This is a genomic window from Paenochrobactrum pullorum (assembly GCF_041929845.1).
Lineage (GTDB): Bacteria > Pseudomonadota > Alphaproteobacteria > Rhizobiales > Rhizobiaceae > Paenochrobactrum > Paenochrobactrum pullorum.
Genome location: NZ_JBHEEH010000001.1, coordinates 54,087 through 169,007, shown reverse-complemented (window position 1 = coordinate 169,007; position 114,921 = coordinate 54,087). Strand labels below are relative to the sequence as shown.

The 114,921-nt window shown below is 48.8% G+C and carries 112 protein-coding genes, 1 tRNA gene and 2 pseudogenes (2 of these 115 running past the window's edge); 63 read left to right on the top strand and 52 right to left on the bottom strand.

Translation table 11 applies throughout. From position 1 onward, the window contains the following. A protein-coding gene (gene hslU, locus JNC77_RS00925; protein ID WP_374828853.1) for an ATP-dependent protease ATPase subunit HslU crosses the window boundary here: on the top strand, window positions 1-729 show its 3' portion. The gene continues 573 nt to the left of window position 1, outside the view; 729 of the gene's 1,302 nt are visible here — the last part of the coding sequence; the start codon falls outside the window, past its left edge; it ends in the stop codon at window positions 727-729. A gap of 148 nt (window positions 730-877) precedes the next feature. Further along, window positions 878-1,858 carry a DUF1402 family protein gene (locus tag JNC77_RS00920; RefSeq protein ID WP_374828852.1) on the top strand — a complete coding sequence of 327 codons (981 nt, stop codon included), beginning with the start codon at window positions 878-880 and terminating at the stop codon, window positions 1,856-1,858. A gap of 10 nt (window positions 1,859-1,868) precedes the next feature. Here the strand turns inward: JNC77_RS00920 and JNC77_RS00915 are convergent, their stop codons facing one another. From JNC77_RS00915 to JNC77_RS00905, 3 genes are all read right to left on the bottom strand, one after another. Next, on the bottom strand, window positions 1,869-2,270 hold the full coding sequence (locus JNC77_RS00915; RefSeq protein ID WP_374828851.1) for a helix-turn-helix domain-containing protein: 402 nt from the start codon (window positions 2,268-2,270) through the stop codon (window positions 1,869-1,871). Further along, complete coding sequence (locus JNC77_RS00910; RefSeq protein WP_374828850.1) at window positions 2,267-2,848, bottom strand: Smr/MutS family protein; 582 nt, start codon at window positions 2,846-2,848, stop codon at window positions 2,267-2,269. The genes JNC77_RS00915 and JNC77_RS00910 overlap by 4 nt, the downstream gene beginning before the upstream one ends. A gap of 168 nt (window positions 2,849-3,016) precedes the next feature. Continuing rightward, window positions 3,017-3,730, bottom strand: coding sequence for a Tim44/TimA family putative adaptor protein (locus JNC77_RS00905; RefSeq protein WP_374828849.1), 714 nt, complete (start codon window positions 3,728-3,730; stop codon window positions 3,017-3,019). A 453-nt stretch (window positions 3,731-4,183) separates the two neighbouring features. Here JNC77_RS00905 and JNC77_RS00900 point away from each other — a divergent pair, with 453 nt between their 5' ends. Further along, entirely contained in the window at window positions 4,184-4,696 is a 513-nt protein-coding gene (locus JNC77_RS00900) for an FxsA family protein (protein WP_374828848.1), read from the top strand. Window positions 4,697-4,815: 119 nt separating this feature from the next. Continuing rightward, window positions 4,816-5,304, top strand: a complete 489-nt coding sequence (secB, locus tag JNC77_RS00895) for a protein-export chaperone SecB (protein WP_374828847.1) — start codon at window positions 4,816-4,818, stop codon at window positions 5,302-5,304. Between the two features lie 70 nt (window positions 5,305-5,374). Here secB and dnaQ read toward each other — a convergent pair whose 3' ends face one another. The 5 genes from dnaQ to JNC77_RS00870 are packed head-to-tail and all read right to left on the bottom strand — an operon-like array spanning window position 5,375 to window position 8,997. Then, entirely contained in the window at window positions 5,375-6,079 is a 705-nt protein-coding gene (gene dnaQ / locus JNC77_RS00890; protein WP_374828846.1) for a DNA polymerase III subunit epsilon, read from the bottom strand. Window positions 6,080-6,116: 37 nt separating this feature from the next. Further along, a complete protein-coding gene (coaE, locus tag JNC77_RS00885) occupies window positions 6,117-6,701 on the bottom strand; it encodes a dephospho-CoA kinase (protein WP_374828845.1) in 585 nt (194 codons plus the stop codon). A 1-nt stretch (window position 6,702) separates the two neighbouring features. Continuing rightward, window positions 6,703-7,554 (bottom strand): shikimate dehydrogenase, encoded by an 852-nt coding sequence (locus tag JNC77_RS00880; RefSeq protein ID WP_374828844.1) that lies wholly within the window; start codon window positions 7,552-7,554, stop codon window positions 6,703-6,705. Then, a complete protein-coding gene (locus JNC77_RS00875) occupies window positions 7,547-8,146 on the bottom strand; it encodes a Maf-like protein (protein WP_374828843.1) in 600 nt (199 codons plus the stop codon). Before JNC77_RS00875 ends, JNC77_RS00880 begins: the two co-directional genes overlap by 8 nt. A gap of 29 nt (window positions 8,147-8,175) precedes the next feature. Beyond that, window positions 8,176-8,997: a pyruvate, water dikinase regulatory protein gene (locus JNC77_RS00870; protein WP_374830386.1), complete on the bottom strand. Its 822-nt coding sequence runs from the start codon at window positions 8,995-8,997 to the stop codon at window positions 8,176-8,178. A 436-nt stretch (window positions 8,998-9,433) separates the two neighbouring features. Here JNC77_RS00870 and hemE point away from each other — a divergent pair, with 436 nt between their 5' ends. The 3 genes from hemE (at window position 9,434) to rho (ending at window position 12,514) form a co-directional block, all read left to right on the top strand. After that, window positions 9,434-10,456, top strand: coding sequence for a uroporphyrinogen decarboxylase (gene hemE / locus JNC77_RS00865; RefSeq protein ID WP_374828842.1), 1,023 nt, complete (start codon window positions 9,434-9,436; stop codon window positions 10,454-10,456). 10 nt (window positions 10,457-10,466) lie between these two features. Further along, window positions 10,467-11,000 (top strand): protoporphyrinogen oxidase HemJ, encoded by a 534-nt coding sequence (gene hemJ / locus JNC77_RS00860; RefSeq protein ID WP_374828841.1) that lies wholly within the window; start codon window positions 10,467-10,469, stop codon window positions 10,998-11,000. Between the two features lie 248 nt (window positions 11,001-11,248). Then, on the top strand, window positions 11,249-12,514 hold the full coding sequence (gene rho / locus JNC77_RS00855; protein ID WP_374828840.1) for a transcription termination factor Rho: 1,266 nt from the start codon (window positions 11,249-11,251) through the stop codon (window positions 12,512-12,514). A 46-nt stretch (window positions 12,515-12,560) separates the two neighbouring features. On the opposite strand, the gene JNC77_RS00850 is transcribed toward rho, so the two are convergent. After that, window positions 12,561-14,597, bottom strand: a complete 2,037-nt coding sequence (locus JNC77_RS00850) for a thioredoxin domain-containing protein (protein ID WP_374828839.1) — start codon at window positions 14,595-14,597, stop codon at window positions 12,561-12,563. 146 nt (window positions 14,598-14,743) lie between these two features. Between JNC77_RS00850 and mnmE the strand changes: the two genes are divergently transcribed. From mnmE to JNC77_RS00825, 5 genes are all read left to right on the top strand, one after another. Then, window positions 14,744-16,078 carry a tRNA uridine-5-carboxymethylaminomethyl(34) synthesis GTPase MnmE gene (gene mnmE / locus JNC77_RS00845; RefSeq protein ID WP_374828838.1) on the top strand — a complete coding sequence of 445 codons (1,335 nt, stop codon included), beginning with the start codon at window positions 14,744-14,746 and terminating at the stop codon, window positions 16,076-16,078. A gap of 312 nt (window positions 16,079-16,390) precedes the next feature. After that, the gene (mnmG, locus tag JNC77_RS00840; protein WP_374828837.1) at window positions 16,391-18,271 is read left to right on the top strand and encodes a tRNA uridine-5-carboxymethylaminomethyl(34) synthesis enzyme MnmG; all 1,881 of its coding nucleotides are present in this window, start codon (window positions 16,391-16,393) and stop codon (window positions 18,269-18,271) included. Between the two features lie 42 nt (window positions 18,272-18,313). Beyond that, on the top strand, window positions 18,314-19,009 hold the full coding sequence (rsmG, locus tag JNC77_RS00835; RefSeq protein ID WP_374828836.1) for a 16S rRNA (guanine(527)-N(7))-methyltransferase RsmG: 696 nt from the start codon (window positions 18,314-18,316) through the stop codon (window positions 19,007-19,009). After that, a complete protein-coding gene (locus JNC77_RS00830) occupies window positions 19,006-19,803 on the top strand; it encodes a ParA family protein (RefSeq protein ID WP_374828835.1) in 798 nt (265 codons plus the stop codon). Before rsmG ends, JNC77_RS00830 begins: the two co-directional genes overlap by 4 nt. Before the next feature lie 46 nt (window positions 19,804-19,849). Next, on the top strand, window positions 19,850-20,731 hold the full coding sequence (locus JNC77_RS00825) for a ParB/RepB/Spo0J family partition protein (protein ID WP_374828834.1): 882 nt from the start codon (window positions 19,850-19,852) through the stop codon (window positions 20,729-20,731). Between the two features lie 99 nt (window positions 20,732-20,830). On the opposite strand, the gene holA is transcribed toward JNC77_RS00825, so the two are convergent. From holA to JNC77_RS00795, 6 genes are all read right to left on the bottom strand, one after another. Next, entirely contained in the window at window positions 20,831-21,877 is a 1,047-nt protein-coding gene (gene holA / locus JNC77_RS00820) for a DNA polymerase III subunit delta (RefSeq protein ID WP_374828833.1), read from the bottom strand. Window positions 21,878-22,001: 124 nt separating this feature from the next. Beyond that, window positions 22,002-22,796: an ABC transporter ATP-binding protein gene (locus JNC77_RS00815; protein WP_374828832.1), complete on the bottom strand. Its 795-nt coding sequence runs from the start codon at window positions 22,794-22,796 to the stop codon at window positions 22,002-22,004. A 2-nt stretch (window positions 22,797-22,798) separates the two neighbouring features. After that, on the bottom strand, window positions 22,799-23,674 hold the full coding sequence (locus JNC77_RS00810; protein WP_374828831.1) for an ABC transporter permease: 876 nt from the start codon (window positions 23,672-23,674) through the stop codon (window positions 22,799-22,801). A 201-nt stretch (window positions 23,675-23,875) separates the two neighbouring features. Beyond that, complete coding sequence (locus JNC77_RS00805) at window positions 23,876-24,832, bottom strand: ABC transporter substrate-binding protein (protein ID WP_374828830.1); 957 nt, start codon at window positions 24,830-24,832, stop codon at window positions 23,876-23,878. 280 nt (window positions 24,833-25,112) lie between these two features. Next, a tRNA-Arg gene (locus JNC77_RS00800) sits at window positions 25,113-25,189 on the bottom strand. A 100-nt stretch (window positions 25,190-25,289) separates the two neighbouring features. After that, entirely contained in the window at window positions 25,290-26,453 is a 1,164-nt protein-coding gene (locus tag JNC77_RS00795) for a M20 aminoacylase family protein (RefSeq protein ID WP_374828829.1), read from the bottom strand. Window positions 26,454-26,634: 181 nt separating this feature from the next. On the opposite strand from JNC77_RS00795, the gene JNC77_RS00790 reads away from it, so the two are divergent. Both JNC77_RS00790 and JNC77_RS00785 read left to right on the top strand, forming a co-directional pair. Then, window positions 26,635-27,738 carry a D-alanyl-D-alanine carboxypeptidase family protein gene (locus JNC77_RS00790; RefSeq protein ID WP_374828828.1) on the top strand — a complete coding sequence of 368 codons (1,104 nt, stop codon included), beginning with the start codon at window positions 26,635-26,637 and terminating at the stop codon, window positions 27,736-27,738. Window positions 27,739-27,784: 46 nt separating this feature from the next. Next, on the top strand, window positions 27,785-28,936 hold the full coding sequence (locus JNC77_RS00785; RefSeq protein ID WP_374828827.1) for a CobW family GTP-binding protein: 1,152 nt from the start codon (window positions 27,785-27,787) through the stop codon (window positions 28,934-28,936). Between the two features lie 2 nt (window positions 28,937-28,938). Here JNC77_RS00785 and JNC77_RS00780 read toward each other — a convergent pair whose 3' ends face one another. From JNC77_RS00780 to JNC77_RS00760, 5 genes are all read right to left on the bottom strand, one after another. Then, on the bottom strand, window positions 28,939-29,175 hold the full coding sequence (locus JNC77_RS00780; protein ID WP_374828826.1) for a sulfurtransferase TusA family protein: 237 nt from the start codon (window positions 29,173-29,175) through the stop codon (window positions 28,939-28,941). 5 nt (window positions 29,176-29,180) lie between these two features. Beyond that, entirely contained in the window at window positions 29,181-30,389 is a 1,209-nt protein-coding gene (locus JNC77_RS00775; protein WP_374828825.1) for a hypothetical protein, read from the bottom strand. Window positions 30,390-30,736: 347 nt separating this feature from the next. Beyond that, window positions 30,737-31,690, bottom strand: a complete 954-nt coding sequence (locus JNC77_RS00770) for an acetyl-CoA carboxylase carboxyltransferase subunit alpha (RefSeq protein ID WP_374828824.1) — start codon at window positions 31,688-31,690, stop codon at window positions 30,737-30,739. Between the two features lie 142 nt (window positions 31,691-31,832). Next, the gene (gene xerD / locus JNC77_RS00765; protein ID WP_374828823.1) at window positions 31,833-32,756 is read right to left on the bottom strand and encodes a site-specific tyrosine recombinase XerD; all 924 of its coding nucleotides are present in this window, start codon (window positions 32,754-32,756) and stop codon (window positions 31,833-31,835) included. Window positions 32,757-32,758: 2 nt separating this feature from the next. Beyond that, window positions 32,759-32,974 (bottom strand): recombinase, encoded by a 216-nt coding sequence (locus JNC77_RS00760; protein ID WP_374828822.1) that lies wholly within the window; start codon window positions 32,972-32,974, stop codon window positions 32,759-32,761. A 149-nt stretch (window positions 32,975-33,123) separates the two neighbouring features. Here JNC77_RS00760 and JNC77_RS00755 point away from each other — a divergent pair, with 149 nt between their 5' ends. The 3 genes from JNC77_RS00755 to JNC77_RS00745 all read left to right on the top strand — a co-directional run bounded on the left by JNC77_RS00755 (window position 33,124) and on the right by JNC77_RS00745 (window position 36,314). After that, window positions 33,124-33,714 (top strand): shikimate kinase, encoded by a 591-nt coding sequence (locus JNC77_RS00755; protein ID WP_374828821.1) that lies wholly within the window; start codon window positions 33,124-33,126, stop codon window positions 33,712-33,714. Between the two features lie 35 nt (window positions 33,715-33,749). Further along, window positions 33,750-34,898 carry a 3-dehydroquinate synthase gene (aroB, locus tag JNC77_RS00750; RefSeq protein WP_374828820.1) on the top strand — a complete coding sequence of 383 codons (1,149 nt, stop codon included), beginning with the start codon at window positions 33,750-33,752 and terminating at the stop codon, window positions 34,896-34,898. Window positions 34,899-35,000: 102 nt separating this feature from the next. Next, window positions 35,001-36,314 (top strand): HlyC/CorC family transporter, encoded by a 1,314-nt coding sequence (locus JNC77_RS00745; protein ID WP_374828819.1) that lies wholly within the window; start codon window positions 35,001-35,003, stop codon window positions 36,312-36,314. Between the two features lie 43 nt (window positions 36,315-36,357). Here the strand turns inward: JNC77_RS00745 and JNC77_RS00740 are convergent, their stop codons facing one another. After that, complete coding sequence (locus tag JNC77_RS00740) at window positions 36,358-36,672, bottom strand: BolA family protein (RefSeq protein WP_374828818.1); 315 nt, start codon at window positions 36,670-36,672, stop codon at window positions 36,358-36,360. 176 nt (window positions 36,673-36,848) lie between these two features. Here JNC77_RS00740 and JNC77_RS00735 point away from each other — a divergent pair, with 176 nt between their 5' ends. The 3 genes from JNC77_RS00735 to cobT all read left to right on the top strand — a co-directional run bounded on the left by JNC77_RS00735 (window position 36,849) and on the right by cobT (window position 40,679). Continuing rightward, the gene (locus JNC77_RS00735) at window positions 36,849-37,484 is read left to right on the top strand and encodes a J domain-containing protein (RefSeq protein ID WP_374828817.1); all 636 of its coding nucleotides are present in this window, start codon (window positions 36,849-36,851) and stop codon (window positions 37,482-37,484) included. Between the two features lie 300 nt (window positions 37,485-37,784). Continuing rightward, window positions 37,785-38,771, top strand: coding sequence for a cobaltochelatase subunit CobS (gene cobS, locus JNC77_RS00730; protein ID WP_374828816.1), 987 nt, complete (start codon window positions 37,785-37,787; stop codon window positions 38,769-38,771). Between the two features lie 15 nt (window positions 38,772-38,786). Beyond that, window positions 38,787-40,679 carry a cobaltochelatase subunit CobT gene (cobT, locus tag JNC77_RS00725; RefSeq protein WP_374828815.1) on the top strand — a complete coding sequence of 631 codons (1,893 nt, stop codon included), beginning with the start codon at window positions 38,787-38,789 and terminating at the stop codon, window positions 40,677-40,679. 76 nt (window positions 40,680-40,755) lie between these two features. On the opposite strand, the gene JNC77_RS00720 is transcribed toward cobT, so the two are convergent. The 3 genes from JNC77_RS00720 to rpmB all read right to left on the bottom strand — a co-directional run bounded on the left by JNC77_RS00720 (window position 40,756) and on the right by rpmB (window position 42,731). Continuing rightward, window positions 40,756-41,496, bottom strand: coding sequence for an SDR family oxidoreductase (locus JNC77_RS00720; RefSeq protein WP_374828814.1), 741 nt, complete (start codon window positions 41,494-41,496; stop codon window positions 40,756-40,758). 161 nt (window positions 41,497-41,657) lie between these two features. Further along, window positions 41,658-42,326 carry a queuosine precursor transporter gene (locus tag JNC77_RS00715; protein ID WP_374828813.1) on the bottom strand — a complete coding sequence of 223 codons (669 nt, stop codon included), beginning with the start codon at window positions 42,324-42,326 and terminating at the stop codon, window positions 41,658-41,660. Window positions 42,327-42,434: 108 nt separating this feature from the next. Next, window positions 42,435-42,731, bottom strand: a complete 297-nt coding sequence (rpmB, locus tag JNC77_RS00710; protein ID WP_343802514.1) for a 50S ribosomal protein L28 — start codon at window positions 42,729-42,731, stop codon at window positions 42,435-42,437. 345 nt (window positions 42,732-43,076) lie between these two features. On the opposite strand from rpmB, the gene JNC77_RS00705 reads away from it, so the two are divergent. Together JNC77_RS00705 and yddG are read left to right on the top strand one after the other, a co-directional pair. Further along, complete coding sequence (locus JNC77_RS00705; protein WP_374828812.1) at window positions 43,077-43,865, top strand: DUF3108 domain-containing protein; 789 nt, start codon at window positions 43,077-43,079, stop codon at window positions 43,863-43,865. 102 nt (window positions 43,866-43,967) lie between these two features. Further along, window positions 43,968-44,798: an aromatic amino acid exporter YddG gene (yddG, locus tag JNC77_RS00700; RefSeq protein WP_374830384.1), complete on the top strand. Its 831-nt coding sequence runs from the start codon at window positions 43,968-43,970 to the stop codon at window positions 44,796-44,798. Here the strand turns inward: yddG and JNC77_RS00695 are convergent. After that, window positions 44,793-45,218, bottom strand: coding sequence for a MerR family transcriptional regulator (locus JNC77_RS00695; protein WP_374828811.1), 426 nt, complete (start codon window positions 45,216-45,218; stop codon window positions 44,793-44,795). The genes yddG and JNC77_RS00695 overlap by 6 nt on opposite strands. 70 nt (window positions 45,219-45,288) lie before the next feature. On the opposite strand from JNC77_RS00695, the gene JNC77_RS00690 reads away from it, so the two are divergent. Beyond that, a complete protein-coding gene (locus tag JNC77_RS00690; protein ID WP_374828810.1) occupies window positions 45,289-47,772 on the top strand; it encodes a heavy metal translocating P-type ATPase in 2,484 nt (827 codons plus the stop codon). 69 nt (window positions 47,773-47,841) lie between these two features. On the opposite strand, the gene JNC77_RS00685 is transcribed toward JNC77_RS00690, so the two are convergent. The 6 genes from JNC77_RS00685 to dapF form a co-directional block, all read right to left on the bottom strand. Next, a complete protein-coding gene (locus JNC77_RS00685) occupies window positions 47,842-48,327 on the bottom strand; it encodes a hypothetical protein (protein WP_374828809.1) in 486 nt (161 codons plus the stop codon). Between the two features lie 10 nt (window positions 48,328-48,337). Further along, complete coding sequence (gene gloB / locus JNC77_RS00680) at window positions 48,338-49,108, bottom strand: hydroxyacylglutathione hydrolase (RefSeq protein WP_374828808.1); 771 nt, start codon at window positions 49,106-49,108, stop codon at window positions 48,338-48,340. Between the two features lie 85 nt (window positions 49,109-49,193). Then, window positions 49,194-49,850: a septation protein A gene (locus JNC77_RS00675; RefSeq protein ID WP_374828807.1), complete on the bottom strand. Its 657-nt coding sequence runs from the start codon at window positions 49,848-49,850 to the stop codon at window positions 49,194-49,196. Continuing rightward, window positions 49,847-51,160, bottom strand: coding sequence for a signal recognition particle-docking protein FtsY (ftsY, locus tag JNC77_RS00670; RefSeq protein ID WP_374828806.1), 1,314 nt, complete (start codon window positions 51,158-51,160; stop codon window positions 49,847-49,849). Before ftsY ends, JNC77_RS00675 begins: the two co-directional genes overlap by 4 nt. Before the next feature lie 45 nt (window positions 51,161-51,205). After that, complete coding sequence (mtaB, locus tag JNC77_RS00665; protein WP_374828805.1) at window positions 51,206-52,504, bottom strand: tRNA (N(6)-L-threonylcarbamoyladenosine(37)-C(2))-methylthiotransferase MtaB; 1,299 nt, start codon at window positions 52,502-52,504, stop codon at window positions 51,206-51,208. Further along, window positions 52,504-53,436: a diaminopimelate epimerase gene (gene dapF, locus JNC77_RS00660; RefSeq protein WP_374828804.1), complete on the bottom strand. Its 933-nt coding sequence runs from the start codon at window positions 53,434-53,436 to the stop codon at window positions 52,504-52,506. The genes mtaB and dapF overlap by 1 nt, the downstream gene beginning before the upstream one ends. A gap of 328 nt (window positions 53,437-53,764) precedes the next feature. Here dapF and JNC77_RS00655 point away from each other — a divergent pair, with 328 nt between their 5' ends. The 10 genes from JNC77_RS00655 (at window position 53,765) to lpdA (ending at window position 67,024) form a co-directional block, all read left to right on the top strand. Then, entirely contained in the window at window positions 53,765-54,316 is a 552-nt protein-coding gene (locus JNC77_RS00655) for a protease inhibitor Inh/omp19 family protein (protein WP_374828803.1), read from the top strand. A gap of 103 nt (window positions 54,317-54,419) precedes the next feature. Next, window positions 54,420-55,577, top strand: coding sequence for a cell division protein ZapE (gene zapE, locus JNC77_RS00650; RefSeq protein WP_374828802.1), 1,158 nt, complete (start codon window positions 54,420-54,422; stop codon window positions 55,575-55,577). Between the two features lie 850 nt (window positions 55,578-56,427). After that, a complete protein-coding gene (mdh, locus tag JNC77_RS00645; protein WP_343802550.1) occupies window positions 56,428-57,390 on the top strand; it encodes a malate dehydrogenase in 963 nt (320 codons plus the stop codon). Window positions 57,391-57,489: 99 nt separating this feature from the next. After that, the gene (gene sucC / locus JNC77_RS00640) at window positions 57,490-58,686 is read left to right on the top strand and encodes an ADP-forming succinate--CoA ligase subunit beta (protein WP_374828801.1); all 1,197 of its coding nucleotides are present in this window, start codon (window positions 57,490-57,492) and stop codon (window positions 58,684-58,686) included. A 3-nt stretch (window positions 58,687-58,689) separates the two neighbouring features. Continuing rightward, window positions 58,690-59,592, top strand: coding sequence for a succinate--CoA ligase subunit alpha (sucD, locus tag JNC77_RS00635; protein ID WP_374828800.1), 903 nt, complete (start codon window positions 58,690-58,692; stop codon window positions 59,590-59,592). A 270-nt stretch (window positions 59,593-59,862) separates the two neighbouring features. Further along, the gene (locus JNC77_RS00630) at window positions 59,863-62,853 is read left to right on the top strand and encodes a 2-oxoglutarate dehydrogenase E1 component (protein WP_374828799.1); all 2,991 of its coding nucleotides are present in this window, start codon (window positions 59,863-59,865) and stop codon (window positions 62,851-62,853) included. Window positions 62,854-62,910: 57 nt separating this feature from the next. Next, window positions 62,911-64,137: a 2-oxoglutarate dehydrogenase complex dihydrolipoyllysine-residue succinyltransferase gene (odhB, locus tag JNC77_RS00625; protein ID WP_374828798.1), complete on the top strand. Its 1,227-nt coding sequence runs from the start codon at window positions 62,911-62,913 to the stop codon at window positions 64,135-64,137. An 81-nt stretch (window positions 64,138-64,218) separates the two neighbouring features. Beyond that, a complete protein-coding gene (locus tag JNC77_RS00620; protein ID WP_374828797.1) occupies window positions 64,219-64,878 on the top strand; it encodes a LysE family translocator in 660 nt (219 codons plus the stop codon). Between the two features lie 114 nt (window positions 64,879-64,992). Then, window positions 64,993-65,499: a hypothetical protein gene (locus JNC77_RS00615; protein WP_374830382.1), complete on the top strand. Its 507-nt coding sequence runs from the start codon at window positions 64,993-64,995 to the stop codon at window positions 65,497-65,499. A 118-nt stretch (window positions 65,500-65,617) separates the two neighbouring features. Next, window positions 65,618-67,024 carry a dihydrolipoyl dehydrogenase gene (lpdA, locus tag JNC77_RS00610; RefSeq protein WP_374828796.1) on the top strand — a complete coding sequence of 469 codons (1,407 nt, stop codon included), beginning with the start codon at window positions 65,618-65,620 and terminating at the stop codon, window positions 67,022-67,024. Between the two features lie 75 nt (window positions 67,025-67,099). Here the strand turns inward: lpdA and JNC77_RS00605 are convergent, their stop codons facing one another. Both JNC77_RS00605 and JNC77_RS00600 read right to left on the bottom strand, forming a co-directional pair. Then, window positions 67,100-68,155, bottom strand: a complete 1,056-nt coding sequence (locus JNC77_RS00605) for a TraB/GumN family protein (protein WP_374828795.1) — start codon at window positions 68,153-68,155, stop codon at window positions 67,100-67,102. Between the two features lie 30 nt (window positions 68,156-68,185). Then, entirely contained in the window at window positions 68,186-69,142 is a 957-nt protein-coding gene (locus JNC77_RS00600) for a tyrosine recombinase XerC (protein ID WP_374828794.1), read from the bottom strand. A 173-nt stretch (window positions 69,143-69,315) separates the two neighbouring features. Between JNC77_RS00600 and rimM the strand changes: the two genes are divergently transcribed. The 10 genes from rimM to JNC77_RS00550 all read left to right on the top strand — a co-directional run bounded on the left by rimM (window position 69,316) and on the right by JNC77_RS00550 (window position 77,807). Further along, entirely contained in the window at window positions 69,316-69,888 is a 573-nt protein-coding gene (gene rimM, locus JNC77_RS00595; RefSeq protein ID WP_374828793.1) for a ribosome maturation factor RimM, read from the top strand. An 8-nt stretch (window positions 69,889-69,896) separates the two neighbouring features. Further along, on the top strand, window positions 69,897-70,598 hold the full coding sequence (trmD, locus tag JNC77_RS00590) for a tRNA (guanosine(37)-N1)-methyltransferase TrmD (protein ID WP_374828792.1): 702 nt from the start codon (window positions 69,897-69,899) through the stop codon (window positions 70,596-70,598). Then, window positions 70,598-70,954 carry a DUF4260 domain-containing protein gene (locus JNC77_RS00585; protein ID WP_374828791.1) on the top strand — a complete coding sequence of 119 codons (357 nt, stop codon included), beginning with the start codon at window positions 70,598-70,600 and terminating at the stop codon, window positions 70,952-70,954. Before trmD ends, JNC77_RS00585 begins: the two co-directional genes overlap by 1 nt. 217 nt (window positions 70,955-71,171) lie before the next feature. Beyond that, window positions 71,172-71,609, top strand: coding sequence for a 50S ribosomal protein L19 (gene rplS / locus JNC77_RS00580; protein WP_374828790.1), 438 nt, complete (start codon window positions 71,172-71,174; stop codon window positions 71,607-71,609). A gap of 329 nt (window positions 71,610-71,938) precedes the next feature. After that, window positions 71,939-73,348, top strand: coding sequence for a 3-isopropylmalate dehydratase large subunit (leuC, locus tag JNC77_RS00575; RefSeq protein ID WP_374828789.1), 1,410 nt, complete (start codon window positions 71,939-71,941; stop codon window positions 73,346-73,348). Window positions 73,349-73,569: 221 nt separating this feature from the next. Next, entirely contained in the window at window positions 73,570-74,028 is a 459-nt protein-coding gene (locus JNC77_RS00570) for a GNAT family N-acetyltransferase (RefSeq protein ID WP_374828788.1), read from the top strand. Window positions 74,029-74,352: 324 nt separating this feature from the next. After that, window positions 74,353-74,751 (top strand): succinate dehydrogenase, cytochrome b556 subunit, encoded by a 399-nt coding sequence (gene sdhC, locus JNC77_RS00565; protein WP_374830380.1) that lies wholly within the window; start codon window positions 74,353-74,355, stop codon window positions 74,749-74,751. A gap of 12 nt (window positions 74,752-74,763) precedes the next feature. Further along, window positions 74,764-75,147: a succinate dehydrogenase, hydrophobic membrane anchor protein gene (gene sdhD / locus JNC77_RS00560; protein ID WP_374828787.1), complete on the top strand. Its 384-nt coding sequence runs from the start codon at window positions 74,764-74,766 to the stop codon at window positions 75,145-75,147. Between the two features lie 8 nt (window positions 75,148-75,155). Next, window positions 75,156-77,012: a succinate dehydrogenase flavoprotein subunit gene (sdhA, locus tag JNC77_RS00555; protein WP_374828786.1), complete on the top strand. Its 1,857-nt coding sequence runs from the start codon at window positions 75,156-75,158 to the stop codon at window positions 77,010-77,012. Window positions 77,013-77,027: 15 nt separating this feature from the next. Continuing rightward, window positions 77,028-77,807 carry a succinate dehydrogenase iron-sulfur subunit gene (locus JNC77_RS00550; RefSeq protein ID WP_374828785.1) on the top strand — a complete coding sequence of 260 codons (780 nt, stop codon included), beginning with the start codon at window positions 77,028-77,030 and terminating at the stop codon, window positions 77,805-77,807. Between the two features lie 78 nt (window positions 77,808-77,885). On the opposite strand, the gene JNC77_RS00545 is transcribed toward JNC77_RS00550, so the two are convergent. Next, the gene (locus JNC77_RS00545) at window positions 77,886-79,142 is read right to left on the bottom strand and encodes a ubiquinone biosynthesis hydroxylase (protein WP_374828784.1); all 1,257 of its coding nucleotides are present in this window, start codon (window positions 79,140-79,142) and stop codon (window positions 77,886-77,888) included. A gap of 209 nt (window positions 79,143-79,351) precedes the next feature. On the opposite strand from JNC77_RS00545, the gene tesB reads away from it, so the two are divergent. The 6 genes and pseudogenes from tesB (at window position 79,352) to JNC77_RS00515 (ending at window position 85,817) form a co-directional block, all read left to right on the top strand. Beyond that, window positions 79,352-80,236, top strand: coding sequence for an acyl-CoA thioesterase II (gene tesB / locus JNC77_RS00540; RefSeq protein ID WP_374828783.1), 885 nt, complete (start codon window positions 79,352-79,354; stop codon window positions 80,234-80,236). A gap of 150 nt (window positions 80,237-80,386) precedes the next feature. After that, window positions 80,387-81,457: a glycosyltransferase family 2 protein gene (locus tag JNC77_RS00535; protein ID WP_374828782.1), complete on the top strand. Its 1,071-nt coding sequence runs from the start codon at window positions 80,387-80,389 to the stop codon at window positions 81,455-81,457. 157 nt (window positions 81,458-81,614) lie between these two features. After that, window positions 81,615-82,191: pseudogene (locus tag JNC77_RS00530) on the top strand (DNA translocase FtsK 4TM domain-containing protein); the annotation flags it as partial. 425 nt (window positions 82,192-82,616) lie between these two features. Next, window positions 82,617-84,128: pseudogene (locus tag JNC77_RS00525) on the top strand (DNA translocase FtsK); the annotation flags it as partial. Between the two features lie 109 nt (window positions 84,129-84,237). Further along, window positions 84,238-84,900, top strand: a complete 663-nt coding sequence (locus tag JNC77_RS00520; protein WP_374828781.1) for an outer membrane lipoprotein carrier protein LolA — start codon at window positions 84,238-84,240, stop codon at window positions 84,898-84,900. 113 nt (window positions 84,901-85,013) lie between these two features. Further along, window positions 85,014-85,817 (top strand): exodeoxyribonuclease III, encoded by an 804-nt coding sequence (locus tag JNC77_RS00515; RefSeq protein ID WP_374828780.1) that lies wholly within the window; start codon window positions 85,014-85,016, stop codon window positions 85,815-85,817. A gap of 111 nt (window positions 85,818-85,928) precedes the next feature. On the opposite strand, the gene JNC77_RS00510 is transcribed toward JNC77_RS00515, so the two are convergent. Then, on the bottom strand, window positions 85,929-86,729 hold the full coding sequence (locus JNC77_RS00510) for a class I SAM-dependent methyltransferase (RefSeq protein WP_374828779.1): 801 nt from the start codon (window positions 86,727-86,729) through the stop codon (window positions 85,929-85,931). Between the two features lie 42 nt (window positions 86,730-86,771). Beyond that, window positions 86,772-87,098, bottom strand: a complete 327-nt coding sequence (locus JNC77_RS00505; RefSeq protein WP_374828778.1) for a hypothetical protein — start codon at window positions 87,096-87,098, stop codon at window positions 86,772-86,774. 191 nt (window positions 87,099-87,289) lie between these two features. On the opposite strand from JNC77_RS00505, the gene aqpZ reads away from it, so the two are divergent. Next, window positions 87,290-87,976 (top strand): aquaporin Z, encoded by a 687-nt coding sequence (aqpZ, locus tag JNC77_RS00500; RefSeq protein ID WP_374828777.1) that lies wholly within the window; start codon window positions 87,290-87,292, stop codon window positions 87,974-87,976. Between the two features lie 51 nt (window positions 87,977-88,027). On the opposite strand, the gene JNC77_RS00495 is transcribed toward aqpZ, so the two are convergent. The 5 genes from JNC77_RS00495 to hemC all read right to left on the bottom strand — a co-directional run bounded on the left by JNC77_RS00495 (window position 88,028) and on the right by hemC (window position 93,325). Next, a complete protein-coding gene (locus tag JNC77_RS00495; protein WP_374828776.1) occupies window positions 88,028-88,495 on the bottom strand; it encodes a tellurite resistance TerB family protein in 468 nt (155 codons plus the stop codon). A 21-nt stretch (window positions 88,496-88,516) separates the two neighbouring features. Continuing rightward, window positions 88,517-90,124: a heme biosynthesis protein HemY gene (locus JNC77_RS00490; RefSeq protein ID WP_374828775.1), complete on the bottom strand. Its 1,608-nt coding sequence runs from the start codon at window positions 90,122-90,124 to the stop codon at window positions 88,517-88,519. 11 nt (window positions 90,125-90,135) lie between these two features. Beyond that, window positions 90,136-91,542 (bottom strand): mitofilin family membrane protein, encoded by a 1,407-nt coding sequence (locus tag JNC77_RS00485; protein WP_374830378.1) that lies wholly within the window; start codon window positions 91,540-91,542, stop codon window positions 90,136-90,138. Window positions 91,543-91,643: 101 nt separating this feature from the next. Continuing rightward, on the bottom strand, window positions 91,644-92,381 hold the full coding sequence (locus JNC77_RS00480; RefSeq protein ID WP_374828774.1) for a uroporphyrinogen-III synthase: 738 nt from the start codon (window positions 92,379-92,381) through the stop codon (window positions 91,644-91,646). A 17-nt stretch (window positions 92,382-92,398) separates the two neighbouring features. Further along, window positions 92,399-93,325 carry a hydroxymethylbilane synthase gene (gene hemC, locus JNC77_RS00475; RefSeq protein WP_374828773.1) on the bottom strand — a complete coding sequence of 309 codons (927 nt, stop codon included), beginning with the start codon at window positions 93,323-93,325 and terminating at the stop codon, window positions 92,399-92,401. Window positions 93,326-93,433: 108 nt separating this feature from the next. On the opposite strand from hemC, the gene tsaD reads away from it, so the two are divergent. The 5 genes from tsaD to JNC77_RS00450 are packed head-to-tail and all read left to right on the top strand — an operon-like array spanning window position 93,434 to window position 96,987. Further along, window positions 93,434-94,528 carry a tRNA (adenosine(37)-N6)-threonylcarbamoyltransferase complex transferase subunit TsaD gene (gene tsaD, locus JNC77_RS00470; RefSeq protein WP_374828772.1) on the top strand — a complete coding sequence of 365 codons (1,095 nt, stop codon included), beginning with the start codon at window positions 93,434-93,436 and terminating at the stop codon, window positions 94,526-94,528. Then, a complete protein-coding gene (locus JNC77_RS00465) occupies window positions 94,525-95,511 on the top strand; it encodes an NAD(P)H-dependent glycerol-3-phosphate dehydrogenase (RefSeq protein ID WP_374828771.1) in 987 nt (328 codons plus the stop codon). The genes tsaD and JNC77_RS00465 overlap by 4 nt, the downstream gene beginning before the upstream one ends. An 18-nt stretch (window positions 95,512-95,529) precedes the next feature. Beyond that, window positions 95,530-95,820, top strand: a complete 291-nt coding sequence (locus JNC77_RS00460) for a YciI-like protein (RefSeq protein WP_374828770.1) — start codon at window positions 95,530-95,532, stop codon at window positions 95,818-95,820. A 36-nt stretch (window positions 95,821-95,856) separates the two neighbouring features. Beyond that, on the top strand, window positions 95,857-96,288 hold the full coding sequence (locus tag JNC77_RS00455; protein WP_374828769.1) for an EVE domain-containing protein: 432 nt from the start codon (window positions 95,857-95,859) through the stop codon (window positions 96,286-96,288). Window positions 96,289-96,291: 3 nt separating this feature from the next. Then, the gene (locus JNC77_RS00450; RefSeq protein ID WP_374828768.1) at window positions 96,292-96,987 is read left to right on the top strand and encodes a class I SAM-dependent methyltransferase; all 696 of its coding nucleotides are present in this window, start codon (window positions 96,292-96,294) and stop codon (window positions 96,985-96,987) included. Here the strand turns inward: JNC77_RS00450 and JNC77_RS00445 are convergent. Beyond that, window positions 96,980-98,206, bottom strand: a complete 1,227-nt coding sequence (locus tag JNC77_RS00445; protein WP_374828767.1) for a LicD family protein — start codon at window positions 98,204-98,206, stop codon at window positions 96,980-96,982. The genes JNC77_RS00450 and JNC77_RS00445 overlap by 8 nt on opposite strands. Before the next feature lie 431 nt (window positions 98,207-98,637). On the opposite strand from JNC77_RS00445, the gene JNC77_RS00440 reads away from it, so the two are divergent. From JNC77_RS00440 to JNC77_RS00425, 4 genes are all read left to right on the top strand, one after another. After that, window positions 98,638-99,321: a response regulator transcription factor gene (locus JNC77_RS00440; RefSeq protein ID WP_374828766.1), complete on the top strand. Its 684-nt coding sequence runs from the start codon at window positions 98,638-98,640 to the stop codon at window positions 99,319-99,321. A gap of 34 nt (window positions 99,322-99,355) precedes the next feature. Next, complete coding sequence (locus tag JNC77_RS00435) at window positions 99,356-99,817, top strand: cyclic nucleotide-binding domain-containing protein (protein ID WP_374828765.1); 462 nt, start codon at window positions 99,356-99,358, stop codon at window positions 99,815-99,817. A 191-nt stretch (window positions 99,818-100,008) separates the two neighbouring features. Further along, a complete protein-coding gene (hisC, locus tag JNC77_RS00430) occupies window positions 100,009-101,118 on the top strand; it encodes a histidinol-phosphate transaminase (protein WP_374828764.1) in 1,110 nt (369 codons plus the stop codon). Window position 101,119: 1 nt separating this feature from the next. Then, window positions 101,120-102,070: a prephenate/arogenate dehydrogenase family protein gene (locus tag JNC77_RS00425; RefSeq protein ID WP_374828763.1), complete on the top strand. Its 951-nt coding sequence runs from the start codon at window positions 101,120-101,122 to the stop codon at window positions 102,068-102,070. Window positions 102,071-102,142: 72 nt separating this feature from the next. Here the strand turns inward: JNC77_RS00425 and JNC77_RS00420 are convergent, their stop codons facing one another. Next, the gene (locus JNC77_RS00420; protein WP_374828762.1) at window positions 102,143-103,171 is read right to left on the bottom strand and encodes a DUF2125 domain-containing protein; all 1,029 of its coding nucleotides are present in this window, start codon (window positions 103,169-103,171) and stop codon (window positions 102,143-102,145) included. A 125-nt stretch (window positions 103,172-103,296) separates the two neighbouring features. Here JNC77_RS00420 and JNC77_RS00415 point away from each other — a divergent pair, with 125 nt between their 5' ends. The 3 genes from JNC77_RS00415 (at window position 103,297) to JNC77_RS00405 (ending at window position 104,556) form a co-directional block, all read left to right on the top strand. Beyond that, window positions 103,297-103,827, top strand: coding sequence for a gamma-glutamylcyclotransferase (locus tag JNC77_RS00415; RefSeq protein ID WP_374828761.1), 531 nt, complete (start codon window positions 103,297-103,299; stop codon window positions 103,825-103,827). A 130-nt stretch (window positions 103,828-103,957) separates the two neighbouring features. Further along, window positions 103,958-104,248, top strand: a complete 291-nt coding sequence (locus tag JNC77_RS00410) for a YggT family protein (RefSeq protein ID WP_374828760.1) — start codon at window positions 103,958-103,960, stop codon at window positions 104,246-104,248. Between the two features lie 2 nt (window positions 104,249-104,250). Next, window positions 104,251-104,556 (top strand): DUF167 family protein, encoded by a 306-nt coding sequence (locus tag JNC77_RS00405; protein WP_445482841.1) that lies wholly within the window; start codon window positions 104,251-104,253, stop codon window positions 104,554-104,556. A 69-nt stretch (window positions 104,557-104,625) separates the two neighbouring features. Here the strand turns inward: JNC77_RS00405 and ppa are convergent, their stop codons facing one another. The 5 genes from ppa to ftsE form a co-directional block, all read right to left on the bottom strand. Then, on the bottom strand, window positions 104,626-105,156 hold the full coding sequence (gene ppa, locus JNC77_RS00400) for an inorganic diphosphatase (protein WP_374828758.1): 531 nt from the start codon (window positions 105,154-105,156) through the stop codon (window positions 104,626-104,628). A gap of 143 nt (window positions 105,157-105,299) precedes the next feature. Then, entirely contained in the window at window positions 105,300-106,100 is an 801-nt protein-coding gene (locus tag JNC77_RS00395) for a lysophospholipid acyltransferase family protein (RefSeq protein WP_374828757.1), read from the bottom strand. A 142-nt stretch (window positions 106,101-106,242) separates the two neighbouring features. Further along, a complete protein-coding gene (locus JNC77_RS00390; protein ID WP_374828756.1) occupies window positions 106,243-106,878 on the bottom strand; it encodes a YdcF family protein in 636 nt (211 codons plus the stop codon). A 112-nt stretch (window positions 106,879-106,990) separates the two neighbouring features. Then, window positions 106,991-107,989 (bottom strand): cell division protein FtsX, encoded by a 999-nt coding sequence (locus JNC77_RS00385; protein ID WP_374828755.1) that lies wholly within the window; start codon window positions 107,987-107,989, stop codon window positions 106,991-106,993. Further along, entirely contained in the window at window positions 107,982-108,641 is a 660-nt protein-coding gene (gene ftsE, locus JNC77_RS00380; protein WP_374828754.1) for a cell division ATP-binding protein FtsE, read from the bottom strand. The genes JNC77_RS00385 and ftsE overlap by 8 nt, the downstream gene beginning before the upstream one ends. Window positions 108,642-109,052: 411 nt before the next feature. Here ftsE and hpt point away from each other — a divergent pair, with 411 nt between their 5' ends. Next, on the top strand, window positions 109,053-109,592 hold the full coding sequence (gene hpt, locus JNC77_RS00375) for a hypoxanthine phosphoribosyltransferase (RefSeq protein WP_374828753.1): 540 nt from the start codon (window positions 109,053-109,055) through the stop codon (window positions 109,590-109,592). Between the two features lie 110 nt (window positions 109,593-109,702). Here hpt and JNC77_RS00370 read toward each other — a convergent pair whose 3' ends face one another. The 4 genes from JNC77_RS00370 to argH form a co-directional block, all read right to left on the bottom strand. Next, complete coding sequence (locus tag JNC77_RS00370) at window positions 109,703-112,261, bottom strand: TIGR02302 family protein (RefSeq protein ID WP_374828752.1); 2,559 nt, start codon at window positions 112,259-112,261, stop codon at window positions 109,703-109,705. Between the two features lie 161 nt (window positions 112,262-112,422). Further along, window positions 112,423-113,688, bottom strand: coding sequence for a diaminopimelate decarboxylase (gene lysA, locus JNC77_RS00365; RefSeq protein WP_374828751.1), 1,266 nt, complete (start codon window positions 113,686-113,688; stop codon window positions 112,423-112,425). Window positions 113,689-113,725: 37 nt separating this feature from the next. Further along, entirely contained in the window at window positions 113,726-113,917 is a 192-nt protein-coding gene (gene lptM, locus JNC77_RS00360; RefSeq protein WP_374828750.1) for an LPS translocon maturation chaperone LptM, read from the bottom strand. Window positions 113,918-113,994: 77 nt separating this feature from the next. Continuing rightward, a protein-coding gene (argH, locus tag JNC77_RS00355) for an argininosuccinate lyase (protein WP_374828749.1) crosses the window boundary here: on the bottom strand, window positions 113,995-114,921 show its 3' portion. It continues 474 nt past the right edge of the window; only the last 927 of its 1,401 coding nucleotides appear in the window; the start codon falls outside the window, past its right edge; the stop codon is at window positions 113,995-113,997.

The window sequence follows — 114,921 nt, the reverse complement described above, 5'->3', positions numbered from 1 at the left end:
GACATGCTTGGCAAAGCCATGGGCGGCCGTACCAAACAACGCAAAACCAGTGTTAAAAACTCTTATGCATTGTTGATAACCGATGAATCCGACAAGCTGCTGGATCAGGATCAGGTTATTCAGGAGGCACTCAAAGCAACCGAAAATGACGGTATTGTCTTCCTCGACGAGATCGACAAGATCGCCCGCGAAGGCGGCTCGGGTGCCGGTGTTTCGCGTGAAGGTGTGCAGCGGGATCTGTTGCCACTGGTGGAAGGAACAACCGTTTCAACCAAATATGGGCCGGTGAAAACCGATCATATTCTTTTCATCGCATCGGGTGCTTTCCACGTTTCCAAGCCATCCGACCTGTTGCCTGAATTGCAGGGTCGTCTGCCGATCCGCGTTGAACTCAGCGCACTGACCCGTGAGGATCTGCGTCGCATTTTGACCGAAACCGAAGTGAGCCTCATCAAACAATATATTGCTTTGATGGCAACTGAAGAAGTCAAACTCGACATCACCGATGATGCAATTGATGCTTTAGCTGATATTGCCGTTGATCTTAATGCAACAGTTGAAAATATCGGTGCGCGGCGTTTGCAGACAGTGATGGAACGTGTGCTGGATGAAATTTCGTTTGCCGCACCGGATAAATCCGGATCATCTTTCACGGTGGATGCTGATTATGTGCGTAAAATGGTTGGCGATCTGGCCAAGAACACCGATCTTTCACGCTTTATCCTATGATTAATGTGAATATAAGTGACCGGAAAGACACGTTCGCAATAGTTAATTAAGAATTTGAAAAATCCCCTCGACTTGTGCGGGGGGATTTTTTATTTTCCGCACAACTTATATTCGTATTCTTTCACTTACCGAGGCACGTTACAGCAATATGATTAGCCGACTGAACCTCATCGCCGGCATTTGCCTGTCCGTAGTGCTTGCAAGCCCAGTTCTCAGCCAACCAGCTTATAGCGCCACCGTTGTGCCAACCGGCAACCGCAATGCGCAGCAGCCGGCCATTCCGGGTGCTTCTGCTAAACGCACCAAAGAACTGAGCACCACTTACGAAAAGAAATACCAGAAAATCTATACATTGCTCAAAAATGATGCATCGTTGCGCTCAAAAATCCGCGCTAACGCATCAGCATACGGCATTGATCCGATCCATATTGTTGGCGCGATTGTCGGCGAACATACCTATAATGTGGATGTTTATGACCGTTTACAGACCTATTATGTGAAGGCAATGTCCTATGTAAATCAGGGTGTGGATTTCGCCTATAATGGCGAAAGCATTGCCAATTTTATCAAACGCCCCGAATTTGCCGGCTGTGAGCGCTTTAAAGACAGCTACACACTTTGGGGGTGCCGCGAAGATGTTTGGAATGCAAAATTCCGCGGCAAAAAACTTGATGGTAAATCTTACCCGAACAATCGTTTCAGCGCTGTCTTCTTCCAGCCATTTTATGCAGGCCAAACCTTTGGCCTTGGACAGATCAACCCGCTGACCGCGCTGCAAATGTCCGACATGGTCAACCGTGTATCAGGCTTGCCGAAACTGCGCGCCGAAGATGGCACCACCATCTATAAAACTATTATGGATCCGGATTTGACCCTGCCATATATTGCAGCGACCATTAAACAATCGATCACCTCTTATCGTCAAATTGCCGGTTTTGATATTTCAAAAAATCCGGGTCTGACTGCTACCTTATATAATACCGGTGGCGCTGATGACCGCGCACGCGCCTTGGCACAAACCAATAAAAATCGCAAAGCAGCAGGACAACCAGCTTTGATGCCACAGGAAAATTATTATGGCTGGCTCGTTAATACCAAACTGGATGAGCTGAAAGCTTTTTTTAAATAACAGTCAAACTTTAAATGACAGTCAAACCGTGACGGATTGATTTATTGCGGCGGCGCTTGCGCGCCGCATCAATCTGTTCAGTCATAATTTTGATCGTCTCACGATCCAGAATACGAATATTTTTAGATAATAAATTGGCAAGTTCGGTGGCTTGCGGGCTCAAACCAGCCGTATCAATCACCACACGCGGATGCGAAATTTTCGCTAATTGCTGCAGTTCTTCCGCTTCATCCCAAATGATATTGAAATAGGTGATGATACGTTGCAACATGTCCCATGTGGGCGCACCGCGCCGCCCATGCTCAAGTGCCGACAAATAGGCCGCAGAAACGCGCAAAGCTTCCGCCATTTCCTTTTGGCTTACGCCACGCTTTTCGCGCAACTCCCTCAACCGTTGGCCAAAAGGGGTCATAGGGATAACCCCGTTGAAACGGCGCGACGCAATCGCACATAAAGCGCACCATGCCCGCCATGATGATGTGCCGCATCTTCATAAGCACTGACCAGCAACCGAAAAATCGGCGTCGAAAACCAATGCGGTACCACTTGTTTCAGCACGCCTTCACTGCCGTAAGATCGCCCCTTGCCGGTGATAATCAACACATGACGCAAACCTCTGGCATGAGCATCCGCCAAAAAACCGTATAATAAATTATACGCCTCGCGCTGCGTTAGCCCGTGCAGGTCTATCCTTGCATCAATATTAAGCCGTCCTTTTGCAATCTTGCGATGCGTTGGTTTATCGAGCGGATAAATCTCTTGCTGTTTTGGTTTTACGACAACAGGCTTTGCATCTTCCTTAAATACAGCAAGCTTTTTAAACTGAGGTGCAGCCGATGGCTTTGATTTGGGGGCCACTTCCTGTTCCCACAAGTCAAAATCATCCATTGCCGATTTCAGGTGATGTTTGCCGGAAATAGGCAAAGCGGTTTTGGCAACCGTTTCCCATAAAATCCGGTCTTCTGCGCGTAAATAATTTTTAGGAGCCATCTTCAATGCTCCTTACAACGCAAAAAAACGGCGAAAGCCGTTATAAATTCTTTGAGAAATAAACACCCGGGCAGCACTGACTGCCCGGAAAATCCAAATTTTATTTTATACAACACTTGTCCGAATCCGGATCACAAAAGATTAAGGTTGCTAAAAGCAGAAAGACCCTTAGTCCTCTGCCTCGGTTGCCACCAAACGCCAGTTTGGATCGCGCGATTTCAAATCACGCGCAAATGTCCAAAGATCCTTCACTTCAATAACAGCTTCCGGATCACCATCGATAACATTATCTTGTTTATCCAAAGTGGAAGTAATCATCTGACTTAACAGCGAAACTGTAATATGGGCTTCCGAACCTTTGATTTCCACTGCTGTGATGTCAGCTTTTTCCACACCGATATAAGTGGAGCGCTGTTTTTCACCGCGCTTTTCACGCTCATCAATCGCTGAAACAAAGCCGTCATACACTTCTTTGGAAAGAAGGTTTTTCAGCAATTTACGATCGCCGTCAGCATATCCCATCACAATCATTTCATGCGCAAGCTTTAAGCCTTTAATGAAAGTTTTTGGATCAAATGAAACATCCATGGCGCGGATGGCACGCAACTTATCATTGATAGGTGAACCAACCGGCGCCACAGCATCAATGGAACGAAAATCTTTAACCGGCTGTTCAGCACCGGCTTTGCGCGGCAATGAAATCACATTATCTGCATCATCGCCATTTTGCGGCTGTGCTGCATCTGCCGGTTTTTGCGTTGTATAAGGATCAAGGGGCGGTTTTTCATTGCCTGTGCGGGTGCCAAGAACATTTCTCAGCTGGAAGAAAATCACAACAGCTGCGATCAAGAAGAAAATTGTGCCAAAATCAAAAAATTCCATACCCTGCGCCATGTTAGGATCCGTGCTTCACTCTAGCATAACCGGATCTGAATTTCACCTGAAGCATTCATAATTAATAAAATGCTCTGTTCAGTTCATTTGATGCATCTGATCCAAAAACCGCTACGCACTTTTTGGGATGCGGCTCATTCTCACCGCGCATCTTATTCCAAAAACCGCTACGCACTTTTTGGGATGCGCTTGTATTCAAAAAACATATAGATTGCGCAAGCTAAACATTCAAATTCAGACCCCGCATACCTATCTGTAACCGCATGAAGCTCATTTATGCCATGTATCTTATATGTATTTCGTTGCAAATGCATATATTTCAAGCGCAAAAGCTGCAAATATAGCATTTTAACCGCAATACTGCCGCATCAATGTGGATAATAAAATTCATGTAAGCGCAAACAACGCAAAAACCTCAGGCAAGTGAAAGGCCTTTTCTCAATGCCATCTTCCTATGCACCGCTTCTCTTACTGGCGTTACCTTTTGTCGAGATTGCAGGTTTTATCATTGTCGGAAGCCATGTGGGTGTATTGGCAACCATCGGCCTGCTGATTTTGAGCGCTATACTGGGCTTTTTTCTGCTGCGTATCCAAGGTTTCAGTCTGTTACAGCGCATCCGCTCAGAAACAGCTGCCGGTCGTGTTCCTGATCGTGAAGTTGTGCATGGCGCCATGCTGGTAATGGCGGCCATTCTTTTGATCGTACCGGGATTTGTCACCAGTGCTTTTGGCTTGCTGCTTTTCATGCCGCCTGTGCGCGATTTTGTCTGGAACCGTTTTTTACGCGGTAAAATGGTTGTTGCCGGAACTTATACAAATGCCGGCAGTTACACCAATCATACAAATTACAGCGACAGATCTAATGATGACAATATCATTGATCTCGATCCTGAAGATTTTTCCAGTAAACCTGATCCGAATTCACCATGGCGACCAAATAATCAGGATAAATGAAGCTTGAAGCTTCAAGATTTAAAGCAGTTTCTTGCCTCATAGAGAAACACATGCTAGCCAACTGAACTGAATTCGGGACATTCAGGATCCCGCTCAAACAAAAAAAGGTTTTTTTGAAAATGGCAAATGAAGCGACGAATGGAAACGGTTCGGCTAATCCAGCTGTTGAGCCATCACTGAATATTCTGGCTCAATATATCAAGGATCTTTCATTCGAAAGCCCGGGCGCGCCGATGTCACTGCGTCCGCGTGAAAAAGCCCCTGCAATCAGCATCAATGTCAACGTCAATGCCAACCCGATTGCGCAGGACGATTTTGATGTTGTGCTGACCCTGACCGCCAAAGCAACCGACGATAAAGACGTTCTGTTCAATGCAGAACTGGTTTATGGTGGTGTATTCCGTATTCAGGGCATCCCGCAGGAACATGTTCTGCCGCTGTTGTTCATTGAATGCCCGCGCCTGCTGTTCCCGTTTGCCCGTCAGATCATTGCTGATGCAACCCGTAATGGCGGCTTCCCGCCACTGATGATCGACCCTATCGATTTTGCTCAGATGTTCCAGCAGCGCATGGCTGAAGAACAGGCTAAAAACGCCGTTAAAAGCTAATCAGTTTTAAAACTCAAACATAAAAAGGCCCGGATAAACATCCGGGCTTTTTATTGAACTTTATCCGGTTTTAACCGGACATATATTTTTTCCAGATCGCTTTATCACCCATTTTGGCCACCAAAGCATCATGGGCTGATTTTTCAGTCTCGCTTATCCTTGGAGCCAAAGGTGAGGGGCGTTTAACCAATTGAACTTTTTGGCCAGAACCCGATTGGTTGCTATTTTCCTGACCTCTGTCACTGTTTAAACCAAGCGCCGTCTGTTTACCGCCGATCAACTCGATATAAACTTCGGCCAAAATTTCAGAGTCAAGCAAGGCGCCGTGCAATGTGCGGTGGCTGTTATCAATGCCATAACGACGGCAAAGCGCATCAAGCGTATTGGGCCCCATCGGATTACGCCGGCGGGCCAGTGCTAATGTATCTACTATCCGGTCGGTACCGATCGGCTCGCGCCCCAAACGATCCAATTCCGCATTAATAAAACCAAGGTCAAACATCGCATTATGCGCGACCAGTTTGGCACCCTCAAAAAATGCAAGAAAATCATCCGCTATATCGGCAAAAACCGGCTTATCTAAAAGCTGTTCATTGCTGATACCATGCACAGCCAATGCATCCGGATGCACTTCTTTGCCTTGCGGGTTAATATAGACATGAAATGTGCGACCGGTGAGGAAACGATTGACCATTTCCACGCCGCCGATTTCAATAACCCGATCGTCCACACGGGAAAGACCCGTGGTTTCAGTATCGAAAACGATTTCACGCATTTTCATTTATGCCTTTTTGCCAAACTTTATTTGTGCCTCAACCATTGCTCAATTGTGCGATGATTGCATTAATCTGCTGCTGCATAGCCTCAAAACTAACATTGCTATCAATGATAAAATCAGCTTTTGCACGCTTTTCGTCATCACTCAGCTGCCGGCTCAAAATAGATTCAAATTTTTCAACCGTCATACCTTCTCTGGCCAGCACACGTTTAAGCTGAACATCGGCCGGAGCACTCACGACCACAATGCAATCCACCCGATCTTTACCTCCCGCCTCGAAAAGTAGCGGAATATCAAGCACCACCATCGGCTCGCGATCAAATTTTGCCTGTTCCAGAAACATGCTTTCTTCTTCATGCACCAATGGATGCACAATTGATTCAAGCTTTTTCATAGCCTGGCTATCATTGAGCACTGCCTGCGACAGTTTTTTACGGTCAACCATACCGTCAATCACTGTGCCCGGAAAAGCCTGCTCAATCAGCGGGCTGGCTCGACCGGCATAGAGCCGGTGCACCGTTTCATCAGCATCATAAACCGGCACACCAGCCTTCTCAAACATTTTGGCAGCGGTGGATTTACCCATTCCGATAGAACCGGTCAGACCGACAATGATCATTTTATTTTGCCATATCCTCTAAAATATGTGCACGCAAAGCCTCTGTTACCCGTGGGCGCACACCAAACCAACGCTCAAAACCCGGCACTGCCTGATGCAGCAGCATACCCAATCCATCCGCAGTTTTTAATCCGGCTGCCTCTGCCTTTTTCAAAAACCCTGTTTCCAGTGGAACATAAACAATATCCGTTGCCAAGGCATGTGGCTTGGCTTGTGTCAGATCAAGCGGAAAGTCATCTTCGTGGCCATGTCCGCTCATACCAAGCGACGTTGTATTAACGATCAGACCAGCCGATTGCACGAGGGTGTCTGCATCTGCCCATTCATGAGCAGAAATTGCAACATCATCGCTTTTGAAATGTCTGGCCAATTCTTCCGCACGCGCCAAAGTTCTGTTTACAATATAAATGGTTTTGAAACCACGCTCTTTCAATGCATGGATAATGGCACGTGAAGCACCGCCTGCGCCTAAAATAAGAGCTATGTCTGCTTTGTCCCAATCAGGCGCCTGTGCATCCAGATTGGCAGCAAAACCATAAGCATCGGTATTGCTGCCGCAAAGCACACCATCTTCCAGCCAAAGCGTATTGACCGCACCAATGGCTTTGGCTGCATCATCCAGTTTGGCACACAGCTTAAAAGCCTCTTCCTTATGAGGCAGGGTGACATTGCCGCCAACCAGACCTTGTGCATTCAGTGTTGTTGCAAAAGCAGCAAAGTCTTCGGGTGCCACTTCCCTGGCCTGATACGAGCCTTGCAAATCATATTCCCGCAGCCAAAATCCATGAATGAGCGGCGAGCGTGAATGTTTAATCGGATAGCCGGTTACAAAGGCTTGTTTTTTTTCAACCATCAATCAAACTTTCTTCGCGTAATTTTTGCAACAGCGGCAACAAAGGCAGGCCAATGATGGTGAAATAATCGCCTTCAATTTTTTCAAACAATTGAATGCCTTCGCCTTCCACCTGATAAGCGCCGACACTTGATAATGCGATATCACCTACACGCCCCAGATAGCGCCCGATGAATTCAGGTTTCAAATGACGCATGGTCATATAAGCAATTGAAACATGGCGCCAAATTGTTTCGCCATTTTTGACCAGCACGATACCGCTGTTCAACTGATGGGTTTTGCCGGAAAGTTTTAAAAGGTTATTACCTGCTTCTTCCAGATTAGTGGATTTATGAAAAATTTCGTCGCTCAGAGATAAGGTCTGGTCACAACCGATAATGATCGCATCGGGATATTTTGCACTTACAGCTAAAGCTTTTGCTTCTGCCAGCACGACAGCCACATCTTCAGGGGTCGCACCCGAACGATAAAGCGGCGCTTCGACTGCGCGCTCGTCAATATCGGCATTTTCCGTACCAAATATCAGACCGGAATTATTGAGAAGCTGCGCCCTGAACGGACTTTTAGACGCTAAGATAAGGGAAGTGGTCACTGTTGATCTCATTTCTTGAACAGTCTTTATCAGCGATTGCGTGGCCGCAGTGCCATAATAGCAGCTGCGGTTTCTTCGATCGAACGGCGTGATACATCAATCACCGGCCAACCATGACGGGCACACAAATTGCGCGCATAGGTCAGCTCTTCTGCAATTGCTGCTCTGTCGGTATAAAATTCATTATGAAAATCAGCAACCGTGCCGAGCAAACGATGCTGGCGCACCTGTGAAATACGTTCAGCCGTGGCAATCAAACCGACAATCAGCGGTTTCTTTGCATTGATCACTTCATCTGGAATGGGCACACCGTTTACTATCGGCACATTGGCGGTTTTGATGCCGCGATTAGCCAGATAAATGCTGGTTGGTGTTTTGGATGTGCGCGAAATGCCGACTAAAACAACATCTGCTTCTTCAATATCAGGTGGCAACAAACCGTCATCATGCTCCATGGTAAAATTGAGCGCATCGATACGGCGGAAATAATCCGTATTCAGAACATGTTGCGCACTGGCGCGTCTGTGTGCAGCCAGCCCTAAGTAAGACTGAAATGTTGCCAGCACCGGCTCCAAAACAGAAACACAGGGAACCCCCATGGACGCGCATGATTGATCAATCATCGCAGCCAGTTTTTGATCAACAACTGTATAGAGAACAATACCCGGTTCAGCATCAATTCCTTCCAGAACTTTGCTCAATTGTTTCTCGGTTCTGATCAGCGGATACATGTGCTCAATGGCACGCGCATTGGTGTATTGCGCGGCTGCTGCACGCCCTGCGGCAATGAGAGTCTCTCCGGTCGCATCAGAGATCAAATGCAAATGAAAGTAAGAAAGCGATTTTGTCACAGTTTTCTGATCACCCTGTTGACGGTTGTGCGTAAGTTTCAGTGCCTTATGACTATCCCCGACAGGCTGGTGGAAACTTGCCAAGTCATCCACAATTCGCATGCCTGTATAAAAACTTTTGACAGGGATGTGCATAAATTTTGATTGATGAAGTTCTATCATACTTATCCAATAGTTTTCCACAATTTGCAGTGGATAGTTATTTTACGCAAGTCCTTAGGATTCAAAGTAAATTTAGCCACCCATTGCTTTTTCCCGAATGATCGGTGATTTATGCACACATCAAAGGATCAGAGTGAGTGTGCTGTGGGTAAATTAAAGGCAAACATTAATCCCCAATACTAACAGACTCTAAGAATCATAAGATTCCAAAATCCTTCCTTTCTTTACTAATAGCGCCTGAGGATAACTCCGCTGGAACGCAGAAGGAAAAACGATGAAACGGAAAGTTTTAAGAGTTATTGACGGTGAAACAGTGTTTCCACCACCAGTTTGGATGATGCGTCAAGCTGGTCGTTATCTGCCTGAATACAAAGCAAGCAGAAAAGAAGCAGGAAGCTTTCTTGACCTGTGCTACTCACCTGATTTTGCTGTTGAGGTAACACTTCAACCAATTCGCCGTTTTGGCTTTGACGCAGCCATTCTCTTTTCTGACATTCTGGTTGTCCCTCACGTTCTTGGACGTGACCTTCGCTTTGAAGAAGGACGTGGTCCTTTAATGACCCCGATCACACCAGATGAAATTGCTGCTTTAAATATTGAAGGAGCTGAAGAAAAGCTCGCACCTGTTTATGAGACGGTCAATCGTCTACGTCATGAATTGCCGGATGAAACCACTTTGCTCGGATTTTGTGGTGCGCCCTGGACTGTCGCGACTTATATGATTGCCGGTCACGGCACACCGGATCAAGCACCAGCTCGTCTTTTTGCCTATCAGCATCCAGAACTGTTTGAAAAGCTTTTGAATGATCTGGCGGATATTTCGGCCGCTTATCTGATCAAACAACTTGATTCAGGTGCTGATGCTTTGCAGATATTCGATTCATGGTCGGGTGTTCTGGATGAAGATTGCTTTGATCGTTTCTGCGTCAAGCCGGTTGCGCGTATTGTTGCGAAAGTCAGAGCGATTTATCCCGATGCCCGCATTATCGGTTTTCCGAAAGGTGCAGGTCTGCTTTATAAAGATTACCGTGAAAAAACCGGTGTGAACATCTTGGGGCTGGATTGGACAGTTCCATTTTCTTTTGCCAAGCAATTACAGGCACAGGGCGCCGTACAGGGCAATCTCGATCCATTGCGGGTGGTTGCCGGCGGAAAAGCGCTTGATGAAGGCGTAGACGCCATTTTGAGGCATTTAGGGCAGGGTCCGCTTGTCTTCAACCTGGGGCATGGCATAACACCACAGGCACCGATTGAACATGTACAGCAAATGTTGGATCGGATAAGAAATCAGTCATAAGGAGATACTTATGACTGCTGAGACTAAAAGTTCCGGTTCCAAAGTTGTCATTCGGGCAATGAGTTCGCTTGCCATTGTCCTGATCGGTTTTGGTATATTGTTTCACGTGAATCCTGAAGGGGCTTATAATTGGATTAAAGCCCTTCATGTGATTGCGGTGATTTCCTGGATGGCAGCCATGCTTTATCTGCCGCGTTTGTTTGTTTATCATTCAACAATCGCGGTGGGTTCCGAAACATCTGAGCTTTTTAAAGTGATGGAACGCAGACTGCTGCGTGTTATCATGAATCCGGCCATGATCATTGCATGGATCACAGGTCTCTGGATGGCTTGGGACATGTTTGCCTTTAAAGGTGGTTGGTTGCATACAAAACTACTTTTGGTTGTTTTGATGTCGGCTGCACATGGTGTTTTGTCAAAATCCATGCGCCGCTTTGCTGCAGATGAAAATACCAAGTCAGCGAAATATTGGCGGATTTTCAATGAAATACCGACAGTTTTGATGATTTTAATTGTTATTATGGTGATTGTGAAACCATTCTGATGATGGTTTTATAAACCGATTTAGAAAGCGTCGTTTGTAAAAACGACGCTTTTTTATTATCTAACGGAAACAAGCTTTGAGAGAAAATAATCAGTGCTATTCATTTGCCACTTGCTCTTGATGGCAAAAATCATTATGTATGGAGCACTTCCCACCTGATAAGCAGACTTTCGATGTCGATCATGGTTTAATGATCACTTTTCCGAAAATTGCATTTTTTCCCTTACATTTTAATGAGTTCCTCACCCATGCAGGAAATGAAACTACAAGAACTAAAAAATAAAACGCCGGTTGATCTGCTGGCTTTTGCTGAAACACTCGAAGTCGAAAACGCCAGTGCCATGCGTAAGCAGGAACTGATGTTTGCTATTTTGAAAAAACTGGCCGCTCAGGAAGTCGAAATTATCGGCGAAGGCGTAGTGGAAGTTTTGCAGGATGGTTTTGGTTTCTTGCGCTCAGCAAACGCAAACTATCTGCCAGGTCCTGATGATATTTATATTTCACCGTCGCAGCTGCGTCGCTTCTCTTTGAAAACCGGGGATACGGTTGAAGGGCCGATTCGTGGCCCTAAAGAAGGCGAACGTTATTTCGCATTGTTGAAGGTCAACACTATCAACTTTGAAGATCCGGAAAAAATCCGGCACAAAGTTCACTTTGACAATCTGACACCGCTTTATCCGAATGAGCGCTTTAAAATGGAACTTGAAGTTCCGACCAATAAAGATCTTTCAGCCCGTGTGATTGATCTGGTAGCGCCATTGGGTAAAGGTCAGCGTGCTTTGATCGTGGCGCCACCACGTACCGGTAAAACGGTGCTGTTGCAAAATATTGCGCATTCGATTACGGCCAATCATCCTGAATGCTACCTGATTGTTCTTCTCATTGATGAACGTCCGGAAGAAGTGACCGACATGCAGCGCTCTGTTAAAGGTGAAGTGATTTCTTCGACCTTTGATGAACCGGCAGCGCGTCACGTTCAGGTCGCAGAAATGGTGATCGAAAAAGCCAAGCGTTTGGTTGAGCATGGACGTGACGTTGTCATCCTGCTCGATTCCATCACCCGTCTTGGACGCGCTTACAACACTGTTGTGCCCTCATCAGGTAAGGTTTTGACCGGTGGTGTGGATGCCAATGCTCTGCAGCGTCCTAAGCGCTTCTTTGGTGCAGCACGTAACATTGAAGAGGGCGGTTCGCTCACCATTATTGCAACCGCTCTGATCGATACGGGCAGCCGTATGGATGAAGTGATCTTTGAAGAATTCAAGGGTACTGGTAACTCTGAAATTGTTCTGGATCGTAAGGTTGCTGATAAGCGTATCTTCCCGGCAATGGATATTCTGAAATCCGGTACCCGTAAGGAAGATTTGCTGGTTCCGCGTCAGGATCTTCAGAAAATCTTCGTTCTGCGTCGTATCTTGGCACCAATGGGCACCACTGATGCGATTGAGTTCCTCAATGACAAGCTCAAGCAGACAAAGAGCAATGGTGAATTCTTCGATTCCATGAATACATAATTTGGAAACATCTAAGAACTAGCCTGCAATTTAAAAATGCCTCGCTTCAAATCTGAAGCGGGGCATTTTCTTTTAGAAGCTTTTCAAGATCATCATTTGAATAAACCGGCAGCAGACACTGGTTACCGATGCATAGATATGCCGATGGGTGATTGATATTTTGCAACCCGATATGTGGTATATTTGTTTCACGCATTTCATCATTATCAATAATCTTAATAATGTCTGTGCGTCTCATATCAATCATCTGATTGGTGATTTTAATCATCGGGTGATCCACACTATCTGTAAAGATATGTAAGATCATCGCTGATTGAGAAATGAGTGCTGCATTTAAAATGCCGGCCTGACCATAGGTAAGGGATTGAATACGGGTGAGGGCGCGCTGAGAGAGTGCTTCTACGTGTTGCTGTAACTCATAATCCTGATCCACTAATGCCAATCGTGCCAAGGCTTCGATCAGCTGCGCTGTAGCGCTTGGTGTGGCATCATCCTGATCAGCATGGATATGAATGATCACATCATCTTGTGTCAGCGCTGTGAGACGATAATCACCATTTTCATCACAATGGTTATCATTTAATTCAACGATTAAGCGCCGCGCATCTAACATATAATGTTCGTCACCATAATAGCCATAAAGCGCCACAGCAGCATTGATCATAGCTGCATAATCCGATGACAAAGCAGGCACAGTGGCAACGTAATCAGCAAGGCTATGCGCCAGCGGTTGATTGTTTAAACTGCCCATAATTGCTGCATATGTATTCCTGCCTAGCTCGATCCAATCGGGCCGATCAAAAACACGTCCTGCATTGACAAGTGCTACAATCAACTGACCGTTCCAATCAACCAGCAACTTATCATCGCGGGCAGGCGGGATGCGTTGCTGGCGGGCTTCGAACAATCGTTCTTTGCACCGCAGCAAAAATTCTTCATCTGGCGTTTCAACGGATGAATGCAGACGGTTGAGAATATTGCAGCCTTCCCAATTACCATGTGATGTCACATTATAGGCGGCACAAAAAGCAGTACTATCGTAACCTAGGAGTTCGTCGATCTCTTCATTTTGCCAGACGTAATATTTGCCTTCTACACCTTCGCTGTCAGCATCAAGACTGGAAGCAAAACCACCTTGTGGTAATTCCAATTCTCTTTGCAGCCATTCAATTGTTTCTTCGATTCGTATACGTAACAATTTCTTTTGGCTATAAGCATAGGCAAAGCTGCTATGTTTGATCAGCTGGCTATTGTCATAAAGCATTTTTTCAAAATGCGGTACCAACCAATGATCATCAACACTATAGCGACAAAGCCCGCCGCCAAGATGATCATAAATACCGCCTTGCAACATATTCCGAAGGCTTAAGTGAAAAGCGTCATAGGCTGATTGATCTTTATGATTTAAATGTTGCAGCCAAAGGATTTCCATCAATGGTGCACTTGGAAATTTTGGAGCACCTTTGATCCCACCATAATGTAGATCAAGCATGCTGCTCAGACGCTGCGTATACGTTTGATGCAATTCGAGCGCATTATGCTCATGAGATTGAATATTGATATTCTGAGCCAAGCGCTGTCGAATATGCTCAGTAATGACACGGGAATTATGGTTAACCTTTTCTTTATCCTGATGATAAAGTTGATTGATCCCGCGCAGCACATCGTCAAAACCAGGGCGATTATAACGTGAGTGCGGTGGAAAATATGTGCCACCCCAAAATGGTTCAGCATCGGGTGTTAAAAACATAGTGAGCGGCCAGCCGCCTTGTTCACCCATCGCTGTTAAAGCTGCCATATAAATCTGATCAAGATCGGGACGCTCTTCGCGATCAATTTTAATATTGATAAAATGCTCATTCATATAGTGAGCAATCATTTCATCATCAAAGCTTTCATGCGCCATGACATGACACCAATGGCAGGCCGCATAGCCGATTGACAATAAAATTGGTCGGTTTAATTGTTTTGCCAGTTCTAATGTTTCTTTAGACCAGATTTGCCAATGAACCGGTTGGTCTGCATGCTGGCGTAAATAAGCACTGGAAGACAGTTTTAACTGATTGGAAAGCTGAACTGTCATGACTTCATCCTTGAAATTGATAAGGCAGGATGCATCTGATTGAAGACCGTCACATTTATGCTGCGACCATCAACCAAATACGCTAGATAAATCCTGTTATGAATTATCATACAGAACACTGATCTTTTTAAATACGGTAAAATGCTATGAATGAGAGTAGTTTCCACGATACGATTTTCGCTTTATCCAGCGGGCGTCTTCCTGCTGGTGTGGCAGTTATTCGCGTATCTGGCCCCCAAACTCGATTCACTATCGAAACGATTTTCGGAAAACTACCCGAAATCCGTCGTGCAGTATTTGGCAAATTTCATAGCGTGGCTGGAGAATTATTAGATCAGGGACTTTTAATTTATTTCAAAGGTCCAGCCAGTTTTACTGGTGAAGATTGTGCTGAGTTTCATCTTCATGGTGGTGTTGCTGTTGTTGAACGTTTTTTAAATGAACTATCGCATATGCAAGGATTGCGGTTTGCTGAAGCAGGGGAGTTCACCCGTCGCGCTTTTACCCACGGTAAAATGGATCTGACGATTGCTGAGGGGTTAGCTGACTTGATCAGCGCCGAGACTGAAGGCCAGAGACGCTTAGCACAAAATGTTGCTTCTGGTGCGCAGCGTGATCTTTATAATGATTGGCGCACTAAACTCATTCAAGCACGCGCATTGATTGAAGCAGAACTCGATTTCGCTGATGAAAGTGATGTGCCTGGTTCTGTTTCAGATCAGGTTTGGGACGCTATGGCATTATTAAATCGCTCCATTCAGGATCATATTGCTGGTGGAAAACGCGCTGATATACTTCGCGATGGTTTTCAAATTGTTATTGCTGGCGAGCCTAACGCGGGAAAATCCAGCTTATTGAATCTTTTGGCAGGCCGCGATGTCGCAATTATTTCCGATGAAGCTGGCACGACACGTGATCTCTTAGAAGTTAAACTCGATCTTGCAGGCATACCTGTTTACGTAACTGATACTGCAGGTATCAGAGAAACAAAAAATAAGGTTGAGAAAATTGGCATCGAGCGTGCTTTAGAAAAAGCACGCAAGGCTGATTTAGTTTTACTATTGGAAGATCTGACTACACATCAGCGCACAGATTTATCTGATGATTTTGCTGATGTTGAAACTTGGCGTATCGGAACAAAAATTGATTTAACACATGATTATAAAAGCGAGGATTTTAAGACCTGCATTTCTGTGACAAGCGGAGAGAATATTGAGCAGCTTATTGTTGATTTAACTGTAGTTGTATCATCTCAAGCCGGTAATTTATCTGAGGTAGTTCCAACACGCCTTCGCCACATTAACTTATTGAAACGGACAGCACTCGAACTCGAAAATGCAATTCGCAGCATTCATCATCCATTGGAGTTGCGCGCAGAAAATCTTCGCTTAGCTTCTCAATCATTGGGACGTATTACTGGTGACGTCGACGTTGAGGATATCTTGGATGTTATCTTTTCGGAATTCTGCATTGGAAAATGATTCACGTGAAACATATGCGTGAATTAAAACTCTAAAATCTATCTTGGGATAAAAGTGTTTCACGTGAAACATTTCAGTGGAATCCATAAATGGCGCTTGACTCATTATAGAGCTTATGAGTCAGCATTCTCCATTCTCCATTCTCCATTCTCCATTCTCCATTATTAAGCCATTATTTTGGCTAGCGCAGTATGAAATATTTCAAAATTTTGATTAATAAGCAGGAGAGCTGTGCAATGAAATGCTCTATCTTTTTTTAAACAAACATGGCAAAGAGTCATTAATCAACTCTTCTAGTCAGGAATTTTTACCATGACTGTATCTTACGACGTCATTATTATTGGTGGCGGACATGCTGGCTGTGAAGCTGCCGCTGCTTCTGCGCGAGCTGGCGCACGCACTGCCTTGGTCACGCATAAAGCGGATACGATTGGAGTTATGTCTTGTAATCCTGCCATTGGCGGTTTAGGGAAGGGGCAACTTGTTCGCGAAATTGATGCACTTGATGGATTGATGGGGCGAGTTACCGATCAATCAGGCATTCAGTTCCGTTTGCTTAATCGCAAGAAAGGCCCTGCCGTCCGGGGTCCAAGAACACAGGCCGACAGAAAACTTTATCGCCAGGCCATGCAGCAAGCAATTGCTGAGCAAGATAATCTGGTGGTTATCGAAGGTGGTGCAGACGATATCATCACGAAGGATGGAAAAATTACCGGCGTCAAGTTAATGGACGGCCGTGAGATTTTATGTCGATCTGTTGTTTTAACATCAGGTACATTCCTTAATGGTTTGATTCATATCGGCGAAAGAAATTTTCCTGCTGGCCGCATGGGTGAGAAGCCGGCGCTTGGCTTAAGCGATAGATTAAAGCAGTTAGGCTTTGCACTAGGACGTTTGAAGACTGGGACACCGCCGAGATTATCGAGTAAAACTATTGATTGGGATAGTTTAGAAAAACAATCGGCGGATGAACACCCACTGCCATTTTCTATGTTGACTGACCGCATTACAGTACCACAAATTGATTGTGGTATTACCAGAACAACTGCAGAAACGCACAAAATTATTCGTGCCAATCTTCATCGCTCTGCTATGTATTCCGGCAATATCGAAGGAATTGGTCCGCGCTATTGTCCGTCGATCGAAGATAAAATTGTCAAATTCGGCGATAGGGATGGCCACCAGGTTTTCCTGGAACCTGAAGGTTTAGATGATGATACTGTTTATCCAAATGGTATTTCATCATCATTACCGGAAGAGGCACAACTTGCGCTTTTGAAGACTATTCCAGGCCTTGAAAATGCACGCATGCTTCAACCTGGTTATGCCATTGAATATGACTATATTGATCCGCGCGAACTCAGCCGAACTCTTGAAACCCGTAAGGTTGAAGGACTGTTCTTTGCTGGTCAAATTAATGGTACGACTGGTTATGAAGAAGCTGCAGCGCAAGGGTTGTTGGCAGGTGTGAATGCGGCTAGACGTGCCTCAGGTGATGAGCTTGTTATCATTCAGCGTACCGAAGCCTATATTGGTGTGATGATTGATGATTTAACATCACGCGGTGTGAGTGAACCATATCGTATGTTTACGTCTCGAGCGGAATTCAGATTGTCACTACGTGCCGATAATGCTGATGAACGCTTGACACCACTGGCTGAAAAATTAGGCATTTTATCAACGGTTCGTCGTGTGAAATTTGCTGCAAGACAGCAAGCGTTGACCTTCGCCCGTGATTTAGCTCAAACAATCAATATTAGCCCCAACTTGGCTGCAAGCCATGGTTTGCATTTAAATCATGATGGTGTGCGCCGTAGTGTTTATGATCTGCTTTCTTACCCGAATATTGATATGGATCGTATCATTTCAATTTGGCCTGAATTTGCAAACTTCCCTGAAGTGACGCGCGAAGCTTTGCAAACGGAAGCTCAATATGCCGTTTATCTGGATCGTCAGAAAAATGATATTGTTGCGATGGAGCGGGACGAAAAACTATTTATTCCGGAAAGCCTTAATTATGCTGGTATTTCTGGTCTTTCAAATGAATTGAAACAAAAGCTTGAAACCCGCAGACCGGCAACAATTGCTGAAGCACAGCGTGTTGAAGGCATGACACCAGCAGCTGTCGCACTGTTAATTGCGCAAATACGCAAGCACTTGCGTCGTACAGAAGCACTTGATCAGGCAGTGTAAGTGTTATTGTTAATTGATTTTATTTGAATGAGCAGGGGTAAAATGGGTCACTATTCGCAGTTGAAAACTGTTAATCCGACTGTTTCACGTGAAACAGTAGAGCGCCTGATTGCCTTCGAACAGTTGTTTATTAAGTGGAATGCAAGTATCAATCTTGCATCACCATCGACGATTGCCGAGTTATGGCAGCGCCATATTATGGATAGCGCACAGCTCTATGAACTGGTTTTGAGCCGTAAAGCTGATGCTAAAAACTGGCTTGATTTGGGCTCTGGTGGTGGATTTCCAGGAATCGTGCTTGGTTGCATGATGAAGGAAAATACTGAAAGCCGGATAATTTTGGTGGAAAGTGTTGTGAAGAAGGCCGCTTTCTTGACCACTGCCACTGGTAATCTGGATATTCCTGTTGAAGTATATGCAGAACGGATTGAATCTCTTTGGGATCGAATTTCAACACCGGATATTATTACTGCACGGGCGCTGGCCTCGTTGAAAAAACTTTTTTCATTGACAGAGCCGTGGATAAAGAATGGAGCTGTGGCTTTTTTCCAAAAGGGCCGAGATTACCAGAGAGAAATTGATGAAACTTTGGATGAATGGGATTATGATCTGGTGAAGCATAACAGTGCTGTCGATGATAATTCAGTTATTCTCGAGATTAGTAATCTGCGTAAAAAAATAAATAATCCGGATCTATCTACGGATAGTGAACAGAAAGCAGCAGGGCGACAGGGATGATGAAACGTTCTCGAATCATAACTATTGCAAATCAGAAGGGTGGCGTTGGTAAAACAACAACTGCCATTAATCTGGCGACAGCTCTTGCCGCAATTGGTGAAACTGTTTTGATCGTCGATCTTGATCCACAGGGTAATGCCAGTACTGGTTTAGGTATTGACCGTTTAAACCGCCCGCTATCATCTTATGATGTGCTGACTCAGGCTGCGTCCGTGCCTGAGGCTGCTGTTGCAACTGATGTCCCTAATCTTCATATTGTGCCATCTACTCTTGATTTGCTCGGCATTGAAATGGAAATTTCGCAAGCTGCAGACCGTACACGGCGATTACGAGATGCGCTGAAATTCGATTCCAGCGTTGCTGAGGCTTATAGCTACATTTTGGTGGATTGTCCGCCATCGCTTAATTTGCTGACTTTGAACGCAATGGCTGCAGCAGACTCTGTACTTGTACCATTGCAATGTGAGTTTTTTGCACTGGAAGGTCTCAGCCAGTTGTTACAGACAGTTGAGCAAGTACGTTCATCACTGAACCCTGATCTGTCGATTCAGGGCATCGTGCTGACTATGTTTGACAGCCGTAACAATCTTGCTTCTCAGGTTGTGGATGATGTGCGTAGCTTTATGGGTGAAAAGGTCTATCGCACTGTTATTCCACGCAATGTACGGGTTTCAGAAGCGCCATCGCATGGTAAGCCGGCGCTTCTTTATGACCTGAAATGTGCAGGTAGTCAGGCTTATTTACAGCTTGCATCAGAAGTAATTCAACGCGAGCGGCATTTACAAGCCGCTTGAATTATCGATTCGACTACGTAACAATTTTTAGAAAGTAGCCGTGACTATGAACGACGATCCTTCCAAAAAACGCCTTGGTCGTGGTTTAGCCGCTTTGATCGGGGATATTGATCGTCCTGTTGAAGAGCGCAAAACGCCAATCTCAGCAGAACACAATGTTCCTATTGAATTTATTACACGCAATCCGCGTAACCCGAGACGTATGTTTGCCGAACAAGATCTTGCGGATCTGGCACAGTCTATTCGTGAGCATGGCGTTGTGCAGCCGATTGTGGTGCGTCCGGCGCCGGGTAATCCTGAGCATTACGAACTGATTGCCGGTGAGCGTCGCTGGCGCGCTTCGCAGCGTGCAGGCCTTACATCCATCCCTGTTATCTTGCGTGATGTGGATGATCGTATCGCATTGGAAATTGCGATCATTGAAAACGTTCAGCGCGCAGATTTAAACTCGATTGAAGAGGCGCTTGGTTATCAACAGCTGATCGATAATCATGAATATACACAGGCTGATCTGGCTCAGGTGATTGGTAAAAGCCGAAGCCATGTGGCTAATACATTGCGCCTGCTGAAACTGCCTTCACAAGTGCAATCATTCATTACTGATGGTGCTTTGTCGGCCGGTCATGCACGCAGTCTGATTACGATGGAAAACCCTGTGGCGATGGCTGAGAAAATCGTTAAGGATGGTTTGTCAGTCCGTCAGGTGGAAGCGCTGGCGCAGGCCGAAGCGCAGGGTGAAAATCCACGCAAAGCTGAAAAAGCGGCACCTGTGGAAAAAGATGCTGATACAAAAGCATTGGAAAAACTGCTTTCAGATGTCACCGGTATGAAGGTGGAAATCAATCACCGTGAACGGGGCGGTGAAGTGCGTATTCGCTATAGGTCGCTGGAGCAATTGGACGAAATCTGTCGTCGCCTGCAAAGTTGATGCAGCTTAAAACTATTATTTAAAAACGGCCGCTGACTTATGATCAAGCAGAGGCCGTTTTTATTTAAAATAATATTTATATTTCAAGGTGTTAAACGATTATCGTGCCCGACTGTTGCGTACGCCTTCCACAACAAGCGCCATCAGACATTGACGTATGATGGGAACAGAAAGATCACTGTTCTGACGACTTTCAAGCACCGCTTTTTGCAAGCGTTCACCTGCGCGTGAAATGGATGGTGCCTGCCAGCGCGACAAAGCTGTTTCCATCAGTTTACGTCTGGTGAAAAAGATTGGCGGACGGGCAGCTGCAATGATCGTTGCTGGTGCTTTACGTTCTACGTCAACGCTATGGCGCATGATTTGCAATTGCTGAAACTGGCGTATGGCCGCATTGAGAATGAGAAAAGGTGCGGTGCCTGAGGTGACAAGTCGATCGAAAGCACTGTTGAAGTTCTTCATGTCACCGATCAAAAGCGCATCGATGACTTCATCGGTTGAAGCGACACTGACATCGCCAACGGATGCGCGAACGTCTTCCAGTTCAATACGGGGTTTATCTTTGGCATAAAGGCAGATCTTTTCCAGCTCGCCACGGGTGGCTAAGCGGTCACCGCCAAGGCTCATTCGCAGCAGTTGGCGTGCCTCGCCGCTGATTTGCAAATTGGCGGCAGACAGAACATCATCAATCACGCCTTCAATGCCACGTGCATCATCGCTATAGCAGGGCAGAGCCATAGCTGCTGAGCCGTTTTCAGCGGCTGTGCGTAAGGCCGCTCCTTTTTTTAAATCACCAGCTTCAATCAGGATAATGGCATCTTGCGGCGGCTCAGTGGCCAAATGTTTGATAGTATCAGCCATGCTTTTCTGGCTGGAAACATTACGAACCCAGATTAGTCTTTTGCCACCAAACATAGAAATGGTCATGGCTTCATCATAAAGCTTACCCGGGTTTTGATCGACCTCGTCGCCTTCCATACGGATGACGGTAAAAGGATCATCTAAAGGCAGTCCGGTGGCTTTGGCAAAAATCTTTGCACGCTCGCTCACCAAGCCCTTATCGGGGCCATAGAGCAGGATGATTGGAAAGCTGCTGCTTGATCGGTTGATAAAAGCATCAACCTCATGTGATTTTTTCTGAGCCATAAAGCTTGTTTAACCCATTCGGGTTTAAACTTAAACGGCAATTTGCGGCAAGCTCAGACAAGTTTCACGAATAGATCATATTCATAAAAAAGGCCTGATTTCTAATCAGGCCTTTAAGAGCGGTTTAGCCGATGAGCAGGGCATCATCATCAATGTTTTGCCCGCGCACATCGCGGAACATTTTGATGAGATCTTCTACGCCTAAATTCTTGCGCTGATCACCTTCCACATCAAGCAGTACGTCACCGGCATGCAGCATGATGGTGCGGTCGCCATAATCAAGCGCCTGACGCATTGAGTGGGTGACCATCAAAGTAGTAAGCTTGTTTTCGCTGACCAACTTGCGAGTGAGTTCCATGATAAACTCAGCCATGCCCGGATCAAGCGCGGCTGTGTGCTCATCAAGAAGCAAGACTTCTGATTCTGCCAATGTTGCCATCACAAGGGATAAAGCCTGACGCTGACCACCGGAGAGAAGCTCCATGCGATCCTGCATACGGTTTTCCAAGCCAAGCTTTAAGCCGGACACACGCTCACGAAATTCTGCGCGACGATTTGAGGAAAGGGCAGGTGAAAGACCACGCTTTTTGCCACGTGCAGCAGCAAGTGCAAGGTTTTCTTCAATGGTGAGTGTTCCACAGCTACCAGCCAGCGGGTCCTGAAACACGCGCGCTACCAATTTTGCCCGTTCTGCTGTTGCTTGCTTGGTGACATCTTTGTTGTTGATGACAACCTTACCGCTCGTCGGGATAACATCACCGGCGAGGGTGCCCAGGAAAGTGGATTTACCCGCTCCATTGGAACCGATAACAGTTACAAACGAGCCTTGCTGCATGGTGAGATTAATGCCGTTGAGTGCTTGTTTTTCAAGCGGTGTTCCACGGCCAAAAACCACATTCAGATTAGAAACTTCAATCATTTTCATGCACCTCCGCGGCGAAGACGCGGCAAGATCAGCGCCAAGGTTACAAGCACAGCAGTGACCAGATTAAGATCGGAAGCTTTGAGGCCTAAGAAATCACTGGTGAGTGCCAGCTGGATCGCAATACGGTAGATAATCGAACCGACGACACAGCCAATGAGTGTAACAAGGATAAGGCGTGAGCGCAGCACTGTTTCACCGATAATAACGGCAGCAAGACCAACAACGATGGTACCGACACCGGAGGTCACGTCAGCAAAGCCGTTTGTCTGGGCAAATAGAGAGCCACCAAGCGCCACCAGAGCGTTTGAAAGCGCCATACCGAGGTAGATTTGTCTTTCAGGGCGGACGCCCTGTGCGCGTGCCATACGTGGATTTGCACCCGTTGCACGCATAGCAAGACCGGTGTCACTTTCCAAAAAGCGCCAAACCAGGATCACTGCAATAACGACAAGCACAAAAATGAATAACGGTCGCACATAATATTCAGGCACTCCGTGACCGAAGAACGGCGAAAGCATGGTGTCTTGATTGATCAGTGCAATATTCGGACGTCCCATCACACGCAAATTGACCGAGAAGAGCGCGATCATGGTGAGAATGGAAGCGAGCAGGTTGAGAATTTTAAAGCGGACATTCAATGTGGCGGTGACAAGTCCGGCAAGTGAACCTGCAACCATTGAAATGGCAGCAGCAAGCCAAGGATTAAATCCGGCTAAAATCAGCACGGCTGTGACGGCAGCGCCTAATGGAAAAGAACCGTCAACGGTAAGGTCGGGGAAATCGAGAACCCGGAACGCCAGATATACACCCAGCGCAACAAATGAAAATATCAGGCCTAATTCGACCGCACCCCAAAAGGCGATCTGACTCACAATGCCATTCCTTTAAATCTGGCGTACACACATGCCTAATTGCTTGCGAGTTGGCCGTTCATTTGTCCAGCAAAGTTACTGGTTCTGTGAAACAGTAACTTTGCTTTTATGATTAAATTTTCAGTTGTTGATCAGGCGGACCACAACAACGGAAAACGAAGAAAACGGCTGCACAATTTTTTATCATGCAGCCGTTCTATATTAGTCGATCTTTTTGGTTGCGCGGTCAATTACTGCCTGCGGCAGTTCGATGCCCATTTTCTTGGCAGCACCCAAATTAACAACGAGATCGGTGCCTTTAGCAACTTCGACATCGATGTCGCCAGGTTTTTCACCTTTCAGAATGCGGGCTACAACCACACCGGTCTGTTTGCCGACATCATAATAGTTGAAGCCGAGGGCCGCAACTGCACCACGGGTGACGGAATCTGTATCAGCAGTGAAAAGCGGCAGCTTGCCTTCTTCGGCAACAGTTACAGCGCTTTCAAGAGCTGAAACGATAGTGTTGTCGGTTGGCACATACATGGCATCGGCACGACCGATGAGAGCTTGTGCAGCGCCTTTTACTTCAGATGATTTGGTGGCAGCCGATTCAACAATCTCGATGCCTTCACTCGCTGCTGCTTCTTTCAAAACAGCCAGCAGGGACACGGAATTTGTTTCACCGGAATTGTAGAGATAGCCGAGCTTTTTAATATCCGGCATGATTTCTTTAATCAAAGCCACATGTTCGGCAACCGGCGAAAGATCGGAAAGGCCGGTGACATTGCCGCCCGGCTTTTCCATGGTTTTGACGAGCTGTGCGCCGATCGGGTCGGAAGCTGCGGTAAAGACCACTGGAATATCACGGGTGGCAGCAACAACAGCCTGTGCGGAAGGTGTTGAAATTGGAACGATCACATCTGGCGCATCGCCGACAAATTGACGTGCAATCTGTGCCGCGGTTGCAGGATTGCCCTGAGCTGACTGATAGGTAAATTTGTAATTTTCACCGTCTTTATAACCGGCTTCTGCCAGTGCATCTTTAACGCCGTCACGAACGGCATCAAGCGCTGGATGTTCAACAATAGCGGTAACCGCTACCAAAACATCTTTAGCCATGGATGGAGTGGTGGCGATAGCAGTGGCAGCCAACAGTGCCAGAAACATTGAACGCATAAAGATCTCCCTCTTAATCTTTTCATGTTTTGTAAAGAGAATTAATGCAGTTTTCAATCGAAAGCAACGCAGCCAAAGTGCTAAGGTGAAACTCGATATAAATGTGGCGTGCAATAATTTGCGAAGGCGTGAATGGCGGGTTTCACCGGTATCCGGTTGGGGAAAATTTTTAATTTGGATGGGCGATTAAGAGGCTTGAAGAAGCTGCGCCAAAAGCCAGCCGGATCAAAACGCTGCTGGATAGATTAACGAAAGCAGCTGATAATCAAGCCTAAAGAGGTGGTGATCCCGACTGGATTCGAACCAGTGGCCTACAGATTAGGAATCTGTCGCTCTATCCTACTGAGCTACGGGACCATCGAGGCAACACATACTGTGTTTTGTCAATTTCGCCAACCCGAAAACCTGTGCCATCAATGAGAAATTGGCAGCACAGGCCTTGGGAAAGCGTAAATTATCAAGCAGCCAATGCGGTTTCAACAACTTGCACGAAATAGCTGATGCCATAAGGAATGGCATCATCATTAAAATCATAGGCCGGATGATGCAGTCCGGCGCTATCGCCATTGCCAAGGAAAATATAACTGCCCGGACATTTTTCCAGCATATAGGAGAAATCTTCACCTGCCATCATTGGCGGGGTTTGGGTATCCACATTGGCTTCACCAACAATCTGTTTGGCAATGCGGGCAGAAAAATCGGTTTCAGCATCATGATTGAAAGTAACCGGATAATTTTTCTGGTATTTGACTTCAATCGAAGAGCCGGTGAGGGTGGCGATACCGGCAGCGGCTGCGCGGATCGCCTTTTCAGCTTCTATACGGGTGGTTTTGCTTAAACTACGCACTGTTCCGGCAAGGCGTGCTTGCTGCGGGATGACATTATGGGCGTCACCGGCGTGGAACTTTGTCACCGACACAACGAGCGAGTCCAACGGGTTGGTGCGGCGTGAAACAATGGCTTGCAAAGTGGTGATTAATTGTGCGCCCGCTACAACCGGATCAATGGTGATGTGCGGCATGGCCGCATGACCGCCTTTACCGGAGATGATGATGTCGAACTCATCGGTTGCTGCCATGATAGGGCCTTTACAGATGGCAAATTCACCCAATGGAATGCCAGGCCGGTTATGCAAGCCATAGACTTCGCGGATCTGGAATTTTTCCAGTAAACCGTCTTCAATCATGGCAAGACCGCCCGCGCCACCTTCTTCAGCTGGCTGGAAAATTAATGCGACAGAGCCACGGAAATTGCGTGTTTCGCTTAAATATTGTGCAGTGCCGAGCAGCATGGCTGTGTGGCCGTCATGGCCGCAAGAATGCGCTTTGCCGTCTGTTTGGGAAGCCCATTCCACACCGCTGGTTTCCTGAATAGGAAGTGCATCCATATCGGCACGCAGACCAATAACAGGGCCGTCACCGTGGCGGCCTTTGATGATGGCCACAACACCGGTGCGTCCGATGCCTGTTACTACTTCATCGCAGCCAAAGCTTTTTAGCTTTTCTTCGACGAATTTCGCGGTGTTGAAAACATCATAGAGCAATTCAGGATTTTGGTGCAGATAACGGCGCCATTCAGAGACTTCCGATTGCATTTCAACGGCACGATTTAGCACTGGCATAGATGAGCTCCGAAATTGATCAGTAAACCGGCGTGGTCGCCGGTGACTCTTGGGTGGTTTCCCTGCCACAGACTATTACTTTTGCATCAATGAGAGCAATGCCTGTTTGCCTTTTCTATGCCACATGCCTTAGATACGTCATGCTGAATATTTTAAGCGGCACCAGAACGGAATTAAATTAATGTTATTGAAACTGATCAAATGTTGCCTCTCCATAACGGCCTTAACCACAACTGTATTAAGTTGTGCGGCCTTAAATGGCGCGGTGGCAGCGCCATATATTGTGGTGGATGTGGCAACGGGCAAAGTTTATGACCATGAAGATGCTTTCCAGCGCTGGTATCCGGCTTCGCTCACCAAGATGATGAGCGCTTATGTTGCGTTCCGTATGCTGGAAGCAGGGCAGGTCACACCAGATACGCCGGTGCGTATCAGTGTAACCGCTGCCAAGGAACCGCCAAGCAAAATGGGCTATAAACCCGGCTCAGTGATGACGCTTGATACAGCACTGAAAATCATGATGGTCAAATCGGCCAATGACGTATCAGTGGCGGTTGCTGAAACCTTGGGCGGCAGCGTCAATGGTTTTGCCAAAATGATGAATGCCGAGGCTGCACGTTTAGGAATGAGCAGCTCTCATTTTGTTAATCCGCACGGTCTTCCTGATCCGCAAAATTACACGACTGCACGTGATCTGGCGATATTGGGTATGGCACTGCGTCAGCAGTTTCCGCAATATGCGCATTATTTTAACGTTGAGGCGCTCGATTTCACTGATGGTCACCGTCAGGAGCTCAACGGTAATATTCTGCTTGGCCGTTATAATGGTGCAGACGGTATGAAAACCGGCTTTATTTGCGCTTCCGGCTTTAATCTGGTGGCTTCGGCAACGCGTCAGGGCAGAACAGTGATGTCGGTGGTGCTGGGTGCGGAACGTCAGGAAACCCGTGCTGCTAAATCTGCCGAACTGATGGAAACAGCTTTCCGCGGTAATGCAGCCAATGCACCGGATTTGCGAAGTCTGGCACCTTATGGTCAAAACATTAATGTTGCAGCGGATTTGCGGGCGCAGATTTGTAATCAGGAAGCGATTGCAGCGCGCTGGGATGGTCGTGAGGTGGAAGGGTATATGCAAATAAACTCCCCCTATATTCACGATATCAAGCATGAGCCACGCGCAATTACAGTGGGCTTGACGCAAAAGGCACCGGAAACCAAACCGGGCCAGTTGCATATTTCACAAGTGCCGATCCCGCTTCAGCGTCCGGCAAAGCGCGGTTCTTGAAACTGAAGTTTAAATTTTAATGTCCGTCAGGAAGTAAGATCAAGTCATGAGTGCGTTCAGCCATCCTATTCCCGTTTCCGTTCTGACAGGATTTCTCGGTTCGGGAAAAACCACCCTGTTAAACCGATTGCTGAAAGATCCTGCACTCACCGATACGGCTGTGATCATCAATGAATTTGGCGAAATCAGCATTGATCATTTGCTGGTCGAACAATCCAGCGATGGCGTGATCGAGCTTGCTGACGGTTGTATTTGTTGCACTGTGCGTGGTGAGCTGGTCGACACACTGGCCGATCTGATTGACCGCTTGCAAACCGGTCAGCTGAAAGCTTTAAAACGTGTGGTGATTGAAACCACAGGCTTGGCTGATCCGGGGCCGGTTCTGAATGCCATTATGGGGCATCCGGTTTTGTTGCAGGCTTTCCGCTTGGATGGTGTGCTAACAACGGTTGATGCTGTCAATGCGATGGCTACCATGGATGCGCATGAAGAAGCGGTGAAGCAGATTGCGATGGCTGACCGTATTATTATCACCAAAACCGATCTGGTTGATGATAAGGTCGCTTATGAGCATTTGTTGCAGCGTATTCGCCTGCTTAATCCATCAGCCGAATTGTTGAATGTTTCAGATCAACGAACCGATTATGCAAACCTGTTTGAATGCGGTCTTTATAATCCGGAAAAGAAAACAGCCGACGTGCAGCGCTGGCTGAATGCAGATGTTTTTGATGATGAGGATCATCACAAACATGATCACGATCATGCGCATGATCATGTTTGTGGCGAAGATTGCAGCCATGAGCATCACCACCATCATCATGATACGGCTATTCGCACTTTTGCATTAAAGCATGATCTGCCGGTGCCGTTTTCTGCTTTCGAGATGTTTGTTGATCTATTGCGCTCAAGCCATGGTGACAAACTCTTGCGGGTCAAGGGTATTGTGCAGATTGCAGAAGATCCGGATCGCCCGCTGGTGATCCACGGCGTGCAAAAGATTTTCCATCCGCCTGCACGTCTGCCGCAATGGCCGGAAGGCAAGCCGCAGACTGTGCTGGTGATGATCGTCAAAGATCTGGATGAAAACTATATCCGCGATTTGTTCAATGCATTCTTAGGCCGGCCTGGCATTGACCAGGCAGATGGGGCTGCAATGACGGATAATCCGTTGGCTATTCCCGGCTTTAGACTGAAGTAAGTTCAGGCTTTTTCAATGCGGAAGATAAAGACAACACCATCATTTTCTTGATGAATGATGGTGTGGCCTTCATTTATGCAAAAATGCGGAATGTCGAGGCGTGACATTGGATCAGTGGTGTGCACTTCCAGTACATCTTTGCTTGCCAGATCTTGCAATTTACGCCGTGTTTTCAACACTGGAAGCGGGCAGTTAAGCCCGCGTAAATCGTAAATGACGACCTGCTTCTTCTCAGACATATCCATTATTTTTTGAATATGCCCCAGAGGCTTTTTTTCTCAGGTACGGCACCGGTGACAGTTGTATCTGCCGGCTGGTTTGCTTCTTGCACCATAATACTGCCTTCAGCAGCTGCCGGTGTAACTGCCGGATTGCCAGAAGGGACAGGGACGCTCGCCGGAGTTTCGTTTTGAATACTGGCCGGCAGTGGCGCCGGAACACTTGCGGGCGTTGTGGCGGAAGGCGTTGCGGCTGGTGTAGCCGCTGGAACTGAATAGTTCAGGGATGGTGGTTCACGTGAAACTTTTTCACCGCGGGCGCGCGCTGCACTCCAGGTAGAAACCAGTTTAGCCTCAGCCAGTCCTGCAATGGAAGGTGACAGAGGTTTGCCGCTTTTGGTGGTTGCTGCACTAAATGCGGCTTCGTAAGTTTTGTGATAGCTGGTGAAGGCTGTGCTGATTGTTTCCGATTGCATGGTCGGCGGGCAGGCAGCCGTTGCCGGACTACCGCTAGGAATAGCATTATTATTGAAGACATAGCGCTTTTCGCACACATCCACTTTTGGCGGCACTTTGGTCACTTCAAAAGCATCATAGCCTTGCTTGAGCATTTTCCAGAATTCATAATTAGGATCGTTGCGATAGCGCGCCATATTGGCGGCAGTCATCCGGAAAGGAAATGCCTGAATTTGGAATGCACGCTGACCACCGACAAAGGCATCGCGGCCAAAGGCGTAAATTTCTGAAACTTGCTCATCGGTCATTGAATAGCAACCGGCTGACGAGCAGGCGCCATGTACCATCAAATGCTGACCGGTGCGGCCATGGGCACGATCATAAGCATTAGGGAAGCCCATATTAAAGGCCAGATAATATTGTGAGTTCGGATTCATCTGGCCTGGATAAACGGTGTAGAAACCTTCCGGCGCCTGACGGTCACCTTCCACAAATTTAGGGCCGAGTTTGCCCGACCATTTACAGATTTCATAGGAAGAAATCATGTCGTAGCGGCCATTATTTTTCTGTTTCCAGACCTCTAAAACACCTTCTTCTTTGAAAATACGAACCATGACAGGCGAAGTGCGGGTCATGCCCTTTGCCTTCATTTGATTGACGATTTTCTGCGGCAGCGGCTTTTCAGCTTTACGTGCGACATCGTCAAATACAGAGCCCTGACAACCGGCTAAAAGCACGGAAGCCATCAAGCTTGCAAAAATTGCGGTTCTGATTTTCATACCCGTCATGCCTACTTAACTCGTGCGACACATCATCAATATGACCGATTGATCGGCCTTTGGAAAGAAAAGTCTAGCCTGAAAACCTTTCAGTTAGGTTGACAAACCGCTGAATTGGTTAGCCAAAGAAAGCTTTTTTAGCAATTCCCGCTATTTTGGGTTATTCCGGCGTAGTTTCTCATCCATAGTTTAAGTCTAAGTAATAATTGAATATTACGCAAATTAGACAAATCTATGAGCGATAATAAGCGAGGTAACAGTTTGTAACAGGATGATATAATCGCATAAAAAAGCCCGGTATTGTCACAATACCGGGCTTTTTTAAATTTTAAATGGATAGGCAGAGATTAGATGTTTCTGCCTATTTCGAGGAACTTCTTGCGGCGTTCCTGCTTCAATGTTTCACCATCAACACCCTTCATCGAGCGCAAAGATGCGGCAATGATTTCGCCGGTGGCATCCATTGCTGCAACACGGTCACGATGCGCACCGCCCATAGCTTCAGGGATAATGCCGTCAATAACTTTCAGCTCGAACAGATCCTGCGCGGTGATACGCATATTGGCTGCTGCATCTTTAGCACGCGTCGAATCATGCCACAGAATGGAAGCTGCACCTTCCGGTGAAATAACCGAGTAGATGGAGTTTTCCAGCATGTAAACGCGGTTGGCAACAGCGATTGCAATCGCGCCACCCGAACCACCTTCACCAAGGATGATGGAAATCATCGGCACTTTCAGATTGAGGCTGGCAGCTGTTGAACGCGCAATGGCTTCTGCCTGACCGCGTTCTTCCGCGCTGATGCCCGGATAAGCACCTGCCGTATCAACAAGGGAAATAACCGGCAGACCAAAACGGTCAGCCATTTCCATCACGCGCACAGCTTTGCGATAGCCTTCAGGACGAGCCGAACCAAAATTGTGCTTCAAGCGGGTTTTGGTGTCATGGCCTTTTTCCTGACCAAGCACCGCAACAGCTTCACCGTTGAAACGGGCAAAACCAGCTTGCAATGCGTCGTCATTGGCAAATTTACGGTCACCGGCCAGCGGCGTGAATTCGGTGAACAGATGATTGATGTAATCCAGGCAATGCGGACGATCTGGATGGCGGGCAACTTGTGTTTTCTGCCATGGTGTCAGCTTGCGATAAAGATCGCGCAAAGCATCTGAAGAACGCTTTTCAAGGCGTTTGATTTCGTCGCTCATATCGACGCTGCCATCTTCTTCACTGAGCTTTTTCAGCTGGAGAATTTGACCTTCAAGATCGGCGACTGGTTTTTCAAAATCGAGGTAATTGTACATATGGCCTGACTGTGTATGCGTTTTTCAAAGCAAACGTGTTGGGTCTCATGAGGACTGAGCCTCGACAAGTTATAGATATTCATTCTTACCCCAAAGTGCAAATCCGAGGCAAAAGTTTTTTCTTCTCATACCTTCCGCGAGCTCAATCGGCAAGCGGGTGGTGATCATTTACAAGTTTGTGCAGTCTTTCTTCGAGAACATGGGTGTAAATTTGTGTCGTAGAGATGTCCGAATGTCCTAATAATTGCTGAACCGCGCGTAAATCAGCGCCATTTTGCAATAAATGACTGGCAAAAGCATGGCGAAGAACGTGAGGCGATACACTATTTGCAGAAATACCGGTGCGTGCGGCCAAGGCTTTTAAATCACGGGCAAAGACCTGACGCGCCAAATGGCCGCTTTCGGATGGTGCCGGAAAAAGCCAGGGATTATCTTCATAATCAGCACGTGCATCGCGCAAATCCAGATAAAACTGTAAAGCATCACGCGCTTTTGATGATAATGGGACGATCCGTTCTTTGGAACCTTTACCGCGTACCAGCAAAAAACGCTGGTCGGAACGCGCCACACTCACCGGCAGACTAACAAGTTCGGAAACGCGCAAACCTGTCGCGTATAGTGTTTCAAGCAACGCATAAAGGCGCACGCATTGAAACTTTGTCAGCGGTGGCGGTGGTGTTTCAGCCTCTGCTTGCGCGCGATCCAGCAGTTTGGAAACCGTATCTTCGCTCATGATTTTAGGCAAAGACATTTGTTTTTTCGGCGCATCGAGCGTGCCGGTCGGGTCATCGCCACGCAGGTTTTCTGTATAAAGAAAGCGGAAGAACTGTTTGAGAGACGAAAGACGGCGCGCCTGCGAACTGGCTGCAAAACCCAAAACTGCCATTTGATTGAGGCAATCGCGCAAATCCTGCGGCTGTGCTTCTACCAGATTGACGGACTTTTCCTTCAAAAAGTCTGCACAAGCCTCCAGATCGCGCCGATAGGATTCAAGCGTGTTTTGTGCAGCACCTCGCTCGGCACTCATCATTTCCAGAAAGCTTTCAATCGCAACAGCTGCACGCATGTTCAATCTTTTTCCTCAGATAAAGTATCATCTTCATCATTACTTGAAACTGGTGCAACAGGGGGAGAAAGTGGCACAGGATTAAGGTCTTTAGCCGGAATTTTAATGGTGATATCAGTTTGTACCGGTTTCACATAGGTAACCAACGCCAACATGATACCATAAACGGCAGCGGCGATCAGAGCGAGAACCAGAACCAGACGTGTCAGTGTGGGCATAAGGTTTTTATGCTCGCAAGCTCTTCGGAAAGCAAGGCTCTCTATTATTGAACCGTATTATAATGCGTTTTTGCGGCGAAAGCCCGATAAAGCAATTGACGTAGGCTGTGTTTTCATGTGGAACCAAATCAGCAGACCGGATGAGGGCAATGACAAGCAGTAATAAAAATACACATCTCCATGAGAATGCTGAACGGGTAAAAGAATTGCTCGGTTCTCGCGTTCTGGTTCTCGTGGGGCTTATGGGAGCGGGCAAGTCCACTATCGGCAAAAAGATAGCGACGATGTTGGGTTTGGCTTTTAAAGACGGCGACAATGAAATTGAAGGCGCTTCACGTATGAGCGTGACCGAACTTTTTGAAAGTTACGGTGAGGTGGAGTTTCGTGATCTGGAACGTCGCGTGATCCTGCGTTTGCTGGAGGCAGGCCCGATGGTGCTGGCCACCGGTGGTGGCGCTTATATGAATGCTGAAACCCGTCAAAGCATTGCAGATCACGGCATTTCTTTATGGCTTGATGCCGAGCTTGATGTGTTGATGGAGCGTGTTTCAAGACGCCAGAACCGGCCGCTTTTGAAAAATGCCGACCCGCGTGGTGTGATGAGCCGCCTGATTGATGAACGCTATCCGGTTTATGCACAGGCAAATTTGCGTTTCATGTCGCGAGAAGACCGCAAAGACGTGATTGCCAGCGAAGTAATCGATCTGTTGCTCGAACATCTTGAAGCTGAAAAGAACTGAATAAGACAGCTAACTGCCCCAGAGGAGACACAAGAATGAATGCCCCGCATACAGACGCAACAAATAACAATGTTGATACCGTGACAGTTCCGGTTGTGCTGGGAGATCGTTCTTATGACATTATCATCGGTGACAAGCTGATTGAGCGCGCGGGCGCGGAAATCGCGGCACGTCTTGGTAAAATCCGTGTTGCCGTGGTGACAGATGAAAATGTCGCCAAACATCATCTGGAGCGGTTGACTGCAAGTCTTGCGCATAAAGGTATTGAGGCAACGCCGATTATTGTATCTGCGGGTGAAAAATCCAAAGCTTTTGCCACGCTGGAAACTGTTACCAATGCTGTTCTGGCGGCACGTCTGGAGCGCGGTGATGCCGTAGTCGCCCTTGGCGGCGGCGTGATTGGTGATTTGAGCGGCTTTGTTGCGGGCATTGTGCGTCGCGGCATGAAGTTCATTCAAATCCCGACATCTTTATTGGCGCAGGTCGATTCTTCCGTTGGCGGAAAAACCGGCATCAATACGGCGCATGGTAAAAATCTGGTCGGTGTTTTCTATCAGCCTCAATTGGTGCTGGCCGATACCGGTGTTTTGAACACTTTATCCCCGCGCGAATTTCGTGCCGGTTATGCGGAAGTGGCCAAATATGGTCTGATCGACCGCCCAGATTTCTTTGCATGGCTAGAGCAGAATTGGAACGATGTGTTTGCCGGTGGTACAGCGCGTACCCATGCCATTGCGGAATCCTGCCGCTCCAAGGCTGCCGTTGTGGCGCGTGACGAGCGTGAACATGGTGACCGGGCTTTGCTGAATCTTGGCCATACATTCGGCCATGCGCTGGAAACAGCAACCAATTACGACTCATCCCGTCTGGTTCATGGAGAAGGTGTGGCAATTGGTATGGCGCTGGCCTATCGTTTTTCTGCCCGTATGAACCTATCTTCGGTGGAAGCAGCCGAACGTGTGGAAGCTCATTTGCAGGCTGTGGGTCTGCCGACAAAGCTTTCACAGGTGCCGGGTGGTTTGCCGGACGCGACAAGCCTGATGGCTTCCATTGCGCAGGATAAAAAAGTGTCGCGCGGTGCACTGACATTTATTTTGACCCGCGGCATCGGTGAGAGTTTCATTGCCAAAGATGTGCCACACTCTGCCGTATTAGAGTTTTTGAAAGAAAGCCTGAACCGTTAAATTCTGCTTTTTTACTGCTTTGTAAATGTTGTTTTTGTATTGCCGCAGTTGCTGCGTTAAAACCAATTGAGCCAGCAAAGCTCATGAATACGGAGAATTCCGATGACGGCCACATTATGGATCATGTGCGGTATTATCCTTTTATGTGTGATTTTCTCAGGCTTTTTCTCAGGCTCTGAAACGGCACTCACCGCAGCTTCACGTGCTCGGATGTTGGGTTTCGAGCAGCAGGGTGATGAACGCGCCACAATCGTTCAGCGTTTGATTGCGCGGCGCGACCGTCTTATCGGTGCATTGCTGATCGGCAATAATCTGGCTAATATCTTGGCGTCTTCTTTGGCGACCAGTATTTTTATGAGCCTGTTTGGTGATGCAGGCGTGGCTTATGCAACGATTGCTATGACGATCATTCTGGTTATTTTTGCAGAAGTGTTGCCAAAATCATGGGCTATTTCCACACCTGATCGGTTTGCTTTAGCTGTAGCCCGCCCAACCTCAGTTGTGGTTAGCATTATTGGCCCGCTTTCCAGTGTGGTGAACTGGATTGTCCGTGTGATTTTAAAACTTTGCGGCGTTAATCTGGCGACTGGCAGCTCGATGCTTTCTGCGCAGGAAGAGCTGCGCGGTGCGGTGGAAGTTTTGCACCGTGATGGCTCAGTGATCAAATCCGACCGTGACCAGTTGGGCGGTTTGCTCGATTTGCGCGAGCTGGAAGTCAGCGATGTGATGGTACACCGCACCGCTATGGGTACAATCAATGCCGATGATCCGGCTGACGTTTTGGTGAAAGAAATTCTGGCCAGCTCGCATACGCGTATGCCGTTATGGCGCGATGATATTGATAATATTGTCGGCATCATTCACACCAAAGATCTGGTGCGTGCGCTTTATGATGTCGATAATGACTTTTCCCGTATCGACATCATGAAAGTTGCTACAAAACCGTGGTTTGTGCCGGATACAACCACATTGCAGGATCAGCTCAACGCCTTTTTGCGCCGCAAAGCCCATATAGCCATTGTCGTGGATGAATATGGTGATGTGCAGGGTCTGGTCACATTGGAAGATATTCTGGAAGAGATTGTCGGCGATATTGCCGATGAGCATGATATCGATATGCAGGGCGTGCGTCCGCAGCCGGACGGCTCATATATTGTTGACGGTTCATTGCCGATCCGTGACTTGAATCGAGCGCTTGACTGGTCATTGCCTGATGAAGAAGCCACAACCATTGCAGGTCTCGTCATTCATGAGACGCAGTCCATTCCGGATGTGAAGCAGGCTTTCACATTCCACAACAAGCGTTTTACCGTTTTGAAGCGGGAAAAGAACCGGTTGGCGCGATTGCGAATCGTGGCACTGGATGCAGAAGGCAAGCCGACCAATGCCAATCAACCGGCTGAATATGAAATCTGAGGGAGCTTGCATATCAGCTCCCTTAAGGTAAATGTTTGGAAAATTAGCGGCGGGTTGCTTCACCCGGCGCGCTTGGTTCAAGCGCTAAAGCATGAACGCCATTGTTGAGCTCGTCGCTCAGTAACTCGTTGATGGCACGATGGCGGGCAATACGGGAAAGACCGATAAATTTATCAGTGATGATAATGACACGAAAATGTGTCTCTCCGGTGCCGTCATAGGTCTCATGATGGCCGTTTTCTTCGTGATGATGGCCAGCATGCAGGTGGCTTTCATTGCGTACTTCTAGAAATTCAGGAGAGAAAGCCTGATTAAGTTTCTGTTCAATGGTAGTTTGTATGCTGTTATTCATGGACATTTGCTCAACTTCTCCCCATATAGGTACTAACTCCCATATAAGTGACGTGATTACGTCTTGATGTGGGGCAAATCCGCACAGGAAGCAGATGTTTCGTCCTCGCTTTATCATGAATCTGCATCATGATAAAAAGTCAATTCTTGTTTGAAAACTCTTTATCCGCATAATTTGACATCATGACAATCAATTCAAAATATTTCGACAGCATTCGTATTGGTGGTAAGAAGAAGGCCGAGGCTAAGTCGTCGGTGCCTGATTGCCGATGGGATGGATGCCTCAAACCTGGAACGCATAAAGCGCCGGTCGGACGTGATCGTGAAGGTGAGTATTTTCATTTTTGTATCGATCATGTCAGGGAATATAATAAGAGCTTTAACTATTTCTCCGGCGTTTCAGACGGTGAAATTGCACGTTTGCAAAAGGAAGCTCTGACCGGCAACCGGCCTACTTGGACAACCTCGTCTAACTCAGCATCCGGTGCTTCCCGCACTTCGCCCGATATGGCACGAATGCGCTCAGGGTCGGCGGCTTATCACAACCGTATACGCGATCCTTTCAACTTGTTTAAAGACCAGAAGGATAATGCCCGCGCAGCGGCACAATTGCGCAAACCACGTGCTTTGGAGGCAAAAGCGCTTGGGACGTTAGGATTGGATGCCAGCGCTTCAAGCGATGACATCAAAACCAAATATAAGGAATTGGTGAAGCAGCACCATCCCGACCGTAATGGCGGTGATCGCGCTTCGGAAGACCGCTTCCGTGATGTTATTCAAGCCTATCAATTGTTGAAGTCATCGGGTTTTTGCTCGTAAAAGCTTCAATAATGAATGTAACACTGCTTTATATTTGAGTATTTATTGCTCTTTTGGTTAAAACAGTGAAATAAATATCTGATCACGGCACGAGTTCAGCTTGAACCGTGACAGTTCAGACGTTAGAAAAAATGTGAAGTACAGACGGACATTTTTTGTCGCATAGCGTTATCTACAGCTCATGCCAAGATGCCCGCATTATTTAACAGGGCATCCCGTTGTTTAAAAAACGCGGATAGCTTGCGAGAAAGCAAAAGGAATGAGCGGCTGGTTCTCCTCCCCTGCCGCTTTGGAGGCATGATGAATAAGGTTGAGCGGGATATCACCAATTTGCCGGATACAACAGTATCGGTACGCGAAGTATTCGGGATTGATTCCGATTTGCAGGTTCCTGCATTTTCGATGACTGATTCGAATGTGCCGGACATCGATCCTGATTATCTATTTGATAAACAAACAACATTGGCGATCCTTGCAGGCTTTGCCTATAACCGCCGCGTTATGGTGTCTGGCTATCACGGTACTGGTAAATCCACCCATATCGAACAGGTTGCAGCACGCCTCAACTGGCCTTGTATCCGCGTCAACCTCGACAGTCATGTCAGCCGTATTGATCTCGTCGGCAAAGATGCAATCGTTGTCAAAGACGGTATGCAGATTACCGAATTTAAAGATGGTATTCTGCCTTGGGCTTATCAGCGCAATGTTGCGCTGGTGTTCGATGAATATGATGCCGGTCGCCCTGATGTGATGTTCGTGATCCAGCGCGTGCTGGAAGCTTCAGGCCGTTTGACACTGCTCGATCAGAGCCGCGTCATCAATCCGCACCCATCTTTCCGTTTGTTTGCGACCGCCAACACTGTGGGCTTGGGCGATACGACCGGTCTTTATCACGGTACACAGCAGATCAACCAGGCACAGATGGACCGTTGGTCAATCGTGACCACCTTGAACTATCTGCCGCATGACAATGAAGTTGCAATCATTTTGGCCAAAGCCAAACATTACCAGAATGAAGAAGGCCGCGACATCGTCAATAAGATGGTGCGCGTTGCCGATATGACCCGTCAGGCTTTCATCAATGGCGATTTGTCCACCGTGATGAGCCCGCGTACAGTAATTACTTGGGCTGAAAATGCTGCAATCTTCAATGATGTGGGCTTTGCTTTCCGCGTAACATTCCTTAACAAATGTGATGAGCTGGAACGCGCGATTGTGGCTGAGTTCTACCAACGTGCATTTGGTGCTGAATTGCCAGAATCGGCAGTTAACGTCGCTCTGGCTTGAAAGCGGTGAATTGTGATGGCCGGAATAGGGGCAGGTGCAGGCGATAATTCGCGGCAGAGGCGGCAAACGCCAATCGATTCGGAACCGTTCAAACGGGCAGTAACCGCATGTATGCGGGCTATTGCCGGTTCCAACGAGTTCGAGGTCGGTTTCAGTAATGATCGTCCGGCTTTGACCGGCAATCGTGCCAGATTGCCGGATCTGCCGAAGCGACCAACCGCGAATGATATTGCTATCACGCGTGGTTTGGGCGATTCGATGGCATTGCGTCAAGCGCGCCATAATCCGCGCATTCATGCAGGTCTGGCACCTGAAGGCAAACAGGCGCGCGCTATTTTTGATGCGGTTGAACAAGCGCGCGTTGAAGCCATCGGCGCACGTGCCATGGTTGGTGTCGGCGATAATTTAAGCTCTATGCTGGCCGATAAATATGCTCGCGCCAATTATACAGCTGTCATGGAAAAAGAAGAGGCTCCTCTCGAAGAGGCTGTTTCTTTGCTGATCCGTGAAAAGCTGACCGGTCGTGAAGCGCCGAAAGAAGCCGGCAATTTGCTGGATTTGTGGCGCGACTGGATCGAAGACAAAGCCGGTGCGGATATCGAGCATTTGGTCGAAAACCTAGAAGATCAGGATGCGTTTGCGCGTGTTGTGCGCAATATGCTGGCTTCGATGGAAATGGCGGAAGACTTATCACAAAATCCTCAAGACGATAATAATGAGGAACAGAGCGACGATACGCCAGACCCGGAAGAAAACGAAGACGGCGGTGCTGAAGAGCAGGAAGGCTCTGACCAGACGGAAAACGAAGAATCGGAAGATTCCAGTGATGACGGCGAACAGGGCGAAATGGAAGCCGCTGACGCTAATTCGGACGATGTGGATGACGGCGAGGAAATCGATGCCGAAACGCCGGGCGAAGCCCGTCGTCCGGGGCAACCGTTTGATAATCTGGCGCAGCAGCTTGATTATAAAGTTTTCACCCGTGAGTTTGACGAAACGGTGGAAGCAACCGATCTGTGCGATGAGGCAGAGCTTGAGCGCTTGCGCGGTTTTCTCGACAAGCAGCTTGCCAATTTGCAAGGCGTTGTTGGCCGGCTTGCCAACCGTTTACAACGTCGTTTGATGGCGCAGCAAAACCGTTCATGGGATTTCGATCTGGAAGAGGGCTATCTTGATACCGCACGTTTGATGCGTGTGGTGATCGACCCGACTCAGCCGCTTTCTTATAAATGGGAACGCGATACGGATTTCCGCGATACAGTGGTGACACTGGTGATTGATAATTCCGGCTCAATGCGTGGTCGTCCGATTACTGTCGCAGCAACTTGCGCTGATATTCTGGCACGCACTCTGGAGCGTTGCGGCGTTAAAGTCGAAATTTTGGGCTTTACCACCAAAGCATGGAAGGGCGGTCAATCGCGTGAAGCATGGCTTGCGCGTGGCAAGCCAGCAGCACCAGGTCGTCTGAATGACCTTCGCCATATCATTTATAAGGCTGCAGACGCCCCGTGGAGACGTGCACGTCGCAATCTTGGCCTGATGATGCGGGAAGGGTTGCTGAAAGAGAATATCGACGGTGAAGCGCTTATTTGGGCACATCAGCGTTTGCTGGCGCGTTCTGAGCAGCGTAAAATACTGATGGTAATCTCTGATGGTGCGCCGGTTGACGATTCTACGCTTTCGGTTAATCCCGGCAACTATCTGGAACGTCATTTGCGTGGCGTGATTGAAGAGATTGAAACGCGCTCACCGGTCGAGCTGATTGCAATTGGTATCGGCCATGACGTGACCCGTTACTATCAGCGCGCGGTGACGATTGTAGATGCCGAAGAACTGGCGGGCGCGATGACCGAACAGCTTGCTTCACTCTTTGAAGAACAGGGACATAAAGGCGGTTCAAAACGCTGATCTGAGTCTCAGACCTATTAAAAAAGCCTCCGGAAGCAGTTCGTTTCCGGAGGTTTTTTATGTTTCAGTCTTTAATTCACGCTTGTTGGCGTGTTGAAGCCAGCACAATTTCCCGGATACAAACACCCTGCGGTTGCTCATAAGCATAGAAAATGGCACGCGCGACATCTTCAGGACTCAACACGGATGCGCCCATATTTTTCTTCCAGTCTTCATAGCCGGCTTTGATGCTTTCATTACTGGTGTGGCTTAACAACTCGGTTTCAACAGCACCTGGAGCAATCGTTACAACACGTATATTATGAGGGGAGAGTTCTTCCCGCAGATTTTCTGAAAGGCCGTGGACGGCAAATTTTGTGGCTGTATAGGCCACATGATTGGCGAATGTTTTGCGCCCTGCGACCGAACTGATATTGATGATTGTGCCATGCTGACGCTTAACCATTGAGCCTGCCACCGCATGGATGCCATTAAGCAATCCTTTGACATTGACCTCCAGCATACGATCCCATTCATCAGGGTTTTGATTGGTCATATCGCCCAGCAACATGACGCCTGCATTATTGATGATTGCATCGGCTGCACCATAGAGGCTTTCAGCCTGTTTAACCGCCTCAATCAAGCCTGCGCGATCAGTCACATCCACAGCCTTGCATAGGGTGTGCGGCAAATGCAGCGCTTCCATGATTTCAAGACGGCGCGCCAAGAGCAGCAACGGATGACCGCGTTTTGCAAACAGTTTCGCCGTGGCAAGGCCAATGCCGGAGCTGGCACCGGTTATAATCACGAGAGGAAGCTTTTGTTTGTGCAAAGACATTTAAAAAAATCCTTATCTGAATAAAGAAAACCGGTGCAGAAACATTTGATTGAAAGCTCTAGTAAAGCGTAAAATCAGCGTTTCGGCAAACCGGTTTGGAAATTTCATCAGATAAAGAAGGAAGAGCCGCTATTTTGAAACAAGCGGCTGAGAATGTATCTTTAACGGGTTTTGTCAGGTGAATAAACCGCTGGCATGAAGATTGCCAGAATCGCGCCATAAGGCACCAGCATCAGCGTGCCCATGATAACTTTGATGAGGAAATCACCAATCGCCAGCGACATCCACAGCGCTACCGGCTGGCCTAGAAATGGCACAATTTCGGTGAGTGAAGAATCAGTGTGGCCGGTCATCTGGTCGATCCACGCAAATTGCGCGGCAAAAGCGATGGAGAAAAACAAAATAGTATCCAGCACCGAGCCAAGCATAGCGGCGGCAAAGGGGGCTTTCCACCATGATAAACGGCGCAAACGGTCAAAGACGCTGATATCGAGCATTTGCGCGAATAAAAATGCACTGCCGGATGCAATAGCGATTCGCGGTGTTGCCAGCCAGATCGACATAATCACGCCAAGCACAAAACCTGCCAACACCACTTTACGCGCAGCCTGCGGGCCATAGCGGCGATTGGTGAGGTCATTGACGAGGAACGCCAGCGGATAGGTGAAGGCACCCCAAGTGAGAATATCGCCAAGTCCGAAATAGTTGAACTGATACTGGACAAGGATATTGGAGGCGGCAACAGATACGCACATTGCCAAGATAGCCGGCAGCAGAGCCAAAACAGCTGGAATCAAAGTGCGGGTATTTAAAGTTCGTTCACTGAACATTTTTTTATCCTGGGTAATGGAACCAGTTGCAGATCTGGGATCTTAGGACAGCAAAAAGGGTCGACCAAGGCCGACCCCGCGATTATTTGGCCATAAAAGGCTTAAATATTAAGCGCTTACAGCTTCAGCTTGCTTTTTAGCAATCTGGCGCTTCAGAAGACGTGCGCGCTGTGACAGCTCTTTGTCGTCTGATTTAGCAAGGAATGAATCCAAACCACCGCGATGTTCTACGGAACGCAGAGCATGGGCGGAAACACGCAAACGATAGCTCATGCCCAAAGCATCGGACATCAGGGTTACGTTGCAAAGGTTTGGCAAAAAGCGGCGACGCGTCTTGTTGTTCGCGTGGCTGACATTGTTGCCGTATTGGACCGCTTTACCGGTCAATTCACAAGCGCGGGACATTTTGGTCTCACCTTCAAAATTCTGTTTCTCAAGGCCCCGACCTGAATGCCCGAACTAATACACATCACAGCTAAAACTGCTGCTGGCGCGCAATATCGGACAGGCGGCCTAAAGGGAAAGTTGCGTTTCTATAGTGTCCGGAGCGCAAACAGTCAAGTCGCTTTGCAACGTCAAGGCTATTTTGCTTGGTCTTACTTGCCACAAAAGATCGGCTTGACGCTCTTTATGCGGGATAAGTTAACGAAACATAACTTTGCCTATTTTAGCTGTTTCACACTTCAATACAAGTTTTAAAGGATAAATTTGCTGCAAATATGGTTTGAATCACCGAACGGAGGCCTCTTTATGTCGATTATAAAATTTTTATTGGTGGGGTCTGTCGGTTTTGCAAGCTTAATGTCGCAAAATGCTTCAGCGTATGCTGATGATGTTTATGCCACCCAATACAGGATTTCTATCATTGGTTTGACGATTGCCCGCGCCAATACGCAGACCCATATTGGCCAGAATGATTATATTTTGAAAGGTGATTTTGCCAGTTCGGGAATCGCTCGTATCTTCGATCAGACCGATGGCACCTTGTCGATCAACGGCAAAATGGCTAAGGGCAGTTTTTGGCCAAGCTCTTATCATTTGCAATATCAACATAAGAAAAAAGCCAAATCGACGACGATCCGTTTTGCTAATGGCCGTGTAACAGATACCAAAAATTCACCGGCAGTAAAAAAACGCGATCCTTGGGTAGCGCTGACCGAAGTACATTTGAAAAACATTTCCGATCCGATTTCAGCGATGATGATTAGGGCAAAATCACCGCAGGATGTTTGTGCACAAGTCTTGAAAACCTTTGATGGTCAGACGCGGGCTGATTTACGTTTGACCTATTCGGGAAAGGGCAAATATTCCACTAAAGGTTTTAAAGGTGAAACCGTGGAATGTACCGCTCGCTTTGTGCCGCTGGGTGGTTATCAAAAGGACAAAGAATCAATTAATTATCTGGCCAATAAGAGTAAGATCAGTATAAGTTTTGCAACACTTGGAAATTCAGGCATTTATGCCCCGGTAGAAGCACGCATCGGCACAAAAATAGGAACGGTTAAAGTTTCAGCCACGCGTTTTGAAAAAGTAAACTGATCGCATTCCAGTCAGTGAACTGACAACAGAGGGGATGTGTGGTCAGGGGGCATTGAAACGGGAGGGGACGTGGCAACTCTGGTTGGCTTTGCAGCCATTCTTATGTGGGCTTTGCTCGCTTTATTCACGGCTGCGTCAGGTCAGGTGCCGCCATTTCAGCTTTCAGCCATGAGCTTTGCTATTGGGGCTTGTTTAGGGATCATTTCCTGGATTTGGCGCCCGCAAGCGATCAAAAACCTCCGCCAGCCAGCTATAGTGTGGCTGGTGGGCGTGGTCGGGTTGTTCGGCTACCACTTTTTATATTTTACCGCATTGCGCAATGCGCCGCCCGTCGATGCCAGTCTGATCGCTTATCTGTGGCCACTCTTGATCGTTGTTGGCTCTGCTTTGATGCCGGGTGAGAAATTGAAATATTATCACATTGCCGGAACGCTGCTGGGGCTTGCCGGTATGGTGCTGGTGGTGACCAAAGGTGGCGGCATTGGCTTTGATGCCCGTTATGGCTTTGGTTATCTGGTGGCGGCACTTTGTGCGGTGACGTGGGCCACCTATTCATTGTTGTCTCGCCGCTTCAAGCAAGTGCCCACCGATGCTGTGACCGGCTTTTGTGCAGCAACTGCGGTTTTATCACTGCTTTGCCATTTGATGCTGGAACAAACCGTCTGGCCGGAAAATACCAGCCAGTGGGTGGCCATTTTGGGCTTGGGGCTTTTGCCGGTGGGGGCGGCCTTTTATGCATGGGATTATGGTGTCAAGCGCGGCAATATTCAGGTCTTGGGTGCAGCCAGCTATGCAGCGCCTCTATTATCCACGCTTGTGTTAATTGTGGCGGGTGCTGCCGAACCGAGCTGGCGTATTCTGGCCGCTTGTTTACTCATTACTGCCGGTGCGGTTCTGGCAGCAAAGGACATGATTTTCAAACGTAAATCATGAGGATTGGTGGTGAATGCACTCGTCATGATTGCTTAAAACTTCAATGACACGGCATTCATCCACGCGGCCATGAGCACAGCTTTCCAGCATTTTTTGCAATTCTGCTTTTAAAGCCATTAATTTAGCAATGCGCTTCTCCACATCAATCAGCCTTTCACGCGCCAATTGATCTGCAATGGTGCAGGGCTGACCGGGATTATCCTGCAAGTGCAGCAAAGCACGGATAGCTTCGACTTCAAAGCCGAGCTCACGCGCGTGCCTGATAAAGATCAATCGGCGAATATCGGCCTGTTCATAAAGACGGCGGTTGCCTTCACTTCGTTCCGGTGCCGGCATAAGACCGGACTGTTCATAATAACGGATTGTCGGCACTTTGACGCCGCTGCCAGCCGAAACTTCTCCAATAGTGAAATTTGCCATTTTTACTCTTGCTCCTCTAGTCACTAGAGGAAGTAGGCTGTCTCTAATTAAGATTCAAGGAGTAGTCATTATGGCAGGGGATTCGAGCAGAAGCAGCCAGCAAATCCGCTATCAGATTGAAGGTATGGATTGTGCATCCTGCGCAACCAAAATTGATACAGCCGTGCGTCGTGTTGAAGGCGTGGAGGATGTTTCGGTGTCGGTCACGAGTGGTTCCATGAAGGTTAGCACTCAGGGTGACCGTGACGCTGAGATCATCCGTAAAGTGGAAAGTCTTGGCTATAAGGTCAGCCGCGATGCACCACAGACAAGCGGCATTACTGAAAAGCGTTTTCAGATCGAGGGCATGGATTGCGGATCCTGTGCCGGTAAGGTGGAAACAGCCGTGCGCCGCATTAAAGGTGTTGAGGCAGTTTCGGTATCGGTTACCAATGGTTCGATGACCATCAGCACAGACGGCAATCTGGATGCTGAGATTATGAAAAAAGTGCAAAGTCTGGGCTATAAAATTGCTCTGACCGATGCGTCTCTTGCCAAGACAAAAAAACAACCACATTGTCACGATCACGATCACGATCACGATCACGATCACGATCACGATCACGATCACGATCACGATCACGATCACGATCACGATCATGATCATGGCCATTTACACGCGACAATACCTGTCGTCGCGGTGGTCAAAAAAATACCGCCAAAATGGTGGCAAACGGCCAAAGCCAAGCTGATGTTTATCAGTGGTGGTGGTCTGGTCGGGGCTTATATTATCGGTCTTCTTTATCCGCCTGTTGCACTCTATGCGTTTTTGGCTGCCATGCTGCTGGGGTTGGTGCCGATTGCCCGTCGTGCGGTAATGGGTGCATTAAATGGCACTGTCTTTTCCATTGAAATGCTGATGACGATTGCCGCTGTCGGCGCGATCTTTATTGGTGCGGCAGAAGAAGCCGCAGCCGTGGTGTTTCTCTTTCTGGTGGGTGAATTGCTGGAAGGTGTGGCAGCCGGTAAGGCGCGTGCCAGCATTCAGTCTTTGAGCGATCTGGTGCCTAAAATTGCTTATCTGGAGCAGGGCTCTGCTACGGTTGAAGTTCCTGCCGATCAGTTGCAGCCAGGCAATATGATTGTCGTGCGTCCGGGCGATCGTATTCCCGCCGATGGTGAAATTGTCGCTGGTGAAAGCGCCATTGATGAAGCCCCTGTAACCGGTGAAAGTACGCCGGTGAATAAAGGCGAGGGCGAAAATATCTTTGCCGGCACGATTAATGGTGATGGCGTTTTGCGTGTCCGCGTAACCGCTGCGGCAGCTGACAACACCATTGCGCGTGTGGTGAAGCTGGTGGAAGAGGCACAGGATGCCAAGGCACCAACCGAGCGTTTCATCAACCGCTTCTCTACTTATTATACACCCGGTGTTGTGGTTGTTGCAGCTTTGGTAGCAATCATTCCGCCATTGTTTTTTGGCGGGATTTGGAATGAGTGGGTCTATAAAGGTCTGGCAATTTTGCTGATCGGTTGCCCGTGTGCGCTGGTGATTTCAACCCCGGCTGCCATCGCAGCCTCGCTTTCATCAGGCGCCAAGCGTGGGCTATTGATGAAGGGCGGTTCGGTGCTGGAAACCATCGGCAAAATCACTGCTGCCGCTTTTGACAAGACCGGAACACTCACCGAAGGAAAACCTAAGGTGACCGATGTGGTGGCCGGTGAATTGTCTGAAGATGATGTGCTTCGCTTAGCCGCCGCCCTTGATGCAGGCTCCAGCCATCCGCTGGCGATTGCTATCGTCAGCGCTGCTGAAGCCCGCAGCCTGACATGGCCGGATGTGGTCGAGGGCAAGGCGATTGGCGGCAAGGGCGTGGCAGGTCAGGCGCAGGGCATGGAATTGTTCTTGGGCTCGGCCAAGGCAGCGCGGGCTCAGGCCACGATGAGCGATGCGTTTGCAGCACAGCTTACAGTTTTAAACGATGACGGTAAAACTGTCTCTGTGTTGGTGGCTGATGGTAAGATTGCTGGTGCGATTGCCATGCGTGATGATCCGCGTGCTGATGCGCTTGCGGGGCTGAAGCGCTTGAATGCTGCCGGTATCCGCACCATCATGCTGACGGGTGATAACCGCCGCACGGCAGAGGCGGTTGGCCGCGATATCGGCATTGAAGTGCGGGCAGAATTGCTGCCGGAAGACAAGCAGAAGATCATTGCCGATTTGCAAAAAGAAGGGCTGATCATTGCGAAAGTCGGTGACGGCATCAATGACGCGCCAGCGCTTGCCACCGCTGATGTGGGTATTGCTATGGGGGGCGGCACCGATGTGGCGCTGGAAACCGCTGACGCTGCCGTCTTGCACGGCCGTGTGTCGGATGTGGCCGAGATGGTGGATCTGTCGAAGCGCACCATGCGTAATATCTTCCAGAATATCACTATTGCTCTTGGGTTGAAGGCGGTGTTTCTGGTGACAACCGTGATGGGAATTACCGGCCTTTGGCCTGCCATTTTGGCTGATACCGGTGCAACCGTTTTGGTAACCATGAATGCGTTGCGACTGTTGCGAGCCCGTTAAACATTAAAAGCGGGCATGAAAAAGCCGCCCTGAATTTTCTGTTCAGGGCGGCTTTTTATGGCGCAAAACTTATTCGCCCAATAATTGCAGGATACGCTCCTGATAGAGCTTGGCAAATTCCACATGTTCCGGATTGATACCTTTCAGCTCATCGACCATTTGCTCTTCATCTTCGGCCTCGGCACCGGCCAGACCGCTCATCAAGGCAAAATAGCCGGTAATGTAATCATGTGCCGACAGTTCATTTTGATTGAGGATCGCCATAATTTCCGGCTTGGCCTCAACCCCTTTAATCAGCATGGCGATACTTGGGTCTTCTTCGCTGTCCGGCTCAGGCATGGCCGATAAATCAAGCCCGTTGAGTGCTGTCTGCACCGCTTCCATTTTGCTTAAAAATTCCGGTGTCAGTTTAAACGCATTGACCTCTGCCGGAATAGGTGGCGGAGCAACTTCGGAAAAGCTTTGTGCCTGTGCTGTTAAAGGCACTAATGACAGGCTGGCAGAGCTAAGCATGACGGCTGTAAAAGCATGAAGCAAGAATGATTTTTTCAGCATGGGATTTCTCTTAAAAATGATCTTTTAAAGCACGGATGCGGGTAAAAACTTGTTCATCGCTGGCATTAATCATTGAAAGATGAGCGCGGATTTGAGTGTCTGATGCGCGCAAGAATGGATTGGTTGCCAGTTCCTGCGCCATGCTTGTTGGCAATGTCAGTTGATCTTCCGCACGCAGGCGCGTGATTTCTGCGGCACGCTGTTGCAAGGCTTTATTGTGCGGATCAATAGTCAGTGCAAAACGGGCATTGCTGGCGCTATATTCATGGCCGCAATAAATGGCAGTATCGGCGGGAAGCGCGCTTAAAATTTTCAAAGATTGGAACATTTGCGCTGGTGTTCCTTCCAGCAAACGGCCGCAACCAAGCGAAAAGAGTGTATCGCCGGTAAAGGCGACTTTGGCTTGGGGAATATAGTAAGAAATTTCGCCCCTCGTGTGGCCGGGGGTGCTGAGCACCTGCACTTCAAACTGGCCAAAGCGGAAACGGTCTCCATTATCTAAGCCCACGTCAATGTCGGGGATTTTATCACTTTCTGCGCTTGGGCCATAAATTTTCAGGTCGAATTTTTGCTTTAAAGCAAAATTGGCTTCCACGTGATCATTGTGGTGATGGGTGGTGAAGATATAATCCAGCTTCCAGCCGCGAGGTTGCAGCGCTGCCAGTATCGGGGTTTCTTCGGGCGCATCAATGGCAGCGGTCAGATTATTGATCGGGTCGTGGATCAGCACGCCGATATTATCGCTGCGGCAGATGAATTGTTCGATTTCGAGGACGCCCATTTCCATCTCCGTTCAATGTTTTTCAGCGGCTCACCTGAACCGCTGAAATCTGACAAGCCGAAATGGCTAATCTGTGGCGAAAAAATTAGTTTTTCACTTCTTCCAGAATTGTGTGTTTTTGAATAAGCGGCATCTGGAACAGGGTGAATAAAACCGTGATTGGCATAATGCCCCACACTTTGAACCATACCCATGTGTCAGTGGAAAAGCCGCGCCACACCACTTCATTGACCACGGCTAAAAAGATGAAAAATACACCCCAGCGAAGCGTCAGTTTGCGCCAACCTTCGGCATCCAGCTTGAAAGCGGAGGCAAAAACATAGCCGAGCAGCGATTTTCCAAAGGCAAGACCACCAAGCAAAATGACACCAAACAAGGTATTGACGATGGTCGGCTTCATTTTGATGAAGGTATCATTATGGAGGTAAAGTGTGAGCGCGCCAAAAACCAGCACGACAATACCAGATACCAAAGGCATCACCGGCAGGCTGCGGGTGAGCACCCATGAAATGGCCAGAGCAATAATGGTTGCGCCCATAAACAAAGCCGTTGCCATAAAAATCGGTTCGCCGATGGAGGCTAAAATCGGGAATTTTTCCCGAAGCATTTCACCACGCGCATTGGTGAAGAAAAACACCAGCAACGGGCCGATTTCCAATGCGAGTTTCAACAGCGGATTGATATCTTTATTGTCTTTGCCTGCTGTTTGCGAAGGATCGCGCTCAAAAATAGGCTGGTTCATGACGCTACTCCTGCAATTGCATTGGCAAAATCTTTGGCGGCAAATGGTTCAAGGTCATCGATACCTTCACCCACCCCAATAAAATAAACCGGTAATTTATGTTTGGCGGAAATTGAAACCAGAATACCGCCGCGCGCCGAGCCGTCCAGCTTGGTCATGACAAGGCCGTTAACGCCTGCGATATTCTTGAAGATTTCTACCTGATTAAGGGCGTTTTGACCTGTGGTGGCATCCAGTGTTTGCAACACGGTATGCGGGGCTTGCTCGTCATGCTTGCCAAGAACACGCACCACTTTGGCAAGTTCTTCCATCAGCTCGGCTTTGTTTTGCAAACGGCCGGCTGTGTCGATAATCAACACGTCACTACCGGCTTCTTTGGCTTTTTCCCATGCATCATAAGCAAGGCCTGCCGCATCGGCACCAAGCTTGGAGGAAACAATCGGAGAACCGGTGCGCTCACCCCAAATATGAAGCTGTTCAATCGCTGCTGCACGGAAGGTGTCACCGGCGGCAAGCATGACTTTCAAGCCGCCAGCGGTGAGTTTTGCCGTCAATTTGCCGATTGTCGTTGTCTTGCCGGTGCCGTTGACGCCCACTACCAAAATAACATGCGGCTTGTGCGACAGATCAAGTTCCAGCGGCTTGGCAACAGGTGTCAGCACTTTTTCGATTTCTGCGCTCATAATGGCGCGCACTTCATCGGTGGAGACATCTTTGCCGTAGCGGCTGGCAGAAAGGGCATCGGTCACGCGCATCGCTGTTTCAAGGCCAAGATCGGCTTGGATCAACACATCTTCCAGCTCCTGTAAGGTGTCTTCATCAAGTTTGCGCTTGGTGAAAATGCCGCCGATCGAATCGCTTAAATTGCTGGAAGAGCGTGCCAGACCTTGGCGCAAACGTTCATACCATGAGAGTTTCTTTTCAGGTGCAGCGACTGGTTCCGGCTCATCTTGCTTGACGGCAACAGCTTTGCTGACCTGCACTTTTAGCGGCTTTGGAGCGTCCGGTGTCGGTGCTACTGGCGCAGGTTCGGGTTGTGGATCCAGCTCCTCAACAGGTTCTTCTGCCTCAGAGATAATCGTCTCAGTGCTAGCTTCCGGCTCAATCTTCTCTGGCTGTGGTTCTGGCGCGTGCGTGACAGAGGGAGCTTTGGCAACGGTTTCTTCAACCTCACTTGGTGCAGGAGCAGGGGCTTGTTCTTCAACAGCTGCCGCATTTTCTGTAACAACACGATCATCGACTTGTTCTTCAACAAGTTCAGCCTCCTTCTTGCCGAAGGAAAACATTTTTTTGATAAAGCCGATTGCCATGTTCTGTCTTTTTCTTGTTCTCTTGAAGCTGCTGTTTCACACTCTTTAAAGGGTGCTTGTCAGCAGCTTATCTTTATCATGTCCGATAATGCGGCGCTCGATGATTTTACCCGGCACATTCTCAGCATCATCTGCCATAAATGCCGCCATGGTAAAGCCTTCTGTGCGACCGATACCAGCTTGTCCGTTGATGCTTTCCCGTTCAATCAGCAATTTCTGCACACTGCCGTTCAAAGCCTTCAAATGTGCAGCATAAGCACGATCTGCCTGCCCACGCAAACGCGCAGCGCGTTCTTTGACGATATCACGTCGTACTTGCGGCATTCTTGCTGCCGGTGTGCCTTCACGCGGGCTATATGGAAACACGTGCAGATGAGTTAGACCGCAATCTTCAACGATCTTTATCGAGTTTTGGAACATGGCTTCAGTTTCGGTCGGGAAACCGGCAATAATATCAGCTCCAAACACAATATCAGGGCGGATTTGGCGCACTGTTTCGCAAAACTGGATAGAATCATCACGCAAATGGCGGCGTTTCATGCGCTTTAAAATCATGTCGTCGCCCGATTGCAGCGACAAATGCAGATGCGGCATCAGGCGGCTTTCATTGGCAAGTGCGTCCATCAGATCATCATCGGCTTCGATAGAATCAATGGAGGACAGGCGAAGACGTTGCAAGTCCGGCACTTGAGTAAGAACGGTTTTGACCAGTTTACCAAGGCGTAGATTGCCCGGTAAGTCAGGGCCATAGGAGGTCATGTCAACGCCGGTGAGCACGACTTCTGCATAGCCATTATCAACGAGACGCTTGACCTGATCGATAACGCCGCCCATCGGCACCGAGCGGGAATTGCCGCGGCCATATGGAATGATGCAGAAGGTGCAGCGATGGTCACAGCCATTTTGCACCTGCACAAAGGCACGCGCGCGGCCTTCAATAGCATCAACCATATGGGAAGCGGTTTCGCGCACTTCCATGATATCGTTGACACGTACTTTTTCAAACTGGTTGACGCCAAAATCCGGCAACATACGGTAGGAATTGGATTTCAGCTTTTCTTCATTGCCGAGCACCATATCCACTTCGCCCATGGCGGCAAAGTTTTCTGCTTCTGTTTGTGCAGCACAACCGGTGACGATAATACGCGCTTCCGGATTTTCACGTCGGGCTTTGCGGATGGCCTGGCGAGCTTGGCGCACAGCCTCGGAGGTGACCGCGCAAGTGTTGAAAATAATCGCGCCGTCTTTCAGCTCACCCAAACCGGCTGCATCGGCTTCGCGTTTCATCACTTCGGATTCATAGGTATTGAGACGGCAGCCAAAAGTTACGATTTCTACAGCCATTACGCAGTACCTTTATTCGTCAATTGTCCAAAACGGCCGGAGGGTGAGGAGGCAGCAGAGGACTGCTCATCCTTACTCCAGTGGCCGGTTTGCGGATCAAAGAGGCCGGAGAATTCCCATTCAGCAGGCCCTGTCATGATGATGTGATTATCATCGCGCCATTCAACGGTTAAATCACCGCCCGGCAAATGCATGGTCACATGTCGTTTTGTTTTATTTGTTCTGACCGCAGATACCGCCGCCGCACAGGCCGCAGAGCCGCAAGCGCGTGTCAATCCGGCGCCGCGCTCCCATGTGCGTAAAATGATGTCGTGCTCTGATGTGACTTTTGCAATCGAAACATTGACGCGCTGCGGAAACAACGGGTCATTTTCAATGATTGTGCCAAACTCTTCCAACGGATAAGACCAGACATCATGATCCACCCAGAAAATGATATGTGGATTGCCGATTGAGGCAAGGGCGGGCATTTGCAGGCCGTATTTTTCACGTAAATCTTTGAAAATTTCGGCTTGCGCTGTGTAGCCTAGCTCATGGCTCAACGGCAAATCCTGCCAGCCAAAACGCGGGCAACCCATATCAACACTGATTTGAGTGTCGTCCTGCATATGGGCGGTTAAAACACCGGCAAGCGTTTCGAAGGTGAATTTTGTCTGTTGGTTTTCCGCATGGAGTGCCTGCACCACACAGCGTGTGCCATTGCCGCAAGCCTGTGCTTGGGTGCCGTCACAATTGATGATCTCGATATAATGATCGGTGTTTGCTGTGCGGGCATCATGGATCGCCATGATCTGATCAAATCGGGTGACGGGATCTTGCGCTAAATAAACGGCAGCAGCAGGCGTGATGCGATCGGCACGTCCGCGCATATCGGCAACAATAATTTGATTGCCTAATCCATTCATTTTGGCAAAAGGCGCCATCTTGTTCATTTAGATTTCCGGTTTGATGATGAAAACAGGCCTCTATATGGGGGAAAAGACATGAAATTGCCAGTGTCTTGAATAGGCTTTGACAGGATCGCCAAGCTTGATTCTGAGATAAAAACCGTTTTTGGCGACAAAATTGCTTTTTTGAGCTTGCGGGACTGTGGCGGTTAAGCCCCAGTTGGTTTCAAAAATAGCGATCTGACCGTTAAGTCCGGTTTCGGCCTTAAAAAACCCATCAACACTGTTGCATTTTTATCTTATGCCTATTTTATTAGTAACTTGTAGATTATGGCAGGTGGAATATCATTCCTCTGACGCAATGGAGATCCGTATGGGAATTTCAAAAGCTAGTTTGCTCACTGTTGCAGTAGCGGGCATCCTGATGGCCGGTTGTCAAAGTTCCCGGTTTGATAATCAGAATTCAAACTATCCGGCAGCACCATTGCGACCTGCTCCTTCGGGAACAGTGCAAAAGCAACCTTTGACACCTGCCGATCCGAATCAATTTCCGACTGCCCCGACCACCGGTATGGATGGCAATATGAATGCAGGTCTGCCTGAAGGCGGCCAGCAGGTTGCAAGCCTGCCGCCGGAGACAGCACCAACACTGACCGCTGGCAGCGTCGCCGGTGTATGGAATGCAAATCTCGGTGGTCAGAGCTGTAAGATTGCGACACCACAAACCAAATTTGGGCAGGGCTATCGCGCCGGTCCGCTGCGTTGCCCGGGTGAGCTGGCAAGTCTGGCCTCATGGGCCGTGAACGGCAAGCAACTCAACCTTTATAATGCAAATGGTGACACTGTGGCCTCGCTTTACTCAAGCGGTTCAAGCCGTTTTGATGGACAGACTTCCAGTGGTCAGCCTCTTAGCCTTTCACGCTAATATCGCTTGTCGATTGGCTGTGTGAAAACAAAGCAAAAGGTTGTCATGTCAGGGAGCTTTCATTCGTTCCCTGAAATAGCACAAATAGGGCACTAGTTTTGATATGTCTTTTGATGGCAATTTGAAGGCTTTCCCTTCTGTGCGCGAGCGCTATGAAGCAATGGTTCAAGCCGGTGATGTGGATATGGATCCCGCCCAGCTTGAATTGACCGATCTTTATGATCAGCTGATTATAAATATTTGCAATAAGCGATTATCACGCAAATCGAGTGCGCTTGGATGGTTGTTCGGGCGCAATAAACAAACGCAGGCCATTATTCAGGGGCTATATGTCCATGGAGAAGTCGGACGCGGCAAAACCATGCTGATGGATATGTTCTTTCAGCTTTTGCCAGTCGAGCGTAAACGTCGTGCGCATTTTAATGATTTTATGGCGGATGTGCATGATCGTATTCATGCTCATCGTCAGGCATTTAAAAACGGTACTACCAAAATCGAAGACCCGATCCCGCCGGTGGCTGATGCGCTAATCGAGCAGGCATGGGTTTTGTGTTTTGATGAATTTACTGTCACCGATATTACCGATGCGATGATTTTGTCGCGTTTGTTTGCAGCCCTTTTCGAACGTGGTGTGGTGCTGATCGCCACTTCCAATGTGGCACCGGATAATCTTTATCGTAATGGCTTGAACCGGCAGCTCTTTTTGCCGTTTATCTCTTTGCTGAAGCAATATGTGCGGGTGATCAATTTGGATTCACGCACCGATTATCGTTTGGAAAAACTCGATCTCCAGCCGGTTTATCTTTCGCCCTTAAGTAGCGATGCTGACATGCAGATGGATGCAGCATGGGAAGCGCAAAAAGGCGGGGCAAAGGAAGAACAGGCGATTATCCGCATCAAAGGGCGTGAAATTGTAGCTTCACGCAGTGTTGACGGTGCTGCACGGTTTTCCTTTGATGAATTGTGCGCCAAGCCATTGGCTGCTGCTGATTATATTGCCATTGTCAGTAAATTTCCGACTATATTTCTCGATCACGTGCCGGTGCTGGATTTGCCCAAGCGCAATGAAGCCAAGCGCTTCATTCTGTTGATCGATACTTTATACGATCATCACGCAAAATTGTTTGTCTCGGCTGATGCCGCGCCTGAGAAACTTTATGTTGCCCGTTCCGGCACGGAAGCTTTTGAATTTGACCGGACAGCATCACGTTTATTTGAAATGCAGAGTGCGGAATATCTAGCAGCAGTTGAGCTCGCATAGACCAGAATTGCAGCCTGAATGACTGTAAAAGCAGGTTGAGCGGAGCAGGGTGCCCGCCGGTTGTGATTTTATGCTAACTGCTCTATTCTACGAAAAATAAATTTGCCCAAGAGCCGGTTTTTCCGTCTTTTTGGCATGTTTTATCAATGTCGTGAATGACTGAGCCTAAGCGCTTTGGCTGATGCTGGAGCGCGGCAGCTTTATTATACTGATAGTGCTGTAGTTTTTAAAAGACAAAGGCCGGTTTCATATTTGTCTTATAAAGCTGCTTTAATGCTTTGGTCGGGCTGGAATTTATTCCAGCTTTATCGGATGTATAGCGTTGTCCGGCATGGGCGCGTGCTTGCAGGAGGTTTGTAAGCAGCGTTTTAAAGTTTGGATGTATGGAAATCGAAGTTTTGCGGTTTTTATACGGGAGTTGAAACATCAGTCAGGGTGCAAGCCACAGATTGATTGGAATTTGAGTGGGATGTCACGTAAAAATTCCATTTTGAACTTGGGAGGTCTGAGCAATTCGAAGATCTGCTAACAGCATGAAACAGCTGTCTGTTTCAGATTTTGAACCCGTCCGGAAAGATGTCTGGAGGTCACAATTTTGCTGAAATTTTCCCGCACTACTTCGATGGAAATTTTGAAATCCGACACAGAAAAATGCTGTTTGGAGAATCAAAATTTTGACGTTTACGTAAGAACTAATAAATCTAACCGATTGAAATCATTGAGGTGAAATTTATTAGTTGAGTTATTCCCGGAAAGGGCTTAGTGAGCATCAGCGCTAAAGCTATTTCCGGGCTGTCGCCGGAGCATGTTTCGGCGTTTCTGTGAATCACAGCTTGAGGAAGAAACTGACATGGCACGCAGCAAGATTGCCCTAATTGGTTCTGGTATGATCGGCGGTACGCTGGCTCACTTGGCCGGTCTGAAAGAACTCGGTGATGTCGTATTGTTCGATATTGCTGAAGGTATCCCGCAGGGTAAGGGGCTTGATATTGCAGAATCGTCACCTGTTGATGGTTTTGATGCGAATTATTCCGGTACCAACGATTATAAGGACATCGCAGGCGCTGATGTTGTAATCGTGACCGCAGGTGTACCACGTAAGCCAGGCATGAGCCGCGATGATCTTTTGGGTATCAACCTGAAGGTTATGGAGCAGGTTGGTGCCGGCATTAAGCAGTACGCACCCGACGCTTTTGTTATCTGCATCACCAACCCGCTCGATGCGATGGTTTGGGCATTGCAGAAATTCTCCGGTCTGCCGGCCAACAAGGTTGTAGGTATGGCCGGTGTGCTGGATAGCGCACGTTTCCGCTACTTCCTTTCCGAAGAATTCAAAGTTTCCGTTGAAGACGTCACAGCATTCGTGCTGGGCGGCCACGGCGACACCATGGTTCCGCTGACCCGCTACTCCACTGTTGCCGGTATTCCTTTGCCGGATCTGGTGAAGATGGGCTGGACAAGCCAGGAAAAGCTGGACCAGATCGTTCAGCGTACCCGTGACGGCGGTGCGGAAATCGTTGGTCTGCTGAAGACCGGTTCTGCATTCTACGCACCTGCTTCTTCTGCCATCCAGATGGCTGAATCCTACCTGAAGGACAAAAAGCGCGTTCTGCCTGTGGCAGCACAGCTTACCGGTCAATATGGCGTCAACGATATGTATGTCGGTGTGCCGACCATCATTGGTGCCAACGGTGTTGAGCGCGTTATCGAGATCGAAATGAACGAAGCTGAAAAAGCCGAGTTCGAAAAGTCGGTCGCTTCCGTTGCCGGTCTTTGCGATGCTTGTAAGGGTATTGCGCCAGCACTCAAGTAATTTGCTGAAAATGGCCGGTGGTATCGCTGGCCATTTTTAAGCTTTTTCTGAAACGATCCTTGAAAACAAGGGATCGGGAAATCCGCAAAGGACATCCAGATGAATATTCATGAATATCAGGCCAAGCGTCTGCTGCACTCGTTCGGCGCGCCAATCGCCAATGGTGTGGCTGTTTATTCCGTTGAACAGGCGGAAGAATGGGCAAAAACGCTTCCTGGTCCGCTTTATGTGGTCAAGAGCCAGATCCACGCAGGTGGTCGCGGTAAGGGCAAGTTCAAAGAACTTGGGCCCGATGCAAAGGGCGGTGTACGCCTTGCCAAATCGGTTGAAGAAGTTGTTGCCAATGCCAAAGAAATGCTCGGCAATACACTGGTAACCGCCCAGACCGGTCCTGCCGGTAAGCAGGTTAATCGTTTGTACATCGAAGATGGTGCAGACATTGAGCGCGAATTGTATCTCTCGATCCTGATTGACCGCACCGTTGGCCGTCCTGCATTCGTGGTTTCCACTGAAGGCGGTATGGATATTGAAGCTGTTGCAGAAGCAACACCTGAAAAAATCATCAATGTTGCGATTGCACCTGAAGATGGTGTGACTGCAGAAGATGCAAACAAGCTTGCTGATGCGCTGAAGCTTGAAGGTGAAGCACGTGAAGATGCACTGAAGCTCTTCCCTGTTCTTTACAAAGCCTTCACTGAAAAAGACATGAGCCTGTTGGAAATCAACCCGCTTATCGTCATGACAGACGGCCGCATGCGCGTGCTGGATGCCAAAGTATCGTTTGATGGCAACGCTTTGTTCCGTCATGCAGATATTCTGGAACTGCGTGATACAAGCGAAGAAGATGCCAAGGAAATCGAAGCATCGAAATATGATCTGGCTTATGTAGCGCTTGATGGCAACATCGGCTGCATGGTCAATGGTGCAGGCCTTGCAATGGCCACCATGGATATCATTAAGCTTTACGGTGCAGAACCTGCAAACTTCCTCGATGTTGGCGGCGGCGCTACCAAAGAAAAAGTAACCGCAGCTTTCAAGATCATCACAGCTGATCCGGCTGTTGAAGGCATTCTGGTCAACATCTTCGGCGGTATCATGAAATGCGATATCATCGCAGAAGGCGTGATTGCGGCTGTTAAGGAAGTTGGTCTGAAAGTTCCTCTCGTTGTTCGTCTTGAAGGCACCAATGTGGAACTGGGTAAGAAAATCATCAACGAGAGCGGTCTGAATGTTATTTCAGCTGACGATCTCGACGATGCGGCGCAGAAAATCGTCGCAGCAGTGAAGGGAAATTGAGGCATGTCCATTCTGATCAACAAGGACACCAAGGTTCTCGTACAGGGTCTGACCGGTAAAACCGGTACATTCCACACCGAACAGGCGCTGGCTTATTACGGCACCCAGATGGTTGGCGGTATTCACCCGAAAAAGGGTGGTGAAACCTGGACTGGTGCAGGTGGCGAAACTCTGCCGATTTTTGCAAGCGTTGCAGAAGGCAAAGAGCGTACACAAGCTGATGCTTCCGTGATTTACGTTCCGCCGGCAGGTGCCGCTGATGCTATTATCGAAGCCATTGAAGCTGAAATCGGCCTCATCGTCTGCATCACCGAAGGTATTCCGGTTATGGATATGGTACGTGTGAAGGATCGTCTGATCCGTTCAAAATCACGTCTCATCGGCCCTAACTGCCCGGGCATCCTGACCCCTGAAGAATGCAAAATCGGCATTATGCCGGGCAATATCTTCAAAAAAGGTTCGGTTGGCGTTGTGTCGCGTTCGGGTACACTGACTTATGAAGCCGTGTTCCAGACCTCCAATGAAGGCCTCGGCCAAACAACTGCTGTTGGTATTGGCGGCGACCCTGTGAAGGGTACTGAATTCATCGACATGCTGGAAATGTTCTTGGCTGATGATGAAACCAAGTCGATCGTCATGATCGGTGAAATCGGTGGTTCGGCTGAAGAAGAAGCTGCACAGTTCATCGCTGACGAAGCCAAGCGCGGCCGTAAAAAGCCAATGGTTGGCTTTATTGCAGGCCGCACCGCACCTCCAGGCCGCACCATGGGTCACGCCGGTGCCGTCATCTCCGGCGGTAAAGGCGGAGCGGAAGACAAGATTGCTGCGATGGAAGCTGCGGGTATCCGGGTATCACCATCACCGGCACAGCTTGGCAAGACGCTCGTTGAAGTGCTGAAGGGCTGAGGATGAACGGCTCTCGTTAAATATTTCCCGGTTCCGGCTTTTAAGCTGGTGCCGGGATTTGCGCAATAAAGCGAGATTTCTCAGTTTCGGACTAACTATTTGAATATCTATATGAAACTGCCCTTAAATCGGCCTGATTTTTGAAGTTTTATATAGTCTTGATGTCAGGGGTGCCGCACAGTTCCGCCCTGACCGCGTGAGGGGAGAAGATTTCAACCCGCGCGAAGATGAACTGCTAAGAGGAGACGGGGCTCGGCCTCCGGATAAGTTATGGCAAGGCAAGAACAGGCTAACGACGTTTTCGCCCTCACTTCGTTCCTTTACGGCGGCAATGCCGACTATATTGAGGAACTATACGCTAAGTTTCAGGATGATCCGAACTCTGTCGATCAGCAGTGGCGTGATTTCTTCTCAGAACTGAATGATGATGCTGATGATGTGCGCAAGAATGCGCAAGGCGCATCATGGACAAAGCCGAATTGGCCTTTGGCTGAGAGCGGCGAATTGGTTTCAGCGCTGGACGGCAATTGGTCGGATGTTGAAAAACACGTCACAGACAAACTGAAAACGAAGTCGGACAAAGGCGAGAAAGCAGTACTGACTGCTGAAGAGCTCACGCAGGCAGCGCGTGATTCCGTTCGTGCAATCATGATGATCCGCGCTTATCGTATGCGTGGCCATTTGCATGCCAATCTGGATCCGCTTGGGCTTGCTGAAAAGCCGGATGCTTATAACGAGCTGGAACCTGAAAATTATGGTTTCACTCCGGCAGATTACAACCGAAAAATCTTTATCGATAATATGCTCGGTCTGGAATATGCCACTATTCCGGAAATGCTGGCTATTTTGAAGCGCACCTATTGCTCGACTATGGGTGTGGAATTCATGCATATTTCCAATCCGGTTGAAAAAGCCTGGATTCAGGAACGTATTGAAGGGCCGGATAAAGGTTTTGCTTTTACCCCTGAAGGTAAAAAAGCAATTTTGTCGAAACTGGTTGAAGCCGAAGGCTTTGAGCAGTTCATCGACGTTAAATATAAAGGCACCAAGCGTTTTGGTCTGGATGGCGGTGAATCGCTGATCCCTGCTCTTGAGCAAATCATCAAGCGCGGCGGCTCGATGGGCTTGAAAGAAATTGTGTTTGGTATGGCTCACCGTGGCCGTCTTAACGTGCTTTCACAGGTAATGGGCAAGCCGCATCGCGCTATTTTCCACGAATTCAAGGGCGGTTCATACGCGCCTGATGATGTGGAAGGTTCAGGTGACGTTAAATACCATTTGGGTGCATCATCAGACCGTGAATTTGACGGTAATGAAGTGCATTTGTCGCTGACCGCCAATCCGTCGCACCTTGAAATCGTCAATCCGGTTGTGATGGGTAAAGCCCGCGCCAAGCAGGATTTGCTTGTTGGCCGCACCCGTGATGATCTGGTGCCGTTGACAGAACGCGCCAAAGTGCTGCCATTGCTTCTTCATGGTGATGCGGCTTTCGCCGGTCAGGGTGTTGTGGCCGAGTGCTTGGGGTTGTCCGGTCTGCGTGGTCACCGCGTTGCCGGTACTGTTCACTTCATCATCAACAACCAGATCGGTTTCACCACCAATCCGGCCTTCTCCCGTTCATCTCCATATCCATCCGATGTGGCCAAGATGATCGAAGCGCCGATTTTCCACGTCAATGGTGATGATCCGGAAGCTGTTGTTTTTGCAGCTAAAGTTGCGATCGAATACCGCATGACATTCCACAAGCCAGTTGTGGTTGATATGTTCTGCTACCGTCGCTTTGGTCACAACGAAGGCGATGAGCCTGCGTTCACACAGCCTTTGATGTATCAGGAAATCCGTGCCCACAAGACCACTTTGCAGCTCTATAGCGACAAGCTGATTGCTGAAGGTCTGGTGACACAGGAAGAAGTCGACCAGTTGAAAGCGCAGTGGCGCGAAAATCTGGAAAAAGAGTTTGAAGCAGGTCAGAGCTATAAGCCCAACAAGGCTGACTGGCTGGATGGTGCATGGACAGGGTTGCGCACGGCAGATAATGCCGATGAGCAACGCCGCGGTAAAACCGGCGTGCCGCTGAAAGCTTTGAAAGAAATCGGTAAGAAGCTGGTTGAAGTTCCAAGCGATTTCAACGTGCATCGCACAGTACAGCGTTTCCTCGACAACCGCGCCAAGATGATTGAAAGCGGTGAGGGCATTGACTGGGCAACCGCAGAATCGCTCGCTTTTGCTACATTGGTAACTGAAGGTAATCCGATCCGTCTTTCCGGTCAGGATGTGGAGCGCGGCACTTTCTCGCAGCGCCACACTGTTCTTTATGATCAGGAAAATCAGAACCGTTACATTCCGCTGAATAATATTCAGAAAGGGCAAGCGATCTACGAAGCCATCAACTCGATGCTTTCGGAAGAAGCTGTTCTTGGCTACGAATATGGTTATTCGCTGTCTGATCCGCGCGCTTTGACCCTTTGGGAAGCCCAGTTTGGTGACTTTGCCAACGGTGCGCAGGTGGTGTTTGACCAGTTCATCTCGTCAGGTGAGCGTAAGTGGTTGCGTATGTCCGGTCTGGTTTGCCTTCTGCCGCATGGCTATGAAGGTCAGGGGCCTGAGCATTCATCCGCCCGTCTTGAGCGCTATCTCCAGCTTTGTGCCGAAGATAATATGCAAGTGGCCAATGTCACCACACCGGCCAACTACTTCCATATTCTGCGCCGTCAGATGAAGCGTGATTTCCGCAAGCCTTTGATCATGATGACACCAAAGTCATTGCTGCGTCACAAACGTGCCATTTCGACCTTGAATGAACTTTCAGGTGATTCATCCTTCCACCGTTTGTTGTGGGATGATGCGCAATATCTGAAAGACCAGCCGATCAAGCTACAGAAAGATGCGAAAATCCGTCGTGTGGTTCTTTGCTCCGGTAAGGTCTATTATGATCTTTATGAAGAGCGTGAAAGACGCGGTATCGACGACATCTATCTGTTGCGCGTCGAGCAGCTCTATCCGTTCCCGGCAAAAGCGCTCATTAATGAACTGTCGCGTTTCCGCGGTGCGGAAATCGTCTGGTGTCAGGAAGAGCCGAAGAACATGGGCGCCTGGTCGTTCATCGAGCCTTATCTGGAATGGGTACTTGCGCATATTGATGCAAAATATCCGCGCGCCCGTTATACAGGCCGTCCGGCTGCGGCATCACCTGCAACAGGCTTGATGTCCAGACATCTGGAACAGCTTGCAGCATTCCTTGAAGATGCGCTCGGCTCTTAATGAGCCGGACGCCTTTCATCAGAATTTTCAGACTTGAGATCAACGGAAGATAAAACCATGGCCACCGAAATCCGCGTTCCTACACTTGGGGAATCCGTCTCTGAGGCAACCATTGGCAAATGGTTCAAAAAAGTCGGCGAAGCTGTCGCTCTCGATGAACCGCTTGTCGAACTGGAAACCGATAAAGTTACGATTGAAGTTCCAGCTGCTGTTGCCGGCGTTCTGGCAGAAATCACCGCACAGGAAGGCGATACTGTTGAAGTAAACGCTCTTCTCGGCCAGATTTCCACTGATGGTGCAGCTGTTGCAGCCGCACCAAAACCAGCAGCTAGCGCACCTGCCACTGCCGCTGCACCTGTTGCAGCGTCAACCGGCCTTGCATCCTCTGGCCCGGCAATGGCTCCAGCACCATCTGCTGCCAAGCTTTTGGCTGAAAGCGGCCTTGCCGCTGATCAGGTTGCCGGTTCCGGCAAGCGTGGTCAGGTGCTGAAAGGTGATGTGCTTGATGCCGTCGCCAAGGGCATTGCTGCTGCACCTGTTGCTGCGCCTGCTGTTGCACGTGCAGCTTCACCTGCCGGTGATGAAGCGCGCGAAGAACGCGTGAAAATGACCCGCCTGCGCCAGACCATTGCACGTCGTTTGAAAGACGCGCAAAACACGGCCGCCATGCTCACCACTTACAACGAAGTGGATATGTCTGCGGTTATGGATCTGCGCAAGCGTTACAAGGATATCTTTGAGAAGAAACACGGCGTGAAGCTCGGCTTTATGGGCTTCTTCACCAAAGCTGTAACGCATGCTTTGAAAGAAATTCCGGCTGTTAACGCTGAGATCGACGGCAACGACATCATCTACAAGAACTTCGCTCATGTGGGGATGGCTGTTGGTACCGACAAAGGTCTGGTCGTTCCGGTTATCCGCGATGCTGACCAGCTGTCGATTGCAGGCGTTGAAAAAGAACTGGGACGTTTGGCCAAATCTGCCCGTGATGGTTCGCTTTCTGTGGCTGACATGCAGGGCGGCACATTCACCATCACCAATGGTGGTGTTTATGGCTCGCTGATGTCGTCGCCGATCCTTAATGCACCGCAGTCGGGTATCCTCGGCATGCACAAGATTCAAGAACGTCCGGTTGTTGTCGGCGGTCAGATCGTTATCCGTCCGATGATGTATCTGGCGCTGTCTTATGACCACCGTATCGTTGATGGCAAGGAAGCCGTGACTTTCCTCGTTCGCGTCAAGGATAGCCTGGAAGATCCGGAACGTCTGGTTCTCGATCTTTAATCTTTATAAGAGCGGTGGCTATCATAGCCGCCGCTCATTCTCTTGAATGTTTGTTTCGTCGCACTTTATCGGGTCAGAACCATGTACGCATACCTGATCGAACTGGCATCATTGATGGCGATTTTTGCTTTTGCAGTGATCTCGCCCGGCGCTGATTTGGCTATGGTGATGCGACAAGCCATGGTGCATGGCCGCAAACAAGCGATTATCACCAGTTTTGGCATTGGTGCTGCGTTGATGATGCATGTGAGCTATACCGTGCTGGGGCTCGGTCTTATTATCTCCAAATCAATCTATCTGTTTAATCTGGTGAAATGGTGCGGTGTAGCTTATCTGGTCTATATCGGCATCAAGGCTTTGCGTTCATCAGGTGGTTTTGTACAAATCAGCCCTGAGGGGAATGCGCAAAATGCATCAAAAATCTCAGTAAAACAGCAGGGTTTTATGAAGGCTTTCAGCCTTGGTTTTGCAGCTAATGCGCTTAATCCGAAGGCTGTGTTTTTCTTCCTTTCGATCTTTTCAACTGTGGTCAGCGTTGGCACGCCGACAGAGATCAAGCTTGGCTATGGGGTGCTGATGGCCATCTGCCTGATTAGCTGGTTTGTTTGTGTGTCATTGTTCATGACAACGCCGCATATGCAGGCTGCATTTGCGCGGATGGGTAAAATGATTGATCGGGCAAGCGGTGTGGTTTTTATCGCGCTCGGACTGAAACTGGCCACAGAAAAGGCCCATATGTAAAAGCATGTAATTTTCGATGATTTGTATGAATAGCGGGGATTTGCATGAATGACGGGTAACCCGAGGAGAAAACATATGAGCTGTTATCGCAGGATTTTTAAAACTGCTTCTGTGATGTTATTGGCAGGCATTGTGGCGGCTCCTACAAGCGCCTTTGCTGCCTGTATGCAAAATCGCGCGGTCTATACAGATCGCGATGATAATTACACCCTGACTTTTCGTCCAGAAGAGCCGAATGATCTAAATTTTAGTCCGGCTCCGACCAATGAATTTATAATTGTCTCCAATGAAAATCCGGATTTCAAACTGACCGGTTTAGTGGTTTGGCCGGAAGAAACGGTCAAGCGTCCGCTGGCAATGATTATGTATAATTGCGGCGGTGCGGGTGCATCATCTGAAGATCTGGACGATTGCAGCATTTGGCAGGGCGTTGTTTATGCCTTGAAAGAAACAGCCGAAGCCGAGCCGTTGCCAAAGGCTGAAGAACCAGCTGCCCAGACAGTGCTGTTTCCGGATTTGCTTGGTGCACTGGATGTTTATGATTTTGGCGCGGCCAAACCAAAGCAACCGCTGACATGGGAAGCGTTCCGCTTCAAAACCTGCACACAGGAAGAAGAATAAGTTTAAAACTGCCTGACAAGGCAGGTGTGAATAGCAATAGCTCATTGTTATCGAAAACGTGAGTTACCAACAATCAAAGAGCAGTTTTGCTCGCGTTGAAAATAAAGAGGATTATTGAATGTCTTACGATGTCGTCGTCATCGGAACCGGACCGGGCGGTTATGTTGCAGCTATTAAAGCCGCGCAGTTAGGCCTTAAAGTAGCGGTTATTGAAAAGCGTAAGACATATGGCGGCACCTGCCTCAATGTTGGCTGCATTCCTTCAAAGGCACTTCTGCATGCCTCTGAAGTTTATGAAGAAGCCGGTCATTCTTTTGATACGCTCGGCGTTGAAGTCAGCAAGCCAAAGCTGAATTTGGAAAAAATGCTGGCGCATAAAGACAATACTGTCAAAGCAAACGTTACCGGCGTTGAGTTTCTGTTTAAGAAAAACAAAATCACTGCCTTCACCGGTACCGGTAAAGTAGTTGCTCAGGGCAAAGTTTCAGTTACATCCGAAGATGGTAAAGTTGAAGAACTGACCACCAAAAACATCATCATCGCAACCGGCTCCGATGTTGCCGGTATTCCGGGTGTTGATGTTGCTTTTGATGAAAAGATCATTGTTTCCTCAACCGGTGCTCTTGCTTTCGAAAAAGTACCGGAAAGCATGATCGTCGTGGGCGGCGGTGTGATCGGTCTGGAACTGGGTTCTGTCTGGTCACGTCTTGGCACCAAGGTCACCGTTGTTGAATATCTCGACAAGGTCTTGGGTGCGATGGACGGTGATGTGTCCAAACATTTCCAGCGCATGATGGAAAAGCAGGGTCTTGTTTTCAAGCTGGGTGCGAAAGTAACCGGTGTTGAAAAAGCCGGTAAGGGCGCGAAAGTGACCTATTCGCCGGTTAAAGGCGGCGAGGAGCAAGTGCTCGAAGCTGATGTGGTGCTGGTTGCAACCGGTCGTCGTCCTTACACCGATGGTTTGGGTCTTCAAGAGGCAGGCGTGGCGCTTGATGAACGTGGCCGCGTTGCGATCAACGATCATTGGCAGACCAATGTTGCCGGTATATATGCCATCGGTGACGTGGTGAAAGGCCCGATGCTGGCGCATAAGGCTGAAGACGAAGGTGTGGCCGTTGCTGAATTGATCGCCGGTCAGGCTGGACACGTTAATTACGACGTCATTCCGGGCGTTGTTTACACCCAGCCAGAAGTCGCTTCTGTTGGTAAAACCGAAGAAGAATTGAAAGCTGCCGGCATCGAATATAAAGTCGGCAAATTCCCGTTCACCGCTAATGGCCGTGCACGTGCAATGCAGCATACCGATGGTTTTGTAAAAATCCTTGCTGATAAAGCTACTGACAAAGTTCTGGGCGCGCATATCCTTGGTTACAATGCCGGTGAAATGATCCATGAACTGGCTGTGTTGATGGAATTTGGCGGCTCGTCGGAAGATCTCGCACGTACCTGCCATGCACATCCAACCATGTCGGAAGCAGTGCGTGAATCTGCAATGGCGACCTTCGGCAAGCCGATCCATATGTAATTTGCATCGTGCAAATAAGAAAAGCCCGGATGTTACATCCGGGCTTTTTTATTGCCTTGATATGTGGCGGGGGTGTTAGTTCAGCGGCACATTCTCGACTGTAAATCCTTGTGCCCGCAACAATTCTACAAGGCCGTCGTCACCCGGTAAATGCAGCGCGCCAACGGCCATAAAGACATCGCCGTGATTGAAAAATGTGAGACCGCGTTCTACCATATTGTGGTTGCGCTTGGTGACCATGATCGCTTCAAACTTTTGATAATCTTCATCGTCAAGCCCGTCTTCATCGAGAGCTTGCAACAGCGGTGCCATCAGGCCGATACGCCCGCTTAGATAAAGATGCGTGAGCGTTTCCATGAAGTCATCAATCTCATCAAGGGCACGAACACTCGCGAGCAAGCCCTTGTGGTGAAACTCCATGGGTAAGGCTTTCATCGCTTCCAGTTGCTCTGCCGCTGTTTCCAAGCCAACCAGATATTTATCCTGATCTTGAGCGCGTTTGGCTAATTTCAAATCAAGCGCCACTTCGCCTTGTGCCTGATATACGCTTTCGCATTGCGGTATGCTGAGTAGATTGGTGACTATCCACGGCTGCAGCCTGTCGAAGACGGCGAAGCTGAGATTGCGCTTAACAAGCCGCTCTCGCATTTCTGCTTGTTCCTCATCGGAAAACAGCTTGGACAACCTATTTTCGCCCTGCATCTGAATGAGATCAGGCTGGGTGTTTAGAATTTTAAGCAGAAATGCAGGATCCATAACATCGGTTGTTTCGATGATCATGGTTTCGGCTTTGTCCAGCAATGCCAAAACGGGGGCAGGCGCATTGGAAATGCGAGGATCGCTTAAATGCATCGTGCCGAAAAGATAAGAGGGTTTGACATTCGGCTTGGTGATTTTCCACAGCAGGCCGGAATGATTGGGTGTATCTGCTGCCTGTGCTTCCAGCTTTTGATAGGTGTCGGGATGGGATTTGATAAAATCCGGCAGCAGATTTTTGGTAGGCTTACAACTTTTGGTCTGCGTTTCTTGTGCATAGGTTTTTTGCGTGAAAGCAAATGTGCCGGCGGCAAATAAAAGACTAAGCGTTAAAAAACGCGCGAAGGTTTTGAAGATATGCCATATGTTTTTCATGGGGCGAATATAGGCTTGAAACTCACAAAATTACATACGCGGATGCGCTTTATCGTAAATTTCCAGCAAGCGGTCGGTGTCCACACCGGTATAGACCTGTGTGGTGGAAAGGCTGGCATGGCCGAGCAGTTCCTGAATAGTACGCAAATCACCGCCACGGCCTAATAAATGGGTAGCAAAAGAGTGGCGCAAAGCGTGCGGCGTGGCGCTGTCTGGAAGCCCCAAGGCACCACGCATTTTTTGCATTTCTCGCTGGATGATACCTTGCTGTAAACGCCCGCCTTTGGCACCGCGAAAAAGCGGTTGATCGGCACTTAAATCATATGGGCAAAGTTTGCGGTATTCGGCAACGGCACGGTGGATAACGGGCAATAGCGGCACCATCCGGCTTTTGCCACCTTTACCGGTGAGCACGATTGAACGCTCTTTATCGTCAAGTAATGCATCACCATTAAGATTGAGTGCTTCAGAAATACGCAAACCACAGCCGTAAAGCAGCGTCAGTACTGCTGCATTGCGCGCAGCAATCCACGGCTCTTCCGCGAGCTGTTCCATCGTGTTGACGACTTTAAGCGCATCTTGGGTGGTCAAAGGTTTCGGCAAAGATTTGGGTTGTTTGGGCGCACGGATGGCGCTGGCACCGGCCGCATTGGCAAGGCCGCGACGCTCCAGATGGCGCAACAGCGAACGCACACCGGCAAGGCCGCGCCCAAGTGTACGTGCCCCCGCACCATCATTGCGGCGATTGGCTAAAAATGAGCGCAAATCGGCAACGCGCAATGCGCTGACATCTTTCAGGCTTGGCGGCTCACCCAAATGGCCGGTCAAGAATTGCAGGAACTGGCGTGTGTCGCGCTCATAGGCTTGCAAAGTATTGTCGGAAAGGCGGCGTGTTTCGCTGAGCGTTCTCAACCACTCCTCACGCGCAGCTTGCAAATCCGCACGGGCGGGGATCAGAAATTCTTGTGATTTGGAACCTGTGGTCATGGTTTTGAAAATGCGCCGTTTGATAAATTAAGCGATGCAACTATTGTGCCATTGAGTTATTACTCAGAGCTTACATATTATTTTTCTCAATCAATTATCTTGCAATTATCTTGGACTTTGCCTGAATATTGGTTAATCGGAAGCAAACTCTTTGATGAATGTTAGGAACCATCATGTCGCGTCCGGAAAATCCTGTCCAACTCGCCGTTATCGGTGCTGCACACGGCATACGTGGTGAAGTGCGTGTCAAACCCTATACGGAAGATCCGTTGGCGATCGGTGACTATGGTCTGCTGTATGACAAGCAGGGCAAATCCTATGAAGTGTTGGATGTGCGCAATGCCAAAAATGTGGTCATCGTTCGCTTTCGCGGTATCAATGACCGTAACGCGGCAGAAGCCCTGAACGGCACGGAATTGTTTATTGATCGTTCGCAATTGGCGGAAGATCTGGATGATGACGAATTTTATTATGCCGATCTGATTGGCTTACAAGCCTATGACAGGCAAGGCAATAATCATGGTCGCGTCCATGCTTTGTTTGATTTTGGCGGTGGTGATCTGATTGAACTGCGCCTGACAGGGCGAAAACCAATGCTTATTCCGTTTACAGAAGCAGCGGTGACCGAGATTGATCTGACCAATGGCAAGATCATCGTTGACCCTTATGCTGCTGGCCTCATTGCTAATCAGGATGATGACTATCCTGAAGATGGCTATGACGATGAACGTGATCGTGACGTATGAGCGCTGATATGACACTTAAAAAATTTCGTGCATCGGTGCTGACGCTCTATCCGGAAATGTTTCCAGGCCCTTTGGGCGTGTCCTTGGCCGGTAAAGCCTTGAATGATGCCAAATGGTCGTTGGAAACGGTGCAGATTCGTGATTTTGCCGAAGACAAGCATCGCATGGTGGATGATACGCCATCGGGTGGTGGCGCCGGTATGGTGATGAAAGCGGATGTGGTGGCGCGAGCCATCGATTCGGTTGCCGATCACCGTCCGAAATTGCTGATGAGCCCGCGCGGCAAGCCTTTGACGCAAAAACGTGTGCGTGAACTGGCGGCAGGTGAGGGCGCGATCATCATATGTGGCCGCTTTGAAGGCTTGGACGAGCGGGTGATTGAAAGCCGCGAGCTGGAAGAAATATCTATCGGCGATTATATTTTATCGGGTGGTGAAACGGCAGCGATTGTGCTTCTCGATGCTATCGTACGTTTACTTCCGGGTGTGATGGGAAATCAGGAATCAGGCGAAACCGAAAGCTTTGAAACGGGGTTGTTGGAGCATCCGCATTACACCCGTCCGCAAGTGTGGGAAGGGCGCTCCATTCCTGAGGTGTTAACCTCCGGCAATCATGGAGCGATTGATAAATGGCGCCGCGCACAGGCTGAAGAAATCACCAAGGCACGCCGTCCTGACTTATGGGCGGCTTTCAAAGGCATCAAGAAATAATGAAAGTTTTGCGCCGTGTAGAATATGGGGCAGTTTTACTGATTGCTTTATGGTTTTATGCGCTCAGCGGCGCAAGCTGGTGGCTGTTTGCCCTCTGTTTTCTGCTGCCGGATTTGACCATGCTCGGCTATGTTTTCGGCAATCGCGCCGGCGCGGTGATTTATAATATCGGCCATAGTTTTTTGGGTGTGATCGCTTTGGCCACATTCATCCATATCTTCGATCAGGAATGGTTGTGGCCTTATATGCTGATCTGGTTTGCCCATATCGCTTTCGACCGGATGCTGGGTTACGGGCTTAAATATGCCTCATCTTTTCAAGATACTCATATGGGACGCATTGGACGACAAAAATAATAAAGCCATGAAAACTTACGTGCTGCTTGTGCAGACAGAGTTGATTAAACCGGGCTAATAGTGTATTGCGACGCCAGTTCCGGAAGAATCCGGACGTTCGCTAAATCAATAAATGGTGAACCGCCCCTGCTGAAAAGCATAAATTTGCGGCCATGTTGCTGTAAATGAAGCGTTGGGCGCTCTGGCTGTTTGAGAAGAACTACTAAGGATCAGAACGATGGATATCATTAGCCAGCTCAACGCTGAACAGGTTGCCAAAATCGAAGAAAAGCGCAAGCTGCCAGATTTTCAGCCAGGTGACACTGTACGTGTTATGGTTCGCGTAACTGAAGGTACACGTACCCGTGTACAGGCTTACGAAGGCGTTTGCATTGCACGCGCTGGTGCAGGCCTCAACGAAAACTTCACAGTTCGTAAAATCTCTTACGGTGAAGGCGTTGAACGCGTATTCCCAGTTTATTCCCCGCTGGTTGAAGCTGTGGAAGTTGTTCGTCGCGGTAAAGTACGTCGCGCGAAACTCTACTATCTGCGCGGTCTGACCGGTAAAGCCGCTCGTATTGCCGAGAAGAAAGACAACCGCACCAAAGCAGAACGCGAAGCTGACAAGCTTGCTGCTGCTAAGGAAGCCGCTGCAAAAGCTGCTGCCGCTAAATAAGATCTGCAAAAATTTGCATAAAAAGGCGACCCAAGGGTCGCCTTTTTTGTTGTCTGGAAAGACTGAGTTGCTGAAATTATAACAAGTGCGGCCTTTTAACCCGCCTTCGATTGCCTGAAACTGCTGGGTTTGATGCGTTTTTCGCTATTCTTCACTGTCGTAATTCTGCTATAATAAAGATGCAAACGAAGTTTTTTGCATGTTTTCGGCTGGTTTTGTTTCGGAATCTTGCTGCGACACCCTGTTGCGCTTGCTGTTTCTTGACGAAACCGTGCTGTCGGTGCATATGACAGACATTATTTCTAGAACCGTTCAAAGGAAACTCCGTAATGAGCGCGCCGCGTACACTTTATGACAAGATTTGGGACGATCACCTGGTGGATCAGCAGGATGATGGTACCTGCCTCCTCTATATTGACCGCCACCTTGTCCATGAAGTGACAAGCCCGCAGGCTTTTGAAGGCCTGCGTATGACAGGCCGTAAGGTTCGTCATCCGGAGCGCACACTGGCTGTGGTTGACCATAATGTGCCAACTTCGCCTGACCGTGTGAACGGCATTAAAAACGAAGAAAGCCGTATTCAGGTTGAAGCGCTGGCGAAAAACGCTGCCGACTTCGGCGTTGAATATTATTCCGAACGCGACAAGCGTCAGGGCGTTGTGCACATCGTTGGCCCTGAACAGGGTTTTACCCTGCCGGGCATGACCATTGTGTGCGGTGACAGCCATACTTCAACCCATGGTGCTTTTGGCTCACTTGCACATGGTATCGGTACCTCAGAAGTAGAACATGTACTGGCGACGCAAACACTGATCCAGAAAAAAGCCAAAAACATGCTGGTGCGTGTGGATGGCAAACTGGCAGCAGGTGTAACCGCTAAAGACATTACATTGGCAATCATCGGTAAAATTGGCACCGCCGGCGGTACCGGTTATGTGATTGAATATGCCGGTGATGCGATCACGTCATTGTCGATGGAAGGCCGTATGACCGTCTGCAACATGTCGATTGAAGGTGGTGCACGTGCTGGTCTGATTGCGCCGGACAAGACAACATTTGAATATATTCACGGCAAGCCGCGTGCACCTAAGGGTGAGCAGTTCGAACAGGCCGTCAATTATTGGAAAACGCTCCATTCGGACGAAGGTGCGCATTTCGATAAAATCGTAACACTTGACGCGGCGGAAATTTCTCCGGTCGTGACATGGGGTTCTTCACCTGAAGATGTGGTTTTTGTAACCGACGTGGTTCCTAATCCTGATGATATTCAGGATGATACCAAGCGTTCGTCCAAATGGCGCGCATTGGAATATATGGATCTGAAACCGGGCACCAAGATCACCGATATAACGATTGACCGTGTCTTTATCGGTTCATGCACCAATGGCCGTATTGAAGATTTGCGCGATGCAGCCCGCATGGTTGAAGGCAAAAAAGTGGCTTCCACTGTGAGCGCGATGATTGTGCCGGGCTCTGGTTTGGTCAAAGAGATGGCGGAAGCTGAAGGTCTGGACAAGATTTTCATTGAGGCAGGCTTTGACTGGCGTGAACCGGGTTGTTCGATGTGCTTGGCGATGAATGATGACCGTTTGGCTCCGGGTGAGCGTTGTGCTTCCACCTCCAACCGTAACTTTGAAGGTCGTCAGGGCTTTAAAGGCCGCACCCATCTGGTGTCACCTGCGATGGCAGCAGCTGCGGCAGTTGCAGGACGGTTTGTTGATATCCGTGATTGGAAATAATCACCACAGGTGCTTTGATTTCAAAAGGGTGCAGTTCAGGCTGCGCCCTTTTTTATTATGGTGTCACAAACAAATTTGCTACCTTTTATCCGTGGTGTAAAAGCACTTCGCACTTTTGTCTGTAATGCTCTAGAAGATAAGTCAGTTTATAATAACAAGACTATCGTTCTTGAAACTGGTTTATGCTGACTAAGCATATATGATTTGGAGGACTGACTATCATGTCGAATGAGCATGCTTTTGATATTGCTTTATTGCATTTGCGTGATGCCCATGAATTTGCACCTTTGCTGGCAAGTTATGCGCAAGCTTTGAAGCGCGGCGCGCCGCGTCGTCCTGATGAATATTATGCCGAAAATTTGTTGCAGGACAGAAGCGCGGAAATTTTGGGTGCGCGGCTGAATGGCGAGATTGTCGGTTTTACAATTTTCTATGATTTGCCAGAGCCGGTTTCGGGTATGCGTGCTGGTCAGGTCGATCACATTTATGTGCATCACGACCATCGTGGCAAAGGCATCGCCAAAGCTTTGATTGATGTGCTTGCCGATAAAGCGGAAGAGCGCGGCTGGAGCAAACTGATGCTGAATGCCCCTCGTGTACCGGAAGACGGACGCAAACTTTACGAGCAAGTGGCAACGGCTGCCGACTGGTCAAGCTATGTGATTCGTTTTGGCAACTGAAATTGGACGCTTATCAATCGACCTTAAAAACTTGATAAAAATCATCAATTTTTGTCAGCTTACAGTTTTAACCGATTGAAGCGCTCTGAATGGCTGATTTTCACAAAAGCTGCGACCAAATGTTTAAATCTAAGCCAAAAGCGTCTTTGACGCGGTAACAAAAGAGCAGTAAACCACCTGTAGATGATCGCATTTTGCGGTCTCAACGTATTTTACCCGATCGGGCGCGCAGATGAGGATTGGAATGCGCGCCAATGTTTGAGTTTCGTTTCCACACGAACCACCATGATCGGGACGTTACGCAAGGGAAGCCTACGAAAAGCCATGACACAAACCACATCAACGCGTCAGCGCCCTTTATCGCCCCATTTGTCGGTGTATCGCTGGACCATCACCATGGCCATGTCGACCATTCACCGCCTGACAGGTATCGCGCTTTATGGCGGTACTGTGCTTTTTACAATCTGGCTGTTGTCTGCTGCCATCAGTGAAGATTGTTTCAATCTGGTCAATGCCGTCTATGGTTCGATTATCGGCCGCTTAATTCTGTTTTGCTACACATGGGCATTATTGCACCATCTGGCTGGCGGCGTGCGTCACTTCATTTGGGATATGGGTGCGGCGATGGACAAGCACACAGCTTCTAAAATCGCATGGGCATCGTTGATTTTCTCTCTGGCCGCAACCGCGCTGGTTTGGGTCATCGCTTATGCGATGCGCTAAAAGGATATGACTATGAAAGATATGCGTACTCCTCTTGGTAAGGTTCGTGGACTTGGCTCCGCCAAAGAAGGCACCGGTCATTTCTGGGCGCAGCGCATGAGTGCTGTAGCACTGGTGCCGCTGGTGTTGTTCTTTGTTGGTCTGGTCGCATCCCTGCATGGCGCAGATTATGAAACAGTAAAAGCAGCGCTCGGACATCCGGTCATCGCTATTGTGATGGCCTTGTTTATTGTTACCGGTGCTTACCACATGCGACTTGGCATGCAGGTGGTTGTGGAAGATTACATACATAGCGAAGGTTTGAAGATCCTGCTGGTTATGCTCAACACATTCTTCTCATTTGTGATTGGCTTTGCCGGTATATTCGCGATCCTCAAACTGAGCTTCGGAGGTTGATAAGCCCGATGGCTAAAACAGAAAATAACGCAGCAGGCGCTGATAAAGTTAAATTTGGTGGTCGCACTTATACTTATGTCGACCATAAATTTGATGTGGTTGTTGTCGGTGCCGGTGGTGCGGGCTTGCGCGCAACGCTCGGTATGGCTGAGCAGGGCTTTAAAACAGCTTGTATCACCAAGGTTTTCCCGACCCGTTCGCACACTGTTGCCGCACAAGGCGGTATTGCGGCATCACTTTGCAATATGGGTCCTGATTCATGGCAGTGGCACATGTACGATACCGTCAAAGGTTCGGACTGGCTCGGCGATATGGACGCGATGGAATATCTGGCGCGTGAAGCACCAGCCGCGGTTTATGAACTGGAACATTACGGTGTGCCATTCTCGCGTACCGAAGAAGGCAAGATTTATCAGCGCCCTTTCGGTGGCCATATGCAGAATTTTGGTGATGGACCGCCAGTACAGCGCACATGTGCTGCTGCTGACCGTACCGGTCACGCCATTTTGCACACGCTTTACGGCCAGTCGCTGAAAAACAACGCGCAGTTCTTCATTGAATATTTCGCGCTCGATCTGATCATGACCGATGGTGTTTGCACCGGCGTAGTGGCATGGAATCTCGATGACGGAACCATTCATCGCTTCACCGCGAAAATGGTTGTGCTGGCAACCGGTGGTTATGGCCGTGCTTATTTCTCCGCGACATCTGCGCATACTTGCACCGGTGACGGTGGCGGTATGGTGGCACGTGCGGGTCTGCCTTTGCAGGATATGGAATTTGTTCAGTTCCACCCGACCGGTATTTACGGCGCAGGCTGCCTGATTACCGAAGGTGCGCGCGGTGAAGGCGGCTATTTGGTCAACTCGGAAGGCGAGCGCTTCATGGAGCGTTATGCACCTTCTGCAAAAGATCTGGCATCCCGTGATGTTGTCTCGCGTTGTATGACGCTGGAAATCCGCGCTGGCCGCGGCGTTGGTAAAGATAAAGACCATATCTATCTGCACCTTGATCATCTTGATCCGGCTGTTCTGCATGAGCGTTTGCCGGGTATTTCGGAAAGCGCCAAAATTTTTGCCGGCGTTGACCTGACCAAGGAGCCAATTCCGGTTATCCCGACCGTTCACTACAATATGGGCGGTATTCCGACCAACTATTGGGGTGAAGTGCTCAATCCGACCGAAGCTGATCCGCATCGCGTCCAGCCGGGTCTGATGGCTGTTGGTGAAGCCGGTTGTGCTTCCGTTCACGGTGCAAACCGCCTTGGCTCCAACTCGCTGATCGACTTGGTGGTCTTTGGCCGTGCGGCTGCGATCCGTGCCGGTGAAGTGATCGACCGTGATGCAAAAATTCCGCCGCTCAATGAAGCGGCTTGTGATGTGATTATGGAACGCTTTGACCGTTTGCGCTTTGCCGATGGTTCTATTCCGACTGCGGTGCTGCGTGACAAGATGCAGCGCACGATGCAGGAAGAAGCGGCAGTGTTCCGCACATCCGAATCCCTGAAGGAAGGCTGCGTCCGTATGGCCGCCATCTGGAAGGAAATGCCGGATATTAAAGTCACCGACCGTTCCATGATCTGGAACTCCGATCTGGTGGAAACACTGGAACTGGAAAACCTGATGGCCAACGCGATCACCACTGTGGTGGCAGCGGAAGCCCGTAAGGAAAGCCGCGGCGCACATGCGCATGAGGATTATCCGGATCGTGACGACGTTAATTGGCGCAAGCATTCGCTGTCATGGTTATCTGAAAATGGCGACGTCAAGCTTGGCTATCGTCCGGTACAGGTTGAACCGCTGGTCAAAGAAGAAGACGGTGGTATCAGTCTTGAAAAAATCGCGCCAAAAGCGCGTGTATATTGATCGGGGGACAGAGCATTGGCTGAGTTAGCACTTCCCAAGAATTCGCAGATTAAGCAGGGTAAGACCTGGGAGCGCCTAAGCGGTTCGAATAATCTGAAAGAGTTTAAAATTTATCGCTGGTCGCCGGATGATGATGAAAATCCGCGCATGGATACCTATTTCGTCGATCGCGATGATTGCGGCCCGATGGTTCTGGATGGTCTGCTTTGGATCAAAAATAAAGTTGACCCGACCCTGACCCTGCGCCGTTCATGCCGTGAAGGTATTTGCGGCTCATGCGCCATGAATATTGACGGTGCCAATACGCTTGCCTGTACCAAGGGGATGGACGAGATCAAGGGCACGGTTAAGGTTTATCCTCTGCCGCACATGAAAGTGGTCAAGGATTTGATCCCTGACATGAGCACTTTCTATGCCCAGCACCGCTCCATTGAGCCATGGCTCAAGACTGTATCGCCTGAGCCTGCGAAAGAGTGGCTGCAGAGCCATGAGGATCGCGCCAAGCTTGATGGCCTGTATGAGTGCATTCTGTGTGCTTGCTGCTCGACATCTTGCCCAAGTTATTGGTGGAATGGCGATCGCTATTTAGGCCCTGCCGTGCTGTTGCAGGCTTATCGCTGGTTGATCGACAGTCGCGATGAGGCAAAGGGTGAGCGTTTGGATAATCTTGAAGATCCATTCCGTCTCTATCGTTGCCACACGATTATGAACTGTGCGCAGACTTGCCCTAAGGGTCTGAATCCTGCGAAGGCGATTGCCGAAATCAAGAAGATGATGGTCGAGCGCCGCGTGTAATCGCGGCAATCAATTTTACCCATTTTAACAAAAAAGGCAGGGAAATCCCTGCCTTTTTTGTATTTAAAATCCGTTGATTTAGATTTGTTCGCCTTGCAAAAGGCGCGGGATATCTTGTGTCAGGCCGGAAGCCTGGCGAATGAAAAACTGCTTCAATACCGGCAGGCGATCGACCAATCCCAAACCAATTGTGCGGGCGGTGCGCAGAGCCAGATGATCGTTGGAGAACAATCTGGTCAAAACGTCACTGGTAGCGCCCATACGCACTGTATCAAAGCGACGCCATGCCTGATAACGCTCCAGTGCTGCGAATGAGCCGATATCGAGTCCCAGACGGTCGGTCTCGACAATCACCTGTGCCAATGCTGCAGCATCTTTAAAACCAAGGTTCAAGCCTTGGCCTGCCACCGGATGAATGCGGTGTGCTGCATCGCCAACGAGCGCAAAACGAGGCTTGACGAATTCACGCGACAGTGAGAGGCCGAGCGGAAACGCGCGTTTCATGCCGTCAACGCGTAATGGCCCCAGATGATGACCGAAGCGTTGCTCGAGTTCTGCTTCGAAGATAAAATCATCTTCTTTAATCAAACGCTCGGCATCGGCGGTGCGCTCTGACCAAACCAATGAACAGCGATTGCCTTTGAGCGGCAGAATTGCAAAAGGACCGGAGGGCAAGAAATGTTCGATGGCCACGCCATCATGCGGCTTTTCATGGGAAACGTTACAAACAATACCAGACTGTCCATAGTCCCAATCAACGGTTTTAATGCCGGCAAGATCGCGCAATTTCGATTTTGCACCGTCAGCTGCCACCAGCAGTTTGGTGTGAATGGTTTTACCAGATGAAAGGTGAACCTGTACTTCTTGCGGCAGCGTATCAAAGCCATCCACACTGGTGGCTTCAATAAATTGAATGCCCAATGCACTCGCACGTTTATGCAAGGCACCATTGAGAATACGATTTTCCACCATATGCGCAAATGGTTCACCCGGCTCCACTTCGCCGTCAAAGGTCAAAAAGACCGGACGCACAGGGTCGGATGTACGTGAATCGGTAATCACCATTTCAGTGATCGGCTCGGCATCAGGTAAAATTTCTGCCCAGCAACCAAGCTGGTCGAGCATACGCGAGGCAGCAGCGGCAATGGCGGAGGCGCGCGGGTCTTTTTTCCATGTGCCAGCAGGTGCGCCGTCAACTATGGTGACATTTAAATGTGGTGAAGCGGCTTTAACGGCAACGGCAGTGGTAAGCCCGACATAGCCTGCGCCCGCAATAACCAGATCGGCTGTCAAATCAGCAGGTTCTGTTTTGGCTTGGCTCTTTTTGACGGTCATCTCCGGCATCCTTTTTGCAGTTGCTATGCGCTTGTGCATATTCGCATTTACTACATGATATCACAAGTAAAAGGCATAGCTTGTTGTCGCAGCAGTTTTGACGCATTTTGCGTGCCTGTCTTTAATATTAAGGTGCTTTAAGCACTGATGTTATGCTCATCGCTCAAAAACTTTAAACCCTTATATATGTATGGGGAGTTGTCTTTTTTATGTCGTCTCAATTGAATGAAGAAAATCCAACTGCCATGCAGAAGCTTCTCACCATTCTTGATCTGGAGGTGCTTGAGCATAATCTTTTTCGTGGCAACAGCCCGCAAGTAGGCTGGCAGCGCGTATTTGGCGGGCAGGTGATCGGGCAGGCACTTGTTGCGGCACAGCGCACAGTCGACAGCAATAAATATGTCCACTCACTGCATGGCTATTTCATGCGGCCGGGGGATCCGTCTATTCCGATTATTTACGAGGTGGATAGGATTAGGGATGGTTCCAGTTTTGCTACGCGCCATGTCCTGGCGAAGCAGCATGGGAAAGACATTTTTACGCTTTCGGCATCCTTTCAATTGGACGAGCCGGGGCTTGATCATCAAATAGCGATGCCGTCCGGTGTTGCTTTGCCGGAAGCATTACTCAGCGACAGTGATATCAAAGCTAAGATTTTGAACAATGCACCACCGGCTGTGCGTAAATATTGGGAGCGTGAACGCCCGATTGAAATCAAGCCGGTATCGCTTGACCATTATTTTTCGCGCGAAAAACTGGAGCCACGTCAGCAGGTTTGGGTGCGTGCATTGGATGCGGTGCCGGATGAGCGTACATTGCAGGCGGCAGTACTGGCTTATCTGTCGGATATGACATTGCTTGATACATCACTATTTGCACATGGACGTTCGATTTTTGATCCTGATTTGCAAGTTGCGAGCCTCGATCATTCGATGTGGTTTCATCGGCCATGCAAACTGGATGATTGGCTGCTTTATACACAAGATAGCCCAAGTGCTTCCGGTGCACGTGGTTTTACGCGCGGCTCTTTCTATACCCGCGACGGCATATTGATTGCATCGGTCACGCAGGAAGGCTTAATCCGGCTGCGTTGATAAACATTGAGGTGCATGCTGATATTTAAATTGAATATTGTAGTCATCTTTTTGGGGTGGTAAATATGGTTTTGACTTTTTATTTGTTTTAGAAAAGGCTGTTTCATAAGAAATATATACTCCGTCAGGAGTTTGGGAATATGGTCAAAAATGGCAAACATTACGCATGATAATGTTAAATTAAGTATACTTATACCGTGTTATAATGTATCAAATTATATTGATGAATGTTTAAGTAGTATTATCGATCAATTAACAGATGAATGCGAAGTCATCATTTATGATGATGGCTCTAAAGATGATACTGTTGAAAAGATAAAAAATCACAAACTGCTATCATTGGATAGAGTTCGCTTTTTAAGCGCTCAACAAAATAATGGCATAAGCTATGTACGTAATTATTTGCTTGAGCAGGCTTGTGGACACTATATTTGGTTTATAGATTCTGATGATAAGATTTTAGATTGTGCAATAATACAATTATTGAGTTACATGGATCAATACAATCCGGATATAGTATTCTTTGATTATAATGCTTGGTATCCAAATATAACAAAGAGTATGATTCGCAAAGGATTTCATCGCAGTAGTTTTATTGGGAAGCCTGGCTTTTATGGCAATGTCTGTGATGGATTTTTATTGAATGCTACATTGAAAAGCACGCGCCTGCATCCGTGGTCGAAGGTGTATAGACGTTCATTATTTAAGCCCGGAACCGATTTTCCTGTCGGCAAAGTATTTGAAGATGTAACCGTTATTCCGCTTTTATCGGCATATGCACAAACAGCTTATTATCTCGATAAGCCGCTTGTGGCCTACCGCACACGGTCGGGAAGTATTTTATCTTCACTGAACTTTGAGAAGGAAATTGATAGTCTTGCCGCTATTCATGAAATGAAAATCAGGCATGAAAAATATATAGGACCGATGAGCAAAAAATCTCACCTGGTGACGACATATTTTGCAACTTGTCAGTTGCGCCGGATTATCAAGGTACTGGCTAAGCATCCTAACAAGGAAAAACGTGCTGCTTTAATAGCTTGCTGTTTGAGCGAGTTTGAAAAAATTCATGGTAAAGATATATTTTATGTTCTTTATGCATGTTGGCTTGAGGGAGACTTTACTCATTCCGTGCATTGCTTGAAACGTCTGATGCAAGCCTATTTTATATGTGGTTTTAAAAAGCAAAAAAGTTTGAGTGCGCAGGGTAAAGCTGAATAGATCGATCTGTTTCAAATCACGTATGGAATAGTTGTGATGGTTAATAAGGTCTTAACCATCACCGTTTTATGATGCCCCGAATCTGCGAAATCAGGCCTGTTTTGGCCATAATGGTTTTGCAGGAGCACACAGCACAGGATTGTTCAGGACAGATTTCATGCGGCAGGGATATCCGGTCAACGATGAACGGCTAAATGGTGACAGATTGAAGCTTATGACGCTTTTGCGGCGTCAGCTTGATATTCTGCTCGGATTGTTTTTGCTGGTTTTGGTCGGTTTGGCGATCGGTGCTTTGGCGACATGGAATGTCACGGATCCAAGCTTTAGCCATGCAACATCGCAAGAAGCAACCAATGCGCTTGGCTATCCGGGCGCGGTCTTTGCCGATTTTGCCATGCAGTTTTTAGGTCTTGCCAGTGTAACAGCTCTTTTGCCGCTGGTTTTCTGGGGTATTTTGCTGATGGTTCAGGGCAAAATCGGCCGGCTGCCTAAAAGAATTATGGCTTGGATTTTATCGGCACTACTGTTTGCAGCCATTGCCAGTTGTTTCTCGGTGCCGCCAAGCTGGCCGATGCAAATTGGCTTGGGTGGTGTTTTCGGTGATATGATGCTGAAATTGCCCGGCCTGTTTTTGGGTACTTTTCCACATGGTGCTATCGCCTCCGTCATCGCGCTGGTTTTATTAATTCCGGCGACTTGGCTTTGCGCTTTTGCCGGTGGATTGACCGGACGTAAAAACGGTTTGATTAAATCGGGTGCGTCATCCTCACCAGACGAGGCTAGTGATGCCGATTATTATGAAGATGACGAGGATGATGATGAACAGGCCCATTCCCGTTTCCAGTTTGTCGGGGCTGTCACACATTGGTATTTGAGTGCACAGGCACTTATGCGCCGCCTGACTGGTTCATCCAAAAAACGAAATGCCCGTGATCATGATGATCCGTTTGGTGATTTGCGCGGGAATGATCGCCGCCGCGAACCGGGATTTGGTGGTGCGGAGCCTCATTATGATGAGCCGCCGTTTGATCTGGACGGTGATGACAATCATACTGATTGGGATAATGAGGACGAAGGGGCTCCTGTAAAGCGTGCTTCCAAACGTGTGAGTGCACGTGGCAGCGATGCCCGTACGAAGCGCCCTGCAGGTAAGCGTAGCGGTGCTTTTGAACTGCCATCATTGCAATTGCTGGCAGAGCCAAAAGCAGTGATGCGCGATGCGTCGCTTTCCAAAGATGTTCTTGATCAAAACGCCCGCATGTTGGAAGGTGTGCTGGAAGATTTCGGTGTGCGCGGCGAGATCATCAGCGTCAAGCCGGGGCCGGTTGTAACCCTTTATGAACTGGAACCCGCACCTGGCATTAAGTCCTCGCGCGTGATTGGTTTGGCCGATGATATTGCCCGCTCGATGAGCGCGATTGCCGCGCGTGTGGCGGTTGTTCCGGGGCGCAATGCGATTGGTATCGAATTGCCGAACCAAAAGCGCGAGATGGTCTATTTGCGCGAGATGCTGGCAAGCCGTGATTTCGAGCAGAATAAAGCCAAACTGGCGCTTGCACTGGGCAAAAACATCAATGGCGAGCCGGTGATTGCCGATATTGCCAAAATGCCTCACGTGCTTGTTGCCGGTACGACCGGTTCGGGTAAATCTGTGGCGATCAATACCATGATCCTGTCACTGGTATATCGTATGACGCCGCAAGAATGCCGTCTGATCATGATTGATCCGAAAATGCTGGAATTGTCGGTTTATGACGGTATTCCGCATTTGCTTACACCTGTGGTCACCGATCCGAAAAAAGCGGTGGTGGCGCTGAAATGGACTGTGCGCGAAATGGAAGAGCGCTACCGTAATATGTCCAAAGTGGGTGTGCGTAATATTGACGGCTTCAATGCCCGTGTTGCACAGGCACAAAAGCGTGGTGAATCCATTTCACGCACCGTTCAAACCGGTTTTGACCGAAATACAGGTGAAGCGATTTACGAGACAGAAGAACTCGACTTGCAGCCGATGCCATTTATCGTCGTCATCATCGACGAAATGGCCGATCTGATGATGGTCGCAGGCAAAGATATTGAGGGCGCGGTGCAGCGTCTGGCACAGATGGCGCGTGCGGCTGGTATCCATGTGATCATGGCAACGCAGCGTCCGAGTGTGGATGTGATTACCGGTACGATTAAAGCCAATTTTCCGACCCGCATTTCCTTCCAGGTGACCTCCAAAATCGATAGTCGTACCATTTTGGGCGAGCAGGGTGCCGAGCAGCTGCTTGGGATGGGTGACATGTTGTTTATGGCCGGTGGTGGCCGAATTCAGCGTGTTCACGGGCCTTTTGTTGGTGATGAGGAAGTCGAACAAGTTGTTCAGCATCTCAAAACACAAGGTGTTCCGGAATATCTGGATGCGATTACCGAAGATGATGAAGAGGAAGGCGCAGGCCCTGCCGGAACATCTAATCTTGAGGATTCCGATGATCCTTATGATCAGGCTGTTGCAGTGGTGTTGCGCGATAAAAAAGTTTCGACCTCTTACATTCAGCGCCGTCTAGGTATCGGTTATAATCGTGCGGCAACCATCATTGAACGGATGGAAGAGGAGGGCTTGATCAGCCCTGCCAACCATGCTGGCAAGCGTGAGATTTTGGTACAGACCGGGGATGATGAATACTAAGCCGGAAAGCTTGAACGTGATTGTGGCCTGTGATGCCATACTAACGACAAACTGGTGGCCTACATACTGTCTTACGATAATGAAAAGAAAAATTTGGAAGCGAATGGATATGCTGTTTTCCAAGCTGGTTGATAAAGTAAAAATGATCTCGGTTGCAGGTACGCTTTGTGCAGCTGTTGGCATGAGTTTGCCGATCGCAGTCATGGCGCCTGTTAATGCGCAGGCGCAAAATGCCAATGCGGAAGCACAGAAAATTGCAGATCATTTTTCGAGCCTTCGTACTATGACCGGCGAGTTTGTTCAATTTGGCCCTAAGGGTGAGCAGCAAGGCGGCACATTTTATCTTGAGCGTCCGGGCAAAATCCGTTTCAATTATGAAAATTCGCCGATCCGTGTGATTTCCGATGGCCAGTCAGTGGTCATTAATAATCGCAAACTCGATACCTGGGATCAGTACAAACTCTCGACAACTCCACTTAAAATGTTGCTGGATAACCGTATTGATTTGGGCGGCGGCCGTCTGAAACAAGTCAAACAAGAGCCTGATATGACCACCTTGGTGGTTGGCGACAAATCGGTTTTTGGTGATTCAAAAATCACCATGATGTTTGATCCAAAAACTTATGAATTAAAGCAATGGACCATCACCGACGCGCATAACCTTGACACAACCGTAATGGTTTTCAATGTACGTACCGGCGTTCGCTTTACTGATGATATGTTCAAGATCGACTATCAGCGCATTGCCATGAAGGGCAAAAAAAGGAACTAACGAACAGATAAACTGTTTTTTCAGTCTCTATTGTGGATGTGTGAGAAGAGCGGTTTTTATTTCTGACTTTAGTGTTACTGTGCTCGCGTTTTTAATGAAAGCGAGTGAGTGAAATGGCATTTTCTGTTGCGACCTGGAATATCAACTCTGTGCGCCTGCGGCTGCCTTTGGTCGAGCAGTTTTTGCAAAATTATCAACCGGATGTTTTGTGCTTACAAGAAACAAAATGTCCGGATGATCAATTTCCCCATGATGCTTTTAAAGCGCTCGGTTATGAACATATCGCTATCAGCGGCCAGAAAGGCTATCACGGCGTTGCCACGCTGTCTCGCCGACCTTTGAGCGATGTCAAGGTAATCGGCTTTTGCGATATGGGTGATTGCCGTCATTTAAGCTCGGTGGTTGAAGCGGGAAATAAGAAAATCCGCATTCATAATTTTTATGTACCTGCCGGCGGCGATGAACCAAAGCCGGACATCAATCCGAAATTTGCTCACAAGCTGAGTTTTCTGGATGAAATGCGCTATGTAGTGGCTGATGAAGGCGATGGTTTATCATCTATTCTTGTAGGTGATTTAAACATTGCGCCATTGGAAAATGACGTTTGGTCACACAAACAGATGCTCAAAATCGTCAGTCATACGCCAATTGAGACAGAAACACTGGAAGATCTGCGTGTCAAAGGTGGGTGGAGTGATTTGATGCGGCACCTCATTCCGGCAGATCAGAAGATTTATACATGGTGGAGCTACCGCGCCAAAGATTGGGATGCTTCAGATCGTGGCCGCAGGCTGGATCACATTTGGGGTTCGCAGGATTTGGAAAATTATATCAAGGATTTGCAGGTGTTGCGTGAGGCTCGCGGTTGGGAGCGTCCGTCAGACCATGTGCCGGTGATTGCTAATTTCGATCTTTAATAACAGCTTTTACAAGTGGTCAGGTGCTTTGCGCCTGACCGTTTTTATTGGCTTTATGCAGCGCTGTGTTTTTAGAGCGTGTCGCACTTAATCGTATCCACCGTGCTCGCTCTAGCATTTTGTTTTTACGCATGTCTTTATCCCAAAACCGGTGCCCACTTTTGGGAGACATGCTTTAGCTGAACCGCGTGCGGTGCCTTGCGGTGTAAGGACAGGCACGAAGACCCGACGTGATGCACGACGTGCTACCGGAACGCCCTGATAGAGCCGCTTTTGGGCTTCCACTACCAATACACCGGCAAAAGCGGGCCAGCAGGTGCGGGCTATGCGTTCCAGTGCAGAAACCGGTTTTTGCAGCCAGCTTTTCGAGGTCGGCGGAAAATGCAATGCGTCTTTGGTGGCTGTCGCGGTGAAATTGGCTTCTCGCAGTGCCGACATGATTTGTCCGCGACTATAAGGCCGCCCGCTACCAAAAGGTGTATGTTCAAAACGTGCCCAGATACCGCGACGGTTGGGCACGACAATTAACAGGCGGCCGTTGGGCGCAAGTACGCGCCACATTTCGTTGAGTGTTTCCGCCGGATTTTCTGAAAATTCCAGCGAATGCACCATCAGGATGCGATCAATAGATGCATCAGGGAGCGGCAATTCTTCGTCAAAAACCAGAGCTGTGGTGTTGGATTGTCTTTGCGGCCATGCAACGGCACCTTGACCGGCAGGCATGAAGGCAAATGTGCGTTCTGCATCACCTTTAAAGCGGTCGAGGAAAGGCAGTGCATAACCCAATCCAACCAAGCGCTCGTCAGGCAGGCGTGTCCAGAGGGCGCTGAGTGTCATGGTGATGGATCGCTCTGCCATCATACCCAGTTTGCTGTCGTAAAAAGAGCGCAGTGCAATAATATCAGGATGCATGGCATGACCATAGCCCATGCATCTTGAAAAATATATGCATGATTACTGCCAGCACCCTAAATTTTGACCTTTAAGATTGTGGCTGTCGATTTCAACGATCAGACGCGGATCTTCGCGCATCAGGAAAAGCGAAGTTCGCTTTTTTAGATCAATCTTTTCCCAACCGCCACATTCGGTCGGCATGACTGTCTTATCCAGTGTGATTTTTTCTGCATAGGTATTAACGCTACACCCCTGCATGAATGCCAGCAGCGGCAGTAAAACAGCTATAGAGGGGATACGAGATGATGATAACACGCTAAAATCCATTTTTGGGTATTCTCGCAACTGTTTTAAGTCGGGTTTGGAAGCGCTAATAATAAAGAACATTTTATATCAGTCTATGGTTAAATAAGCCATAGGTCGATTATTTTGTTAAGTCATTGACTGTGAAAGTTTTATAATAATATTACATAACTATTTCGAATTGAATACGTTTATTGATCGTGCAAATTAATAGTAATTCTTCGTTTAAATGAAATTTTCAAAAAAATATACTTTGTACACTAAAGGATTAACACATGGTTAATAAATTGTCCGCTGAATTTATCGGTACCTTCTGGTTGGTTTTTGGTGGTTGCGGCAGTGCAATTCTGGCTGCGACATTTCCTGAGCTTGGTATTGGCTTTTTGGGCGTATCTTTTGCTTTTGGTTTGAGTGTGCTGACGATGGCTTATGCTGTCGGGCATATATCGGGCGGGCACTTCAATCCGGCTGTTTCACTCGGACTTTTGATCGGTGGTCGCATGAAAATTCATGAAATTGTGCCTTATTGGGCGGCGCAAGTTGCAGGGGCGGTGGCTGCTGCATTTTTTCTTTATATTATTGCTTCAGGCAATGATACATTCGCGCCTGAGGGCTTTGCCTCGAATGGTTATGGTGATCTGTCGCCGGGTGAGTTCAATATGGTTTCTGCGCTGATCATTGAAATTGTTCTGACGGCTTTTTTTATCCTGATCATCTTAGGCGCAACGTCAAAACAGGCCCCCAAAGGATTTGCACCTCTGGCCATTGGCTTGAGCCTGACGCTCATTCATCTGGTATCCATTCCGGTGACCAATACATCGGTTAATCCTGCGCGTTCTACCGGTGTGGCGCTGTTTGCCGAAACCGCTGCCTTGAGCCAGCTTTGGCTGTTTTGGCTGGCACCTTTATTGGGAGCGGCACTTGGCGCGATAACGTGGAAAGTTTTTCTCGGCAAAGATTAAAACAAAACGCAGTCTGTACTGCCTTTTAATCATAAAAAACCGGATTGATATTCATGCACAAAAGCGTTTTTCTACACGGTGCCTGATGGCAATCCGGTCTGGTTCCGCCACTTCCAAGAGATCGGCCAGTCGCCACATGACGGCATCTTCCAGCTCATGCACGGCACCATCGCTATAAACCATTTCCCACATCAGCTCGATAAATTCGAGGCGGGCGGCATGGTTGAGATGGCGTTTCAAAACCATCGCAAATCCATAAATGTCGATCGCTTCCTGATCGGCTTTTTCTGCAGCTTTTATCAGACGCTCGACGGCTTCTCTGGGCAGGGCATAGGCTTCCGATAATGTACGATAAAGCACATCACGCTCTGCTTCGCGGCGGTCTCCGTCCACATCCATAATGTGCAAAAGAAGAGCTGCTGCTGCTAATCTAGGGTCATCTTCGGAAAAACTTTCAGCAGGCTCCCCCATGACGCTTTCTTGAATGTCTTTCATAAAATCAAGTAATCGATCCAGCATGCAGTTCCCCGATGAAAAGTTTTAAAACAAGCGCATATTATTGGTTTTAATGGCGCCGACATCGTCCGGATGGACACCCGGATCATCCACGACTGTCAGCGGAATTTTGCTTTTTTTGCTTTTGTCCGTTTTTTGCCCGGTCGTTTTGGCAATTTCTTCTTTGTTGGTATCAGCTACTGATTTTGTTGCTTCCTCAGCAGGCTGCTGCGGTTCTTGGCTTTTAAGCGGCGTGACAGGCTTTACCTGTGTCAGATCAAGCACAGGAGCGGCATTCGTCGTTTCTTTTGTATCATCTTGAGATCCGAGTATTTCTTGCGGCTCTGATTCAATCAATGGTGCCATTTCTTCAACCGGCACTTTCCACTCAAAGCTATTCAAGCGGCCTGTGACGGGTGAAACCGGAGCCCAGACTTGCGAGACATAGCCATCGGCTGTCCACAGTGGATCGCGTGGTGCTTTAAGCGCTTTGCCCAGCCATTGGCGCACCAGACCCTGATCACCACGATCGGCTTCTTCAATGTCTGCAAGCAACAAATAAGCGCTTTTACGTGGTGCGGATTGCAATACCTGTTCGACCTGATCACGCGCCAGTTTGAATTCATTGGCATCATAGGCGGCTCGCGCCAGTGCCAGATTGCTCTCAACATTATTGCTGCGCAATGACACCAAGTGACGGGCACGCTTCAGACGGTCATGGGCTGTGTCGCCGCTGCGGCCATGAATATAAACATCGGCAATCTCCGGATGTGGTTCTTTTTTCCATGCAGCTTCCAGAATTTTGGATGCTTTACGCACTTCGCCTTGGGCGAAAAGAGCGCGTGCGGCAATGACAGAAGCCGGAATGAGATCGGGATTAAGCTTATGCGCTTCCAGTGCAATGCTGCGCGCTTCAAGCGGCTCGGTTTCAAGCTTTGCCATCGCTTTGGCGGTTAGCAGGGCCGCACGTTCTTTTTTGGCTTGTATCTTGCTTTGGCGCAGTGATTGTTTGCGTGCTTCAACGAGGTTAAGCGCTGCGTCCCAATTGCCTTGTGCACAAAGCTGACCAAGCACCGCTGATGAAGCCCATTCCAGCTGCGGGGCATGGCGGGCAGCGTCGGCTGCATAATTACGGGCGGCGTCATAGGCACCCATACGCAATGCTTCAATATAAAGGCCGCGCAAACCCAATAAGCGAGTTTCAGGATCTTCCACCATTGCCTCAAAGCCTTTGCGCGCGTCATCGGCACGCCCCTCCAGCATAGCGGTCTGGGCTTCCAGCAATTTGATCAGCGGTTCCTGATCTGCGCTGAGAAATTTGCCAGCTTGAGCACTCATTCGTCTTGCTGCGTCTGCATCACCTGCACCGGCTGCAATCAGTCCGGTTGAAAGGGACTGATAGCCGCGGTCACGTTTGCGGGCACGAAAATGACGGCGCAAAATATGCGGTGATTGATAGATGTTTTTAATCAGCCACCAGCACAGCATGAATGCGGCGACAATGGCAACGATACTGGCCGCAGCTACCATCAAGCTAATGCGGTAGCGTTGACCGCCAAACATCATCACCAGATCGCCGGGACGATCTGCAAGCCAGCCAAAGCCCAAGCCCAACGCAACAATAATCAGCACATAAATGAAAATTCTTATCATGCACCGGCTCCTTATTGTGCAGCCTGAGGCGTGGCAGCATCTGCCTTTGGTTGCAGGCTTTGTGCCATCAGGCGGGTGAGAAGCTGATCTGCATCGCGGCGAAGTTTCATCTGATCGGCAAAGTCCTGACTGACGGCCTTGGCATCATTGGGAAGTTGCTCCCATTCATTAATGGCGCGTTCCAGATCACCGGAATGAAGGGCTGATTCCATACGTGCCGTGGTTGGCCCGACACCAGTGCCGCTGACATCACCGACAGGACGAACGCTAATAAGCCCTTTGGCGCTTGCCATCAGTTGCTCCCATAGACCTGCATCAGGGGCTGGCTTATTGGCTGTTGCGACGATTTTGTCGGCAACAGGACTAAACCACGCGTTGAAATCAGCAATGGTTGGAATGCCTGTAATTGAGTGCTGCTCAAGCATTTCAGCAGCTGGATCTGCAGGGTGCAGTGATGTAAATGTTTCCAGTTCCGCAACATAAGAACCACCGCGGTCAATGGCATTTTTAAGCGAATTGGCGGCAATTAATGCTGCCATGTCGGGTTGGCGTGATGTCTCGGAGACTTTTTCCTGTAAAGCTGTAAACTGATCCTGCAATGTGGTGATTGAGTTTTGATCGGTTGACGCATTGGCGACTGCTTCGTTTGCCTTTGATGCAGCTATTGCAAGCTGTGTTTCCAAGGCTGCAATTTTTGCAGTCAGTGCTTCAATATCTGCATCCACAATGGCGCTGCCTGCGATGGGCAGATTGTCGACTTTATTTTGCAGATTATTGAGTTTTTCTGTTGTCGAATTGTCAAGCTCATCCAGTTTGGTGGCAGTTGCTTGTGCCAGACTTTCAGCCTGATCGAGTTTTTGCTGACCGGCCTGATTGAGCGTTGCTGTCACAGGCGCAATTTTAAGTGCTGAAACTTCTTGTTCCAGATGGGCTAATTGCTCGGCTGTAACGCGGGCGCCGGGTGAGGGAATAACATTGCCCCATTGCAATGCTGCCGCCCCTGCCAAGGCGATCACCCCGCCAGCAATGCCCGCTAGCAGTGTGGAGCCGGTATTGCGGGTGTTTTTGACTGCTGTCGGTTCGCTCATTTTTGCCGATGTTTGAGATTGCGGTTTTGGTTCGGCCTGCATGTGGGATTGTGACACGGAACCTGTATCCTTTAATGTATCGGGCTTTATTGTATCGGACTGCGATGGCGAGGACATTGGTTTTGCAGCTGACGGCTTTGGCACTTCTGCCTTCACGGTCGTCGGGCGAGGGGCTGGCGTTTTAGTGAAATCACCAACCGGCTCCGCTTCGTGGGTGTGCGGCTTCGGGTTCACAGTGTCATCTGTTTTTTGCTTCGGCGCCGGATCATGTTCGATCGTCACGGGTTTGCGTACTGGCTTTGAGTGGCGCGGTGTTCCGGATTTTGCCATTGGTCCTCTCGTCATGATTTAACGCAGCAATTAGCAATCTATATCGTCAGCAACTTAACAGATATAACCCAAGCATGAAGGAATCGTTGCCTCATTTTCGGTTAAATATGCTTAAATAGCCTAAAAATTCCGTTTTCATCGGGATGATCGGCTGAAAAACTGTTGTCTTTCCATTGCGCCGGCAAAAGTTCGGCCACTCGCGGTGCGATGCAGAAAAACTTGGTACCAGCCTGAAAAAGCGGTTTTGCTGTCTGTTCTTGCAAATATTTCAGGCGGGAAGCGGTGACACCTGAATATAATAATACCGCCGCATAAGGCTGGCCGATGATCTGTTGCGGGTCGGGATGCGTGGCGACAGTGTCATAAATATCATAGACCTGCATCACGAGACCGGTAGTTTGAACGCGTTCTTCAAAGATCGGTTGGCGAACCCGTCCGGCAAGGTAAATAACCTCAGCGCCTTGGGGCAAATGCTCGGCCATTGTTGTGGCCAGACGAACCGCATCGCCACCACCTTCAATAACAGTTTCAAAGCCATAATCGCGCGCAACTTCGGCTGTGCGTACGCCAACGGCAAAAAGCGGCAGATGTTTGATAGCTTCAAGCAGTTGCGGATCAGCATGGCGTAAAGCGTTAATACTGGTGATGGTGATCGCCGCATAGGTTTTGATCTCAATTTGCGGCGACAGAGCTTGTGTTTCGGTGAGTGGAAAAACATCCGCAATAAATCCGGCCCGTTGCAAAAGATGCGCCGTGCGTGCTGCCGCTGGTTGCGGCCGCGTCACTAAAATGCGTTTTGCTTTGCCTGAGGGCAGTTTTACCGAGGATGAAGTTTCCACTCACACCAATCCTAATTTTACCAATCTTTGAAAAAGTCTGGGCCTGCCATCGCACGCACGCGCTTGGCTGCATCTTCACCAATGGCAGCAGCATCCGCAATGGAGCCTTCGCCGCTGACATGATGTGCCTGTGTGCCATCGGGGGTAAGAATCATACCGTTAAACTGCACATGCCCCTGATTGATGATCGCAAGACCTGCAATCGGCGTGCGGCAAGAGCCATCAAGATGGCCTAAAAATGCTCGTTCGCAAGCAAGGGCAATTTGTGTTTCACGATGGGCAAGCGGGGCAAGCAGTGCATCAATACGGGTGTCACCAATGCGGCTTTCAATCGCGATAGCGCCTTGACCGGGTGCAGGCAGGAAATGTTGCGGATCCATCAAATCGGTGATGACATCTTGCAGCCCTAAACGGCGCAAACCGGCAGCGGCCAAAAATGTACCGTCGACTTCGCCTTCTTCCAGTTTACGCAAACGGGTTTGCACATTGCCGCGATACATGACAATTTTCAAATCAGGGCGCAGACGACGAATAAGGGCCTGACGGCGCAGCGAAGAGGAACCGACGACAGCACCTTGCGGCAAATCGGTGAATTTCTTGACATTGCGGCCGATGAAAGCATCGCGCGGGTCTTCACGCTCCAGAAAGACCGACAGATGCAGACCTTCCGGCAGTACGGTTGGAATATCTTTGGTGGAATGTACCGCGATATCAATTTCACCCGCATGTAAAGCTTGTTCAATTTCTTCAGTGAAAAGACCTTTGCCACCAATTTCGGCTAAAGGACGATCCTGAATGCGATCACCGGCGGTGGACATCGGAATGATTTCAATGGCCTCTTCAGGCAGGCCGTGGGCTTCCTGCAGGCGGCGGCGCGTTTCGTAGGCTTGAGCAAGCGCGAGCTTGCTGCCGCGCGTGCCGATCTTCAAGGATGCTGTTTGCATATTCATTCGTCCATGATACCGGGTTGCATAAACTTGTCATAATGTGGTTTAGCCTATGGCCTAACCAAAAATCCCCTCGGGGGCAACAAATTCAGGGTCTAATCGCAAATGCGCGTGCTTGGAATAGAGACGAGTTGCGACGAAACAGCCGCAGCAATAGTCGAACGGGATGAAAATGGACATGGGGTTATTCTCTCCAATGTCGTGTTGAGCCAGATTGCCGAGCATGAACCCTATGGTGGTGTCGTGCCGGAAATCGCTGCCCGTGCACATGTGGAAGCTCTGGACAGGCTGGTGAAACAAGCGCTTTTTGAGGCCGATTGCGAGCTTGGTGATGTGGATGCTATTGCCGCCACCGCAGGCCCTGGGTTGATCGGGGGGCTGATTGTCGGCCTGATGACCGGCAAGGCACTCGCCTTGGCCGAGAAAAAACCATTTTATGCGATCAACCATCTGGAAGGCCATGCGCTGACAGCGCGCCTCACCGATGGTTTGAGCTATCCTTATTTATTGTTGCTGGTTTCCGGTGGTCATACCCAGATGGTGTTGGTGCGCGGTCTTGGCGATTATACCCGTCTTGGCACCACCATTGATGATGCTTTGGGTGAAGCTTTTGACAAAACTGCCAAACTGCTGGGATTGCCATATCCGGGCGGGCCTGCTGTTGAACAGGCAGCTTTAACCGGCGATCCGAAGCGTTTTTCACTGCCGCGTCCGCTCAAAGGCGAGGCACGGCTTGATTTTTCTTTTTCCGGTTTGAAAACCGCAGTGCGCCAAACAGCGACAGAAATTGCACCTTTAAGCGAGCAGGATGTGGCTGATATTTGTGCAGGCTTTCAATTGGCTGTTGCCGACACGTTGAGCGATCGGGTCAGCCGCTCTTTAAAACGCTTTCAGGAAGAGTACCCCGACAAGCCAATGCCGGAACTGGTGGTGGCTGGCGGGGTTGCGGCCAACAAGGCTTTACGCGCTGCTTTGCAAAATCTGTGCGATCAATATGGTTTCCGTTTTGTCGCGCCGCCGCATAATTTATGCACCGATAATGCCGCGATGATTGCATGGGCAGGCGTGGAACGCGCTTGCCAAAACGAATCATTTGGCAAAAATGGTGATCCGCTTGATATTGCGCCGCGCTCACGTTGGCCGCTGGATCAAAAATCCACGCCATTAATCGGAACAGGACGCAGAGGAGCCAAGGCATGACGAAAAATTTAAAAATTGCTGTGCTTGGTGGTGGCGCATGGGGCACAGCACTTGCCGTGATGGCTGCCAATAATGGCCACCAAACCATGCTTTATGCCCGTGATGCGGCAACGGTTGAGGATATTAATCTCAGCCATCAAAACCAGCGCTATTTGGGCGAGATTGTGCTGCCGGCAAGTATGCAGGCAAGCACTGATGCGGCAGAAGTTTTGAACAATGCCGATATTGTTTTGTCGGTTATGCCGGCGCAGGCAATGGGTGCTGCTTTAGCTGAAATGGCGGATCTCATCCCGCAATCCGCACCGCTGGTTTTATGTGCTAAAGGCATTGAGCGCAGCACCGGAAGGCTAATGTCGGAAGTGGTGAGCGAAGTTTTGCCGGAGCACGAGCTTGCCGCGCTATCGGGGCCGAGCTTTGCCACTGATGTGGCGCGCGGATTGCCGACAGCCGTAACCATTGCCAGTAAAAATATCGCCACTGCCGATCAGGTCTCGGTTGCTTTGTCGGGGGCGGCATTTCGCTGCTATTCAACCGATGATTTGACCGGTGTGGAAATTGGCGGATCGTTGAAAAACGTGCTTGCCTTGGCGGCTGGGGCTGCAATCGGGCGCGGCCTTGGTGCCAGTGCTCAGGCAGCTTTGGTCACGCGCGGCTTTGTCGAATTGCGTCGTATCGGCCATAAAATGGGCGCGCGCCCTGAAACCATTATGGGCTTGTCGGGCTTGGGTGATTTGATGCTGACCTGCTCATCACCGCAATCGCGCAATTATTCCTATGGTATGGCCTTGGGCGCTGGTGAAGATCTGTCGCGCCGTCCATTGGCAGAAGGTGTTGCGACCGCCCCTATTGCCGCCGAGCTTTGTCTCAAATATCAGATAGCTGCACCCATTATTGATGCAACGGCTGCACTTTTGGCCGGAGAGATCAGCATTGATGATGCGGTGAGCGCTCTGATTAACCGGCCTCTTAAAACAGAAGATTAAAAAAACGGGAGTGAACGCATGCTTTTTGCAATTCTTTGCAACGATAAGGCTGATCATCTGCAATTGCGTATGGACACACGTCCGGCACATGTGGAATTTTTGAACGGTCTGGGCGACCGATTGAAACTCGCAGGGCCTTTTTTGGACGGCAACAACAAGCCGAATGGCAGTCTTGTTGTGATTGAAGCAGACAATCAGGCAGAGGCTGAAAAAATTGCAGCCAGCGACCCTTATGCCGTTGCAGGCTTGTTTGAATCGGTCATAGTACGCCCGTGGAACTGGGTTTTCAACAATCCGGCCTCGGCTTAAAGTTACGCTGTTTGATTTCTCCGAAAGGATTTTGTCATGGCCAATTATTGGCTTTTTAAATCGGAACCATTCAAATGGTCTTGGGACATGCAAAAAGCCAAGGGTGCGACCGGTGAAGAATGGGACGGCGTTCGCAATTATCAGGCGCGCAACAATATGCGTGCGATGAAAATTGGCGATAAAGGTTTTTTCTACCATTCGAATGAAGGTTTGGAAGTGGTGGGGATTGTGGAAGTGAATGCGCTTTCGGCACCCGATAGCACCACTGATGATCCGCGCTGGGATTGCGTCCATATTCGTGCCGTTTGCGATATGCCAAAGCCAGTGACATTGAAAGACGTCAAAGCCAATCCTGTTTTGGAGAAAATGGCGCTTGTCACCTCTATGCGGTTGTCCGTGCAGCCTGTTTTGCAGGACGAATGGGATGAAGTATGCCGCATGGGCGGTCTTGATCCGAAAAGCATTTAAACGATGAAGAATGATGCGCCAAATGCTGCTTTGCAGGCAGTGCCTGAGCGCATCACCTCGTTTATTTTAGACAATACCAGCCTTCAATCTTTAGAATTTGTGCCGGAATTGCAGCTTTATCTGGCTGATGAAGCGCATGACCTTTGGCATAAAACCGAAAAAGAATTGGCAAACATTGGCCTGCCTCCGCCATTTTGGGCTTTCGCCTGGGCCGGCGGGCAGGGCCTTGCCCGTTATATTCTGGATCATCCTGAATTGGTGCGTGGTAAAATAGTTTTGGATTTTGCCTCCGGCTCTGGGCTTGTTGGTATTGCGGCGATGAAAGCAAGCGCTCAATCGGTTATCTGCGCTGATATTGACGTTTTTGCCAGGCCAGCAATGGCGCTTAATGCAGCTGCTAACGGGGTAGATTTATCAAGCATTTCCGACAATTTGATCGGGCAGGATCATGGCTGGGATGTGGTTTTGGCGGGGGATGTTTTTTATGACAAAGCTTTTGCCGATTTGCTGATGCCATGGTTTCGTCAATTGGCCAAACGCGGTGCGCTGGTGCTGATGGGCGATCCGGGGCGCGCCTATGTGCCGAAAAATAATTTGGCTGAGCAGGCACTGTATCAGGTGCCTGTTACCCGTGCGCTGGAAGATGCAGATGTGAAAAGCACCCATATTTGGTGCTTTGCCGATGCGGCGCTCAAATAAAATCCGCTTTGAAATGCATCGGTTCATCTGGTGATACACTGATTGTGAGCGCCCCGGAAATTTGTAGCTGGCTGATGATTTTTTGTGCGTCAGCCGCATCGCCGCTCATTTTGGCAAAGCCTGCACGCTTGATGAAAAGAGCGACGGAGAACAGATTTTTGACCACGCTTAAATTGGGCGTGCCGGTGGTACAGTTGAAATCAGTGACCGGTACACGCCAATTGCCGTAATTTTCACTTAAATAGCGATCCGCCTCAACTGCACCCAACACGTTCACACCATCCAGATTATAAGTGGTGAGTGCGAAATCGTGGTTGTCCCAGCGATGGATGACAGAACCATGCCAGCGAATGTCGTCTTCGAGATAATGAATGAAAACATCAATATTGATGCCGTTTTTATGAACGAGTTTAACCAGCGTTGGCAGTCTATCGAGCTGAAACAGATCGTCCTCATCGCGGATGATCCGTATCTGGTGATCGGTTTTACGAATGACGAAATGATCACTTTGTGCCAACAGGGATTGCAGACGTCCGGAATTATAATTTTCGCTATGGATGCCTAAATCAATGTCATAGTCATGAGCCAGCCAGCCACCTTCGCGGATGACACCTAAAAATGTACCGGATATAATATAGGAGGGGAGTTCATCATACGGGACCAGCTGATAAAAGTCGGTCAATGCTTCGCGGGCATCATTTTGCGAAAACTGATTGGTCTCAGCCTTTAACTTTTTGATATTTTTCTCAAAATGCAAATCTGTATAGGCTGCCAAAGCATCATTGGCCGCATATTGATAGCGCTCATAAAGATTTAAAAAGCCGGTTTGATCTTTTGCAGCAAGCTTTTTGTGCGCCATACGTGCCAGAATATAGAGCTGGTCAGTCGTATAGATAAAAGGGCTATTACGCTTTTTATACCGCTTCAGAAAACGCAGTGTGCTTTCAAGTTCGCTATAACGCATGCCTTCTGTGAAATCGAAAAAATGATCAGCAATAACATTCAATTGCAAATAACTGCGGCTGGCAAACCAATGCAATTGCCGCAATGCCAGTTTAAAATCATTGTCCATGACTTTACGGCGAACGTAATTGGCAAGAGACACAGAAAAACTGGTGAAAAAAACAAAAATAAATGCGGCAATGCTGATGAGAAAACGCATCGGCCATGAATGATTTTTATTCAGGAAGATAAGCAGGCGGTAGTTTTTAGAAAGCATGCGTATAATGCACAATATTCTTTAAGGTGAGTAACATGGTCCTGATTTCCCCTGTCTGCAAGCGCTTTTTCAATGAAGAAACTGATCTGATCCCAGGCAGATCAGCAGATCTTATACGCACAAGACGTGCGGGTGATTTCATCAGATAGATATTATCATAATGGAATCATAACAATAATTCTAATAGATTATAACTTAATGTAAAAATGCTGCTACAACAGCACATTGTTAGTCATTGTTTTTCAGTTTGGCGCATTGCTGATTTTGGATGTAACATGGTTTTTTATTTTCACGTCTTCAACTTGAAGCTAATCAATGCCATATTCAGTCAGCGAACCGGCCGGTTCAAGGTTGCGCAGTCTATGTGTAATTGTTCCGGTGGAATACAGCTGACGCATTAATGGCTATCCGGCTGAAGAAAGAGGACAGGTATGACGAACCGCACTATTCTCATTGTTGATGATGATGAAGATCTGCGCGCCATTCTGGTTGAGCAATTGGAGCTCGCCAAAGAGTTTCAAATCCGGCAGGAAGCGACGGCCGCCGAAGCCATGGAAGTGATCAAGAGCAATATTATCGATCTGCTGATTATGGATGTCGGCTTGCCGGACATGGACGGTCGTGAAGCGGTCAAGCAATTGCGGTTTGGCGGCTTTAAAGCCCCTGTGATTATGCTGACCGGCCATGACACCGAAGCAGATACAATTTTGGGGCTGGAATCGGGGGCCAATGATTATGTCACCAAGCCTTTCCGCTTTGCGGTTCTTCTGGCTCGCATCCGTGCGCAGTTGCGCCAATATGAGCAAAGTGAAGATGCGACTTTTGTGGTCGGGCCTTATACATTCAAACCGGGTCAAAAACTGCTTCTCGACGAGAAAGGCGCGAAAATTCGCCTGACCGAAAAAGAAGCGGCGATCATCAAATATCTTTACCGCTCCGGCACACAGGTGGTCGGGCGTGACGAGCTTCTGGAAGAGGTTTGGGGGTATAATTCCGGTGTGACAACACACACGCTGGAAACCCATGTTTACCGTCTTCGTCAGAAAATCGAGAAGGATCCTGCCAATGTCTCATTGCTTGTGACAGAAAGCGGGGGATATAAACTTGTGCCATGATGGAATAAGTCACCCGAAAGTGTAAAAGACCTATATGGCACTTGATGATGATATCCGCATTTTAAGCAAAGTAGGGCTGTTTGAAACCTTCAACGGTGAGCAGTTGCGCTTACTTGCCTTTGGCGCAGAGCGTTTGGTTCTGCGCGCCGGGCGTGAATTGTTTCATGAAGGGCAAAGCGCGGATTGCGCCTATATCGTCGTATCAGGCCATATAGTTTTGTTTCATCGCTTGCAAAATGAGCGCGTTCCGGTGCGTTCCGTTCATTCCGGATCGATCATCGGTGAAATGGCATTGATTGCACAATCAGATCGTTTGACCGGCGCTTTGGCTGAAGAGGAGACGGAGGTCATCCGCCTCAGCCGTACGGTTTTTCGCCGCATTTTGGAAGAATATCCTGAACTTGCTGCCAATCTCTATCAGCGCATAAGCGAAGATTTGAACAAGATGGTGGGGGATATTGAAAAAATCTCCCATCATTTTACTGAACAAGACTGAAGTTTTCTTCATGAAACCTTACCGGATGCGATAAAAATATCATTTTCGGCGCTGATCTGTCGTTTGCTTTAAGGTTTTGCTCGACTTGTCCGGAGTGGCAGTTTATGCCGCTATGATGCATTTGTTATGCATTGAGACTGAGCATAAAGATTTTCCTTAATCACTGTAGTTTCATTTGACGGAACAGAATGATGACCAACGATCAAAACCTCAATCGCCCTACTCCTAAAGCTGGTGTCATGGATATTGCTGCCTATGTACCGGGTAAGGAAACTGTTGAAGGTGTTGCCAAGGTCTATAAGCTCTCTGCCAATGAAACGCCGTTAGGGCCGAGCCCGCATGCGCTGGAAGCCTATCGACACGCCGCAGAACGGCTGGCGATTTATCCTGATGGTCAGGCGACTGAGCTGCGTCAGGCTATTGCCCAGACCCACGGCTTGAATCCGGATAATATCATTTGCGGGAATGGTTCGGATGAATTGCTCGGGCTGATCTGCCATGTTTATTTATCAGTTGGCGATGAAACCATCATCACGCAGCATGGTTTTGCAATTTATGAAATCCAGAGCAAGGCGGCAGGTGCCACACCTATCACCGTGCAGGAAAAAGATTTGCGTGTTGATGTTGATGCCATTTTGGCAGCCGTGACACCACGCACTAAAATTGTTTTCATTGCCAATCCGGCTAATCCGACCGGCACTTATCTGCCGTTTGAAGAGGTCAAGCGCCTGCATGCCGGTTTGCCGAAAAATATTATCTTGGTGCTCGATGCCGCTTATTCGGAATATGTGCGCCGCAATGATTATGAGGCTGGCGTGGAGCTGGTTTCTGCCAATGAAAATGTGGTGATGACCCGCACTTTCTCCAAAATTCACGGCCTTTCAGCGCTGCGTGTGGGCTGGGCTTATGCGCCTGCACACATGATTGATGCGATGAACCGTATTCGCGGACCTTTCAACATGAATTCGGCTGCATTGGCGGCAGGTGCGGCAGCAATCCGCGACCGAAACCACGTAGAAACCTCAATTGCTTATAACAGTAAATGGGCTGAATGGCTGACCGAAGAATTGACCAAAATGGGTTTGAAGGTCACACCGTCTGTTACGAATTTTCTACTGATCCATTTTCCTGATAATGCAGCCAAATCGGCTGTGAAGGCAGATGAGTGGCTCTCTTCCTATGGCTATATTTTGCGCCGTGTTGGGGGATACGGGTTCCCTAATGCGTTGCGCCTGACTATCGGCCCGGAAGAAGCCAATCGCGGCGTAATCGCGGCACTCAACGACTTTATGAAGCAGTAAAATGTCTGAACCACAATTTAACAAAATCACACTTATCGGCATTGGCCTGATCGGGTCTTCCTTGGCGCGGGTTATTCAGCGCGAGGGCTTGGCCAACCATGTAACCATCGCTAGCCGCAGCGCGGAAACGCTCAAACGCGCAGAAGAGTTGCAACTGGGGCATGCCTACACGACAGATAGCGCCGAAGCTGTGCGCGATGCCGATTTGGTGATCATCTCTGTGCCGGTAGGCTCTTCCGGTGCGGTTGCACGCCAGATTGCCGGCTCGCTTAAATCGGGAGCCATTGTCACGGATGTGGGCTCCACCAAGGCTTCTGTGATTGAGCAGATGCAACCGGAACTGCCCGATACCGTGCATTTCATTCCGGGACATCCGATTGCCGGAACGGAATATTCCGGTCCTGATGCCGGTTTTGCCGATCTCTTTATCAATCGCTGGTGCATTCTGACACCACTGCCGGATACGGATAAAGCAGCACTCGACAAGCTATCGGCCTTCTGGGAAGCCTGCGGTTCGCGCCTTGATCATATGGAGCCGCAGCATCATGATCTGGTGCTGGCGATTGTTTCACATCTGCCACATTTAATTGCTTATAATATTGTCGGTACGGCCAACGATCTGGAGCGCGTGACCAAGTCGGAAGTGATTAAATATTCCGCATCGGGTTTTCGTGACTTTACCCGCTTAGCAGCTTCCGACCCGACCATGTGGCGCGATGTGTGCCTGCATAATAAAGACGCTATTCTGGAAATGCTTGGTCGTTTTTCGGAAGATTTGGCTTCGTTGCAACGCTCGATCCGCTGGGGTGATGGTGATGCGCTTTACGATCTCTTCAGTCGTACGCGCGATGTGCGCCGCGGTATTATTGATGCCGGACAAGAAGTGGATGCGCCGGACTTTGGCCGCCAGGCGGCTGTGAAAGAGCCTGCTAAAGAACAGGCAAAAAACTGATTGCTGTATTTTAATTAAAAAAAGCCGCCTCTTTGATGAAAGAGGCGGCTTTTTTATTTTGCTTGAAAATGATCACAGGGGTGGCAGACGACCAAGCGGGATAAAGCCTGCATTGGCTTTACCGTCTTTGATGGTGACATCCAGCGTCGGATTACCGTTTTCATCTTTCGGCATGGCAGAAATTGCAAAAAGCAGCGTTGTGATATTGTTGCTTTCCTGTGGGAAGAGTGCTTGAGCGGCTTGTGCAAGGGCTGGCGGGTTGGTCAGCGCAATTTTAATATGGCCGTTGATCTCGCCATCATAATCAATCGAGAAGGGGCCGCTGAGCGAAATAATTGCACCATTGGAGAGCGAAATTAGCACTTGCTTAATTTCACCCGACTGGCCGCGCAGACTTTCGGTGAGTGGTTGATTACGGTTATCAATCAGATTTTTTGCATTGAATAATGTGATGTTAAGCAGGCCGTCGATAGCCGGCATTTTATTGCGGTTGGTCAGTTGCGGCGCAAATTCCAGTCCGGCGAAACGGCTATCAAGATTAAAATTATTGTCCACATTGGAAAGTTTGATTTCCAGTTCTTCCAATTTGGATAAAAGCTCGCTGGCGGTTGGTTCGGTTCGCAGTCCAACTTCCAAATCAAAACTTTTCACTGAAATCTTTGTCGGGAAGGGCTGCGCGAGCCGTGCATTGGAAGAAAAGCTACTCCAATTGATTTCCAGTGGCTGAAGACCCGGAAAAGTGATGAAGGCAGGGCCGGTCAACTGGTTGTTGAGAGACAGCGGCGCATAAATCGCAGAACCGGAACTAAAGTGACCAGCTGAAAAACTGATGGCCTCGGATTTTTGTTGCCAGGAAATGCTTTCGCATACCACATCCAGCTTCAGCGGAAAACCGCTGGTTTTCAGGTTTTCACATTGAACATTGATGCCTTTTTGGGTGAGGGCTTTAAGGTCGTGGGCTGCGCGTGTTTCAACCTTATTAGCCAGATAAAACCAGCCAATTGTATAAAGGGCAGCGACAATTGCGAGCAGGATATAGAACAGCTTCAACTTTTTGCCCGAGGGACCGGCAGGTGGTGTCGCAGGGGGTATCACTGACATTATAAAACGGCCTTGTGCTCAATCGCTGAAGTTACAGATTGATTTGCAAACATATCTGACGGATGTTTGTAGCGTAACATAACAGCGCTTCGCAATGAGACCAGCCTAATGATTGATAAAATACTATGAAAGATTTTTGGGTATTTGGATATGGCTCGCTGATGTGGCGGCCGGGATTTGATTTTGTGGAAAGCAAACGGGCACGTTTGCACGGATTTCATCGCAGTCTTTGCATTTATTCGCATGTTTACCGTGGAACAGCTGAAAAGCCCGGTCTGGTGCTGGGCTTGGATGAAGGTGGGTTTTGTGATGGCATGGCTTTTAAAATCGCAGAAGATGCAAGCCAGCAGGTTGTGGACTATTTGCGCGAGCGCGAGCAGGTCAACAATGTTTATCTTGAAAAGTTACAGGCAATTGAGCTGGTTAACGGCGAAAATGCTGAGGCAATTGTCTATGTGGCAGATTGTAATCATGTGCAATATGCTCATCCGATGGCGGTTGAACTTGCCGCCGATATTGTGGCATCGGCTTCAGGCAATGCGGGGCCAAACCACGAATATGTCAAAGCCACATTGCAGCATTTAGAACAGATAGGCGTTGCAGATGAAGGATTGGAAATGATCTGGCAACATGTGCAGGCGCGGCTGACACAGTGAATTTGCAGGTTTAGCCCTTGTTCTGCCATCAAGCAGCAGCTAAATAATGACAAAATCAGAGCGATCATTATCTGATGGCGCTTTTAAAAATGTCTTTGACTTCAAGTCATACCTCTTTCAGGAGATACGCATGATCGCATTATTTGAAACAATCGATATGGCGCTCAATCTTTATACATGGATTATTATCGCCAGTGCGGTTTTTTCGTGGCTCTATGCTTTCAATGTGATCAATTCGAGCAATCGTTTTGTCGCCTCAATTGGTGAGTTTTTGTTTAAAGTGACCGAGCCGGTATTACGCCCGATCCGCAATATTTTGCCGCAACTGAGCGGCATTGATATTTCGCCGGTTATTCTGCTTTTCATCATTTTCTTCATCCGTCGCTTTATGTGGACAACACTGCTGCCGATGGTGCTGTGAGCATAAGTTTTTACCGGCTTGAAAAAGAGGGCGTGACGCTTTTTGTGCGTCTTACGCCCAAAGCTTCTAAAGATGCGGTTGAAACCGTTATTACAAGCGCTGACGAACGTTGTTATTTAAGTGCAAGGGTGCGGGCAGTGCCGGAAAAAGGGCTTGCCAATAAAGCGCTGGAAAAGCTGCTGGCAAAAAGCTTGCAAGTACCGGCAAGCACTGTTTCGGTCGATGCGGGTGCGACCTCAAGGATTAAACAGATTTTCATCAGTGGTGATCCGGAAATACTCGCAAAGCGCCTTGATCAGTTCAGTTAAAATGAACGCATAAAAAAACTGCCGGCGAAAATCGGCAGTTTTTTATTTTTTCAAATCATTTGCGAAATTTTAAGCGCCTTTAGCGCGTTCAATCGCTTCAACAATCAGCTTGCGTGCGTAATCTTCATCGCCCCATTCGCCGATCTTGACCCATTTGCCAGGTTCGAGATCTTTGTAATGTTCGAAGAAATGTGAAATCTGCTGCAAGGTGATTTCCGGCAGGTCTGAGTAGTCATGAATTTTTTCATAACGACGGGTCAGGTGCGGTGATGGCACAGCAATGATTTTTTCGTCCTTGCCGGCATTGTCTTCCATGACCAGAACGCCGATCGGGCGAACATTGATCACGCAGCCAGGAATCAGCGGACGGGTATTGCAGATCAAAACGTCGATCGGATCGCCGTCATCTGACAATGTGTGCGGAACAAAGCCGTAGTTACCCGGATAGGTCATCGGCGTATAGAGGAAGCGGTCAACGATCAGTGCACCTGCATCTTTGTCCATCTCATATTTAATGGGATGTCCGCCGACCGGAACTTCAATGATGACGTTGACGTCTTCGGGAGGATTGGAGCCGATGGAAATGGCATCAATATTCATGACGTATCCTTTCGTTTGGCGTTCTGATATCGGGTTTCATGGCTTCGCGCAACAAAAACGAATAATGAAAAAAGCGGCGAATTGTCATTATGTGCTTGATGGCATATGAGCCGCTATCTGATGAATGTTATGGGTTGGGAGGATTAATGATTTGACTTGACCGGAAAGCCGAGTTCTTTCAGCCGTGTAACGGCTGTCGGCGGCATGGGCGGCGGGTTCTTTTCTTGTGCGGCTGCAATCAGCAATTCATCGCAAGCAGTCTCTGTATCGCGGGTCAAGCGCTCCAGAAATTCATGTTTATCAAGACCTGCGGGAATAACCGGCAACACTCGGGCGCGAATGGCACCGGGATAGCGGAAAATCGAGCGGCGCGGCCAATAGAGACCAGCATTATGGGCAATCGGCAGCACTGGCAGGTTGAGCTCTGCATAAAGATGGGCAACGCCATATTTATATTGCGGCTCTGCACCCGGTGCACGGCGTGTGCCTTCCGGATAGATCAGCACCTGACGGCCTTCAGCAATGGCTTTTTCGGCTCCTGTCGTGATGGATTTAAGCGCCTTGACACGGGAGCCGCGATCAACAGGGATCATTTCCATCTTGGCGACATACCAGCCGAAAACAGGAATACGCATCAGCTCGCGCTTCAGGATCATTACCGGATCGTCAAGATACGGCAGAAATGCAAACACATCCCAAAAGGATTGATGTTTGGGTGCGACGATGTAAGCGCCTGCCGGAATGTTTTCCAAGCCTTCAATGATGATGCCGGTGCCGGCAATTTTCTTTTGTAGCCAAAGACTGCTGCGCGCCCAGAATTTGGGCACGAACCATGCTTTTTTACGCGGCATAAGAAAGTAAACCGGTGTCCACAGGATCATTTGAATGATCATGCTCAGGTAGAAAAAGAAATTAAACAGAAGTGACCTGATCGCAGTAAGCATAATTATTCAGTCAGTCTCCTGAGTGCTGATGACAAAATATCGGGACAGCAAAAACTCCTACAGACATTATCGGGAAATTGCCAGATTTATGTTTTCATAGCATCTGTGCAGATAAGGCAGGACAGTTTTAATCTTGTGTTTGTTACGGGTCTTGTGCAGGGCCACCAAAATAAGAGAGCTCGGTCAGGTGAAAAAGCGCGCCGAGATATTTGATATATTCGGTGACGAGGACGCGGATCATATCGCCTTGTATCACCCAGTTGGTATTGCGCAAATCGCTGTTGACCACCGGATAAGGAATGAATTCAACATCATCCATAAGCCGTGAAAGCTCCAAAATAGAGCGCGGCATGTGGTAATTATTGGTCACTACAATCACGCGCTTATAATTATGCGCGCGGATCCATTGTGCACTTTCTGTGGCATTTCCAATGGTATTGAGTGCTGATCTGTCGAGATCTATGCAGCAATCGAGCAATCTTTCATTGGCAATGGTTACGCGTTGCAAGGCTTTTTTATTGGTGGTCGGATGTACACCACTGATCAACAGCCTTTGCCCCATTTTGTCCTGCAACAGTTCGATTGCCACATCAAGACGTGCTTTTCCACCGGTCAAAACGATGATTCCGTCTGCGGGTTTCAGATCTTCTGGCGGAAACATATTGCCGACTTTTTCGCTGAAGACGAAAAAGCCAACCGTCAGAACTACAATGCAGGAAAGAAGAATAACTGATATGGGCCGAAACCGTCGCAAAATTCGCTTGATAAGGGACATCATAGGATTAGTCCCTTTTAACGCGGCAGTCAGATGGAAAAGGCAAATGGAGCATAATCACTGCGCGGTTCTGGTTGCGAAAAATACGGTTATGATCATCTTGTGAGTAGCCAGATTAAACCGAAGTCCCTGGTCCGTCCATCTGTGATAGTTGGCGGATGACGGTGATGCGGCTTGTCAGCATGGTAAGCAAACTGACCATAAATATGATGATGGCGGCACCAATATAGCCTTCGCGCCCGATGACAAAATTTCCAAACATGGCTGCGGCCTGATCACCCTCGGGTGTGGCCATACGATTGTTTGACCACCATGAAACGATAAAGAAAATTGCCATGGCAAAAGCACCGCCACAGAGAGCACCTTTAAGGGCTGTGCGGAAAAAGTGCCATTCAAATTCCCGTGCGACGGTTTGGGATTCGGCACCGATAAAATGCAGCACCTCAATAATATGGCCATTGCCGGACATCGCACCACGGGTGGCAAAAATCACGGTAAGGATTGTTGCGGACATAACAAGTGTCAGCACACAAACACCGATGAAGACGGTGGTGTGCGCCATCGAAGCAAGACGGTCAATCCATGTGCGGTGGTCATCAAAGCTGGCGCCTTGAATTTGTTTGACAAGTTCTGCGCGCATAGCGGCAAAATCAGGTGGTGCGTTTTCATCAATGGTGACGACGACCAGACGCGGAACCGGCAATTCATCCAGATCAAGACCAGTGCCGAGCCAAGGCTCCAGCAGACGCGCAGTGGCGGCACGATCAATAATGCGGGTGCCGAGCACACCGGCAAAAGTTTGTGCAATCTGGCTGGCATCTACCAAGGATTTTTCAATATCAATCCCTTCAAGCGGACGGATTTGAATAGTTGCTTCACGCGCGATCTGGCTTTGCCATGTGGTGGCGGAATCGCGCACCAATGTGACACCGCCAAGTGTGAGGCAGGCCAAAAAGGTCATGATCGCAATGACGATAACCAGAGCTGTGCCGGTGACACTGCCGTCCGGCACAATCGGTGTCGGGCCTTGTTTACGCTTGCGTTTACCGACAGCTACAAAGAGCAGCTCTTTCAGATCATAAAACTGGTCGCTGAGTTTTGTTCGTCTAGTCATAAATATCAAGCCTGCCCTGATCCAGAATCATGCGTCGGGCGTCCACCTGATCCATCAATGTCAGATCATGTGTCGCGATGATAACAGCGGTTCCGGAGCGGTTTAATTCAGCAAATAAACGCAACAAGCGTTTGGCAAGCGGCGGGTCAACATTGCCGGTCGGTTCATCAGCAAGCAGCAGTTCAGGCTGGTCGATCAATGCACGTGCAATAGCAACGCGTTGCTTTTCACCGCCTGATAAAATTGGTGGCAATACATGCATGCGGTCGCCAAGGCCTACCCAGTGCAGCAGTTCTTCCACTTCGGCACGATAGGTGGCTTCTTCTTTGCCGCGTACACGCAGCGGCAATGCCACATTTTCATAAGTTGTCATATGATCAAGCAGGCGGAAATCCTGAAATACAATGCCGATGCGACGGCGCAGCAACGGGATTTCCTTGCGGTCAAGACCGCTGATATCTTTGCCGAAAATATTAACCAGCCCGCGCGTTGGTTTCATCGCCATGAACAAAAGACGCAATAGCGATGTTTTACCTGCACCTGAAGGACCGGTTAAAAATTGGAACGAGCGCGGGGGTATGTGGAAGCTGACATCCCGCAGGACTTCAGGCCCCATGCCATATCGCAAACCGACTTTTTCGAAGCGAATCACCGCGTATTTTCCTTGAGGTATGTCTCGTTCAACCTTATCGGTTATGACCATTGCGCTTGATGGTTAACCTTTGGTTAATTGATGATGTTTTTGCTGTTTAAAAAGTCTCAAATTTTGGGCATTGAAGATTTTGAAAACGAACAGTTTGCTACCTGCATGCAAAAACAGATTTTATTATGGTGCAGACAAATTATTTTCTAGTCGAGGTCGTTGCCGCTCAGTTGGTTTCTTTTGCTTTGCTCTGTGCAAGTAGCAGATGATCTGTTTGGTTGCAGTGATATGCAAAAAATACAGCTTATATGACGAGAACAGGTGTTTTTTCGTAAAAACATGCTATATACGGCGTTGAGATAGTGGCTGTGAATGCTTTCGCAGCCCTTTATTTTTTTTTACTTACGGAGAACCGGCACGATGCCAGAAGTCGGCGGCAAGACACTTGAAGTACTGTTCAGTGCCGAACAGATTGCGGACCGCAATATTGAACTTGCGCGCGGTATCGCAGACCGCAATTTTCATGATCTTTTGACTGTATCCATTCTCAAAGGTTCATTCATTTTTGCCGCAGACCTGATCCGCGCAATGCATGAAGCTGGTGTGGAGCCGGATGTGGAATTCATCACAGTTTCATCATACGGAACAGGTAAAGTCAGTGGTGAAGTGCGTTTGTTGCGTGATATCGACAGCGTTGTCAAAGATCGAGACGTTCTGTTGATCGATGATATTCTCGAATCCGGCAAGACGCTTACCTTTGTGCGTGATTTGATGCTGGAACGCGGTGCACGCAGTGTCAGCATTGCTGTGTTGCTGGATAAACCGGTACGCCGTAAAATGGATATTGAAGCCGATTTCGTAGCTTTTGAATGCCCTGATTATTTCGTTGTCGGCTACGGTATGGATGTGGCGCATGCGTTCCGCCAGCTGCCTTATGTCGGACGCGTCATGGACGAATAAAGTTTTATCTGTTTTATCAGAATAAATGCCGCTGTGATGATCACAGCGGCATTTTTGTTATGACGCGCGTCTTATTTTCGAAAACGCCTTCACACTTTTAGAGGTGTGTTTTAATCAAATTTCAGCAGGCGCTCCAGATAGTCTTTTTCCATCTGCGGGCTGAGAGCATCACCAAGGCGGCGGCGGATTTCATCCAAAATCTCCCGCGCACGCTGAATGTCGATTTCGCCAGGCACTTTGGTGTCATTGCCAAAATCTGGGCCGGTCTGCCCCTGGTTGCGGCCAAGTGGATCTTTGCCAGCCTGACTTTCGCCTTGCCGGCCGTTTTGTCCCTGACCCTGACCTTCGCCTTGCCCCATGGCTTCCTGCATTTTCTTCATCATGTCGCGGCTACCACGGCGTAATGCATCAAGTGCTGAGCCCTGATCATCATTGGCCTGCGCACTTTCATTACGGCCCAAAGCTTCACCGGCATTGCCCATGGATTTTTCTGCGTCTTTAAACTCTTTCGACGGATCAATACCTAGTGCTTTCAGGTCTTCCGAGAGCTTTTTCAGGTCGGACTGCAATTGTTTCTGCTGTCGTTGCAGGTTTTTCATTGTTTCTTCAATATCAGGCGAAAGCGGCGGCTGGGTTGTTTCCGCATCTTCATTTTCAGAGAAGAAGTCTTCATCATTATCGCCGAATTGCTGCTGCATACGTTGATCGAGAGAGAATGTCTCATTCATCGTCTGCTGTTGCCGGCGCATCAGTTCGCCCAGCTTGTTCATCTGGTTTTGCATCTGGCTTTGCTGGCTCTGACCATTTTGGCCATTTTGCCCGTTTTGACCTTGCGCTTGGCCTTGACCCATTTGCAGGTTGTTCATCAGGTTTTCCAGTTGTGACAACAACTCCTGCGCTTCATCACGCGAGCCTTGACGAGCCAGATTTTCAATTCTGTCCATCATGTTTTGCAGATCTTTATCGGTTAAAGTCTGCACATTGGCATTGGGTGGCAAGGCAGGATTTTTATTGTTTTGCTGGGTTTTCGCAAATTCTTTCAAGAATGCGGCCATCGCTTCGCGCAGTTCATTGGAAAGTTTGGCAATCTCTTCCTGCGAAGCACCGTTTTCAATCGCATTTCGCAAGGCTTCTTGTGCCATACGCAAGCGTTTTTCTGCGTCCGATAAATAACCATCTTCAATACCGCGCGCCACTTCCCACATATAATCGACAACATTGCGCAAATCATCTTCGGAGTGGGCAAGGCTCAAACGGGTGCGGATGGTGCGAAGTCCCAAGAAATGTCCTGCATTTTTGATCGTATCGGCAGGGCGCAGCATCACCGCATCCAGCATATCCAAAACCCGTTCATTTTGCATGGCATCCATTGCCAGAATGCGACGCTGCTCAATAATGGCTTTAGCCAACGGATTGGTAAAAATCCGTTCGGGCAGGGTGATGGCGCGGGTTTCGCTATAGCCGACCTGACCAGCCTGATCATTGACCACGAGGGTCAGTTCCACTTCACTGCCAGCCCATGGATGGGTGGTCAGATCTTTGTTGGTGCTTGCATCTTCTGAGCCTTTACGCGGCAAATTGAGTGCCAGTTCCGGTGCTTCATAAAGCATCAAAACCTCATGATCATCGGCACCAAGCGGGGTAATTTCGGCATAAGCTGAGGCAACCGGATAATCATCGGTAATTTTGTAATGTAGCTGCAAAGTGCCGTTGCGGGCTTGATCCGGTGTTTTGGTAAAGCTGATTTGGGGTGCTTTATCTGGCGTAACGGCAAATTTCCATGATTGGCTGCGGTGATTGACCGTCAGTTTCATCGTCTGGCTATCATGCAATTCATATTGAAAATTGCGTGTGTCACCTGATGGCTTGGTTTTGCCCTGCTCCGCTTCATCTTCAGCCAGTTCAGGTTGAATGGTTTCGTTTTTGCCGCTGGCATCTTCGGCAATCAGATATTCGCGGGCGCTGCCGCTTACACGCAATGAAAAAATGCTGCCTTGCGGTACGGTGATTTCTGCCTGTTCATCGCTCTCGGCATTTAAAAAAATCGGTGCTTTGCCAGTATAGCGTGGCGGTGTCACCCATGCATCAATGCGGGCTGCTACTTGCTCTTTGGCTTCGGGCAAATGAACCATGTCTGTGAGGCGGCCACCGTTGGAGCCGTAAGAAAAAGCAAATGAGGTGACGAGCAATAACAATACCAAGGCGCGGATACCGAGCGGGTCACGCTCGGCAATGCGGGTATCGGGAAGGCCGGATTGCAGGTTTTTAAGTTGGCTCGCCATGCGGCGCTGATGTTCGTGCCAGAGTACTTGCGCCAAAGGATCATCATCACCGATCGCCATATGGTCAGATTGTACCCGCAGCGGCTGATGCGACAGCGCGTTGATGCTTTCAATGCGCTGATTGACTTCGCTTTCGGTGGGGATACGTACACGTGCCGGCAAAAAGACAGTGACAAGCGCCACCACGAATAACAGGCTGAGCACAGTCAGATGCAGCCAGTAGGGCATGTGATTGAACAGCCCGAACCAGCTTAAAATCGCCAAAAGCGCCAGCGAAATAAGAAGCGGCAATAAAAGCGGCCACATACGCTCGAACAACATCGTTAAAAATACACGCAGGCGTATTTTCGCGAATTCGTCCTTTGGCTTGTGGTCAGAAAAAGCCATTCTCATCTTTCCGGCTGCGCCTTGGTCGTGTCATTGGTGCAACAATAACATGCATCATGGCAAAGACGAGGCTAGGCCGTAAAAAAATACATGCAATTTGCGCGAAGATGCCAGAGGCTACCTATCCGGATCATAACGGCCGGATAGGTTTTGATTGCTGATTATAACCAATCAGGAATGCTGTCTTGGGAGATCAGGTCTTCATAGCTGCTGCGCGGACGCACAACATGGAAGCGATCGCCATCGACCAGAACTTCCGGTATGAGCAGACGGCTGTTGTAAGTGCTGGAAAGCACCGCGCCATAAGCACCGGCTGTCGAAACAGCAATCAGATCACCCGGATTTGGACGTGCTACTTCGCGGTCAACACCCAGATAATCACCGGTTTCGCATACAGGGCCAACAAAATCGGCATGAATGCGTGGTACATTATCGTCGGCTTTCACTACCGGTCGGATATTGTGATAGGCTTCATAAAGTGTCGGGCGAATGAGGTCATTCATAGCCGCATCAACAATGATGAAGTTTTTAGCATCACCATCTTTGACGTAAATCACTTCCGTGACCAGAATACCGGCATTGCCGACGATCAGGCGACCTGGTTCAAAAACAGCTTTCAAACCTAACGGGCGGATATGTTTGCGGACGATTTCAGCATAAGCATCCGGTAATGGCGGCGGGTTGTTGTCGTCGCGGTAAGGAATACCAAGGCCGCCACCCATATCGACATGGTCGATCTGATGGCCGTCGGCCTGTAATTCGCGCACCAAGTCCGCCAGTAATGCAAAAGCATCGTCAAACGGTTGCAGATCAATGATCTGGCTACCAATATGCATGTCGATACCGGTGACTTTAATTCCGGGAAGTTCGGCCGCACGCTTATAGGCTTCACGCGCACGAACACGCGGAATGCCGAATTTATTTTCGGATTTACCGGTGGAGATTTTGGCGTGTGTCTTGGCATCCACATCTGGGTTGATGCGCAAAGAAACGGGCGCCACTTTGCCCAAACGGACAGCGCGTTCAGACAATAATTCCAGTTCCGGTTCGGATTCCACATTGAAGCAGTAAATGCCTGCGTTCAGTGCGAAGTCCATTTCACGCGCCGATTTTCCAACGCCTGAATAAACAATTTTATTGGCAGGGATACCTGCGGCAAGTGCACGGCGCATTTCGCCTTCAGAAACCGTATCGGCACCAGCGCCCATTTTAGCCAATGTTTTGAGCACGGCCTGATTGGAATTGGCTTTCAGCGCATAGGCGACCAATGGCTGCATATCAGCGAAAGCTTCCGAGAAAACGCGGAAGTGACGCTCGATGGTTGCGCGGGAATAGCAATAAAATGGCGTGCCGACAGCATCGGCAATGTCGGAGATCTTCACACCTTCAGCGTGAAGCACGCCGTCTTGATATTCAAAATGGTTCACGGACTTTAGCCCTTAAAATTGAAGTGGTTAAAAGTGCTTAGGGGATCAGCTTGTCAAGGATGAATGGTTCATCCTTGGCAGGTTTGGGAGCCGGTTCTGCACGTCCGTATTCATCGGTAACAATGGAAGCCGGAGGCGGCTCCAGCGGGCCCTTGCGACCACAAGCGGAGAGCGTGCCTGCGATAAGCAGTGTGACCAGTGCGGTGAAAATAACTTTCCGGCTCGTCATTGTATGACCTTTAAAGCTTGGGTTTAACCCTTAAAACGTGTTCTCGAAGCTGCCTGTTAACGGTTAGAACCTGAAAGTCAGGCTTTAACAATCCGCTTTTTCCAATAACGGATCTGACGGCGCACTTCTTGCGGGGCAGTTCCACCGAAAGACTGACGGCTTTTTACTGATTTGTCTACGGTGAGGAAATCAAATACGGCATCCGTAATGCCCGAATGAATGTCCTGCAACTCGGCAAGGCTGAGTTTGGAGAGGTCAACCTTTTTGGCTTCGGCGGCAGCAACGGCACGACCAGTGACATGATGCGCTTCACGGAAAGGCATGCCCAGTTCACGAACCAGCCAATCAGCCAGATCAGTGGCGGTGGAATAGCCGGAGCCTGCGGCCTTTTTCATCGAAGCGGTGTTGATGGTGATGTCACGCACCATTCCGCTCATGGCTGCAATGCTGAGTTCCAAAGTTTCCGCTGCATCAAAGACGGCTTCTTTATCTTCCTGCATATCTTTGGAATAGGCCAGCGGCAGACCCTTCATCACAGTCAGAAGGCCAACGAGCGAGCCGGTGATGCGTCCGGTTTTAGCGCGAACCAATTCGGCTGCATCCGGATTTTTCTTTTGTGGCATGATGGAGGAGCCGGTGGAGAATGCATCGGACAGGCGCACAAAGTTAAACTGCGGTGTCGACCAGATGACGATTTCTTCAGCCAGACGCGAAAGATGAGTGGCGCAGATCGCAGCAACAGAGAGGAACTCCAGCGCATAGTCGCGGTCGGAAACACTGTCGATGGAGTTGCGGGTTGGCTCACGGAAGCCAAGTGCTTCTGCGGTCATGTGACGATCAATTGGAAAGCCGGTTCCGGCAAGAGCGGCTGCGCCAAGCGGTGATTCGTTCATGCGTTCAATCGCATCACGTACACGCGAGAGATCGCGGCCGAACATTTCCACATAGGCCATGCAATGATGACCGAAGGTAACAGGCTGAGCGGTTTGCAGATGGGTAAAGCC

Bases quoted from the DNA above. Each gene is read 5' to 3' on its own strand.
- JNC77_RS00920 (WP_374828852.1), top strand. From the start codon at position 878: ATGATTAGCCGACTGAACCTCATCGCCGGCATTTGCCTGTCCGTAGTG.
- JNC77_RS00915 (WP_374828851.1), bottom strand. From the start codon at position 2,270: ATGACCCCTTTTGGCCAACGGTTGAGGGAGTTGCGCGAAAAGCGTGGC.
- JNC77_RS00910 (WP_374828850.1), bottom strand. From the start codon at position 2,848: ATGGCTCCTAAAAATTATTTACGCGCAGAAGACCGGATTTTATGGGAA.
- JNC77_RS00905 (WP_374828849.1), bottom strand. From the start codon at position 3,730: ATGGAATTTTTTGATTTTGGCACAATTTTCTTCTTGATCGCAGCTGTT.
- JNC77_RS00900 (WP_374828848.1), top strand. From the start codon at position 4,184: ATGCCATCTTCCTATGCACCGCTTCTCTTACTGGCGTTACCTTTTGTC.
- secB (WP_374828847.1), top strand. From the start codon at position 4,816: ATGGCAAATGAAGCGACGAATGGAAACGGTTCGGCTAATCCAGCTGTT.
- dnaQ (WP_374828846.1), bottom strand. From the start codon at position 6,079: ATGCGTGAAATCGTTTTCGATACTGAAACCACGGGTCTTTCCCGTGTG.
- coaE (WP_374828845.1), bottom strand. From the start codon at position 6,701: ATGATCATTGTCGGTCTGACCGGTTCTATCGGAATGGGTAAATCCACC.
- JNC77_RS00880 (WP_374828844.1), bottom strand. From the start codon at position 7,554: ATGGTTGAAAAAAAACAAGCCTTTGTAACCGGCTATCCGATTAAACAT.
- hemE (WP_374828842.1), top strand. From the start codon at position 9,434: ATGAAACGGAAAGTTTTAAGAGTTATTGACGGTGAAACAGTGTTTCCA.
- hemJ (WP_374828841.1), top strand. From the start codon at position 10,467: ATGACTGCTGAGACTAAAAGTTCCGGTTCCAAAGTTGTCATTCGGGCA.
- rho (WP_374828840.1), top strand. From the start codon at position 11,249: ATGCAGGAAATGAAACTACAAGAACTAAAAAATAAAACGCCGGTTGAT.
- JNC77_RS00850 (WP_374828839.1), bottom strand. From the start codon at position 14,597: ATGACAGTTCAGCTTTCCAATCAGTTAAAACTGTCTTCCAGTGCTTAT.
- mnmE (WP_374828838.1), top strand. From the start codon at position 14,744: ATGAATGAGAGTAGTTTCCACGATACGATTTTCGCTTTATCCAGCGGG.
- mnmG (WP_374828837.1), top strand. From the start codon at position 16,391: ATGACTGTATCTTACGACGTCATTATTATTGGTGGCGGACATGCTGGC.
- rsmG (WP_374828836.1), top strand. From the start codon at position 18,314: ATGGGTCACTATTCGCAGTTGAAAACTGTTAATCCGACTGTTTCACGT.
- JNC77_RS00830 (WP_374828835.1), top strand. From the start codon at position 19,006: ATGATGAAACGTTCTCGAATCATAACTATTGCAAATCAGAAGGGTGGC.
- JNC77_RS00825 (WP_374828834.1), top strand. From the start codon at position 19,850: ATGAACGACGATCCTTCCAAAAAACGCCTTGGTCGTGGTTTAGCCGCT.
- holA (WP_374828833.1), bottom strand. From the start codon at position 21,877: ATGGCTCAGAAAAAATCACATGAGGTTGATGCTTTTATCAACCGATCA.
- JNC77_RS00815 (WP_374828832.1), bottom strand. From the start codon at position 22,796: ATGATTGAAGTTTCTAATCTGAATGTGGTTTTTGGCCGTGGAACACCG.
- JNC77_RS00805 (WP_374828830.1), bottom strand. From the start codon at position 24,832: ATGCGTTCAATGTTTCTGGCACTGTTGGCTGCCACTGCTATCGCCACC.
- JNC77_RS00795 (WP_374828829.1), bottom strand. From the start codon at position 26,453: ATGCCAGTGCTAAATCGTGCCGTTGAAATGCAATCGGAAGTCTCTGAA.
- JNC77_RS00790 (WP_374828828.1), top strand. From the start codon at position 26,635: ATGTTATTGAAACTGATCAAATGTTGCCTCTCCATAACGGCCTTAACC.
- JNC77_RS00785 (WP_374828827.1), top strand. From the start codon at position 27,785: ATGAGTGCGTTCAGCCATCCTATTCCCGTTTCCGTTCTGACAGGATTT.
- JNC77_RS00780 (WP_374828826.1), bottom strand. From the start codon at position 29,175: ATGTCTGAGAAGAAGCAGGTCGTCATTTACGATTTACGCGGGCTTAAC.
- JNC77_RS00775 (WP_374828825.1), bottom strand. From the start codon at position 30,389: ATGAAAATCAGAACCGCAATTTTTGCAAGCTTGATGGCTTCCGTGCTT.
- JNC77_RS00770 (WP_374828824.1), bottom strand. From the start codon at position 31,690: ATGTACAATTACCTCGATTTTGAAAAACCAGTCGCCGATCTTGAAGGT.
- xerD (WP_374828823.1), bottom strand. From the start codon at position 32,756: ATGCGTGCAGCTGTTGCGATTGAAAGCTTTCTGGAAATGATGAGTGCC.
- JNC77_RS00760 (WP_374828822.1), bottom strand. From the start codon at position 32,974: ATGCCCACACTGACACGTCTGGTTCTGGTTCTCGCTCTGATCGCCGCT.
- JNC77_RS00755 (WP_374828821.1), top strand. From the start codon at position 33,124: ATGACAAGCAGTAATAAAAATACACATCTCCATGAGAATGCTGAACGG.
- aroB (WP_374828820.1), top strand. From the start codon at position 33,750: ATGAATGCCCCGCATACAGACGCAACAAATAACAATGTTGATACCGTG.
- JNC77_RS00745 (WP_374828819.1), top strand. From the start codon at position 35,001: ATGACGGCCACATTATGGATCATGTGCGGTATTATCCTTTTATGTGTG.
- JNC77_RS00740 (WP_374828818.1), bottom strand. From the start codon at position 36,672: ATGTCCATGAATAACAGCATACAAACTACCATTGAACAGAAACTTAAT.
- JNC77_RS00735 (WP_374828817.1), top strand. From the start codon at position 36,849: ATGACAATCAATTCAAAATATTTCGACAGCATTCGTATTGGTGGTAAG.
- cobS (WP_374828816.1), top strand. From the start codon at position 37,785: ATGAATAAGGTTGAGCGGGATATCACCAATTTGCCGGATACAACAGTA.
- cobT (WP_374828815.1), top strand. From the start codon at position 38,787: ATGGCCGGAATAGGGGCAGGTGCAGGCGATAATTCGCGGCAGAGGCGG.
- JNC77_RS00720 (WP_374828814.1), bottom strand. From the start codon at position 41,496: ATGTCTTTGCACAAACAAAAGCTTCCTCTCGTGATTATAACCGGTGCC.
- JNC77_RS00715 (WP_374828813.1), bottom strand. From the start codon at position 42,326: ATGTTCAGTGAACGAACTTTAAATACCCGCACTTTGATTCCAGCTGTT.
- rpmB (WP_343802514.1), bottom strand. From the start codon at position 42,731: ATGTCCCGCGCTTGTGAATTGACCGGTAAAGCGGTCCAATACGGCAAC.
- JNC77_RS00705 (WP_374828812.1), top strand. From the start codon at position 43,077: ATGTCGATTATAAAATTTTTATTGGTGGGGTCTGTCGGTTTTGCAAGC.
- yddG (WP_374830384.1), top strand. From the start codon at position 43,968: ATGTGGGCTTTGCTCGCTTTATTCACGGCTGCGTCAGGTCAGGTGCCG.
- JNC77_RS00695 (WP_374828811.1), bottom strand. From the start codon at position 45,218: ATGGCAAATTTCACTATTGGAGAAGTTTCGGCTGGCAGCGGCGTCAAA.
- JNC77_RS00690 (WP_374828810.1), top strand. From the start codon at position 45,289: ATGGCAGGGGATTCGAGCAGAAGCAGCCAGCAAATCCGCTATCAGATT.
- JNC77_RS00685 (WP_374828809.1), bottom strand. From the start codon at position 48,327: ATGCTGAAAAAATCATTCTTGCTTCATGCTTTTACAGCCGTCATGCTT.
- gloB (WP_374828808.1), bottom strand. From the start codon at position 49,108: ATGGGCGTCCTCGAAATCGAACAATTCATCTGCCGCAGCGATAATATC.
- JNC77_RS00675 (WP_374828807.1), bottom strand. From the start codon at position 49,850: ATGAACCAGCCTATTTTTGAGCGCGATCCTTCGCAAACAGCAGGCAAA.
- ftsY (WP_374828806.1), bottom strand. From the start codon at position 51,160: ATGGCAATCGGCTTTATCAAAAAAATGTTTTCCTTCGGCAAGAAGGAG.
- mtaB (WP_374828805.1), bottom strand. From the start codon at position 52,504: ATGGCTGTAGAAATCGTAACTTTTGGCTGCCGTCTCAATACCTATGAA.
- dapF (WP_374828804.1), bottom strand. From the start codon at position 53,436: ATGAACAAGATGGCGCCTTTTGCCAAAATGAATGGATTAGGCAATCAA.
- JNC77_RS00655 (WP_374828803.1), top strand. From the start codon at position 53,765: ATGGGAATTTCAAAAGCTAGTTTGCTCACTGTTGCAGTAGCGGGCATC.
- zapE (WP_374828802.1), top strand. From the start codon at position 54,420: ATGTCTTTTGATGGCAATTTGAAGGCTTTCCCTTCTGTGCGCGAGCGC.
- mdh (WP_343802550.1), top strand. From the start codon at position 56,428: ATGGCACGCAGCAAGATTGCCCTAATTGGTTCTGGTATGATCGGCGGT.
- sucC (WP_374828801.1), top strand. From the start codon at position 57,490: ATGAATATTCATGAATATCAGGCCAAGCGTCTGCTGCACTCGTTCGGC.
- sucD (WP_374828800.1), top strand. From the start codon at position 58,690: ATGTCCATTCTGATCAACAAGGACACCAAGGTTCTCGTACAGGGTCTG.
- JNC77_RS00630 (WP_374828799.1), top strand. From the start codon at position 59,863: ATGGCAAGGCAAGAACAGGCTAACGACGTTTTCGCCCTCACTTCGTTC.
- odhB (WP_374828798.1), top strand. From the start codon at position 62,911: ATGGCCACCGAAATCCGCGTTCCTACACTTGGGGAATCCGTCTCTGAG.
- JNC77_RS00620 (WP_374828797.1), top strand. From the start codon at position 64,219: ATGTACGCATACCTGATCGAACTGGCATCATTGATGGCGATTTTTGCT.
- JNC77_RS00615 (WP_374830382.1), top strand. From the start codon at position 64,993: ATGTTATTGGCAGGCATTGTGGCGGCTCCTACAAGCGCCTTTGCTGCC.
- lpdA (WP_374828796.1), top strand. From the start codon at position 65,618: ATGTCTTACGATGTCGTCGTCATCGGAACCGGACCGGGCGGTTATGTT.
- JNC77_RS00605 (WP_374828795.1), bottom strand. From the start codon at position 68,155: ATGAAAAACATATGGCATATCTTCAAAACCTTCGCGCGTTTTTTAACG.
- JNC77_RS00600 (WP_374828794.1), bottom strand. From the start codon at position 69,142: ATGACCACAGGTTCCAAATCACAAGAATTTCTGATCCCCGCCCGTGCG.
- rimM (WP_374828793.1), top strand. From the start codon at position 69,316: ATGTCGCGTCCGGAAAATCCTGTCCAACTCGCCGTTATCGGTGCTGCA.
- trmD (WP_374828792.1), top strand. From the start codon at position 69,897: ATGACACTTAAAAAATTTCGTGCATCGGTGCTGACGCTCTATCCGGAA.
- JNC77_RS00585 (WP_374828791.1), top strand. From the start codon at position 70,598: ATGAAAGTTTTGCGCCGTGTAGAATATGGGGCAGTTTTACTGATTGCT.
- rplS (WP_374828790.1), top strand. From the start codon at position 71,172: ATGGATATCATTAGCCAGCTCAACGCTGAACAGGTTGCCAAAATCGAA.
- leuC (WP_374828789.1), top strand. From the start codon at position 71,939: ATGAGCGCGCCGCGTACACTTTATGACAAGATTTGGGACGATCACCTG.
- JNC77_RS00570 (WP_374828788.1), top strand. From the start codon at position 73,570: ATGTCGAATGAGCATGCTTTTGATATTGCTTTATTGCATTTGCGTGAT.
- sdhC (WP_374830380.1), top strand. From the start codon at position 74,353: ATGACACAAACCACATCAACGCGTCAGCGCCCTTTATCGCCCCATTTG.
- sdhD (WP_374828787.1), top strand. From the start codon at position 74,764: ATGAAAGATATGCGTACTCCTCTTGGTAAGGTTCGTGGACTTGGCTCC.
- sdhA (WP_374828786.1), top strand. From the start codon at position 75,156: ATGGCTAAAACAGAAAATAACGCAGCAGGCGCTGATAAAGTTAAATTT.
- JNC77_RS00545 (WP_374828784.1), bottom strand. From the start codon at position 79,142: ATGACCGTCAAAAAGAGCCAAGCCAAAACAGAACCTGCTGATTTGACA.
- tesB (WP_374828783.1), top strand. From the start codon at position 79,352: ATGTCGTCTCAATTGAATGAAGAAAATCCAACTGCCATGCAGAAGCTT.
- JNC77_RS00535 (WP_374828782.1), top strand. From the start codon at position 80,387: ATGGCAAACATTACGCATGATAATGTTAAATTAAGTATACTTATACCG.
- JNC77_RS00520 (WP_374828781.1), top strand. From the start codon at position 84,238: ATGCTGTTTTCCAAGCTGGTTGATAAAGTAAAAATGATCTCGGTTGCA.
- JNC77_RS00515 (WP_374828780.1), top strand. From the start codon at position 85,014: ATGGCATTTTCTGTTGCGACCTGGAATATCAACTCTGTGCGCCTGCGG.
- JNC77_RS00510 (WP_374828779.1), bottom strand. From the start codon at position 86,729: ATGCATCCTGATATTATTGCACTGCGCTCTTTTTACGACAGCAAACTG.
- JNC77_RS00505 (WP_374828778.1), bottom strand. From the start codon at position 87,098: ATGTTCTTTATTATTAGCGCTTCCAAACCCGACTTAAAACAGTTGCGA.
- aqpZ (WP_374828777.1), top strand. From the start codon at position 87,290: ATGGTTAATAAATTGTCCGCTGAATTTATCGGTACCTTCTGGTTGGTT.
- JNC77_RS00495 (WP_374828776.1), bottom strand. From the start codon at position 88,495: ATGCTGGATCGATTACTTGATTTTATGAAAGACATTCAAGAAAGCGTC.
- JNC77_RS00490 (WP_374828775.1), bottom strand. From the start codon at position 90,124: ATGATAAGAATTTTCATTTATGTGCTGATTATTGTTGCGTTGGGCTTG.
- JNC77_RS00485 (WP_374830378.1), bottom strand. From the start codon at position 91,542: ATGGCAAAATCCGGAACACCGCGCCACTCAAAGCCAGTACGCAAACCC.
- hemC (WP_374828773.1), bottom strand. From the start codon at position 93,325: ATGCAAACAGCATCCTTGAAGATCGGCACGCGCGGCAGCAAGCTCGCG.
- tsaD (WP_374828772.1), top strand. From the start codon at position 93,434: ATGCGCGTGCTTGGAATAGAGACGAGTTGCGACGAAACAGCCGCAGCA.
- JNC77_RS00465 (WP_374828771.1), top strand. From the start codon at position 94,525: ATGACGAAAAATTTAAAAATTGCTGTGCTTGGTGGTGGCGCATGGGGC.
- JNC77_RS00460 (WP_374828770.1), top strand. From the start codon at position 95,530: ATGCTTTTTGCAATTCTTTGCAACGATAAGGCTGATCATCTGCAATTG.
- JNC77_RS00455 (WP_374828769.1), top strand. From the start codon at position 95,857: ATGGCCAATTATTGGCTTTTTAAATCGGAACCATTCAAATGGTCTTGG.
- JNC77_RS00450 (WP_374828768.1), top strand. From the start codon at position 96,292: ATGAAGAATGATGCGCCAAATGCTGCTTTGCAGGCAGTGCCTGAGCGC.
- JNC77_RS00445 (WP_374828767.1), bottom strand. From the start codon at position 98,206: ATGCTTTCTAAAAACTACCGCCTGCTTATCTTCCTGAATAAAAATCAT.
- JNC77_RS00440 (WP_374828766.1), top strand. From the start codon at position 98,638: ATGACGAACCGCACTATTCTCATTGTTGATGATGATGAAGATCTGCGC.
- JNC77_RS00435 (WP_374828765.1), top strand. From the start codon at position 99,356: ATGGCACTTGATGATGATATCCGCATTTTAAGCAAAGTAGGGCTGTTT.
- hisC (WP_374828764.1), top strand. From the start codon at position 100,009: ATGACCAACGATCAAAACCTCAATCGCCCTACTCCTAAAGCTGGTGTC.
- JNC77_RS00425 (WP_374828763.1), top strand. From the start codon at position 101,120: ATGTCTGAACCACAATTTAACAAAATCACACTTATCGGCATTGGCCTG.
- JNC77_RS00420 (WP_374828762.1), bottom strand. From the start codon at position 103,171: ATGTCAGTGATACCCCCTGCGACACCACCTGCCGGTCCCTCGGGCAAA.
- JNC77_RS00415 (WP_374828761.1), top strand. From the start codon at position 103,297: ATGAAAGATTTTTGGGTATTTGGATATGGCTCGCTGATGTGGCGGCCG.
- JNC77_RS00410 (WP_374828760.1), top strand. From the start codon at position 103,958: ATGATCGCATTATTTGAAACAATCGATATGGCGCTCAATCTTTATACA.
- ppa (WP_374828758.1), bottom strand. From the start codon at position 105,156: ATGAATATTGATGCCATTTCCATCGGCTCCAATCCTCCCGAAGACGTC.
- JNC77_RS00395 (WP_374828757.1), bottom strand. From the start codon at position 106,100: ATGCTTACTGCGATCAGGTCACTTCTGTTTAATTTCTTTTTCTACCTG.
- JNC77_RS00390 (WP_374828756.1), bottom strand. From the start codon at position 106,878: ATGATGTCCCTTATCAAGCGAATTTTGCGACGGTTTCGGCCCATATCA.
- JNC77_RS00385 (WP_374828755.1), bottom strand. From the start codon at position 107,989: ATGACTAGACGAACAAAACTCAGCGACCAGTTTTATGATCTGAAAGAG.
- hpt (WP_374828753.1), top strand. From the start codon at position 109,053: ATGCCAGAAGTCGGCGGCAAGACACTTGAAGTACTGTTCAGTGCCGAA.
- JNC77_RS00370 (WP_374828752.1), bottom strand. From the start codon at position 112,261: ATGGCTTTTTCTGACCACAAGCCAAAGGACGAATTCGCGAAAATACGC.
- lptM (WP_374828750.1), bottom strand. From the start codon at position 113,917: ATGACGAGCCGGAAAGTTATTTTCACCGCACTGGTCACACTGCTTATC.